We start from the raw sequence: 113,071 nt of genomic DNA on the forward strand, positions 1-113,071 counted from the left end.
CACTCCCCCGAGCGCCGGGGCTCTTCCTTTTCCGGTTTCCGGGTTTCCGGGTTTCCGGGTGGGACGGCTCCCGGTGGGGCGGCTCCCGGTGAGGGGGCTCCCGGTGAGGCGGCGAACCCTTTCCGTCAGGCGGCGAAGCCGCCGTCGACGGCGATCGACGCCCCGCTGATGTAACGCCCGCTCTCGCCCGCGAGATGGGCGACGGTCGCGGCCACCTCCGACGGCAGTCCGTAGCGGCCGAGCGCGGTGAAGCCGCGCTGCACGGCGGCGCTCTCGCCGTCGGCGGGGTTCATGTCGGTGTCGATCGGGCCGGGGTGGATCAGGTTGACGGTGATCCCGCGCGGGCCCAGCTCACGGGCGAGCGCCTTGGTCAGGCCGGTCAGCGCGGTCTTGCTGGTCGCGTAGAGGCTGCCCCCGGGGAAGGCGACGCGCTCGGCCATGCAGCTGCCGATGTTGATGATCCGCCCGCCGTCGGACAGCCGCTCGACCGCCGCCTGGGCGGTCAGGAACGGCGCCCGGACGTTGATGTCGAGGGCGCGGTCGATGTCCTCCAGCGACAGCTCGGTGACCGGGCCGAGGACTCCCACGCCCGCGTTGTTCACCAGGATGTCCAGGCGCCCGAACTCGGCCGCGGCCCCGGCCACGGCCGACCGCAGCGCCTCCGGGTCCGCGCTGTCGGCCCGCACCGCCAGGGCCCGGCGGCCCAGCGCCTTGATCCGTTCGACGATGTCCGCCGCCCGGTCGGCCCGGTCGCGGTAGGTCAGGGCGACATCGGCACCGTCCTCGGCGAGCCGGAGGGCGATGGCCTCGCCGATGCCGCGGCTGCCGCCGGTGATCAGGGCCGCCTTGCCGTCGAGTGTCATGTCCGCTCCCGGATGCGAAGAATGCGATGAAGAGCCTTGAAGGTACTGCTCTGTCGCGTGGGTGGGGGCGAACCAGGGCCGAGCTTTCGAAGCTGGCCCGAGTCTGTCCGGTCGAGTTTGTTTCGTGCCCGAGTCTGTTTACTTTCCGGAAGCGGCGACGTAATCTGGCCGCGAAATCACAGGTTCGGGCATGGAAGGGACGTAAACCCACATGTACGCACCGGAGCGTCAGCAGGAGATCCTCCGGCTCGCCCGCGACAGCGGACGGGTGGATGTCCTGTCCCTCGCCGAGGAGTTCCAGGTCACCGCCGAGACCGTACGGCGTGATCTGCGGGCCCTCGACCGGGCCGGCCTGGTGCGCCGCGTGCACGGGGGCGCGATCCCGGCCGGGCGTCTCGACTTCGAGCCCGACCTCGCCGAGCGCGAGAGCACCGCCGCCGACGAGAAGGACCGCATCGCGCGCGCCGCCCTCGCCGAACTCCCCGCCGACGGCAGCGTGATCATCGACGCCGGGTCGACGGCGGCCCGGTTCGCCGCCGCCATCCCCCTGGAAGCCGGGCTCACCGTGGTCACCCACGCGCTGCCGATCGCCGCCCGCCTCGCCGACCACCCCGGCATCGCCCTGCACCTGGTGGGCGGCCGGGTCCGCCACCGCACCCGGGCCGCCGTCGACGCCTGGGCGCTGCGCGGCTACGGCGAGGTCAAGGCCGACGTCGTCTTCCTCGCCACCAACGGCTTCTCACCCGACAGCGGGCTGACCACCCCCGACCTCGCGGAGGCCGCCGTCAAGCGCGCCATGATCAGCGCCGCCCGCCGGGTCGTGCTGCTCGCCGACTCCGGCAAGTTCGGCCAGGAGCACTTCGCCCGCTTCGGCGGCCTCGACCACGTCGACCTGCTCATCACGGACACCGGGCTCAGCCCACAGGACGCCCTCGCCATCGAAAAGCAGGGCACGGAAGTAGCACGCGCATGATCCTCACCGTCACCCCCAATCCCAGCCTGGACCGTACGTACGAGATCCCGGCGCTGGAGCGCGGCGCCGTGCTGCGGGCCACCGCAGACCGGGTCGACCCCGGCGGCAAGGGCGTCAACGTCTCGCGCGCCGTGGCCGCCGCCGGGCACCGCACCGTGGCGGCGCTGCCGCTCGGCGGACCCGAGGGCGCGCTGCTGGCGCGGCTGCTCGAGGAGCTGGGCATCGAGGCGGCGGGCGTGCCGGTGCGCGGCTCGACCCGGGTCAACATCTCCGTCGCCGAGCCGGACGGCACCCTCACCAAGCTCAACGCGAGCGGACCCGAGCTGAACGACACCGAGGCCGAGGCCCTGCTGGAGGCGGTACGGAGCCGGGTCGCCGACGCCGACTGGATCGCCTGCTGCGGCAGCCTCCCGCGCGGGCTCGCCCCCGAGTGGTACGCCGAGCTGGTCGCCCGGGCCCACCGCGCGGGGGCCAGGATCGCCCTGGACACCTCCGGCCCCTCCCTGACCGCGGCCCTGCGCGAGCGCCCCGATGTGGTGAAGCCCAACGCCGAGGAACTCGCCCAGGCCGTCGGCCGCCCGATCGCCACCTTCGGCGAGGCGGTCAAGGCCGCCGAGGAGCTGCGCGAGCTGGGTGCCCGCGCCGTCCTGGCCAGCCTCGGCGCCGACGGTCAGCTGCTGGTCGACGGGACCGGTACGTACTTCGGCACGGCCAAGGTCACGGCCGTCCGCAGTAACGTCGGTGCGGGCGATGCCTCGCTCGCCGGATTCCTCGCCGCGGGCGGCACCGGAGCCGCCGCGCTCGCCTCGGCCGTGGCCCATGGCGCGGCCGCCGTACAACTGCCGGGCAGCGTGATGCCGACCCCGGCCGACCTGGACCCGTCCGCCGTCACCACGACCTCGGACGTACCGCTGGATCGCGCGCTCAAGGAGCCCGCGTGACCGGCCCGACCCACTCCCACCCCCCAGTCCCCACCCCCTCCGCCCGCCTGTCCCAGGGCGGTATCGCACCCAAGGGAGCCGCGAGATGAGTGAGCTGATCACCGCGGATCTGGTCGACCTTGACCTGTCCGCCGACACCAAGGAAGCCGCCGCCCGGTCGCTCGCCGAGCGCATGGTCGCGGCCGGCCGGGTCACCGACCTCGACGGCTTCCTCGCCGACGTGGCGGCCCGCGAGGAGCAGATGCCGACCGGCCTGGACGGCGGCATCGGCATACCCCACTGCCGCAGCGAGCACGTCACCGAGCCGACGCTGGCCTTCGGGCGCAGCACGACCCGGATCGACTTCGGCGCGCCGGACGGACCGGCCGACCTGATCTTCCTGATCGCGGCCCCCGCGGGTGCCGACAGCGATCACCTGACGATCCTGTCCAGCCTCGCCCGGTCTCTGATGAACGCCGAGTTCACCGGCGCCCTGCGGGCCGCCGACGACCCGGCCCGGGTGGCCGCCCTGATCCGCGGTGACGAGGAAGCGTCGTCCGCTTCGGACAGCGCCTCGGACAGCGCCTCGGACAGTGCCGCGGAGCCCGCGTCCGCCGCCTGCCGGGAGCCGAGCCTCCGAGCCCGCCGGGACTTCCGCGCCCGCACCGGCGGCCGCGGCGGCGCCCTTCCGGATCGTCGCCGTCACCTCGTGTCCCACCGGTATCGCGCACACCTACATGGCCGCCGAGTCGCTGGAGAACGCGGCCCGTGAGGCCGGTGTCGAGCTGGTGGTGGAGACCCAGGGCTCGGCCGGGTTCGAGAAGCTGCCCGCTGCCACCATCGCCGCCGCCGACGCGGTGATCTTCGCGCATGACGTGGAGGTCCGGGACAAGGAGCGGTTCGCTGGGAAGCCGACGGTGGACGTCGGGGTCAAGGCGGGCATCAACCGCCCGGCCGAGCTGGTGGCCGAGGCGCGCGACAAGGCGGCGCGCGGCGAGACCAGCGCACCGGCGGCAGCGTCCGATGACGCCTCGGACGGCTCCGCCCCGATGGACGCGGGCGGCGACCGCTTCGGCACCCGGCTGCGCAAGTGGCTGATGACGGGCGTCAGCTACATGGTCCCGTTCGTCGCCGCGGGCGGTCTGCTCATCGCGCTCGCCTTCGCGATCGGCGGCTACGAGATCGCCAGCGCCAAGTCCGTCGCGGACCACTTCGTGTGGGCCGAGACCGCCAGCTGGGCGGCGCTGCTCTTCCAGATCGGCAGCGCGGCGTTCACCTTCCTGGTGCCGGTCCTGGCCGGGTACATCGCCTACGGCATGGCCGACCGGCCCGGACTCGTGCCCGGCTTCGTCGGCGGCTACATCGCGACCACGATCAAGGCGGGCTTCCTCGGCGGTCTGGCCGCGGGCCTGATCGCGGGCGCGGTCGTCATGGGCATCCAGCGGTTCAAGGTCCCGGCGGCACTGCGCGGCATCATGCCGGTCGTGGTGATCCCGCTGATCTCCTCGGCGATCGTCGGCGTCCTGATGTTCGTGGTGATCGGCAAGCCCATCGCCTCCGCCCAGGAAGCGATGACCGACTGGCTCAACGGGCTCTCCGGCGCCAACGCCATCGGCCTCGGGGTGATCCTCGGCCTGATGATGTGCTTCGACCTCGGCGGCCCGGTCAACAAGGTCGCGTACGCCTTCGCGACCGGCGGCATCGCGGTGTCCGACCCGAGCGACGGCAGCCTCAAGATCATGGCCGCGGTGATGGCCGCCGGTATGGTCCCGCCGCTGGCGATGGCACTGGCCACCACCGTGCGCGGGAAGCTGTTCACCAAGACCGAGCGGGAGAACGGCAAGGCCGCCTGGGTGCTGGGCGCCTCCTTCATCAGCGAGGGCGCCATTCCGTTCGCGGCTGCGGACCCGCTGCGGGTGATCCCCTCCTCGATGGTGGGCGGCGCGATCACCGGTGCGCTGTCGATGGCCTTCGGCTGCACGCTGCGTGCCCCGCACGGCGGCATCTTCGTGGTCCCGCTGATCGGCCAGCCGTTCCTCTACCTGCTGGCCATCCTGGCGGGCACGGTGGTGTCGGCCGGACTGGTGATCCTCCTCAAGGGACTGCGGAAGAAGGCGGAGGCGGGCGCCACGGCCCCGGCCGGCGGTGACGCCTCCGCGAAGGGCGCCACCGGGGACGAGGAGAAGGTGGCCGTCGCGGTCTGACCCCATCTCAGTCACCCCCCACCCCATCCGTGGCGAGGCCGCGCGCAGCGTAGTAGGCGCTGAGCGCGGCCTCGCTGCCTGAGCCCATCGCGGTCGCGATCCGCTGGAAGCGGGCGGAGCGCAGATCACCGGCGGTGCGGATCCTCGGATGCTGGAGCCCCGGCGGGCAGTAGCCGGACCCGGCGGTGACGACGGACCCGCCGGGCGGCGCCGGGGCGCTGCCCAGATTCAGGAACGCCAGGTCGGCCGTGAGGGCACGCCGCTCGCCTCCTGCCGTCAGCGCCTCGGCCCGCAGCGGAGCCGACGGCGCCCCCAACTCCAGCCGCCGCACGGCCACCAGCTCCACCCGGTCGTCCTGCCCGACCTCCTCGGTCTTGTAGGCGTCCCCGGGCGGATGGGCGACCAGGAACCGGGCCCGCAGCTCCGGATGGGCGCGGGTGAGGGTGCCCAGCGGGCGGTCCGCGCCGAGCACGAGAACCGTGCGGCCGGTGATCGCCGCGGCATCCGCCTCCCACAGCTGGCGCAGCTCCCGCGCAGCTCCCGGCCCTCCGCGGCCTGCGAGCGGCCCGACCGGGGGCCACGACGGTACGGAGCGGTCAGCCGCGCAGCAGTGGCCCTCGCTCCCTCGACCGTCACCTCCACCCGGTCCTCGAACGCGTCGATCCGCGTGGCACGCCGCCCGAGTGCGACCCGGCAGAGGGCACACCGAGCCACGTCGGCCTCGATCGCCGCCGCCAGCCCGGGGCCGGTGGTGAAGCCCAGGACGTTGCTCACCACCGGGATGCGCCGCAGCGCACCGCACAGCGCGTCGCCCGACTCGACGAGGACGGACCGCATCCCGACGCTCGCCGCCATCACGGCGGCCGCACAGCCCGCCGGACCGCCGCCGACAACCAGCAGATCGGCGTCCATGGTGTTCCCCTCCCTCTCAGTCCTCGGTCCCTCTCGGCCGTCTCGGTGCCGTCCGCTCAGAACGGTCCGCCGTACAGATCCCGGTACGCGGGGAAGACCCCGCCCGGACCGTCCACCCCCTCCGCCGCCAGCACCGCCTTGACCACGGCCCGGGTCAGCGCGTCCGCCCCCGCAGCCAGCACCTCGTTCAGCGCCCCGGCCTCCCGGTGCACCCCGAACGCCGGATCCCCCGCATCGCCCCCGCTCTCCTCCGCCACCAGCGGCCGATCACCGGTGGCCAGGGCGAAGACCGTGTCACCGTCGGACATCAGATGCACCGGCCGGATCGCCCGGGCCAGACCGTCGTGCGCCGTGCCCGCGAGCTTCTGCGCCTGGGCCCGCGTGAGCGCGGCGTCGGTGGCGACCACGGCCAGGGTGGTGTTCAGCGGAGGCCGCACCGACGCGGCCTGGCGCCGCTCCGACTCGGCCCGCGCGGTGGCCAGGCGGCGCACCGCCTCCGCGTGCTCCTCTCCGCCGGGGCGGTAGGGCCCGCCGTCCCCGGACGGCTCGTACCCCTGCCCGTACAGCACGCCGGTCCGCGGGTCGACCACCGATCCGGCCGCGTTGACCGCCACCAGCGCGGCCACCGTGATGCCGGACGGCAGCACCAGCGACGCCGATCCCGTGCCGCCCTTGAGCCCACCGGCCACCGCGCCCGTGCCCGCGCCCAGATTGCCCTGCCCGACCGGCGCGCCAGGCTCCGCACCGGCCGCCGCCTCGGCGGCCTCCCGGCCCAGGTCCGCGCCCGGCCGGGCCCGCCAGTCACCGCCCCGGCCGAGGTCGAAGAGGGCGGCCGCCGGGACGACCGGGACGACCTGTGCCGGATCGGGACCGACCCGGAAGCCGCGGCCGCGCTCCTCCAGCCAGGCGGCCACCCCCGAGGCGCTGTCCAGGCCGAACGCGCTGCCGCCGGTCAGCACGACGGCCTCCACACGCTGGACGAGATTGCGCGGATCGAGGGCATCGGTCTCCCGGGTGCCCGGCCCACCGCCGCGCACATCGACGGCGGCGACCGCGCCGCCCTCGGGGGCCAGCACGACGGTCGTTCCGGTCAGCCATCCGCCTCCGGTGCGCTGTGCATGGCCGACGCGCAGCCCGGGTACGTCTGTCAGGGCGTCGGCCCGGCCGGTGTGCGGGGAGTCGTGGGTGGTTCGCTCGGCATCCATGAACGCTATGCGTAGCACGGCGACTCGTGTCATGGTCGTACAACGAGGCGTGCCCGGCCCCGGAGCAACGGCCCTCGCGAGCACCTCCGGACGGCGCGCGCCGGACCATCGTCGCCTCATATAGCGGGCGTTCATCAGACGTTGATGACCTGACAGCAGGCTGTGCGGTATGCCGTTCGTCCCCGCCCCAAGGAAGACCGCCGTGCCCCATACCTCCCGGACGGAGGAGCTCCCGACACTGGACGCCGCCACGCGGCAGACCTCCCGGGTGGCCCTCCGGTGGATCAGTGAGCCCGACTGCACCGAGGAGCTGACCCACGCCGAGCTGCTCGACCAGGCCGCCAGGGCCGCCGCCGCCCTCACCCGGCTCGGAGTCCGGGCCGGCGACCGGGTGGCGGTCCATCTGCCGCTGGTGCCCGAGTCCGTGATCGCCACGCTGGCCTGCGGCCGCCTCGACGTCGTACGCGGCAGCCTGCCGGTGGGACTGCGCCCGCATGAACTGCGCGACCGGATCAGGGAGATGGACGCCAAGATCGTCATCACCGCGGACGGGGAACAGCGCTGTGGGGAGCAGCAGCCCCTCAAGCAGCTTGTCGACCGGGCGCTCACCAGCTGCCCCGGCGTCCGGAACGTGCTGGTCGTGCACCGCCTCTCCCGCCCGGTGTCCTGGAAGCCCGGCCGGGACCTGTGGTGGCACGACGAGCTCGGCCGGTACACCGAACCGCTGCCGCGGTCGTACTCTTGAGCCATGAGCACCGCCCCCGCCCCTGGACCGCGCGATCCGGCCGCCGCGCTGATCTTCGACGATCCTCTGGCACAGCCGTCCACGGACGATACGGACCGCGGGTGGGGTGAGCGGGCTCCCGGCGAGCACAGCGCCGACAGCGCCGCGGATCTGGCCCGGTTCCTGGACGAGAAGCCGCCCCACCACCTCTGACGGCGAGGGGCCCCACGCCGGAAGCCCTGACGGCGCACGACGCCGATCAGGCGCTCGGCTAGGTGCTGGGGCTGCCTTCGCGCCGGGCCACCAGCTCGTCCCGGATCTCGCGGAGCAGCATGATCTCCTCGGCCTCCGTCTCCGCCTGCTCCTCCTCGGCCTGCTGATCCCTGGCGGCCTTGCGCGCCAGATAGCGCGACATCGGCAGCACCATCAGGAAGTACACGACCGCCGCGGTGATGAGGAAGGTCAGCACGGCCGAGAGCATGCTGCCCCACATGATCGGGATGCCGTGCACCACCTCGCCCGCCGCGTTCGTCTCGCAGGGCGCCTTGAGGCAGGAGCGGTACTTCTCCAGGTCCTTCGTCCCGAAGGCGCCCACTATGGGGTTGATCAGGCCCTTCACTACGGAGTTCACGACAGAGGTGAAGGCGGCTCCGATGACGACCGCGACCGCGAGGTCGATCACATTGCCGCGCATCAGGAAGGCTTTGAAGCCCTCCCAGACGCTCTCCTTCTCCTGCGCCTCGGTCCTCTTCTCTTCGCTCAACCCACTGCCTTTCTCTCGCCGCGACGGTGCTGGAGCGGACGGTTCCGCAACCTACACCGGCACCGAGCAGGCCCAAGAGGTGAGGCACGTATGTCAGGAGCGGCACAGTGTCACCGCCAGACGTGAGGTGGCCTCGGCCCCGGCGAGCGCGGCGGCGGCCGCGCGCGGCACCGTGAGCACCACCAGCGCCCCGCCGTCCGCCGGGCCGCCGCCGTCGAGCGCCCCGGAATCCGGCTCGCCCGCCTCCGGGGAGCCATCGGCTCCCGGCGGGCCGCCGTCCCGGAGACCGGGGACGGAGGCCACCCGGACCCCGCGGGCGACCACCCGCGCCGGGGCGTCGGTCCCGCGGTGCCGGACGGTGTCGGGCGCGGGCGTGGCCAGCACGTCCACCCGGTCGCCGGGATGCAGCAGCCGCACAGCCGCCGCGTCGGCGATCCGGACCGGCGCGGACACCACGGTGGGGCGCGGCGGCTCGTACCGGTCCCCGGCCGCGGTGGCGGGGGAGGGCTCCGGGCGCGAGGACCCCTGACCGGACGGTGCCGCGGCCGCGAGCGCGGCGGCCGTCAGCGCCAGCCCGGCCGCCATCGAGCGCCGCCGTCGCCGCACGGACCGCCGCAGCCGGTATCTGCCGTCGCGCGCCACCCGCACCGGACCGAAGCGCGGCACCGCGCGGGCCGGGGGAGTGGCGCGGGTCGGAGGAGAAGACGCGCAGGACGGGGACGCGGGGGATGGGGACGCAGGAAAGGGACGGGACATGGCACAACACCGCCTGCCGTGAGGAGCCGGGAGCTATTTGGCCCCTTCACCATGCCCGGCCTCGCCGGATGCCGCTGGGGCCTGTGGACGGCCGCGGCCTTGTGGACAACTCGGTCCCCCACACGCGTGTGCATCCGTCCCAGCGCGCCCCCACCAGCCCCCACCAGCCCCCAGCCCGCCCGGCTCTACGGCAGCTCGATCCCCAGATCCCAGCCGTCGTGCCCGTGCGCGCACAGACAGTCCCGGTCGGCGTTGTCCGGAAGGCCGCTCACCGCGTCGAAGAGCACCTCGCGCAGCCGTCCGACGTTCTCGCCGAACACCTTCAGCACCTCGGCGTGCGAGACGCCCTCACCCGTCTCCACGCCCGCGTCCAGGTCGGTGACCAGCGTCAACGACGTGTAGCACAGCTCCAGTTCACGGGCGAGCACCGCTTCCGGATGCCCGGTCATCCCGACCACCGACCAGCCCTGCGCGGCATGCCAGCGCGATTCCGCCCGGGTGGAGAAGCGGGGCCCTTCGATCACGCACATCGTCCCGCCGTCCACCGGCTCCCAGTCGCGTCCGCGTGCCGCCGTCACCGCGGCCTGCCGCCCCACCGGGCAGTACGGGTCGGCGAAGGTCGTGTGCACCACGTTCGGCACCCGCCCGTCCGGGAGCGGCTCGCCGTCGAAGTAGGTCTGCGTGCGTCCCTTGGTGCGGTCCACCAGCTGGTCCGGCACCAGCAGCGTCCCCGGGCCGTACTCCGGCCGCAGTCCGCCCACCGCGCACGGTCCGAACACCTGCCGCACCCCGACCGAGCGCAGGGCCCACAGGTTGGCGCGGTAGTTGATCCGGTGCGGCGGCAGATGGTGCTTGCGGCCGTGCCGGGGCAGGAAGGCGACCCGCCGTCCCGCGATGTCGCCGAGGAAGAGCGAATTGCTCGGCGTGCCATAGGGAGTCTCCACGGTGACCTCGGTCACATCGTCGAGGAAGGCGTAGAACCCCGACCCTCCGATGACCCCTATGTCTGCTGGTGTGCTGCTCGTCTCAGCCATGTGATCACCCTAGCCAGCCGCGGACGACGGCGCCCCGACGCAGGGCGCCCGGACGCAGGGCGCCCCGACGCAGGGCGCCCCGACGCACGGCGCCCCCGCGGCTTCCCGGGAGGGAGCGGCGGGGGCGCGCGGTGCGTGCGAGGTCAGGCGGCCGAGCTGGTGCTGCTCGACGAAGAAGACGTCGACGAGGAGGACGACGAAGACGTCGAAGACGAGGAAGTCGACGAGGACGACCCCGAGGAGGTGTCCGAGGAGGAAGAGGACGAAGACGACGAGCTCTTGTCCGACGACGAGCCGCTGTCGCTCTTCGACGCGGACTTCGCCGAGCCGCCGGAGCTGCTGGACGAGGAGCGGCTGTCGTTCCGGTAGAAACCGGAGCCCTTGAAGACGATGCCGACCGCGGAGAACACCTTCTTCAGGCGTCCCTGGCACTCGGGGCATTCGGTGAGTGCGTCGTCGGTGAACTTTTGCACCGCCTCGAGGCCCTCGCCGCACTCGGTGCACTGGTACTGGTAGGTCGGCACGTACTTCCTCCTGGCACTCTCACTCGTTGAGTGCTAACGACGCTCCATAGTGCAGTATTCCGGCCCGCCAGTCCACTGCGGTACGGCACACGGTGACCTACGCCACGCCATCAGCCGCCACCGGTGCCCAGCCAGCCCGCCAGCTTGCCGCCCCGGCCGACCGCCCGCAGCCGCTGTTCGGCCGCGTCCCGCACCGGGTCGGTGGCCACCACCAGGAGTTCGTCGCCCCGCCGCAGCACGGTCGAGGGCAGGGGCACGAAGCTGGAGCCGTCCCGGACGACGAGGGTGACCGCGGCCCCCGGCGGCAGCCGCAGCTCGCCGACCTCCACCCCGTGCATCCGGGAGTCCTTGGGGATCGACACCGACAGCAGATGGCCGCGCAGCCGCTCCAGCGGGGCCGACTCGATGCCCAGGTCCGCGGTGCCCTCCGTCTCCTCCAGGTGCAGCCGGGTGGCGAACCAGGGCAGCGTCGGCCCCTGGATCAGGGTGTAGATGATCACCAGGACGAAGACGATGTTGAAGATCCGGCGGCTGTCGGGCACCTCGCCGACCATGGGGATGGTCGCGAGCACGATGGGCACCGCGCCGCGCAGCCCGGCCCAGGACAGCAGGGCTTTCTCCCGCCATGCCACCCGGAACGGCGCCGTGCTCACCAGCACCGACATGGGCCGGGCGACGACGGTCAGCACCAGGCCGACCACGACGGCGGGCCAGATGTCGTCGGCCAGTTCGTGCGGCGTCACCAGCAGTCCGAGCAGGACGAACATGCCGATCTGGGCGAGCCAGCCGAGCCCCTCGGCGAAGCCGCGGGTGGCCGGCCAGTGCGGCAGCTTCGCGTTGCCCATGACGAGCGAGGCGAGGTAGACGGCGAGGAAGCCGGAGCCGTGTGCCAGCGCGCCGCCCGCGTAGGCGACGACCGCGATGGCCATCACCGCGATCGGGTACAGGCCCGAGGCGGGCAGGGCCACCCGGCGCAGCGCGTACGAGCCGAGCCAGCCGATCGCGAGACCGATGGCGGCGCCGATCGCCAGCTCCAGCACGATCTCGCCGATCATGACGTACCAGGCGTCGATCGGGCCCTGGCTGGAGAAGGCGACGACCAGGATCACCACCGGGGCGTCGTTGAAGCCCGATTCGGCCTCCAGGATGCCGGTGAGCCGCTTGGGCAGCGGCACCTTGCGCAGCACGGAGAAGACCGCCGCCGCGTCCGTGGACGACACCACCGCGCCGATGATCAGCGCCTGCCGCCAGTCCAGCCCCACCACATAGTGCGCCGCCGCCGCGGTGACCCCCACGCTCACCGCGACGCCCGCGGTCGACAGCGCGGCGGCCGTCGGCAGCGCGGGTTTTATTTCTCGCCACTTGGTGCCCAGACCGCCCTCGGCCAGGATCACCACCAGCGCGGCGTAGCCGATGACCTGCGTCAGTTCGGCGTTGTCGAAGGTGACGCCGAGCCCGTCCGTGCCCAGGGCGACGCCCATCCCGAGGTAGAGGAGCAGGGTGGGCAGCCCGCTGCGGGACGAGAGCCTTACGGCCGCCACCGCGACGAGCAGGACGAGAGAGCAGACCAGCAGCAGTTCATTGAGGTGGTGGACAGTCAGGGGCCGAACCTTTCTCACGTGAGCGGCGGGACCTTCGGGGACGATGTGAACGGTTCCCGGCCGACCGGAACTTCATTGCCTTACCTAACATTTTACGGGTTCTTGACGCGGGCCTTCCACACGGGCCGCCCGCGGAGGTGGGGGAGACCGGCCCGGTGGCCGGTGGACGGCGTCAGTCATGACTCCGCGTGGGGGTGGCGACAGCGCTGCGCCTATGGTTGCTCCAGCACTCCAGGATCACCCTGCCCCTCGAAGGACAGCGATGCCCGCCAACAAAACCGGCTCTTCTCCCAAGAAGAAGAGCCGACGTCTCCGCCTGATCGTGATCGCAGTCGTGCTGCTGCTCGTGGGGGGTACCGGCTTCGGCACGTACTGGAGTATCAGTACCGTGCGGGCCTCTTTCCCGGAGACCACGGGGTCGCTGCAGCTCAAGGGGCTTTCCGATCCCGTCCAGGTCAAGCGCGACGGTTATGGCATACCCCAGATCTACGGCGACTCACCCGAGGATCTGTTCCGCGCCCAGGGCTTCGTCCAGGCCCAGGACCGCTTCTGGGAGATGGACGTCCGCCGTCATATGACGGCCGGTCGGCTCTCGGAGATGTTCGGTTCCAGCCAGGTGGAGACCGACGCGTTCCTGCGCACCATGGGCTGGCGCCGGGTGGCGCAGAAGGAATACGACACCAAGCTGTCGCCGGAAACCAAGAAGTATCTGCGGGCCTATTCGGACGGGGTCAACGCCTACCTCAAGGACCACGAGGGCAAGGCGCTGTCGGTCGAATACGCGGCGCTGGGCTTCGAGAACGACGGCTACAAGCCCGAGAAGTGGACCCCGGTCGACTCGGTCGCCTGGCTCAAGGCCATGGCCTGGGACCTGCGTGGCAACATGCAGGAAGAGGTGGACCGCGCCCTGGCGTCGAGCCGGCTGAGCGCCAAGCAGATAGAAGAGCTGTACCCGTCGTATCCGTACAGCCGGAACAAGCCGATCGTCCAGGGCGGCGCGCTCGACGAGGTCACCGACGAGTTCGATCCCAAGGCGACGTCGACGGGCAGCACGGGCAACGCGGGTGCGGCCGGCGCCGTGAACGGGGCCAATGGGGCCGCCCAGGGCCTCCAGAGCCAGCTCACCTCCATGTCGAAGACCCTGGAGAAGGTTCCGGCGCTGCTGGGCCCCAACGGAAGCGGCATCGGCTCCAACTCGTGGGTCGTCTCCGGCCGGCACACGACCACCGGCAAGCCGCTGCTCGCCAACGACCCGCATCTGGCGCCCCAGCTGCCGTCCGTCTGGTACCAGATGGGCCTCCACTGCAACCAGGTCACCAGCAAGTGCCCGTTCGACACGGCGGGCTACACCTTCTCCGGGATGCCCGGCGTGGTCATAGGCCACAATCAGGACATCAGCTGGGGAATGACCAATCTGGGTGCCGACGTCAGCGATCTGTACCTTCAGAAGGTCACCGCGTCGCACTACCTCTACGACGGCAAGCAGGTCCCGTTCCGCAGCCGTGAGGAGACCATCAAGGTCGCGGGCGGCAAGAGCCGCACGATCACGGTACGCAGCACCAACAACGGGCCGATCGTCTCGGACCGGGACGAGGAGCTGACGAACGTCGGCAAGAGCGCACCGGTCGGCAGCGGGGCCGACGATGTGGCGCCCGACCGCGGCGACGGTTACGCGGTCTCCCTGAAGTGGACCGCACTGTCCCCGTCCAACAGCATGGACGCGGTCTTCGGCCTGAACCGGGCCCGGAACTTCGATGACTTCCGCAAGGCGGCCCGCGACTTCGCGGTGCCCGCTCAGAACCTCATCTACGCCGACACCAAGGGCAACATCGGCTACCAGGCGCCGGGACGGATCCCGGTGCGCGCCGAGGGCGACGGCCGCTACCCGGCGCCCGGCTGGGACTCGCGCTACCGGTGGTCGAAGTTCATTCCGCAGTCGGCGCTGCCCTGGGAGTACAACCCCGACCGCGGCTACATCGTCACCGCCAACCAGGCCGTCATAGACAAGAAGAAGTACCCGTACCCGCTGACCGACGACTGGGCATACGGCGCGCGCAGCCAGCGCATCACCGACCTGATCGAATCCAAGATCAAGGACGGCGGGAAGATCTCCACGGACGACATGCAGTCCCTCCAGACGGACAACAGCAGTGAGATCGCCAAGGTGTTGACGCCGTACCTGCTGAAGATCAACGTCAAGGACCCCTTCGTCCGCGAGGCCCAGAAGCTCCTGGAGGGCTGGGACTACACCCAGGACGCCGATTCCGCGGCCGCCGCGTACTTCAACGCCGTCTGGCGCAACACCCTGATGCTCGCCTTCGGCGAGAAGATGCCCAAGGAGCTGCGGGTCAAGGGGCAGTGCCTGCGGGTGCGGCCGGCCGAGGACTCCGGTCCGCTCGAGGACCTGGACGGCAACACCCGGCTGGTGCGCGAATGCGGGACGCGCGATGCCGACGAGGCCCAGCCGGACGGCGGCGACCGCTGGTACGAGGTCGTACGGAAGATCATCAAGGACCCGGGCAACGACTGGTGGAAGACCGCCGGGACCCGCAACCAGCCGGGCGCGGCCAACCGTGACGAGCTGCTCGCCGAGGCCATGAAGGACGCACGCTCCGAGCTGACCGCCAAGCTGGGCAAGAACATCAACAGCTGGAGCTGGGGTCGGCTGCACCGGCTGACGCTGAAGAACCAGACGCTGGGCACCGAGGGCCCGGGTGTCGTCCAGTGGATGCTGAACCGCGGCCCGTGGGACCTTGCGGGCGGCGAGGCGGCGGTCAACGCGACTGGCTGGAACGCGGCGGGCGGTTACGACGTCACCTGGGTGCCGTCGATGCGGATGGTCGTCAACCTCGACAACTTCGACAAGTCGCGGTGGATCAACCTCACCGGCGCCTCCGGCCACGCCTACAACGCGCACTACACGGACCAGACCGAGAAGTGGGCGAAGGGCGAGCTGCTGCCCTGGGCGTTCAGCAAGACCGCGGTGGACAAGTCCACCGACGATCAGCTGGCCCTCACCCCCTGAGGCGTCCGCTGAACCACCGCCTGCGGCTTCAGACGGCCCTCTGCGGGCCCTTCCCGCCCCCGGCCCGGGGGCGGGAGCCCGCGACCCTTCCGGCCCCGCCGGAGACGCCTTCGGGCGCCTCCGGCGGGGCCGCCGCGTTACCGGGCGGGCATCAGGCGAAGCGGTGCGCCCCCGAAGGCGTCACCGCCGCGTGCACCGGCCGGTCGTGGGGCTCCTCCGGGACCGCGTCCAGCAGCTCGCCGTCGTACAGCAGCACCACCAGCGCGGGATCGGCCCCGGCCCGCGCCAGCCGGGCCAGCACCCGGTCGTACGAACCGCCGCCGCGCCCCAGTCGCATACCGCGCCGGTCCACCGCGAGCCCCGGCAGCAGGACCGCGTCGGCCCGGGTGACCGCGTCCGGGCCCAGCCGCGGCCCGCCGGGCTCCAGCAGGCCCCGGCCCGCGCGCACCAGCCCGTCCGGGCCCTCGTCCGCGCCCCAGTCGAGATCGTTGTCCGGCAGCAGGACGGGGAGCAGCACCCGTACGCCCCGCGCGCGCAGCGCGTCCCGCAGCGCGCGCGTACCGGGCTCGCGCCCCACCGAGACATAGGCCGCCACGGTGTCCGCCCGGACCAGCTCCGGCAGCTCCAACGCGCGACACGCCAGTGAGGCTCCGGCTGCCTCGATGTCATCCGCCGTCAACCCGGACCTCATCGCCAGGAGACGTTTCCGCAATGCGGGCTTACTAGCGTCGGTGGGGCTCACTGAGTGCACAAACTTCCTGTCTCATGTCATATTCACCGTATCCTCATCAATCGCCTGAAAGGCACCGGATAAGGTTCGGGACATGACTCAATCGCGTACTCGGATCAGCAAGGCTGTCATCCCTGCTGCGGGCCTCGGAACCCGCTTCCTCCCGGCCACCAAGGCCACCCCGAAGGAGATGCTGCCGGTCGTCGACAAGCCGGCGATCCAGTACGTCGTCGAGGAAGCCGTCACCGCCGGCCTGTCCGACGTTCTTATGATCACCGGTCGCAACAAGCGGCCCCTGGAAGACCACTTCGACCGCAACTACGAGCTCGAAGAGGCTCTGACCCGCAAGGGCGACGAGACCCGCCTCGCCCGCGTCCAGGAGTCCAGCGACCTGGCGACCATGCACTACGTCCGGCAGGGCGATCCCAGGGGCCTCGGCCACGCCGTGCTGTGCGCCGCCCCGCACGTAGGTGACCAGCCCTTTGCCGTCCTCCTCGGCGACGACCTCATCGATGCCCGTGACCCGCTTCTGGCCCGCATGGTCGAGGTACAGGAGCAGCACGGCGGCAGTGTCATCGCCCTCATGGAGGTGGATCCCGCGCAGATCCACCTCTACGGCTGCGCCGCCGTGAAGCCCACCCTGGACGAGGGCGTCGTCCAGGTCACCGGCCTGGTCGAGAAGCCCGACCGGGCCGACGCGCCCAGCTCCTACGCGGTCATCGGCCGCTATGTGCTGGATCCGGCCGTCTTCGACGTGCTGAGCCGCACCGAGCCCGGCCGCGGCGGGGAGATCCAGTTGACCGACGCGCTCCAGGCGCTCGCCTCGGATCCGGACCTCGGAGGCCCGGTGCACGGCGTCGTCTTCAAGGGGCGGCGGTACGACACAGGCGACCGTGGCGACTATCTGCGTGCCATTGTCAGACTCGCGTGCGAACGTGAAGACCTGGGCCCGGAGTTCCGGGAATGGCTTCGCAGTTACGTCACCGAGGAGATGTAGCACTTTGAGCAGCACCGCGGCACGGGCCGCCGATCAGGGCACGGGCGAGGGCCGGGAGCGTCACCGGGTCTGGTCGGTGGCCGAGCACCTCGACGACATCCTCGGGCACATCCACCCGCTGGATCCCATCGAGTTGCAGCTGCTGGACGCCCTGGGCTGCGTCCTGGTCGAGGACGTCACCGTGCCCGCTGCCCTCCCGCCCTTCGACAACAGCGCGATGGACGGCTATGCCGTCCGCACGGCCGATGTCGGGGCGGCGACGGGGGAGCATCCCGCGGTGCTGACGGTCGTCGGGGACATCGCGGCGGGCAGCGGCGAGCTGCCCGCCATCGGCCCCGGCGAGGCTGCCCGGATCATGACCGGCGCCCCGCTGCCGCCCGGCGGCCAGGCCGTCGTCCCGGTCGAGTGGACCGACGGCGGTTTGAACAACGGGCCGGTCAGCGGCATGCCCGCCCGCAGTTCGGATCCGCACGGCGGCAGCGGCCTGGTGCGGGTCTTCCGGCCGGTCCGGGACGGGCAGCATGTGCGCACCCGGGGCAGCGACGCGGGGGCGGGCGAGATGGCGCTGAGCGCGGGCACGGTCCTCGGGGCGGCGCAGATCGGGCTGCTGGCCGCCATCGGCCGGTCCACGGTCAGGGTCCGGCCGCGGCCCCGCGTCGTGGTGCTGTCCACCGGCAGCGAGCTGGTCCAGCCCGGTGAGGAGACCGGGCCCGGCCGCATCTACGACTCCAACAGCTACCAGCTCACCGCCGCCGCCCAGGAGGCCGGGGCGATCGCCTACCGGGTGGGCTCCGTCGCCGATGACGCCGAGACGCTGCGCGCCACCGTCGAGGACCAGCTGAGCCGCGCCGACATCGTCGTCACCAGCGGCGGAGTCAGCGTCGGCGCGTACGACGTGGTCAAGGAGGCGATGCACGAGGTCGAGTTCCGGACGCTGGCCATGCAGCCCGGCAAGCCCCAGGGCTTCGGGCGGGTCGGCTCCGACCGGACCCCGCTGCTCGCCCTGCCCGGCAATCCGGTCAGTTCGTATGTCTCCTTCGAGCTGTTCGTCCGGCCGGTGATCCGCACCATGCTGGGCGCGGGCCTGGTGCACCGCACCACCGTGCGGGCGGTCTGTCCGGACGGGATCGCGTCCTCGCCGGAGGGCCGGCGCCAGTTCCTGAGGGGCTGGTACGAGTCGGCGGCGGCGGGAGAGCCGGGCACGGTCGCCCCGGTGGGCGGCGCCGGATCGCATCTGATCAAGGCCCTCGCCCGGGCCAACGCGCTGATCGTGATCCCCGAGGACGTGGCCGAGGTCGCTCCCGGGGCCGAGGTGGACGTCGTCCTTCTCGCCTAGCCGGGGCCTACGGCGGGTACGGTGTCGTCGCACAGAGCCACCTGGCCCGGACCGGGAGAACGATGAGCAGCGCCCAGGACCACCTCACCCATCTCGACCCGGCGGGCGCGGCGCGCATGGTCGACGTCTCGGCCAAGGACGTCACCGCGCGCACCGCCCGCGCGAGCGGCCGTGTGCTGGTCGCGCCGCGCGTCGTCGAACTGCTCCGCGGCGAGGGCGTCCCCAAGGGCGACGCCCTCGCGACCGCCCGGATCGCGGGCATCATGGGCGCCAAACGCACCCCGGACCTGATCCCGCTGTGCCATCCGCTCGCCGTGTCGGGCGTGAAGGTCGACCTGGCGGTCGCCGACGACGCGGTCGAGATCACCGCCACGGTCAAGACCACCGACCGTACGGGCGTCGAGATGGAGGCCCTGACGGCGGTCTCGGTCGCCGCCCTGACGGTGATCGACATGGTCAAGGCCGTCGACAAGGGCGCGGTCATCACCGACGTGCGGGTGGAGGAGAAGACCGGCGGGAAGTCCGGCGACTGGAGCCGGGAATGACCGCCCCCGGCGCCCCTACCGGCCCTGACGTCCCTGATGACGCGCCGCGGTACCGCGCCCTGGTCGTCACGGCATCCAACCGCGCCGCCGCCGGGGTCTACCCGGACAAGGGCGGCCCGCTGATCGCCGAGGGGCTGACCGCGCTCGGCTTCGCGGTCGACGGCCCGCGCGTGGTCCGCGACGGCGACCCGGTGGAGGCCGCGCTGCGGGAAGCGGTGGCCGCCTCGTACGACGTCGTCGTGTCCACCGGCGGCACCGGCCTCACCCCGATGGACCGCACCCCCGAGGCCACCCGTCGGGTCCTGGACTACGAGATCCCCGGCATCGCGGAGGCCATCCGCGCCGAAGGGCTCGTGAAGGTGCCCACCGCGGCGCTTTCCCGGGGCCTGGCCGGGGTCGCCGGGACGACCCTGATCGTCAACCTGCCCGGCTCGACCGGAGGCGTCCGCGACGGTCTCGCGGTGCTCGGGCGGCTCCTGACGCACGCGGTCGACCAGATCCACGGCGGCGACCACCCCCGACCCGCCGGTTCTGCCGATGCGGCCGGTGCGGCCGATGCCGCCGATCCTTCCGGTCCCGCCGGGAGCGCGAGCTGAACGCGCCCTGGCCGGTCGTGCTGGCGGACGGAGACACGGTCCTGCGTCCCATAAAGCTGCGCGACCAGCGCGCCTGGCGCGAGGTCAACCAGCGCAACCGGGAGTGGCTGCGGCCCTGGGAGGCGACCATTCCGCCGCCCGCGCCCGGCGGCCCCGTCACCCAGCGGCCCACCTACCGGCAGATGGTGCGCCATCTGCGCGCCGAGGCGCATTCCGGGCGGATGCTGCCGTTCGTCATCGAGTACCAGGGGCGGCTGGCCGGGCAGTTGACGGTCGCCGGGATCACCTGGGGCTCGATGTGCTCGGGCCACATCGGCTACTGGGTCGATCAGGCGGTGGCCGGTCGCGGCGTCATGCCGACCGCGGTCGCGCTCGCCGCCGACCACTGCTTCCGCACCGTCGGACTGCACCGCATCGAGGTGTGCATCCGTCCGGAGAACCTGCCGAGCCGCCGGGTGGTGGAGAAACTCGGATTCCGCGAAGAGGGGCTGCGGCCGCGCTATCTGCACATCGACGGCGCATGGCGCGACCATCTGGTCTTCGCGCTCACCGTGGAGGAGCTGTCGGAGGGGCTGCTCTCCCGGTGGCACCGGACCCGACCAGGGGCATCGCAGAAATAAAAACTTTGTTCGATTACATTCGACGCATTCCCGGCCTGGTCATCCCAACAATCACAAAAAACTTTCGAGATATCAGCCAGATCGTGCGACACACCGCGCCAATTGGCAGATGGCCTCATGCGGACCCCTCTACCGTGTGAGCGTGAGCAGCAGTGGCCTCATCTACGCAGTCATCGTCGGGGCCTGGGCCGCCTATTTGGTGCCGATGTGGCTCCGTAGGCAGGACGAGCTCAATGAGGCCCGTCCGACGGAACGCTTCAGCACCGCCATCCGGCTGCTGTCCGGACGGGCGGGCATGGAGCGCCGTTACGCCAAGGGGCTTGAGGACCGAGAGCGCCCGGGGACCGCGGATGACCTGGCGGTACGCACCGCCCAGGACGCGGACGCCCCCGACGCCGGGGGTCGCTCCGGCGACCCGGAGCGCTTCTCCGCCGACCCGGAAGCCGTCACCGACGCGGTCGACGTCCGGGCCTTCGCCGAGCCCGTGACCTTGCTCGCGCCCGCGCCCGGCGATCCGGACGGGCCGCCGATGGGCGAGGGGGCCGCGGCCCCGGCCGCCCCGACCGGTCTCAGCGCGCTGGAGCGCGGGCGGCGCGCGCGGGTGCTTGCGCGCCGTCGCCGCACCACCGTGATCCTCTTCGTCACCTTCACCCTCGGCGCGATCGTCGCGGCGGTCGGCGGTCTCGCCTTCCTCTGGGCCCCGGCCCTTCCGGCGATACTGCTCAGTGCGTACATCGCGTATCTGCGCGCCCAGGAGCGCCGCCGCTTCGCCTTCACCATGGACCAGCGCCGCGCCGAGCAGGCCGCGCAGCGGCTGCGGGAGCGCCGCCCGCGCAGCCATCCGCCCGCCGACGGCCCCACCGCCGACGACGGCCCCGCCGACCCGCCCGCCGCCGCCGAGGCCGAGTCCGCCGCCCCGTCCGCCTCCCCGCACGCGGCCGGGCGCCGCGCCCTGGTCGAACAGACCGACCACGCGGAGTGGGTGGACCAGGAGCGCGAGCGTGAGCGCGGCCCCGCCGCCGGGGAGGGCTGGGAGCCGGTGCCGGTCCCGTTGCCGACGTACGTCACGGCGCCCGTCGCCCCCCGCGCGACCGGCAGCGTCGACCTGGCCGCCCCCGACGCCTGGAGCTCCGCCCGCTCCAGCACCGTCGACCCCGCCCCGGCCCATGACCCGGCGCCGCCCGCCGAGCCCGACGCCGGACAGGGCTCCACGGCCCCGTCCCGCGCCCCCCGGGAGCGCGGCCGCACCCCCCTCTTCGACCAGTACGCGGACGAGGACCGGCCCCGCGCCGCCAACGAGTGACGCGCACTCCATTGACCAGCGGGGAACGGATTTCCAAGCACCCCGCAGGGGATGCTAGAGTTTCACTCGTTGCAAGGGCCTGTGGCGCAGACTGGTAGCGCACCTCGTTCGCATCGAGGGGGTCAGGGGTTCAAATCCCCTCAGGTCCACCGCAGCTAGAAACCCCCGTCGGGAAAATCCGGCGGGGGTTTCGCTTGTGTCGGATTAGCCTGCGGGCATGCTCACCTCAGCTCTTGCCTTCGCGGGCGTTGCCGCGCTCATCAATGTCACTCCGGGCCTGGACACCCTGCTCGTGCTGCGCACGTCGGTGTCCCACGGGCGGAACGCCGGGCTGGCCGCCTCGCTCGGGATACTCACCGGCTGTCTGGTGTGGGGGTTCGCGACGGCGGTCGGGCTCACGGCGCTGCTCACGGCTTCGCGTGTGGCGTACGACACGCTGCGGGTCGCGGGGGCGGCGTATCTGGTGTGGCTGGGGGTGTCGGCCCTGTGGCGGTCGCGGCGGGTGGCGGCGGAGGCGGAGCCGGAGGCGGCCGATCCGGGGCCGGAGGGCGGATCGTCGCCGCGCGGGCGGTGGGCGGCGTTCCGCGCGGGGGTGGGCACCAATCTGCTCAACCCCAAGGCGGGGGTCTTCTACATGAGCCTGATTCCCCAGTTCACCCCGGACGGCGCCTCGGTGTTCACCTCGACCCTGGTGTTCACCGCGATCGACATCGTCGAGCTGGCGCTCTGGTATTGGGTGGTCTCCGGCGCCGCGTCCGCACTGAGCGAGCGGATCCGGCGGCCGGCGTTCCGGCGGCGGATGGAGCAGGTGAGCGGGGTGGCGTTCTTCGGCTTCGCGGCGAATCTCCTCGCGGAGGGCGGACGCAAGACGGCGTGACGCGGGCGCCCGTGGCGTTGCCCTGACGGGGCGTCCGATGTCAGGGAATCGTGCTGACACCGTTCTTGTTGTGTGCGGGCCGTGAGACCGGTGATGGCCCTGGCGAGGGGCACGGGCATAGTGGGTGCGTCCTGGATGGGACATGGCGCGAAAGCGCCGCCGCATGAATTCCACACCGCATAACAACAGCACCACAGGGGGATAAGGCGCCATGCCACTCATACGCCGTTCCACCGCGGCGGTCGCCGCGGTGACCGCGCTGCTCGTGGTCACCGCCTCGGCCTGCGGGTCGAGTGAGGACAAGGCCAGTTCCGAGGCGACGTCGCCGGCCGCGGCCGGACAGCAGGGCGACAACGGGCTCAAGCTGCCGGAGGGCGTTCCGACGAGTCTGGACGAGCTGAAGAAGTGGAAGGAGGGCGGGTGGAAGAACTGGGACAAATGGGCGCGCGATGCGTCCGATTTCGCCAATCCCGTCATCAAGAACTTCTGGCAGCCGTCCCGGATGTCCGAGGCGAAGGACTCGCCCAACACGCTCTCCACACAGAGCGCGGGCGAGAGCCAGGCCGCGACCGACCCGGAGCCGCCCGCTGTACCGGCCAAGCAGGTCTCACGGCCGTACCACCAGAACATGGCGCCGGTCGGGAAGGTGTTCTTCGACAGCCCCGAGGGGCCGATGGTCTGCTCGGGCACGGTCGTCGAGGACCCGGCGCATCCGGGGAAGTCGAACCTGGTGTGGACCGCGGGCCACTGTGTGCACTCCGGCAAGAAGGGCGGCTGGATGCGCAACATCGTGTTCGTGCCGTCCTACAACGACGACGGGCTGCCCGCCGCCAAGGCGGAGACCGCGGCCCAGCGTGAGGTCACCCCGTACGGCGTGTGGTGGGCGGACTGGTCGCAGACCTCGTCCCAGTGGATCGACACGGGTGGCAAGACCGGCAACGTGGGCTCCGCGTACGACTTCGCGGTGCTGCACGTGAAGCCGGAGAACAGCGGCGGCAAGTCGCTTCAGGAGACGGTCGGGGCCGCCGTGCCGGTGTGGTTCGGGGCGCCGTCGGCGAACAAGGTCAGCTCGATAGGGGCGTACGGCTACCCGGCCGCACCGCCGTATGACGGCGCGAAGATGTTCAACTGCACCAGCAGGCCCGGCCGGTTGTCGTTCGCGCCGACCACGCCGACCATGTACCGCATCGGCTGCTCGATGACCGGCGGGACCTCCGGCGGTGGCTGGTTCGTCAACCGCGGGGGCAAGACGGTGCTGGTGTCCAACAGCTCGATCAGTTCGAACGAGCACACCTGGCTCGCCGGTCCGCATCTGGGGGCCGAGGCGAAGGGCGTGTTCGGCGCGATGAGCAAGAAGTTCGCCGGCCGGGGATGAAACGGCCGACACCTGAGGGAACCCGCTCCGGGGACGGGGCGGGTTCCGCCGTACGGGCCGTACGGCCGCATCACATCGTCGCGTTCGGCTTCACGCTGAGCGGAGCGGCCCTCTACGAGCGGCTGCTCGGCGGGCGCGTCTACGCCCTGTGCGACGAGTCGCCCCTCCTCGGCCGCCTCACCACCGCGGCCCTGTGCCTGGTGCTGGCGGCCGCGGTGACGGCCGTGGTGGGTGCCTGGGTGATGCAGGAGAAGGCGCCGCGCCACCGCGCGGTCCCCTGAGGCTTCCTTGCCGCGACCGCCGCCCTGATCGTGGCGGCGGACGGGATCGACGCCTACGGGGAGCGCGAAGCGGCCGCGATCGCCGCCCACCACGGTTTCGACCCCCTCGGGCGGTGTAACGAGGTGACGCGGATCTACGAGGTGACGCCCGGCTGGTTCTTCTGGTGAACGGCGGCGTCGTCCGGGAGCGCCAGCGGCTTGCCGAAGCAGCGGCTCAGCTCGTCGAAGCGGTACAGCCCGAACTTCTTGACCGGCACATACCCCGATGAGGTGTACAGCGCGATCGCCTCGGGCTGCTTGACGCCGGTCTCCAGCACCATACGGGTGCGCCCCACCGCCCGGGCGCTGTCCTCAAGCGCCGCGAGGATCAGGCGGGCGAGGCCGCGTCCGCGCGCCTCCCGTATGACGAACATCCGCTTCAGCTCGGCGTCCCCGTCCTCGTACCCCTCGTCGTTCCGCTCCTGGCTGCGCCAGCCGCCGGTCGCCACCGGGCGGCCGTCCGTGTCGTATGCGATGAGGTAGAGGCCGTGGGGCGGGTCGAACTGGGTCGCGTCCAGGGGCGTCATGTCCCCCTCGTCGTCGTATCGCTCGGCGTACTCCGCCTGCACCTCGTCGTTGAGCCGCACCGCGTCGGGGTGGTCAAAGCGAACTGCTCGGATATTCATGCGCAGGATCGTACTTCTATGCGACTGGGGCGGCATCGGAATTTCCATGTCGTATCGTGCCGTAGTGCTCTCCGTGACGACCGTAAATGTGAACGGGCTGCGTGCCGCCGCCAAGAAGGGCTTCGTGTCCTGGCTGGACGGTACCGCGGCCGATGTGGTGTGCCTCCAGGAGGTGCGCGCCGAGCCGCGCGAACTGCCCGAGGCCGTGCGCGAGCCGGACGGCTGGCATGTGGTGCACGCCCCGGCGGCGGCCAAGGGCCGGGCGGGGGTGTCGGTGTACGCGCGGCGTGAGCTGGAGGCCGTACGGGTCGGTTTCGGCTCCTCCGAATTCGACGGCAGCGGCCGCTATGTGGAGGTCGATCTGCCGGGCGTGACGGTCGGCAGCCTGTATCTGCCCTCCGGTGAGGTCGGCACCGAGCGTCAGGACGAGAAGGAGCGCTTCATGGCGGAGTTCCTTCCGTACCTCAAGGAGCTGCGCGAGCGGGCGGCGGCCGACGGGCGCGAGGCGCTGGTGTGCGGCGACTGGAACATCGCCCACCAGGAGGCCGACCTGAAGAACTGGAAGGCCAACCGGAAGAAGTCCGGGTTCCTGCCGGAAGAACGCGCGTGGCTGTCGCGCGTCTTCGATGAGGCGGCGTACGTGGACGTGGTGCGCGCGCTGCACCCGGAGGTCGACGGCCCGTACTCCTGGTGGTCGTACCGGGGAAGGGCGTTCGACAACGACGCGGGCTGGCGCATCGACTACCAGATCGCCACCCCCGGGCTCGCCGGGCGGGCGCTGAAGGCGGTCGTGGAGCGGGCCCCGGCGTACGACCAGCGGTGGAGCGACCACGCTCCGGTGACGGTCACCTACGGCGCCGCTCACTGATCCGGCGGCGGGTGCCCGGTGTCCTCGGTGCGCCCGCCCGCCCGTTCCTCCAGGCCGGCCCGCAGCCGGCGGTCCATGGCCATCGACAGCTCGGCGTCCACGACGCTCTTCGCGAGCGGCCGCAGCCGCTCCACGGTCTCGCCGACCTCCTCGCCGCGCTCGCGGGCGTCCGCCAGCACATGGTTGATCAGCAGTGTGGCGAAGGTCTCGGCGATGGCGTCCACATGCTCCCGGACCTCGCGCCCGGCCGCGAGGACGGCCGACAGCGGGATGCCCTGGCCGACCAGGGCGCGCGAGGCGTCCAGCAGCCGTTGACTGATGTGCACGATGTCGTCGCCGTCGACCGCGAGATAGCCGATGTCGAGTGAGACGGTGAGGTTCTCCGCGGTGGCCTCGTCGTCGAAGTAGTCGGCGAGCGCCTGCGGGGTGAGCCGGATCGGGGTCTCCTCGGACCAGGACGGAAGGCCGCCGTCCAGCCCCAGCAGCTCGCCGACGTCCCGCCCGCTCTCGAACGCGGCGATCAACTCGGCGATCCCGCCCAGGGTGTGGCCGCGCTCCAGCAGGGCGGTGATGGTCCGCAGCCGGGCCAGGTGGTGGTCGTTGTACCAGGCGATACGGCCCTCGCGGCGGGGCGGCGGGATCAGCTTGCGCTCCCGGTAGAAGCGCAGCGTGCGCACGGTGATCCCGGCCTTTTCGGCCAGCTCCGTCACCCTGTACTCGCGTCGGTCCGCTTCGCTCATCGCCACAGCAGCAGCCTATGTCGAGGGCGGTGGTGTGTGACCGCCGGTAACTCGGTTATCCACAGCCCCTACCGCTCGCCGGATCCCTGTCCTACGCTCCCATCGTGCCAGTGAACGCTGGCACGGTTCCGAGCCGTTCAAGCGGTTCCGGTAGTTCAAGTGGTTCTGGCAGTTCGAGCGGCGGGAGGCGGCGGCATGGCGTCTGGGCTGGCGCGTGAGCACGTGCGGGTGGCGGTGATCGGCTCCGGATTCGGGGGCCTGGGCGCGGCGGTGAGGCTGCGCCGCGCGGGCATCACCGACTTCGTGGTCCTGGAGCGGGCCGGTGCGGTCGGCGGGACCTGGCGGGACAACAGCTATCCGGGCTGCGCCTGCGATGTCCCGTCCCATCTCTACTCCTTCTCCTTCGCACCCAACCCCGACTGGCCGCGCGCCTTCTCCGGCCGACGGCACATCCGCGCCTATCTGGAGCGGATCGCCGACACCTTCGGGCTGCGGCCGCATCTGCGCTTCGACGCCGAGGTGCTCGCCCTGCGCTGGGACGGGGCGGCGCTGCACTGGGAGGTCGAGACCGCGCGCGGGCCGCTGACCGCCGATGTCGTGGTGAGCGCGACCGGCCCGCTCTCCGACCCCAAGATCCCGGACATCCCGGGGCTCGACGGCTTCCCCGGCAAGGTCTTCCACTCCGCGCGCTGGGACCACGGCTACGACCTGCGCGGCAAGCGGGTCGCGATGGTCGGCACCGGCGCCTCGGCCATCCAGATCGTGCCCGAGATCCAGAAGGAGGTGCGCAGGCTCACCCTCTTCCAGCGCACCCCGCCCTGGGTGCTGCCGCGGATGGACCGCCGGATCACCGGCGCCGAGCGCTGGCTGCACAGCAGGCTCCCGGCCTCCGGGGCGCTGCGCCGCGGACTGCTGTGGGGGATCCGGGAGTTGCAGGTCGGGGCGTTCACCAAGCGCCCGGCCGAGCTGGGGCTCGTGGAGCGGCTGGCCGGGGCGCACATGCGGCGCGCCATCAAGGACCCGGTGCTCCAGGCCAGGCTGACCCCGCGCTATCGCATCGGCTGCAAGCGCATCCTGCTGTCCAACGACTACTACCCGGCGCTCGCCCGGCCGCATGTGGACGTGGTCGGCGGGCTCAAGGAGATCCGCGGCACCACGCTGGTCGGCTCCGACGGTACCGAGACCGAGGCCGACGCGATCATCTTCGGGACCGGCTTCCACGTCACCGACCTTCCCATCGCCCAGCGCGTGACCGGGGCGAAGGGCACCACGCTCGCGGAGGAATGGAAGGGCGGCATGGAGGCGCTGCGCGGCACCAGCGCGGCGGGCTTCCCCAACTTCCTGACGATCATCGGGCCCAACACCGGGCTCGGCAACAGCTCGATGATCCTCGTGATCGAGGCCCAGCTCACCTATCTGACCGACTATCTGCGGCAGTTGGACGCCCTCGGCGGCAAGGTCGCCCTGGACGCCCGGCCGTCGGCGGTCCGCGCCTACAACGACATGGTCCAGGAGAGGATGAAGCGCACGGTGTGGAACTCAGGCGGCTGCGACAGCTGGTATCTGGACGGCAACGGCCGCAACACCACCCTCTGGCCCGGCTCGACCGGCGAGTTCAAGCGGGTCACCCGGCGCGTGCGGCTCGCGGAATACGAGGTGCTGCGGCAGCGGACCGAAGCCGGTCTGGTTGCGGAGTCCGCCACGGGGAGGGGATCGCGGTGAGGCGCACCCGCTACGCCACCTCCGGGCCGTACGCCCCGCCGACTCCGCCGCGCGAGCTGACCGTCACCTCGTCGGACGGGGCCCGGCTGTACGCGGAGCTGCACGGGGTCACCGACCCCGCCGCTCCCGCCGTCGTCCTGGCACATGGCTGGACCTGCTCGACCGCCTTCTGGGCGCCGATCGTGCGCGAACTGGTCGCCCACCACCGGGTGATCGTGTACGACCAGCGCGGCCACGGCCGCAGCGCCGCCCCCGGCCCCGGCGGCTACAGCACCGAGGCGCTCGCCGACGACCTGGAGGCGGTGCTGGAGCAGACCCTGGAGCCGGGCCGCCGGGCCGTGGTCGTGGGCCACTCCATGGGCGGGATGACGGTGATGGCCGCCGCCGGACGCCCCGCGGTGCGCGAGCGCGCCGCCGCCGTGGTGCTGTGCAGCACCGGCGCCTCCCGGCTGGTCGAGCGGGCCCGAGTGGTGCCGCTGCGCTCCGAGCGGCTGCGGGCGCGGATCCACCGCGCGATCCTCGGCGCGCGCCTTCCCATGGGGCCGGTCACGCCCGTCAGCAAGCGGCTGCTGCGGTACGGGACGATGGGCCCGGGCTCCGCACCCGCCATGGTGGAGGCGTGCGCGCGGATCGTCCACGCCTGCCCCCGCGCCGTGCGCGCGGCCTGGGCGCATGTCATGGGCGACCTCGATCTGGACGCCCGCATCGGCCTGCTGACCATGCCCGCCGCCGTCATCGTCGGCACCGCCGACCGGCTGACCCCGCCCGAGCAGGCCCATGCCATAGCGGGCGCGCTGCCGCAGTGCACCGGCCTCACCGAACTGCCCGGCCTCGGCCATATGACCCCGGTGGAGGACCCCGGGGCGGTGAGCGGCGTGATCCGCCGCCTCGCCGCGGACCACCTCGCCGCGGACCACGGGGGAGCCCCGGGAGCCCCCAGGACGGATGCCGGGACCGACGATCTGACGGACGACGACCCCCACGCAGTCGAGGAGCGGACGACATGAGCGCGCGCAGAAGTCTGGAGGGCCGGGTCGCGGTGGTGACCGGCGCGGCACGGGGAGTCGGCGAGCTGCTGGCCCGCAAACTGTCCGCGCGCGGAGCCAGGGTGGCGCTGGTGGGCCTGGAACCGGAGGAGCTGAAGCGGGTGTCGGGGCGGCTGCCCACCGACTCCGACCACTGGCACGCCGATGTCACCGACCCGGAGGCGATGGCCCGGGTCGCGGAGGAAGTGGTGGCGCGCTTCGGCGCGGTGGACATCGTCTGCGCCAACGCCGGGGTGGCCACCGGCGGTCCGTTCCTCGACACCGACGAGGCGGCCTGGCGGCGGGTCGTCGAGGTCAATCTGCTGGGCAGCGTCACCACGGCCCGCGCCTTTCTGCCCGCGCTGCTCGCCAGCCGCGGCTATCTGTTGCAGATCGCCTCGCTCGCGGCGATCGCGCCCGCGCCGATGATGACCGCGTACTGCGCGTCCAAGGCGGGGGTCGAGGCGTTCGCGCACTGTCTGCGGGCCGAGGTGGGCCACCGGGGCGTACGGGTCGGGGTGGGCTATCTCAGCTGGACCGACACGGACATGGTGCGCGGCGCCGATCGGGACGAGGTGATGCGGGAGTTGCGGGCGCGGATGCCGTGGCCCGCGGGGCGTACGTATCCGCTGGGCCCGGCCGTGGACCGGCTCGTCGCCGGGATAGAGCGCCGCTCGGCCCATGTGTATGCGCAGTGGTGGCTGCGCGGGATGCAGCCGGTGCGCGGTTATCTGCCCGCGCTGATCGGGGCGGTGGGGCGGCGTGAGATGCGCTGGGCCGAACCCCGGCTGGCGGCCACCCGCGGGCAGCGCGGCCATCTCGTGGGCGAGGGCGGCGCGGCGGACGAGCGGGTGCGCAGCGCCCGTACGCAGCGTGACCGGTAACCGTCTGTCAACCACCCTGACCTGGGGATTTGATGGGTGAGGTCGATCGAAATGCGGAGTATGTCCCTGCGTGTAACTCTGGTCGGGCCCGATCCCTTTCACCCGATGAGGAGTGACACAGATGGGGAAGGACGAGTTCAGCGAGAAGGCCCAGCAGGCCAAGCGCAAGGCGCAGGGTCAGCAGAGCCAGCAGGCCCAGCGGGGTCAGCAGGCCCAGCGGGGTCAGCAGGGGCAGCAGGCGCAGCGATCCCAGCGGGGTCAGGAGCCGCGCCGCGACCAGGACCGGCCGGAAAGCCGTGAGCAGGCCGAGCGCATGGGCCGGGAGCGCCGTCAGCAGGGCATGGGCGACGAGATGCGGGACCAGGAGCCGTTCGAAGAGATGTGAGTCGTCTCGTAGGACGGGCCCGTTGATGGGTCCGCGAAGAGTGTGCGCGAGGGGGCGCATCCGTCAGGGGATGCGCCCCCGGCACGCAGGTCGGCTCACCTGCTCAACCGTCGCCCCGCGGGGGGAGTTTCGGGCGTCGGCGGTCCGGCACCTTGCCGTAGTCCGGCGGGGCCGCGGACGGATGCCGCTCCAGCAGCTCCAGCGCCGTCCGCACGGCCACCCCCAGCTGTGCATAGCGGCCCTCCGCCCAGTCCAGCGGTGAACGGGGCGCCGGAATGTCCGGCTCCACGCCATGGTTCTCGACCCCCCACCCATAGGCGTCGAACCAGGCGGCGTTCATCGGCACCGTGATCGCCGAACCGTCGCCGAGCGGATGGCGGCCGGTCATGCCGACCACGCCGCCCCAGGTGCGCAGCCCCACCACCGGGCCGATGCCCTGGACCTTGAAGGCCGCGGTGATCATGTCGCCGTCGGAGGAGGTCGCCTCGTCCGCGACCGCGACGATCGGCCCGCGCGGCGCGTTGCTGGTGTACGACACCGGCTGGGCGTTGCGCGTGAGGTCCCAGCCCATCACGGTGCGGGTCAGCTTCTCGACCACCAGCTCGCTGATGTTGCCACCCGCGTTCCCCCGGACGTCCACGATCAGCGCGGGGAACGACACCTCCCGGCGCAGATCCCGGTTGAACTGCGCCCAGCCGGAGCCGCCCATGTCCGGGATGTGCAGATAGCCGCACCGCCCGTCGCTCAACTCCCGTACCACCGACCGCCGCCGGGCCACCCAGTCCTGGTAGCGCAGCGGCCGCTCGTCGATCAGGGGGACGACCGCGACCCGGCGCGGCGGGCCCTCGCCGTCCGGGGAGGCGAAGGTCAGCTCGACCGTGGTGCCGCCCGCGGCGGTCAGCAGCGGATAGGGGCCGGCCACCGGATCCACCGGGCGGCCGTCGACATGGGTGAGCCGGGCGCCTTCGCGGATGCCGGAGCCCGCGAGCGGCGAGCGCGCCCGGGAGTCGGAGGACTCGCCGGGCAGGATGCGGGAGATCTGCCAGCCCCCGTCCTCGGTGGGCGTGAAGTCGGCGCCGAGCAGCCCGATGGGGCGCTGGTAGTGGGCCGGGCCCTCGTTGCGGCGCGCGGCGCTCACGTACGCGTGCGAGGTGCCCAGCTCGCCCAGGACCTCGCGCAGCAGATCGGCGAACTCGTCGGGGGAGGCGACCCGTTCGACCAGCGGCCGGTACTGGTCGAGCACCCCGTCCCAGTCGACGCCGCACATGCCCGGCTCCCAGAAGTAGGCGCGGGTGATGCGGCCCGCCTCCTCGTACGCCTGCCGCCACTCGGCCGCGGGGTCCACGGTGTGCTGGATGCGCCGCATGTCGATGTGGACCGTGGAGTCGCCGTCGCCCGACTCGGTGGCGGGCACCGCCCGCAGATCGTCGTCGTCGACGACGACGAGCCGGGATCCGTCGCCGCTGACCCGGAACCAGTCCAGCTCACTGGTGAGTTCGGTGCGCTTGGCCTTGGCCAGGTCGAAGTGTTCGAGGGTGGGGCTGTCGGAGGTGTCGGCCGGGTTGGCGAACGTCTCGCCGAGCGCACCGGAGATCGGCCAGCGCAGCCACACCAGGCCGCCGCCGCTGACCGGCCACAGCGAGGAGTACTTGGAGGCGGCCACCGGGAAGACGGTGACCCGGCTGGGCAGCCCCTCCACCTCGACGGTCACGGTGCCGTCGCCCTCCGCGCCCCCGGCGTCGTCCTCCGGGTCGAGCCCGCCCGCCGCCGGACGGCCCTCGGGGGAGAGCGCGAAGGGCGAGGGCGTGGCGGAGGACAGCGGTACGAGGTAGGGGCGGCAGCCGAGCGGGAAGGAGAGGTCGCCGGTGTGCACGTCGTAGACGGGGTCGAAGCCGCGCCAGGACAGAAAGGCGAGATAGCGGCCGTCGCTGGTGAAGACGGGTTCCTCGTCCTCGAAGCGCCCGCTGGTCACGTCCACTATGGTCCGGTCGGCCAGCCGCGCGATCTTGATGGAGCGCAGGGTGCGCCCGATGCCCGGATGGGACCAGGCCAGCCAGGTGGAGTCGGGTGAGAAGGCGAGGTCGGCGACCGGGCCGTTGAGCGACCTGACCAGCTCGGTGACCTCGCCGTCCCCGTCCGCGGAGGTGTCCACGAGCAGCAGCCGCCCGTCGTTGGCGGCGACGGCGAGCCGGTCGCCGTCGGGCGAGGGCTCCAGCTCGTGCACCCGGCCCAGCCGCCCCGCGGCCAGCCGCCGGGGCTCGCCCGTCTCGCTCGCCCGCGGCAGATAGGCGATCTCGATCGCGTCCTCGCCCTCCGCGTCCGTCACATACGCGACCCGCCCGCTGGAGCCCAGGACCTCGGGCATCCGCACCCGGACGCCCGGGGTGTCGGCGAGGGTGCGGGCGGGGCCGTCGCGGTGGGTGAGCCAGTACAGGCTGCCGCGTACGCACACGGCGCTGGCCCGGCCGGTGGCGTCCACGGACAGCGAGTCGACATGGGAGGCGGCCGGGACCTGATAGGGCCGCCGCCCGGCCCGCGCCCCGCCGAGCCGCACCCGCAGCCGACGCGGTTCGGCGTCCGGGCCGAGGTCGTCCACCAGCCACAGCTCCCCGGCGCACTGGTAGACGACGCGGCTGCCGTCGGTCGAGGCGTGGCGGGCGTAGAAGTCGTCGTGGTCGGTGTGGCGGCGCAGATCGGAGCCGTCGGGCAGACAGGAGTAGAGGTTGCCGACGCCCTCGTGGTCGGAGAGGAAGGCGATCCGCCCGCCGACGGCCATGACCGAGTCCAGATGGCCGTCCAGTTCGGGCAGCAGCCGGGTGCCGCCCAGCCACAGCCGACCGGTCGCGCCGCCCCGGTAGCGCTTCCAGGTGGCGGGCTCGTGCGGCGGCTTGCCGGTGAGCAGCAGGGTGCGCCGCGCCCGATCCGGGGCGCCGTCCCGGTCCGGTGCGCCGTCCCGATCCGAAGCGTCGTCCCGGTCGGCGACGCCGTCCTGATCGACGCCGGGGATCCGGTCGGTAACGGCGATGTCGGCCACCGGGCCCCAGGGCAGCCGGCTGCCGGGGCTGCCGTCGGTGGGCAGGCTGTAGGCCCAGGAGAAGTGGGAGAACGGCTGGCCGTGCGAGGACACGGCGAGGATGTGGGAGACGCCGTCCCGGTCGGGCGGCGTCCAGCCGCAGACCCGGGCGTCCTCGCTGCCCCAGTAGGTCAGCCGCCGGATGGGACCGCCGTCGACGGGGGCGAGGTGGATCTCGGGGTCGAGGCTGCGCCAGTTCGTGTACGCGATGTGGGAGCCGTCGGGGGAGAACCGGGGGTGGCCCACCCGGGTCCGGTCCACGGTCAGTCGCCACGCCCGCCCGGGGGGCTCGCCACGGGCGGTCAGGGGGGCGACCCAGAGATCGTCCTCGGCGGCGAAGCACAGCAAGTCGCCGTGCAGATGCGGAAATCGCAGATACGCGCGGTCGGTGTCGCTCGTTTCCCTCACCTCATCCATGGTTTCGGCCCCGGTCCGGCAAAGCAACTCCAATCTGTGATGCACACCACGAGCGAAACGACGTGGTTTCGCTAAAAGAGCGGCCGGTGCGGTCGTATGCTTGAACGAGTACGAAACCGTTTCGTTCGAAAGGGGGATGCCATGCCGACGGCCCAGCCCGCCGACCAGCCGGTCGAGGACCGGCCCACGACCCGGGTGCGCCGCAGCCGGCTGTCCCCCGAGCGGGAGGGTGAGCTGTACGAGGCCGTGGTCGAGCTTCTCGGGGAGGTCGGTTACGACGCGCTGACCATGGACGCCGTTGCCGCGCGCACGCACTCCAGCAAGGCCACGCTCTACCGCCAGTGGAAGAGCAAACCGCAGCTGGTGGCCTCCGCGCTGCGGCACACCAAGCCCGTTTCGCTCCAGGACGTCGACACCGGATCGCTGCGCGGCGACCTGCATGAGATCGTGCGGTGCACCGACAGCGCCCGGGAGCGTGACGCGGCCCTGATGAGGGGGCTGGCCCAGGCCATCCACACCCACCCGGACCTCCATCAGGCCCTCCGGGAACTGCTGATCTATCCCGAGATGGCCGCGCTCGACGCACTGCTGCGGCGTGCCGTCGACCGGGGGGAAGTGGCTCCGGACCGACCCGCTTTGGGCTACGTCGTGCACATGATGTGCGGCGCCCTCGTCGCCCGGTCGCTGATCGACGGCGAAGAGCCGGACGTCGCCTACCTCAGCCAGTACATCGACGCCGTGGTCCTCCCCGCCCTCGGCCTCTGAATTTCCCCACCCCGCACAACCACCCCGCACAACCACCCCGCACAACCTCATACGGACCCCGGCCGGCGCGCCGCTCTCGTCGCCGGTCAGGTCGCGCACACCTGCCAGCAGTGACCAGCAGTGACACCGACTCGACGGGAGCACCTCTCCTCGTGGCCACGTTCCTCTACAAACTCGGTCGATTCGCCTTCCGGCGACGCCGGTTCGTCGCCCTGATATGGGTGGCGCTCCTGGCCGTCGCCGGAGTCGGCGCCGCGACCGCCTCGCCCCCCGCCAACGACAGCTTCTCCATCCCGGGCACCGAGGCCCAGAAGGCCTTCGACCTCCTGGAGAAGCGATTCCCCGGTGGTAACGCCGACGGCGCCACCGCCCGGGTGGTCTTCCGCGCACCCCAGGGCGAGAAGATGACCGACCCGGCCAACAAGGCCGTGGTCACGAAGACCGTCGCCGACCTCAAGGCCAGCTCTCCGCAGGTCGCCTCGGTCGCCGACCCGTACCAGGCCCGGGCGGTCTCCAAGGACGGCTCGTCCGCGTACATCCTGACCAGCTACAAGGTCAACGCCATGGAGCTGGAGGACACCGCCAAGGACGGCCTGAAGGAGGCCGGGGAGAAGGCGCAGACGTCGGATCTCACGGTGGCGATCGGCGGTGACGCGCTCCAGGAGATGCCCGAGACCGGCTCCACCGAGGTCATCGGCATCGTGATCTCCGCGATCGTCCTCGCCATCACCTTCGGCTCGCTGGTGGCGGCCGGACTGCCGCTGCTGACCGCGCTCATCGGCGTCGGCATCGGCATCTCCGGGATCACCGCGCTCGCCACCACCCTCGGGCTGTCCACGACGACCTCGACGCTGGCGATGATGATCGGCCTCGCGGTCGGCATCGACTACGCGCTCTTCATCGTCTCCCGCTACCGCGCCGAACTGGCCGAGGGCCGGGAGCGCGAGGAGGCCGCCGGGCGGGCCGTCGGAACCGCGGGCTCCGCGGTCGTCTTCGCCGGTCTCACCGTCGTCATCGCGCTGGTCGGCCTCGCGGTCGTCAACATCCCGATGCTGTCGAAGATGGGCTTCGCGGCGGCGGGCACGGTGGTCATCGCCGTCCTCATCGCGATCAGCCTCATCCCCGCGCTGCTGGGCTTCGCGGGCAAGCGGGTGTACGGGCGCAAGGCGCGCAAGCGCATGGCGGAGGCCGCCTCGGCCGCCGCGGAGGGCACGCAGGCGGAGGAGAAGCCCAACCTGGGCACCCGCTGGGCCCGGTTCGTGCTGCGCCGCCCGGTGGCGGTGCTGCTGCTCGGTGTGCTCGGCCTCGGCGCCGCCGCGGTGCCCGCGCTCAGCCTGGAGCTGGGGCTGCCGGACGACGGTTCGCAGCCGGTCAGCAGCCAGAAGCGCCAGGCGTACGACATGATCTCCGACGGCTTCGGCCCGGGCTTCAACGGTCCGCTGATGGTGGTCGCCGACACCAAGGGCAGCGACGACCCCAAGGCCGCGGTCAACCAGGTCACCAAGAGCATCGCCGGTATCGACGGCGTCGCGGCCGTCACTCCGGCGACGTTCAACAAGCCCGGCGACACCGCGATGCTCACCGTCGTGCCGAAGTACAAGCCGAGCAGCGTCGACACCGAGAAGGTCGTCGCCGACATCCGGGACGAGGCGGGCTCGTTCAAGTCCGACACCGGTGCCGAGGTGCTGGTGACCGGTCAGACGGCGATGAACATCGACATCTCGCAGAAGCTGAACGACGCGCTGATGCCGTACCTGGCACTGGTCGTCGGGCTGGCCTTCCTGCTGCTGATGATCGTCTTCCGGTCGATTCTGGTCCCGCTCAAGGCGGCGCTCGGCTTCCTGCTGTCCGTCGTCGCGGCGCTCGGCGCGGTGGTCGCGGTCTTCCAGTGGGGCTGGGCGGCGGATCTGTTCGGCGTCGAGGAGACCGGCCCGATCATGAGCATGATGCCGATCTTCATGATCGGTGTGGTGTTCGGCCTGGCCATGGACTACGAGGTCTTCCTGGTGACCCGCATGCGGGAGGCGTACATCCACGGCGAGCGCCCCGACCAGGCCGTCGTCACCGGCTTCCGGCACGGTGCCCGGGTGGTCACCGCGGCCGCGGTCATCATGATCAGCGTCTTCGCCGGGTTCATCGGCTCGTCCGAGGCGATGGTGAAGATGATCGGCTTCGGTCTGGCCACCGCGGTCCTCTTCGACGCCTTCGTGGTCCGCATGGCCATCGTCCCGGCGGTGCTGGCGCTGCTCGGCAAGTCCGCGTGGTGGCTGCCGCGCTGGCTCGACAAGGCGCTCCCGAACGTGGACGTCGAGGGTGAGGGGCTGCGCGAGCAGCTCGAAACGGACACCCCGGCGGGGCACGGAAAGGACGCCAAGGACTCCGACAAGGACCCGGAGCTGAGCCGGGTGTAATCGACGGCGACATCGGCCAACCCACGCCCCGGCGGCGGCCCTTCCCCTGCGGGAGGGCCGCCGCCGGGGCTTTCGCGGGGGAGGCGCTCTTGCGAACGATGTGCAGTTAGGTCACCATCGAGCGGATACCCGCAGCTCAGGAGCGGAGCCCCGCATGCATGTCCCCGATGGATTCATCGACGCCCCGGTGTCGGTGGCGACCGGTGCCGTCGCCGCCGCCGCGGTCGCGGTCTGCCTGCGCGGTGCGCGGCGCGAACTCGACGAGCAGGCCGCGCCGCTCGCCGGGCTGGTCGCGGCGTTCATCTTCGCCGTCCAGATGCTGAACTTCCCCGTGGCCGCCGGTACCAGTGGGCACTTGCTCGGCGGGGCGCTGGCGGCGATCCTCGTCGGCCCCTATACGGGCGTGCTGTGCGTCTCCGTGGTGCTGCTCATGCAGGGCGTGCTCTTCGCGGACGGCGGCCTGACCGCGCTCGGTGTCAACATCACGGACATGGCGGTCGTCACGACGGTCGTGGCCTACGGGGTCTTCCGCGCCATCCTGAAGCTCGCCCCGAACCGGCGCCGCACGGTCACCGTCGCGTCCTTCGTCGCCGCCCTGGTCTCCGTCCCGGCCGCCGCCATGGCCTTCACCGGGCTCTACGCGCTGGGCGGGACGGCGGACGTCGCCATCGGCAAGGTCTTCACCGCGATGGTCGGCGTGCATGTGCTGATCGGCATCGGCGAGGCGGCGATCACGGCCCTGACGGTCGGCGCCGTGATGGCCGTACGGCCAGATCTCGTCCACGGCGCGCGGGACGTGGCCGCGCGCCGCCTGGAACTCCGTACCGGTGCCCCGGTGCGCACCCCGGCCCCGGCGTCGTCCGACGGCTCCGCCGCGCCCGGTGGCTCCGCCGCGCCCGCCGCGCCCGCCGGGTCTGCTGCGCCCGCCACCGCCCGTACGGTCACGGCGGCGCCCGCCGCCAAGGACGCGGCGGATGCCACCCCGGCCCCCGCCCCCGGCGCACCGCGGCGCTCCGCGCGCCGGGTGTGGGCGGTGGGGCTCGGGGCCGCGCTGCTGTGCGCGGGCGTCGTCAGCTTCTACGCCTCCGCAAGCCCCGACGGACTGGAGAAGGTCGCCGCCGACAAGGGCATCGACAAGAAGACCGAGGACCACGCCGCCAAGGACTCCCCGCTCGCCGACTACGGCGTCAAGGACATCTCCAACGCCCGGCTCTCCGGCGGCCTCGCCGGGGTGATCGGGGTCGGCGCGACGCTCGCCGTGGGCACCGGGGTCTTCGTCGTCGTACGGCGGCGCCGGGCCGACGCCGACGCCGAGGCGGGCTGACATGGGCGCGGGACACGCGCACACGCTCTACCGGGCGGGCGGTTCACCGGTTCACACCCTCCCCCCGCACTGCAAGATCGCCGCCGTCTTCTGCTTCGTGCTCGTCGTCGTCGCGACGCCCCGCGAGGCGCTGTGGGCGTTCGGCCTGTACGCCGTGCTGCTGGCCGCGGTGGCGGCGACGGCCCGCATCCCGGCCGGGTTCCTGCTGAAGCGCCTGCTGATCGAGATCCCGTTCGTGGCCTTCGCCGTGCTGATGCCGTTCGTCGCGGAGGGCGCGCGGGTGGAGGTGCTCGGGCTGTCGCTCAGCCGGTCCGGGCTGTGGGGCGCGTGGAACATCCTGGCCAAGGGCACGCTCGGGGTCGCGGCGTCCGTCATCCTGGCGTCGACGACCGAGCTGCGCGCCCTGCTGCTGGGGCTCCAGCGGCTGCGGATGCCGCCGCTGCTGGTGCAGATCGCGTCGTTCATGATCCGCTACGGGGACGTCATCACCGACGAGATGCGCCGGATGCGGATCGCCCGTCGTTCGCGCGGGTTCGAGGCGCGCGGCGTGCGGCAGTGGGGCGTGCTCGCGAAGTCGGCCGGAGCGCTGTTCATCCGGTCGTACGAGCGGGGCGAACGGGTCCATCTGGCGATGCTGAGCCGCGGCTACACGGGCACGATGCCGGTGATCGACGAGGCGACCGCGTCCCGTGCACAGTGGACGTACGCCGCCGCACTCCCGCTGACCGCGCTGGCGGTCTGCCTGACCGGATGGATGCTCACATGACCTCCGCCCCGCCGTCCCTCCAGGTGTCCGGCCTCGCCTACGCCTACCCCGACGGCCACCAGGCGCTCTTCGGCGTCGAGCTGACCGTGGCCCGCGGTGAGCGGGTGGCGCTGCTCGGCCCCAACGGGGCGGGCAAGACCACCCTCGTGCTGCATCTGAACGGCATCCTGGAGGCGGGCGCCGGGTCGGTCACGGTCGCCGGGCTCCCCGTCGCCAAGCCGAACCTGGCCGAGATCCGCCGCCGGGTGGGCATCGTCTTCCAGGACCCGGACGACCAACTGTTCATGCCGACCGTCCGCGAGGACGTGGCGTTCGGCCCGGCCGCGGCCGGGATGCGCGGCGCGGAACTGGCGGAGCGGGTCCACCGGGCCCTGGACCGCGTGGGGATGGCGGAGTTCGCGGACCGGCCGCCGCACCACCTGTCCTTCGGGCAGCGGCGGCGGGTGGCGGTCGCGACCGTGCTGGCCATGGAGCCGGAGATCCTCGTCCTGGACGAGCCCTCCTCCAACCTCGACCCGGCCTCGCGCCGCGAACTGGCCGACATCCTGCGCTCCCTGGACGTCACCGTGCTGATGGTCACCCACGACCTGCCGTACGCGCTGGAGCTGTGCCCGCGATCCGTGGTGCTCAGCGGGGGAGTGATCGCGGCCGATGGGGGTACGCAGGACTTGTTGTGCGACCAGGAGCTGATGCGGGAGCACCGGCTGGAGCTTCCCTTCGGCTTCGACCCCCGCTCGGTGACGGCCCCGGTCTGAGGTCCCGGCCGGGCGCGTTGCACCATAAGGACGGCAGCACGGTCGGATCGGCAGGGTGGGAGTCGGATCAGTGGTGGACGTCCAGGGCACGGTGGCCGACGGATTCGAACCGGTCCGGGACGCCTTCGCGGAGAACTTCGCGAAGCGCGGTGAGCGCGGCGCGGCCATGGTCCTCTACCGGGACGGCGAGAAGGCCGTCGACCTGTGGGGCGGTACGAAGGACCCCGCCGGGGACGGGGACGGCGCGCCGTGGGCCCAGGACACCGCGCAGGTCGTCCGCTCCGTCACCAAGGGCGTCGCCTCCGCCGTACCGCTGCTGCTCCACCAGCGCGGCCAGCTCGACCTGGACGGCCGGGTCGGCACGTACTGGCCCGAGTTCAAGGAGAACGGCAAGGAACGGGTGCTGGTGCGGCACCTGCTCGCCCACCGCGCCGGGGTGCCCGCCCTGGACACCCCGCTGACCCCGGCCGAGGCCATCGACGGCATATCCGGGCCGCGGGCCGTCGCCGCCCAGCGCCCGGACTGGGAACCCGGCACGGCCCACGGCTACCACGCGCAGACCTACAGCTGGCTGCTGAGCGAGCTGGTGAAGCGGGTCACCGGGCGCACCATCGGCCGCTGGATCGCGGAGGAGATCGCCTGGCCGCTCGCCCTGGACCTGTGGCTCGGGCTGCCCGAGGAGCAGCTGGACCGCGTCGGCCGGATCGAGCCGGTGGAGGCACCGGCCGTGTCGCCCGCAGCGCAGGGGCTGCGGCTGCGGCCCAAGCGGTCGGTGGCCGAGGCGTACGCCGACCCGGAGTCGCTGACCCGGCGCGCGTTCGGCGCGATCAGCCCGGTGCCCGACGAGAACGACCCCGCCTATCTCGCCGCCGGGCTGCCCGCCTCCGGCGGGGTCGCCACCGCCGACGCGCTGGCCCGCTTCTACGCGGCGCTGGTCGGCCCGCTGCCGTCGGCGCGCACGGCCCGCGCGGGCGGCCGCCTCTTCGCCCCGGCGACGCTGACCCTGGCCCGTACGGAGGAGTCCGCCGGGCCGGACCGGGTGCTGGTGGTCGGGACCCGCTTCGGGCTCGGCTACATGCTGCACGGCCCGGCCTGCCCGCTGCTGGGCCCGGGCTCCTTCGGCCACCCGGGGCGGGGCGGCTCGCTCGCCTTCGCCGACCCCGAGGCGCGGATCGGCTTCGCGTACGTCACCAACGGCATGCAGCGCGGCGTCACGGCGGACCCGCGGGCGCAGGCCCTGGTGCGCGCCGTACGGAAGGCCCTGGCGGCCCAGGAGGCGTAGGGGCTGCCGACGGCCCGTAGCGCACGCTCTATTCGCGCGCCCTTCTCTGCCTCTGTGCGCTCTCTCGCACACGCACACGCCGGGTCGGCGGGGCCAAGGGTCCCTATCGTGCCGTTCCGGCCCTGCCCACACTGGGGATCCTTCCGGTGGTGAGAGTCGTAGGGGGCGGCTCTCCCGGGGGAACACGGGGGAACGCGTGGCGCAGACACGGGGGTTACGGGGGGCACGCGCGCGGACGGGGGAGCCACCGGCGGGGCGGCACCGGCTCGCGCGGCGGGACATGGAATGGCAGATGCTGCGCATCCTGCTGATCTTCCGGCTGATGCACGGCATCCAGTTCGCGGTGACCGTGCCCGGTATCGCGGGCCGCGTCGCCCACCGCACGGTCGGACTGGTGCTGCTGGTGGCGGTGGTGGCCGAATCGCTGTGGTTCACCCTGCACATCGTCCGCAACCACCGGCGGGTGGCGGCGCGCGACGCCGAGGACCGCGACGCCGACGACCGGGATGCCACCCGGCCGGTCGTGTACGACGGCCTCGCGGCCGGTGTCGAGCTGTGCTCCGCCGTCGCCTCCCTGTGGGCCTGCGTCGTGGTCATGGGCCCCGACCGGGCGCAGGACATGGCCCCGCTGCTGGTGCTCACCACCGAGCAGATCTCCGGCGCGAGCGTCGGCTCGGCGCTCGGCCAGCGGCTGCGCGTCCTCGTCGTGGGCACCGGCGCCGTCGCCGCCTCGTACGCCGCGGTGATCGCCCTGGGCGTTCCGGAGGCGCTGACCCACTCCGATGTGCTGATCGGGCTCACCGGCTACGGGGCGCTGGCCTATCTGATCCGGCGCGGCGCCCTGTATCTGCTGCAACTCGCGGCCGACCTGGGCGATATGAGCCTCCAGCTGCACGAGGTGCAGCAGCGCCGGCTGCTCGCCATCGAACTGCACAACCACATCGGCCACACCCTGGGCGCCTTCCAGCGGGCCGACGCGTCGGACCCCGATCAGCTCGCCTCGCTGCGGAAGTCCGCGATGGTCGCCCTGGAGCGGCTGCGCACCTTCATCAGCACCGGCCGGTTCAGCGCCTCGGTGCCGCTGATAGCCATGGTCCACCGGCAGGTCGCGCTGGCGGCCAACGACGCCCTCACGGTGGAGCCGATCGTCACCGAGCGTGTGGTCGGCGCGGCGCCCCGGGTCCGTCCGCACGAGGTGGAGCTGCTGGAGACCGCGCTGCGGGCGCTGCTGATCAACGTGCCGCGCAGCGCCGGGGTGCACGAGGCGCTGCTGCACGTGGACATCGTCACCGAGCCGGGTGTGCAGGGCGAGCCCGTGGAGGTGGTGGAGCTGGTGGTCACCGACGAGGGCGCCGGGTTCCCGCCCGAGGCGCTGGCGGGCGGCGTCGCCGCGATGCGCTCCCTGGCCGTCCACCAGCGGCTGCTGGCGGAGCACGGCGGGGCGCTGCGGGTGCGCTCGGTGCCCGGCCTCACTCAGGTGACGCTGACCCTGCCGATCGCCCCCGCACCGACGGCGGCCGAGCGCCCACCGGGAGCGCGGGAGGGGCGCGTACGCGGCGTACGGAGGCGCGGCGGGCGGGCACAGAGCGGGCGGGCCCGGAGCGGGCAGGAGGAGGCATCGGCATGACGGACGAGAGCGAGCGCGGCACCAGGCAGCCGTTACAGGTGGCGGTGGTCGAGGACCACGAGATGACCCGGCGCGGCCTGGTGGCCTCGCTGGACGCGGATCCGCGGCTGACCGTGGTCTGCGAGGTCGACTCGGTGGAGGGGCTCGACATCAGCGGCGCCGAGTACGACGTGTGCGTGGCCGACCTGATGGGCGTCGGCACCGCCGAGCAGTTCGCCGATCTGGTGCGCCGGTCGGACGTGGTGGTGTGCACCGCCGCCGAGCAGTGGCGCCAGCGCGTCGCCCCCTGGGTGTGCGGGGCGCGGGCGGTCTTCGGCAAGACGGTCGGCGCGGCCGTCCTGGCGAACGCCGTGTGGGACGCCCGGCACCATCCGCACTGGCTCAAACCGCATCTGGCGTCCGCCCTGGACACGGCCGTGCGCGAATGCGGGCTCACCATCCCGTCCTATCTCGCCGAGCTGCTGGCGCGCACCGCCCGCGGCGGCCGGGTGGCCTGGATCCTGGAGGAGCTGGGGGTCGCGGACAAGCGCTACCGGGAGGACCTGGAGCTGTTCCGGATGCAGTGCGCCCGCACCGGACTCGGCCAGCTGACCCTGCTGGACACGCTCTACATGGCCTCGTCGGCCGAGCAGCCGCCCGCCCACCAGCCCGTGGTGTTCTCCAACTGGGCCGCGGGGCTGAGCGAGGGCCAGGTGCGGGCGCTGGAGTGGTACGCGGACGGCTATTCGTACGAGGAGACCGCGGCCCAGCTCGATGTGAAGGTCTCCACCGTCCGCACCCAGATCGAGCGGGCCATGACCGCCTGTGGCATCAGCTCCAAACCCGCCGACATCCGCATGATGTTCGCGATGTACGTCTGCTCCCGGCACACCAAACCCGACCAGCTGCTGCGCCGCCTCACCGCGCTCGGGGCCCATCCGCCGCGCCGGGGCACCGGAGCGTAAGCCCCGTACGTCCGCCGCGTGTCGGTATCTGTCGTACCCGGTGACGACAGCGGCGCCCCGGAATTCCCGCCGTGCCGTGGGACGCGCAGCGACACGCGGGGCGAGGAGCATCTGAGGTGCCGGGTCCGGCACCGCGTCGGCCCGCCCACGGGAGGAAACCCATGGCAGAGCCCCTCGTCCCCGACGACAAGCCCGTCGCCAACCCCCTGCTCGACACCGTCGACCTGATGCTCCGGCAGATAGACACCCTCATCGAATGGGGCGACCAGGTCGGGGAGGCCCGGGACGGCCTCGCCGCCAAGCGCGCACCGCTGCGCCCCGTCCTCGGCTACGCCGACGTGGTCGCTTTCCTGGTCCGCAACCGCCCCCGGGTGCCGGAGGCGGAGGCCGGGGCCGTGCTGCGGCGGCGCCGGGGCCGCGAATACCTCGTCCAGACCTTCTTCCTCGACGGGGACAACGCCCCCGTGCGCGGCACCGGGACGCCCGCGCCGGTCTGGGTCTGCCGCACCCGGCAGCTGGACGAGGAACTGGCCGCGGCCTTCGGCGACAAGGACCTCATCATCTTCGGGAAGGCGGTTCCCTCGTGCTGAGCCTGCTGGCCATGGTCCTCGTCGCGCTCGGCGGGCTCGGGGCGGTCGCGGTGGTCTACGTGGTCGTCGTGACCATCGAATATCTCGCCGACTGGTTCCGGGCCCGCAGCGAGCGGCTCCAGACCGACCCCGATCTGCGCTGCGTCACCGTCTCCGAGTCCATCCGCGACGGCAATGTCGCCTACGTCCAAGGGCTGTTCGACACCTCGCGAGAACAGTTCGTCGACAGCCGCCGCATCGAGGGAAAACAGGCTGACGAACGCGTACGCAACGCCCATGCCCACCACCAGGTCGCCGTCTGGGGCTGACCGCCCGCCACCCGCCCCCGGGCACAGGGGAGAGAGGACCCCAGTGAAGAACGAGGGAGCCACCGCCTTCGCCGTCACCGGCATCCCGCACGGCGCGGACGACGTGGAGGCGGGCCTGCTGCGCACCCGCCTGATCGCCGCCGCAAAGGCGTTCAGCGGCCACCACGGACCCCAGCCGCTCACCGTCACCATCACCAACCAGCCGCCCGGCGCCCCCACCGCGCCCCCGCGCACCGACGAGGCGGGGCCGCGGCGCGAGGCGGACGAACCGTCCGAGGCCGAGCGGGCCGCGCGCTTCACCGCCACCGCCCCGCTGCACAGCTTCGACCGCCTCGTCCTGCCCGCCCGCACCCTGGACCAGCTGCTGCGCGCGGTGCACACCGTGGAACAGCGGCGGGTCCTGTACGACGACTGGGGGCTGCGGAGCATCCAGCCGCACCCCAGCTCGGCGGTCAACCTGGAGGGCGCACCCGGCACCGGCAAGACCCTGGCCGCCCACGCGATCGCGGACCGGCTGGGCCGCCCCGTGATCGCGGCCCGCGCCTCGCAGTTGGAGAGCAAGTTCCACGGGGAGGGCCCGAAGAACCTCGGCGCGCTCTTCCACGCCGCCCGCGAGCAGGGCGCGGTGCTCTTCCTGGACGAGGCGGACGCGCTGATGTCCGCCCGCTTCGAGACCACCAGCCACGGTTCGGAGCACGCGGTGAACGCGATGCGCAGCGAGATGCTGACCGCGCTCGACGGCCACGAGGGGCTGGTCGTGCTCGCCACCAACCTGGTGACCAGTTACGACACCGCGTTCGACAGCCGCGTCTGGCACGTGCGCTTCCCCAGCCCGGACCGGGCGGCCCGCGCCGAGATCTGGCGCCGCCATCTGCCCGAGGCCCTGCCGCTGGACGGCGATGTCTCCCCGGAGCAGCTGGCGGAGGTCGACGACGTCACCGGGCGCGACATCTGCCGCGCGGTGATCGACGCGGCCGCGGAGGTGCTGCGCACCGGGCGGCCCCGGGTGTCCCAGACCGATCTGCTCGCGGCGGTGCACCGCATCAAGGCGACCCGCCCCCGCCGTACGGCCCCCCTCCCGGTACCGGCTCAGGCCCCGGCTGCCCGGCCGGACTGACCCGCGGAGGGGCAGCGGCCGAACCCGGCGACTGCGCGCCTCCCGGGCGGGCAGTGACTAGAGCCCGTTGGCACTCAGCCCGGGTGCCACATCAGGCCGATGCCCGCCACCATCAGGCCCGCCGCGGCGAGGCGCGGGGCGCCGAAGCGCTCCTTGAAGAAGACGGTGCCGATGGCCGCGCCCACGATGATGGAGGACTCCCGGAGGGCGGCGACCGGGGCGAGGGCGGCGCGGGTCTGCGCCCACAGGACGAGGCCGTACGCACAGACCGAGAGGAACCCGCCGAGCAGACCGCGCAGGGCGACCGGGCGGAGCTGGGCGGCCAGGGCGCGGCGGCGGGTGGCGAGGGCGTAGGCGGGGATGGCGAACCCCTCCAGGATCATCAGCCAGGCGATGTACCCGAGCGGGGTGCCGGAGGCGCGCACGCCGAGGCCGTCCACCACGGTGTACGCGGCGATGGACAGCCCGGTGGCCACGGCGGCGGCCAGGGCGAGCCCGTGCGGGCCGCCGTTCCCCGCCGTAGGCGCACCGTCCCCCGCCGTACGGGCGCCCCGTGCGCCCCACAGCGCCACGCCCAGCAGCCCCGCCGAGGCCACCGCGATGCCCGCCGCCTGGCGGCCGTCCGGGGTCTCGGCGGCGAAGACCGCGGCGAGCACGGTCACCACCAGCGGCGCGGTGCCGCGGGCGATCGGATACATCTGGCCGAAGTCGCCCAGGTGGAAGGAGCGCATGAGAAGGACGTAGTACACGAGGTGGATGGCCGCGGAGGCGATCAGATACGGCCAGGCGCCCGCCGCGGGCAGCGGGCTGAAGACGGCCAGCACCACCCCGCACAGCGCCCCGCCGCCGCTCACCAGGGTGAAGGAGAGCAGCTGGTCGCGGATGTGGTGGGCGATCGCGTTCCAGCTTGCGTGGGTGATGGCCGCGAGGAGGACCGCAGCCGCGACGAGCGGGGTCACGCGGCGGTGTCGCGCACGTCGGCCACGGTCCCCTCGGCATGCGCGATCAGCGTCTTGGGGTCGAGCGCGAAGACGGTGTGCGGGGTGCCCGCCGCCGCCCAGACGACTCCGTGGTCCAGCAGTCGGCGGTCGGCCAGGACCCGGGTGCGGGTGCGGTGCCCGAAGGGCGGGACGCCGCCGATGGCGTAGCCCGTCGTCTCCCGGACGAGCGCGGCGCTCGCCCGCCGCACCGCGTCGGCGCCCAGCTCGTGGCGCACCAGCTCGACATCGACCCGTGACGCGCCGTCCACCAGCACCACCACCGGCTGCCCGTCCGCCTCGAAGACGAGGGACTTGACGATCTGGCTCAGCTCGCAGCCGACCGCCTCGGCCGCCTCGACGGCGGTGCGGGTGGCATCGGGGAAGCGGCGGATCTCCACGTCCAGGCCGAGGCCGCGCAGGGCCTCGGCGAAGCGGGGGTGGGCGGCGGTGCCGGAGGCGGCGGTGTCAGAGGTGTCGGAGGCCATGGCGCTGACGCTATCGGCGGACGCGGGGCCGCGCGAGGACATTTCGGGGCGCCGAAATGCGGAAACGCACACCGGCGTTCAGGACCACGGCCCGTCAGATCGCCGACGATCGGACCATGAACGTCATGAACATGGCACGGCGTCGGCACGGCCCTGGCCTCCTTCGCCGGACCACGTGGACAGCACGACCGGCCGCGCTCTCGGCCGACGCCGCGCCCTCCGCCGAGCCGTGTCCTCAGCCGAACCGCGCCGGGCGGTAGCCGGTCTCGGCCAGGATGCGCCGGGCGCGGGAGGCATGCCGCCCGGCCCGCTCCGGGGCGCCCAGCGCGCGGCACACGGTGGCCAGCGCGTGGTGGGCCCGGCACTCCACCAGCCGCAGCCCTTGGCCGCGGGCGATGGCCAGGGCCCGTTCCGCGTGACCGGCGGCCGCCTCGTACGCACGCGAGCCGTCCCGGAGCCGGGCCAGTCCCACGTGCGCCTCGGCCTCCTGGCGCCGCAGCCCCCGGGAGGCGGCGGCGTCCAGGGCCTCGGTCAGCCGGGCCTCGGCGCGGTCGGACCTCCCGTCCGCGCGGTGCAGCTCGCCGAGCGTGGTGAGCGCGTCGGCCTCGTCCTTGGGGGTGCTGGTCTCGACCGCGATCTCCAGGGCCCGCTCGGCGTGCGCGAAGGCGGCGTCGGGCCGTCCCGCGTCGCCGTGCACCTGGGCCAGCAGGTCGTGCGCGCTGGCCTCGTTGTGGCGCTGGCTCAGCTCCCGGCACAGCCGCGCCGCGGCGCGACCGTCCGCCAACGCCCGGTCCGGGTCGCCGAGCAGCCGGTGCGCCTGACCGCGGTTGATCATCGCGGTGACCGTGCCGGACGAGGTCTCCTGGCGCCCGTAGATCCCGATGGCCTCGGTCGCCCGGTCCACCGCGCGCCGCAGCTCGCCGAGCTGGACGTCGACGGCGGAGCTGTTGGAGAGCGCGGGGCCGAGCAGCCCGGGGCGGTCGAGCGTACGGAACATCCGGATGCCCCGGTCCTGCCACTCGGCCGCGCGCCGCATGTCCCCCATGTCGTCGTACAGTGCGCCGAGATTGCACAGCATCGCGGCCTCGCCCTCCGCGAACCCCGCCCGGCGGTACCCCTCCAGCGCCGACCGGTGGTAGCCCAGCGACGCCTCGACCTCGCCGGTGTGCCGGTACAGGGTCCCCAGGCTGTGCAGCATGGCCGCCTCGCCCAGCGGATCGCCGCCCTGCCGCGCCGCGCGCAGCCCGGCCTGCGCCGCGTCCTCCCAGGCGGACAGATGGCGCCGCTGGTAGAAGTACGTGCGCAGCTCGTCGGCGAGCTGCCAGGCGGTGCGGTACGGACCGGCCTCGGCGGCGCGGACGACGGCGGCGACCAGATTGGCGCGCTCGTCCTCCAGCCACGCCAGCGCCTCGTCCCGCCCGGAGAACGCGCCGCCCCCGGCGCGGTCCCGCTCCAGCCGGACCTGCGGGGTGTAGCCGTACGCGGTGGCCGCGTCGGCCTGCCGCAAGTACCAGGCGAGCAGCCGCTCCAGGGCCGCGGCGCGCTCGGCGGCGCCGCACTCGGCGAGGGCCCGCTCGGCGGCGTACTCGCGCAGCAGGTCGTGAGGCCGGTAGCGGCCCGGACGCGGCGACTCGACCAGATGCGCGGCATCCAGCGCCCGCAGCAGCCCGGCGGCCGTCCGCTCGCCGGTGTTCAGCAGGGCGGCCGCGGCGGGCACGGTGATCTCCGGCCCCGGGGCCACCCCCAGCAGCCGGAAGAGCCGGAGCGGCCCGGGGGCGAGGGCGCGGTACGAGAGCGTGAAGGCGCGCCGGACGGCGGACGCCGGGTCGCCGTCGAGCTCCAGCGCCGCCAGCCGGTCGCCGTCGCCCAGTTCGGCGGCCAGATCGGCGACCGGGCGCCCGGGGTCGCAGACCAGCTGCGCCGCGGCGACCCGTAATGCCAGCGGCAGCGCCCCGCACAGCCGGACGAGCCGGTCGGTGGCCTCCGGTTCGGCCGCCACCCGGTCTTCGCCCACGGCGGCCGCCAGCACCGCGCGCGCGGCCTCGGGGGTGAGCGAACCCAGGACGAGCGGCTGGGCCCCGTCGCGGGCGACCAGGCCGCTCAGCCGCTGACGGCTGGTCACCAGCACCTGGCAGGCGGGGGCGCCGGGCAGCAGCGGACGCACCTGTTCCACCGAGGCGGCGTTGTCCAGCACGACCAGCATGCGCCGCCCGGCCAGCAACGAGCGGTACAGATGCACCTGCTCGTCCCGGTCGGCCGGAATCCGCTCCCGGGCCACCCCCAGCCCGTGCAGCAACTGCCCGATGGCCTCCGCGGGGCGCAGCGGCTCGCTGTCGTGGTCGAAGCCGCGCAGATCCACATAGAGCTGGCCGTCGGGGAAGCGGTGCCGGACCCGGTGCCCCCAGTGCACGGCGAGGGCGGTCTTGCCGACCCCGGCCGTGCCGCAGACCGCCGCGATGGCCACGGCCCCGGCCGGGTCCTCGGCCGCCTCCGCGGCGGCTCCGTGGGAGGCGCCGGTGGCCTCGGGCGGCAGCAGGGCATCCAGCCGGGCGATTTCCTCGGCCCGCCCGCGGAACCCGCCCACCACATGCGGCAGTCCGGCGGGCACCCGCGGCAGCGCGGAGTCGGCGGGTGTTTCGGGATCACCCGGCGCGACGGCTGCTTCGGAGCCAGGCGCTTCGGCTACGGCGGCCGCTCCGCACTCCTCCGGCACGGCCAGCGACGGGTCCTCGCTCAGGATGCGCTGGTGCACCCCGCGCAGCTCGGGCCCGGGGTCGACGCCGAGGTCGTCGGCGAGCCGATGGCGCGTGGCCTCGTACAACTCCAGCGCCTCCGCCTGCCGTTCGCCGCGGTACAGCGCCGTCATCAGCTGCCGTACCGCCCGTTCGTCCAGCGGGTGCGCCGCCGCCTGGGCGCGCAGCTCCGGCAGCAGTTCACGGTGATGGCCTAGGCGCAGCGAGGCGTCGTACAACTCCAGCCGCGCCGCGAGCCGTTCGTCCGCGAGGCGGGCCCGGGTCGCCTCCGCCCAGGCTCCGGTGAGCCCGCTGAGGGCGTCTCCGCGCCACAGGTCCAGCGCCTGCCGTAACAGGGCTACGCGGTCGTCACGGTCGCGGGCGGCGGCCGTGAGGCGGTGGAAGCGGTGCAGGTCCACCCGCTCGGGGTCGGCCTCCAGGAGATAGCCGCCGGAGCGGCGCGTCAGCCGGACGCCGGGGACGCCGCAGTCGGCCAGGGCGGTGCGCAGCCGCCCGATGTACCCGTAGAGGATGTTGCGGACCGAGCCCGGTGGGTCCTCGCCCCACACCCGGTCGATCAGCCGCTCCGCCGGTACGGCGCGGCCCAGTTCGCACAGGAGCACCGCCGCGACGGTGCGCTGTTTGGGATGACCCAGTCCGACGGGTCGGCCCTCGGCCGACGCCTCCACCGGGCCCAGCAACCGGAACTCCACCTCGACCCCCTGTCACGTCCCTGTCAGCCAGGGTGAACCTCCCGGGTAAATGACCGGTCAACGTTTCTTCAACCTCCCTTCCACACCCGGGCGGGAGAGTCGTTCGTGCCGCCACGGGGAGCACGACCGGCGGCGCCCGACAACACAACGATCAAGGGAGCAGACCCATGCGTGTACGTGGACGCCTGACGGGGGCCGGTCTCGGTATCGCCGCGGTGGCGATGGTGGGACTGAGCGCGACCGCGGCCAGCGCCCAGCCCGCCGACTCCATCGGCACCAAGGCCGAGGCGGCGAACGTCCCGGTTCATGTGACGACCGACGCCTACATCCGGTCGGTGCCCGCCATCACGGGCGCCGTCTGGGGCAATGTCCAGTTCGGCGAGGACTGGGGAGCCCTCTGCTACACCGAGGGCGGTAACGCCAGCCTGGGCGGCCGGACCAGCAACATCTGGGTCCAGCTCGACCAGACGGGGCCGTCCAACGGCTATGTGACCGAGCTGGCGCTCCAGAACGGGCACGCCGGCATGGGGCACTGCTGACCGGCCGACCGGCCGACCGGCTAACCGGCTGACCGGCTACCGGCTGAACGTGAAAGAGCCGGGCGGGCGCGGAATCACCGCGCCCGCCCGGCTCCTCAGCGGTAGGGCGGGGCCTCAGCCGCCCGCGCGCAGCAGCGCGGCCACGATCGGGCCCGCCGTGTCGCCGCCGTGGCCGCCCTCGGGGACCACACCGGCAGCGGCGAGGTCACCGTTGTAGGCGGTGAACCAGCCGTTCGGCTTCTCCTGGTTGTCGACCTCGGCCGAACCGGTCTTGGCGCCGAAGTCACCGCTCATCCCGGACATCGCCTCGGCGGCGGTGCCGGAGGTGGCGGTCAGGTGCATCAGCTTGCGCAGCTGGTCCTTGGTGCTCGACTTCATCGTCTTGCTCGCCTTGGCCAGCGTCCGGTTGTCCAGGGACGGCGAGACCAGGTACGGCTGGCGGAAGGTGCCGGTGGATGCCGTGGCCGACACCGACGCCATGTTGAGCGGGTTCATCCGCACCCCGCCCTGGCCGATCAGCGAGGCGGCCTTGGAGGCCGCGGACTGCGTCGGCACCGCGCCGTCGAAGGTGGGCACGCCGGTCTGCCAGTTGAGGCCGATGCCGAAGACGTCACGGGCCTCCTTGGTCAGATCGTCGTCCTTCAGCTTCCCCGCCTGGCTGATGAAGGCGGTGTTGCAGGAACGGGCGAAGCTCTGCTCGAACGTGCCGTTCTTGATCTCGAACTTCTTGTCGTTCTGGAACTTCCAGCCGCCGTAAGAGAAGTACTTCGGGCACGGATGCGCCTTGCCGTACGCGGCCAGACCCTTGTCGATCAGCGCCGCCGAGGTGATGACCTTCATGGTCGACCCCGGTGCGTACGAGCCCTGGAGCGCCGGGTTGAAGCCGCTCGCGGGGGAGTTGGCCACCGCGAGGATCTCACCGGTGCTCGGCTTGACCGCCACGACCGACGCCTTGCTCTTCTTGCTCACCTGCTGCTCGGCGGTGCTCTGAAGCTTCGCGTCGATCGTCGTCTTCAGCGTGCCCGGGGTGCCCTTGGAGAGCACCTTCAGCGTCTCGTCGGGCGACTTGGAGCCCTTGCCGCGGGCGATGAAGGTCTCCACGCCCGCCTTGCCGCCGGCCTTCTTCCCGTACCGCTCGCGCAGCCCGGACAGCACCCCCTTGAGGGTCGGGTGGTCGGTGGCGGACAGCTCCGTGCCGTCCCGGTCGACCGCCTTGATCGGCGGGGCCTCGGACTCGCCGGTCTCCAGGGTGTCGCCCTTGCCCAGCTTGGGGTGGACGACCGAGGGCTGCCAGTCGACGACCGGCTTGCCCGTCTTGGTGTCGCGGGTCACGTCCAGCGAGGATTCATACGTCCAGGGGACGCTCTCACCGCTGTACGCGATCCGGGCGTTGACCGCGAACGGCACCTTGTCGCCGCTGGCCTGCCCCGGATTCAGCTCCACCTTGTCGATATGGGCTTTTTTGCGGTAACCGCTCAGCGCCGCGGCGGCCGCGTCGCTGTCGTCCGTCAGGGCGGCGGCCTTCGCCGTCTCACCCGCCGACCATGCCGCCAGGAACGAGCGGGCGGTGGTCTTGACCTCGGCCGCGCTGGGCGGGCCGGTCTTCACCTTCTTCACGGCGTTCTTCTCGTCGCCCGACGCGTTCGCGCCGTCATTGGAGCCCGACGAGTCATCCTGGCCGCTGCCGCAGCCGGCAACACTGACGACCATGGCGGCGAACACCGCACTGACGATCGCGGCTCTCGCGCCACTCCGCATGCAGAACCCCCACTGTGTTCTTCGAGTCCCCCCACCGGTGCGGTGGGGGCCGCGGTTCGAGGCACTCTACCGGCATCGCGTGAACCCGCCGCGACCCCTCCGGAACCGCTTCCTCCGGGCGCCTGGCCCGGATTCAGATCCAGGTGTCGAGCCACATGCGGGCCCGCCAGGCGTCCATCGGCATCGTCTGGCCCGTGTACAGCGGGAAGAAGTAGATGAAGTTCCAGATGATGAGCAGGACGAGCGCGCCCGCGCCGACCGCGCCCACCACCCGCCGGGTATCGGTCGCCCCCGGCGGACCCAGCAGCGCGCCGATCATCATGGCCACCGCCAGACACAGGAACGGCACGAACACGACGGCGTAGAAGGAGAAGATCGTGCGGTCCTGGTAGAGGAACCACGGCAGATACCCGGCCGCGATCCCGGCCAGGATCGCGCCCGCCCGCCAGTCGCGCCGCAGCGCCCACCGGAACAGCAGGTAGAGCACCGCGAAGCAGGCCGCCCACCACAGCAGCGGGGTGCCCAGGGCCAGCACCTCGCGCGCGCACTTCTCGGCGGCGTCTTCGGGGCAGCCTTCCTGACCGGCCCGCGGCGACTCGTAGAAGTACGAGACCGGCCGCGACTGGACCAGCCAGCTCCACGGGTTGGACTGGTAGACGTGCGGCGAGTCCAGGCCCACATGGAACTTGTAGACCTCGGTCTCGTAGTGCCACAGGCTGCGCAGCGGGTTGAGCAGCCAGTCGAAGGTGCCGCCGCTGCCGTAGCCGCCGCCGTCCGGCCGGTCCGACTCGGCCCAGTGGCGGAAGTAGCCGCTGTGCTGCCAGCCGCGCGTCCGGCTGAAGGTGCCGCTCGCGCCGAACCAGCCCGACCAGGAGGCGATGTACGTGACGATCGCCACAGGCACCGTCGACAGGAACGCCCACGGCAGATCGCGCCGCAGCACCGTCCGGTAGGGGCGCAGGGCGCCCGCGGTGCGGCGCGCGCCGACGTCCCACAGGACGGTCATGAGGCCGAAGAGCGCCAGTACGTAGAGCCCGTTCCACTTGGTGCCGATGGCCAGGCCCAGCAGCACCCCGGCCGCGATCCGCCACGGCCGCGCGCCCAGCTTCAGGCTCCCGGCGACCTCCGCGTCGGGCCGCGCCGGGCCGTCGTCGCTCTCCGGAAGCGTCGCCGGGGGTGCCGCCGGGAGTGCCGCCGCGAGCCGGGCCCGGGCCTTGTCCCGGTCGATGAGCAGACAGCCGAAGGCGGCCAGCACGAAGAACATCAGCACCAGGTCGAGCAGCGCTGTGCGGCTCATCACATAGTGCAGACCGTCCACGGCCATCAGCGCGCCCGCCAGGCAGCCGAGGAACGTCGAACGGAAGAGCCGCCGCCCGATCCGGCACAGCATCAGTACCGACAGGGTGCCGAGCACGGCGACCATGAACCGCCAGCCGAAGGGGTGCAGCCCGAAGAACTGCTCGCCCAGCCCGATGACCCACTTGCCGACCGGCGGATGGACCACATAGGACGCGGCGTCGCTCAGCGGGATGTGCTGCGGCGTGTCGAGGATCCTGTCGTTGGCGGTCTTGGGCCAGGTGCCCTCGTAGCCGAACCGCCAGACCGACCAGGCGTCCTTGGCGTAATACGTCTCGTCGAATATGACCTTGTCCGGGCTGCCGAGGCGCCAGAAACGGGTCAGCCCGGCGACGAGCGCGACCAGCAGCGGCCCGCCCCAGCCGCTCCAGCGGGCGATTCTGGCCGCCACCGCGGGGGTCGCCCCGAGCGTCTCCCACAGCCGGGTGCCCGGCTCCTGGTACGGCGGGACCAGCCGTTCGCGTACACCGGGCCGGGGGTGGCCCGCGTATCCGAAACGGCGCAGCCGACGCTGCCAGGCCGGCGGGTGCTGGCCGGCGGCTCGGCCCGGCTGGGCGTGGGTCGCGGTGTCACTGCTCACCGGGCCATCGTAGGGAAGCGGCCTGTGAGTGTGGCGTGGATCAGGTGGTGTCTCGCGGAAACGGCGGCCGACGCGGCGGGTGCGGCGGGCTGCGAGGATGGCCCGGTGACTGGAACGCTCGTACTCGCAGGGACCCCCATCGGCGACACCGCGGACGCGCCGCCGCGGCTGGCCGCCGAGCTGGCGGCGGCCGATGTGATCGCCGCCGAGGACACCCGGCGGCTGCGCCGGCTCACCCAGGCGCTGGACGTCCAGCCGGGCGGCCGGGTGGTGTCCTACTTCGAGGGCAACGAGGCGGCGCGTACCCCCGAGCTGGTCGAGGCGCTGGCGGGGGGCTCCCGGGTGCTGCTGGTCACCGACGCGGGCATGCCCTCGGTCTCCGACCCCGGCTACCGGCTGGTCGCCGCCGCCGTCGAGCGCGGCATCGCGGTCACCGCGGTGCCCGGCCCGTCCGCAGTGCTCACCGCGCTGGCCGTCTCCGGGCTGCCGGTGGACCGCTTCTGCTTCGAGGGCTTCCCGCCGCGCAAGGCGGGGGAGCGGCTGGGGCGGCTGCGCGAGGCCGCCGAGGAACGGCGCACCCTGGTCTACTTCGAGGCCCCGCACCGGCTGGCCGCCACCCTGGCCGCCATGGCGGAGGTGTTCGGCGCGGACCGGCGGGCCGCGGTGTGCCGGGAGCTGACCAAGACGTACGAAGAAGTCCGGCGCGGCCCGCTGGAGGAGCTGGCGGCCTGGGCCGCCGAGGGCGTACGGGGCGAGATCACCATCGTCGTCGAGGGCGCCGCCGCATCGGGCCCCGACGAGGCCGGTCCCGCCGAGCTGGCCCGCCGGGTCGCGGTGCGCGAGGAGGCCGGGGAGCGCCGCAAGGAGGCCATCGCGGCGGTCGCGCAGGCCGCCGGGGTACCCAAAAGGGTGGTGTTCGATGCGGTCGTGGCGGCAAAGAACGCGGCGGCGGACGCGCCACGCGAAGGTAAAGCCCACCACTGAAAGGCAAAGGGCAGACCTGCCGATCGGGCGGTTTCGATAGTGCACAGCTAAATCTCCCCCAAAGAGAGGGAAGAGCTGCTGCGATCCCGCCGGGAAAGGCGTCCACTGGAGGAGAAGCGAGGGGACGTACCAATCCCGGAAGACTTGTCCTGCGGACAAGAGGAGCTGCCATGAGCGATATAGCGGGAGCCTCGAACGGCGTTCACCCGATATCCCGGCCCACCGTCGGCCCCGAGGGCGACGAGGTGGCCCACGAGGCCTACGCCTTCGCCTGCATGAAGTGCGGGCACGGCTGGGAACGGTCGTACGACATCGAGCACCACGTGGACGGCGAGGGCCACCCCTTCGTCGTCTACTTCACCGACGGCACGCGCGTCCCGTCCCCGCTGACGAGCCCCGACTGCGTCAACTGCGGTGCGCATCTGGTGCGCATCATGCGGGCGGGCCAGGTCTCGTCGGTCCTGGAGAGCGCCCGGCGGACCCCGCCGCGCGGTGCGCCGAAGGCGGGACCGGACGGTGCGGGGCCGGACGGCGGGGCGGACACCGAAGGCACCACGCGGCGCCGTGGACACCACTGGCACCTGTCGAATCTCCTGCACCCCTTTTCGCATCGCAAATGAGCTGGGTCAGGGTCAGCTGAGCGGCCGGGCGTGATGTGAAGGGTGTGATTCACCCGACATTCACCGGCATTCATAGAATCACGCTCATGGCGCAATCAGCATCGACCCACGGCGGCAGCGGCGGAACCGGCAGCGGTAAGAACAACGGCGGACAAAACGGCAGGCAAAAGGAAAAGGACGCTCCGCCCCCGCTCCCGGACCCCCTGCGGGTACCGGTCGCCGACTCCCACACCCACCTGGACATGCAGACGGGAACCGTCGAGGACGCCCTGGCCAAGGCGGCCTCGGTCGGCGTGACGACCGTCGTCCAGGTGGGATGCGACCTCGCCGGGTCGCGGTGGGCGGCCGAGACCGCGGCCGCCCACGACGGCGTCTGGGCCACCGTCGCCCTCCACCCCAACGAGGCGCCCCGCATCGTCCTCGGCGACCCTGATGGCTGGTCCCGGCAGGGCGCCCGGGAACCCGGCGGCGACCAGGCCCTCGACGCGGCCCTCGCCGAGATCGACACCCTCGCCGCCCTGCCCCAGGTGCGCGGCGTCGGCGAAACCGGCCTCGACTACTTCCGCACCGGCCCCGACGGTATGGCCGCCCAGGAACGCTCGTTCCGCCGCCACATCGACATCGCCAAACGGCACGGCAAGGCCCTGGTCATCCACGACCGCGAAGCCCACGACGACGTCCTGCGGGTGCTCGCCGAGGAGGGCGCCCCCGACACCGTCGTCTTCCACTGCTACTCCGGCGACGCCGCCATGGCCAAGGTGTGCGCGGAGCACGGCTACTACATGTCCTTCGCGGGGAACGTCACCTTCAAGAACGCCCAGCCGCTGCGCGACGCCCTCGCCGTCGCCCCCCTCGACCTCCTCCTCGTGGAGACCGACGCACCGTTCCTCACCCCCGCGCCCTACCGCGGACGGCCTAACGCTCCGTACCTGATTCCGTTCACCCTGCGGGCCATGGCCGACGTCAAGGGCGTCCCCGAAGACACCCTGGCGACCGCCGTGGCGGCCAACACCGCGCGCGTCTTCGGCTATTCGGCGCCCGACGGCCCCCAAGACCGCTGACAACGCAGGGTAATTAATCGGCTTTGGAGAGTCACCGGACACTCCGCTACAGTCCGCGGCGTCCCGCCCCGACCCGTGGACCCGTGGAGTGTCGTCGTGAGCCGTACGCAGGGCAGCCACCGCGTCCCGGGCGGCCGTGCCGCCGCCCGCCGAGCCGCCCGGCGCGGACGCGCCCCGGCCCGCACCGACCCGATGCGGAGGCTGCTGCCCCAGGCACTCGTGGTCGCCGCCCTGGCCGGCGGCACCTCCGCCTTCGTCGCCCAGGACAAGGCGGTACGGCTCAGCGTCGACGGCCACGCGCGCACCCTCCACACCTACGCCGACGACGTGGCCGAACTGCTCGCCGACGAGGACGTCGCCGTCAGCCCGCACGACATCGTCGCCCCCGCCCCCGGCCAACCCCTCACCAGCGGCGACGAGATCGCCGTCCGCTACGGCCGCCCCGTCACCCTCACCGTCGACGGCGAACGCCGCCGGGTGTGGACCACCGCCGAAACCGTCGACGGCGCGCTGCGCCAACTCGGCGTACGCGCCGCCGGCGCCTACCTGTCCGCCTCCCGCTCCGCCGCCATCACCCGGCGCGGACTGGACCTCGACGTCCGCACCGAGCGCACCGTCACCTTCCTCGCCGACGGACGCGCCCACACCATCCGCACCAACGCCGCCACCGTCGGCGAAGCGCTCACCACCGCCGGGCTCACCCTGCGCGGCCACGACACCACCTCCGTGCCGCAGGACAGCTTCCCGCGCGACGGCCAGACCGTGACCGTCATGCGCATCACCGGCAGCAGGGAGATCCGCGAGACGCCGGTCCCCTTCCCGACCATCCAGCGCGCCGACCCCACTCTCTTCAAGGGCACCCAACTGGTCGCCCGGGAAGGACGTCCCGGCACCCTGCGGACCATCTACCGGGTGCGCACCGTCAACGGCGTACGCCAGCGGCCCCGAAAGGTGCGCTCCGAGACCGTCCGGGCGCCCCTCGCCCGCATCGTCCGCGTCGGCACCATGACCCCGCCCACCGCCGTCGCCGGCGCCGACCGGCTCAACTGGCAGGCCATGGCCCGCTGCGAATCCGGCGGCCGCCCCGGCGCCGTCGACAGCTCCGGCCGCTACGGCGGGCTCTACCAGCTCGACCGCCAGACCTGGCAGGCCCTCGGCGGCCACGGCGCCCCCCAGGACGCGCCCCCCGCCGAGCAGACGTACCGGGCCAAGAAGCTGTACGTCCAGCGCGGCTCCGCCCCCTGGCCGCACTGCGGCCAGAAGCTGCGCCAGTGAACGCTGCCGCGCCCGCCCCCGTAAACTTCCCCGGTGAGCTCAACCGACCCCGACCCCGGTCCCACCGCGCTGCTGGGCCCCGCCGACATCCGCGACCTCGCGGCCCGCCTCGGCGTACGCCCCACCAAGCAGCGCGGCCAGAACTTCGTCATCGACGCCAACACGGTGCGCCGCATCGTGCGCACCGCCGAGGTGCGGCCCGACGACGTCGTCGTCGAGGTCGGTCCCGGCCTCGGCTCCCTGACCCTGGCCCTGCTGGAGGCCGCCGACCGGGTCACCGCGGTCGAGATCGACGACGTCCTGGCCGCCGCCCTCCCGGCCACCGTGGCCGCCCGGCTGCCCGAGCGCGCCGACCGCTTCGCGCTCGTCCACACCGACGCGCTGCACGTCACCGACCTCCCGGGGCCCGCCCCGACCGCCCTGGTCGCGAACCTCCCCTACAACGTCGCCGTCCCCGTCCTGCTCCACATGCTCGCCCGCTTCCCCACCATCGAGCGCACCCTGGTGATGGTGCAGTCCGAGGTCGCCGACCGCCTGGCCGCCCCGCCCGGCTCCAAGGTCTACGGCGTGCCCTCGGTCAAGGCCGCCTGGTACGCGCACGTCAAGCGCGCGGGCGCCATCGGCCGCAACGTCTTCTGGCCCGCCCCGAACGTCGACTCCGGCCTCGTCTCCCTGGTCCGCCGCGCCGAACCCCTCACGACGACCGCCTCCCGCGACGAGGTCTTCGCCGTCGTCGACGCCGCCTTCGCCCAGCGCCGCAAGACCCTCCGCGCCGCCCTCTCCGGCTGGGCGGGCTCGGCCCCCGCCGCCGAAGCCGCCCTGACGGCGGCGGGCATCTCCCCGCAGGCCCGCGGCGAGTCCCTGACGGTGGAAGACTTCGCCGCCATCGCCGAACACGCCCCCACCCGCTGACGCCGCCGAGCCTCCGGGGGAGCCCGCCGCAGGCGTCCCCAAGCCGCGGCTCCGCATCGGGGTCCGGGGGTGCCCCGGCGTGGGCGGGGTCGGCGCAGGCGCGACAATGGCCGCATCGGACATCCGAACCCCTTCCCTAGGAGCCCCGTGACCCGCCCCGTGACCGCCCGCGTCCCCGCGAAGGTCAACGTTCAGCTCGCGGTCGGCGGCCGACGCCCCGACGGCTTTCACGACCTGGCCAACGTCTTCCTCGCCGTAGGGCTCCACGACGAGGTCACGGCCACCCCGGCCGAAAGCCTCCGCATCACCGTCGAGGGCACCGACGCACCGCACGTCCCCACCGACCACACGAACCTCGCCGCGCGCGCGGCGGTCGCGCTCGCCGCCCGCCACGGCATCGCGCCGGACGTGCATCTGCACATCGCCAAGGACATCCCCGTCGCGGGCGGCATGGCGGGCGGCAGCGCGGACGCGGCAGGGGCCCTGCTGGCGTGCGACGCGCTGTGGGGGACGAAGACCAGCCGCACCGAACTGCTGGCGCTCTGCGCCGACCTGGGCAGCGACGTCCCGTTCAGCCTGGTCGGCGGCGCGGCCCTCGGCCGTGGCCGGGGGGAGCTGCTGACGCCGCTGGAGACGGGCGGGACGTTCCACTGGGTGTTCGCGGTCGCGGACGGCGGCCTGTCCACCCCGGCCGTCTACCGGGAGTGCGACCGCCTCCGGGAGGAGACGGGGGCGGGCGCGACCGTGGACGACGTCCCCGACCCGGAGCCGTCCGAGGCGCTGCTCACGGCCCTGCGTACCGGCGACCCGGCCGCGCTGGCCGCCGCCGTGACCAACGATCTCCAGCCCGCCGCGCTGTCCCTGCGCCCGGCGCTCGCCGAGACGCTGCGCGCGGGCGCGGAAGGGGGCGCACTCGCCTCCCTCGTGTCCGGCTCCGGCCCGACCTGCGCGTTCCTGGCGAAGGACGCGGAGGCCGCCCAGGACGTGGCCACGGCGCTCGCGGCGTCCGGCACCTGCCGCACCGTGCGGACGGCGTCGGGCCCGGCGCCCGGGGCGACGGTCACCACTCCCTGACCGCGACTACCCTGGGACGTCGATCGATCCGCGTACAGGAGTGTGATGGCCACCAACTTGGTCAACGTCGAAGCCGTCGGCAAGGTGTACGGCACCCGCGCGCTGCTGGACGGCGTGTCCCTCGGGGTCAACGAGGGCGACCGGATCGGCGTCGTCGGCCGTAACGGGGACGGGAAGACCACGCTCATCCGGATCCTCGCCAAGCTCGAACCGGCCGACGACGGCCGCGTCACCCACGCCGGGGGCCTGCGGGCGGGCGTGCTGACCCAGCACGATTCGCTCGACCCCGCCGCGACGGTCCGGCACGAGGTGATCGGCGACCTCGCCGACCACGAGTGGGCGGGCGACGCCAAGGTCCGGGACATTCTCACCGGGCTCTTCGGCGGGCTCGACCTGCCCGCCTTCCCGCAGGGCCTGGACACCGTCATCGGCCCGCTGTCCGGCGGCGAGCGCCGCCGTATCGCGCTCGCCAAGCTGCTGATCGCCGAGCAGGACCTGATCGTCCTGGACGAGCCGACGAACCACCTCGACGTCGAGGGCATCTCCTGGCTGGCCGGTCATCTGCGGGCGCGCCGCTCGGCGCTGGTGGTCGTCACCCACGACCGCTGGTTCCTGGACCAGGTCTGCACCCGCATGTGGGACGTGCAGCGCGGCGCGGTGCACGAGTACGAGGGCGGCTACAGCGACTACGTCTTCGCCCGGGCCGAGCGCGAGCGCATCGCCGCCAGCGAGGAGGCCAAGCGGCAGAACCTGATGCGCAAGGAGCTGGCGTGGCTGCGCCGCGGCGCCCCGGCCCGCACCAGCAAGCCGCGCTTCCGCATCGAGGCGGCGAACGCGCTGATCGCGGACGTCCCGCCGCCGCGCGACAGCGCCGAGCTGATGAAGTTCGCGAACTCCCGCCTCGGCAAGACGGTCTTCGACCTGGAGGACGTGACCGTCACCGCCGGGCCGAAGGTGCTGCTCAAGCATCTGACCTGGCAGTTGGGGCCGGGCGACCGGATCGGCCTGGTGGGCGTGAACGGCGCGGGCAAGACGTCGCTGCTGCGCGCCCTCGCCGAGGCCGCGCGCAGCGAGGGCGAACGGCAGCCCGCGGGCGGCCGGATCGCCGTCGGCAAGACCGTGAAGCTCGCGTACCTCTCGCAGGAGGTCGCCGAACTCGACCGGAACCTGCGCGTCCTGGAGGCCGTCGAGCAGGTGCGGCAGCGCGTCGACCTGGGCAAGGGCCGGGAGATGACCGCGTCGCAGCTGTGCGAGAAGTTCGGCTTCACCAAGGAGAAGCAGTGGACGCCGGTCGGCGACCTGTCCGGCGGTGAGCGGCGCAGGCTCCAGATCCTGCGGCTGCTGATGGACGAGCCCAATGTGCTGTTCCTGGACGAGCCGACGAACGACCTGGACATCGAGACCCTGACCCAGCTGGAGGACCTCCTCGACGGCTGGCCGGGCTCGCTCGTGGTCATCAGCCACGACCGGTACTTCCTGGAGCGCACCACCGACCGGGTGCTCGCCCTGCTGGGCGACGCCAGCTTGCGCATGCTGCCGCGCGGGGTGGACGAGTACCTGGAGCGGCGGCAGCGGGCGCTGGCCGAGGCGACGGCCCCGTCAACGTCCGGCTCCGGCAAGCAGGCGTCCGGCAAGCAGAAGGCCGCGGAGGCGCCGTCCGGCGGGCAGCGTTCGGCGGCCGAGCAGCGTGCCGCGAAGAAGGAACTCCAGAAGATCGAGCGGCGGCTGGACCGCATCAGCGACCAGGAGTCCACGCTGCACGCCCAGATCGCCGAGGACGCCACGGACTTCACCCGGGTCGCCGAGCTGGACGCCAAGCTGCGGGAGCTGACGGGGGAGCGGGACGAACTGGAGACCCGCTGGCTGGAGCTGGCCGACGACGCGTGAGCGGGCGGCGCGTGCGCCCCGACGGCCTGTGAGGGCCGACGACGCGTGAGCAACAGTCGCGTCACGGGCCGGTCTCAGCTGCTCGATAGATGCCGACCGGCCCGTGGCTTGTCATGACCGGGTGATACAAAGAACTCCCGCCTTGCCCTGCTGCTCACCGGCGGGTCGCATGTCCGATTCGCTCCATCCCGGCGGGCTCCGGCCGCCGGGATCGCGGGGGAGGCCGAGTCGGTCCATGGGCTCGCCTTAGAAGGAATACCCATGTCACAGCCGCCTCCGCCGCCGAATCAGCCGCCGCAGGGCGGCTTCGGCGCGCCGCAGGAGCCGAGTTACGGCTATCCGCAGCAGCCGCCCGTACCGCCTCCGCCGCCCCCGGGCCCGCCGTCGCAGCCGCCGCAGACGCCCCCGCAGGGCGCGGGTGGTTACGGCTACCCGGGGCAGTCGGTCCACGCGGAGCCCACCCAGGCGGCCATGCCGTCCCCGTACCAGCAGCAGTACGGCCAGCAGCAGTACGGGCAGCAGCCCTACGGCCAGCAGCAGTACGGCCAGCAGGGGTACGGCTACCCGCCCCAGCCGCAGTACCCCGGCGGCCCGGGCCAGGGCGGCGGCCCCGGCGGCAGCGGCCGGTCCAAGCAGCGGATGGCGGTCATCGTCAGCGCCGTGGTCGCGGTCGCGCTGGTCATCGGCGGCGGCATATGGTTCGCCACCAAGGGCGGCGACACCGATGACCAGGCCAAGGGCAAGGACAAGCAGACCAGCCAGGGCAGCACCAGCGGCAGCACGGGCGGCACCAAGAACAAGCCCGCCCCGAAGACGGTCAACGCCCAACTGGTCAACAAGCTCCCCATGCCGAAGGTCAACGACCAGGTCACGGTCGAGGGCATGTGGACCGTCGGCGACACCTTCGTGAAGGCCGGGGTCAACAAGATCGACGGCTACCCGCTGGACGGCGGCGCCGCGAAGTGGTCGATTCCCCTCGCCGGTGCGGTCTGCTGGTCCTCGGATCACGTCTCCAAGGACGGTCTGACCGCGGTCCTCTACCAGGAGACCAAGCCGACCAAGGAGGACGAGTACCCGAGCTGCAACCAGGTCGCGCTGCTGGACCTGAAGAACGGCAAGATGCGGTGGCACCGGGACGTCAGTGACGGGGACGAGAAGGTTCCCTTCGACGAGGTGACCTTCGGCGGCGGCACGGTCGCCGCGGGCGGCACCAGCGGCGGCGCCGCCTGGTCGTCGTCGGGCAAGCAGCTGTGGAAGCCGCAGGCCACCAGCGACTGCGAGGACCGCGGCTATGCCGGCAGCGAGACCAAGCTGGTCGCGGTGCGCCGGTGCGGTCAGTACGACAACCCGCAGATCCAGGTCCAGACGCTGAACCCGAAGACGGGCGCGGTGAAGTCCGCGTACAAGGTGTCGCAGGGCATCGACTACGTGCACATCGCGTCCACCAACCCGCTGGTGATCGGGCTCGACGCGGGCGACTCGACCGGCTCCGGGGTCTCCGACTTCCTGTCCATCGACGACAGCGCCAAGGCCGGTACGGTGCGCGCGAAGATCAGCACCGAGAACGGCAAGTACCAGGCCAAGTGCCCCTCGACCAGCGTCGAGGGCTGCCGCCAGATCGCCGTCAGCAAGTCGGCCGACGCCCTCTTCCTGGGGTCGGAGGACCGCAACAGCTACGACAGCACCACCGCGGCCAACGAGATCGTGGCGTTCAGCCTGTCGACCGGCAAGCCGGTCGGCAAGACGGACGGCGTCAAGGCCGCCGCGATGACCCCGCTCGGCCTCGACGAGGACGGCTTCGTGCTCGCCTACCAGGAGAGCACCTTCGACGAGGGCGGCGCGGTGTGGCGCATCGACCCCAAGTCGTACGAGAAGGCGAAGCTGTTGCAGAACCCGGCCGACAGCGGGGAGATGGAGTCGAAGTTCAGCCCCAGCTACTCGGAGATCATCTACTCCGACCAGCGGCTGTACATGAGCACCGTCTACGCCGACAAGCCCTCCGGCTCGTACGACAAGGACGACCCGCTGGCCATCATCTTCGGCGGCAGCTGACACCACCGGCGCACCACCTCGGCGGCCCCGCCCGTACGCACCGTACGGGCGGGGCCGCCGCCGTTTTCCGCCAGGGTTCGCCATGATCGAATCCGTTCGGCCGGGCAGGCCGCATCGATCTGTTTCAGACGTGAATGAGGTGTCAAGTAGGCGCAGATGGGCGGGATTTCGGCATTCCGGGGGGCTTCTTCCGGGTAAGGGGCGCGCAACGTCGAACAAGCGTGTAGCTTCCCGGGGCAAAGGGGGGAAACTCATGGGCGTGCGACTCATGGTGGTCGATGACCACCGCCTGCTCGCGGAGGCCCTCGCCTCGGCGTTGAAGCTGCGCGGGCACCGGGTGCTCGCGGCGGCCGCGCCGAGCGCGGGAGCGGCGGAGCTGGTGGTGAGCCGGGCACCGGAGGTGTGTCTGCTGGGTACGGCGACACCCGCCGATCCGGGCGTGTTCGAACCGGTCGTGCGGATCAAGAAGGAGCGGCCGCAGGTCGCGGTGGTGGTGCTCGGCCCGGTGCCGAGCCCGCGCGGCATCGCCGCCGCGTTCGCCGCGGGCGCGTCGGGCTATGTCCGGCACGACGAGCGGATCGAGGGCGTCGAGCGCGCCATGATGAAGGCGCGCGCGGGCGAGGCGGCGGTGGCCCCGCAGCTGTTGCAGGGGGCGTTCGCGGAGCTGCTCAACCCCGCGGCCCAGCCGGACGACGAGGGGGCCCGGCTGCTGCGCATGCTGACCCCGCGCGAGGTGGAGGTGCTCATGCGGGTCGCGGAGGGCGAGGACACCCGGCTGATCGCCGCGGGCATGGGCATCGCGCCGAGCACGGCGCGCACCCATGTGCAGCGGGTGCTGATGAAGCTCGGGGTGGGATCCCGGCTGGAGGCGGCGGCGCTTGCGGCGCGCACCGGTCTGCTGGACCGGGCGGCGACGCACCGCAGCGCCGAGACCTAGCCGGCCACCTGGCCGACCGCGTCAGCCCTCCGCGTCCCCGGGCCGGTCGGGTCCCTGCTCGGGGGCGGGGTGGGGCACGGGCAGCGGCCTGAGCTTCATCCAGAGCAGGAAGAGCAGGCCGAGGACGAGCATGCTGACGCCCGTCCACAGGTTGATGTTGATGTTCTCGGCCTTTTTCAGGGCCGCGTCGGAGGCGGTGATTCCGGCGATCGTGACGATGATCCCGTAGATCACGAACAGGCCGCCGATGATGCGCCGTACGTCGAAGAGCCGGGCCGCGGTCGCCGACTTCCCCTCCAGCTCCTCGACCTCGTGCTGATACTCGTAGTCGTCACTCATGGCGCGGGTTCCTTATCCGCAGGAGGGTCACGGGTTCACAGGGAGAACGGGACGTAAGCCAGGGCGGCGAGGACGATGGCGCCCCAGCCGAGCAGGGCGGGCCTGCGGTACCAGGCCTCGTCGCCGGGCGCCGCGGGTTCGGCGATGCCGGGGGCGGTGGTTCCGTAGACCAGTCCGGCCAGCGACTGTTCCGGCTTGGGCTTGGTGAACGGCGTGATGGCGACCATCACCACCCCGCCGACCACGAACGCCACGATGGCGGAGACGAAGTTGGCGCCCTGGTCGCTGGGGATGGAGATGACGCCGTCCTTGTAGAGCCAGAAGTAGTTGATCATCGCGGCGACGGTGCCGGAGAGCAGCCCCCAGAACCCGGCCGGGGCGGTGGCCCGCCGCCAGAACATCCCGATGATGAAGACGCAGAACAGCGGCACGTTGAAGAACGAGAACAGGGTCTGGAGGTAGTTCATGATGTTGCTGAACGAGGACGCGATGAACGCCGTCCCCATCCCGGCCAGTACGCCGATCGCGGTCACCACCCGCCCCGTCAGCAGGTAGTACTCGTCCGCGCGGTCCTTGATGACGTACGCCCGCCAGATGTCATTCGTGAAGACCGTGTTGAAGGACGAGACGTTGGCCGCCATGCCCGCCATGAAGGCGGCGAGCAGTCCGGTGACCGCCATGCCCAGCACGCCGTTGGGGAGCAGATCGCTCATCAGGAGCGGGATCGCGTCGTTGTACTGGAGATCGCTCTTCTTGGAGCCGATCCCCGGCTCGACGGCCAGGGCGATCAGCCCCGGGACCACCACGATCAGCGGGATGAACATCTTGGGGAAGGCGGCGATCAGCGGGGTGCGCTGGGCGGCCGAGAGGTTCTTGGCGGACAGCGCGCGCTGGACCTCGGCGAAGTTGGTCGTCCAGTAGCCGAAGCTCAGGCAGAAGCCGAGGCCGAGCACGATGGTGAGCCAGTTGGCGCCCAGCGGGTTGCCCGAGCCGATGCCGGTGCCGCCCCACGCGGAGGTGAAGTTGGGGCCGTGGGACGCTTCGAGGGAGTCCTTGAGCCCGCCGAAGCCGCCCACCCGCTTCAGGCCGACGACGGTGAGCGGGATGAGCGCGGCGAGGATGACGAAGAACTGGAGCACCTCGTTGTAGATCGCCGAGGAGAGCCCGCCCAGGGTGATGTACGCGAGCACGAACAGCCCGGCGACGACGATGGCCACCCACTGCGGCCAGCCGAGCAGCGCCTCGACGACGATGGCCATCGCGTAGAGGTTGACGCCCGCGATCAGCACGGACGCCACGGAGAAGATGATCGAGCTGAGCAGATGCGAGGACGGCCCGTAGCGGTGCAGCAGGAATTCGGGCACCGACCTGACCTTGGAGCCGTAGTAGAACGGCATCATCACCAGGCCGAGGAAGACCATGGCCGGAATGGCGCCCACCCAGTACCAGTGCACCGTGTAGACGCCGTACTGGGCGCCGTTGGCCGCCATTCCCAGGATCTCCAGGGCGCCCAGATTGGCGGCGACGAAGGCGAGACCGGTGACCCACGCGGGCAGTGACCGGCCGGAGAGAAAGAAGTCCAGGCTCGTCTTCACGCTTCGTCTGGCGGCGAATCCGACGCCGAGTACGACGGCGAAGTAGAGGATCAGGATGGTGTAGTCGAGGGCGTTGGTGGGGAGCCGGAGATCTGCTGCCAGAAGGTGCATAAATCACCATCCTGCTTTATTCGGGCATCTCTATCGCGCATTGACGTCGCTGTTGGCTTGTGGTTCATTATGTTTAGTTGTGTTGGGTGATGCTGACAGGAGCTGGCGGACGTGAAGAAGACGGCGACGCGGCTCGCGGACGGACGCGAGCTGATCTACTACGACGCGCGCGACGACGCTGCGCGCGACGCCGTCGATCAGCGGCCGCTCGACCCCATTTCCACCCGCTCCGAGATCCGCCACGACCGCCTCCTCGGCGACGACGTGGCCGTCGCCTCCCACCGCCAGGGGCGCACGTACCACCCGCCGGCCGACGAATGCCCGCTGTGCCCCTCGCGCGACGGGCGGCTCAGCGAAATCCCCGCCTCCGACTACGACGTCGTCGTCTTCGAGAACCGCTTCCCCTCGCTGGCCGGTGACGCGGGCCGGTGCGAGGTCGTGTGCTTCACCTCCGACCACGACGCCTCCTTCGCCGACCTCACCGCCGAGCAGGCCGCCCTGGTCCTCGACGCCTGGACCGACCGGACCGCCGAGCTGGCCCAACTCCCCTCCGTCGAGCAGGTGTTCTGCTTCGAGAACCGCGGCAGGGAGATCGGCGTCACCCTCGGCCATCCGCACGGCCAGATCTACGGGTATCCCTTTCCGACGCCGCGTACCCGGCTGATGCTCCGCTCCGCCGTCGAGCACCGTGAGCGGACCGGTCGGAATCTGTTCGATGATGTGGTCGCCGAGGAGCGATCCGACGGATCGCGCATCGTGCTCGACGGCGAGCACTGGACCGCCTTCGTCCCGTACGCCGCGCACTGGCCGTACGAGGTGCACCTCTACCCCAAGCGCCGGGTCCCGGACCTGACCGCGCTGGACGATGCCGCGCGCACAGAGTTTCCACAGATGTATCTGGAACTCTTGAAGCGCTTCGACCGGATTTTCGGGGAAGGGGAGCCGCCCACGCCGTACATCGCCGCCTGGCACCAGGCGCCGTTCGGCAAGGGCGGGGAGGTGAGCCGCGCGGACCGCGAGGAATTCGCACTCCACCTCGAGCTTTTCACCATCCGCCGCACTTCCGGCAAGCTGAAGTTTCTCGCGGGTTCCGAATCCGGCATGAATGTGTTCATCAATGATGTGCCGCCGGAGGCCGCGGCCGAGCGACTGCGAGAGGTAGCCAGCAAGTGAGCAATGCGCAGCAGAAGAAGTACCTGGTCACAGGCGGTGCCGGTTATGTCGGCAGCGTGGTCGCCGCGCATCTGCTGGAGGCCGGACACCAGGTGACCGTCCTGGACGACCTGTCCACCGGGCACCGCGAGGGCGTTCCGGAAGGCGCGGAGTTCATCGAGGGCCGCATCCAGGACGCGGCCAAGTGGCTCGAGGCCTCGTACGACGGCGTGCTGCACTTCGCGGCGTACTCGCAGGTCGGGGAGTCCGTCGTCAACCCGGAGAAGTACTGGGTCAACAACGTCGGCGGGACCACCGCGCTGCTCGCGGCGATGCGGGACGCCGGGGTGCGCACCCTCGTCTTCTCCTCCACCGCCGCCACCTACGGCGAACCGGACGAGGCCCCGATCACCGAGGACTCCGCGACCGCGCCGACCAATCCGTACGGCGCCACCAAGCTCGCCGTCGACCACATGATCAGCGGCGAGTGCGCCGCCCACGGCCTGGCCGCGGTCTCCCTGCGGTACTTCAACGTCGCGGGCGCCTACGGGGCGTACGGCGAGCGCCATGACCCCGAGTCGCACCTGATCCCGCTGGTGCTCCAGGTCGCGCAGGGCCGCCGCGAGGCGATCTCCGTCTTCGGCGACGACTACCCGACCCCCGACGGCACCTGCGTCCGCGACTACATCCACGTCGCCGACCTGGCCGACGCCCACCTCCTCGCGCTGGGCGCTGCTGCCACGGGCGAGCACCTGATCTGCAACCTCGGCAACGGCAACGGCTTCTCCGTCCGCGAGGTCATCGAGACCGTCCGCCAGGTCACCGGCCACCCGATCCCCGAGGTCGTCGCCGACCGCCGGGGCGGCGACCCGGCCGTGCTGGTGGCCTCGGCCGAGCGCGCCAAGGAGCGCCTCGGCTGGCGCCCGAGCCGCGCCGACCTGAAGGGCATCGTCGCGGACGCGTGGGACTTCGCGCGGCGCACGCACTGAGCGGCGGAACGCGCGGCCGCCCGGCCGCGGAAGACCAGAACAAAGGGACAGGGGACAGCGAGTGAGCGACGTATCGGCGGGGTTCCGGGAGGTCTACGGGACCGACCCGGAGGGCGTGTGGGCGGCGCCGGGCAGGGTCAACCTGATCGGTGAGCACACCGACTACAACGACGGCTTCGTGATGCCGCTCGCCCTGCCCCACACCTGCCTGGCGGCCGCCTCGCCGCGCACCGACGGGGTGCTGCGCGTCCACTCCGGGGACGCCCCGGGCGGGGTCGTCGGGCTGCGCGTCGAGGAGCTGACCCCGGTCGCCGCGGGCGGCACCGGCGGCGACCGCGGCGGCTGGGCGGCCTACCCGGCGGGCGTGGTGTGGGCGCTGCGCGAGGAGGGGCTGCTCTCCGGTGCCGCGGCCGGCGGGGCGGACCTGCACTACGCGTCCACGGTGCCCACCGGCGCCGGGCTGTCCTCGTCCGCCGCGCTGGAGGTGGTGACGGCCACCGCGCTCAGCGAGCTGTACGGGCTGGGGCTCACCCCGGAGCGCATCGCCCAGCTGTGCCAGCGCGCGGAGAACCAGTTCGTCGGCGTCCCCTGCGGGATCATGGACCAGATGGCGTCCGCCTGCTGCACCGAGGGCCATGCGCTCTTCCTCGACGCCCGCGACCTCACCCAGCGGCAGGTGCCGTTCGACCTCGCGGCGGAGGGGCTGCGGCTGCTGGTCGTGGACACCCGGGTGAAGCACGAGCTGGGCGACGGCGCGTACGCCAACCGGCGCGCCGCGTGCGAGTCGGCCGCGCGGGCGCTCGGCGTGCCCGCGCTGCGCGAGGTGGAATTCGAGACCCTGGACGCGACGCTCACCACCCTCGCCGGGCTCGGTGTGGATGACACCGTGCGCCGCCGGGTGCGCCATGTGGTGACCGAGAACCAGAGGGTGCGGGAGGTCATCGAGCGGCTGGACGGGGGCGACACCCGGTCCATCGGCCCGGTCCTGACCGCCGGACACGCCTCGTGCCGCGATGACTTCGAGATCTCCTGCGCCGAGCTGGACCTCGTGGTGGAGTCGGCGAACGCGGCGGGCGCGCTCGGCGCGCGGATGACCGGCGGCGGCTTCGGCGGCTCGGCGATCGTGCTGGTCGAGGTGGCGGACGAGGACGCGGTGGCCAAGGCGGTCACCGAATCCTTCGCCGCCGCCGGACACCGGGCCCCGCGGATCTTCCCGGCGGTCCCGAGCGCGGGCGCCCGGCGGCTGTAGCCCGTAGGAGGCCCTCCAGCCGGAAGGGGTTCTTCGGACGATCCGGGCTGCCTCGCTGCCTTCGGCCGTTGAGCGATCAATTTTCGCCGTTCTTGGCTTCCTTACTCCCCAAGACCGAACACAAAGACCACCGTAAACAGGCGAGGCCGGGCAGTTTCGTTCATTCGCTCCGGATGGCGTACCCCGGCCTTACGCTGAGCACAGCGTCGGTGGGGGCCGACGTGCATCAGGGGGCGAGACAGTCAGGTACGACGCCCGGGGTGGGGTAGCGATCTCAGCACGGCGGCGGCCGTGCGGTTGCGGTGATCCCTTCCCGGGCGCCGTACCCGTACTGCTTCTCGGGGTATCCGGGAATATCCGGCGACGTGGGGGGTTCCGTGGCACGTATTCGGGTTCTGGTGGTCGACGACCATCGCATTTTCGCCGAGTCACTGGCCGCCGCCCTCGCGGCGGAACAGGACGTGGACGTGGCGGCGGCCGGAAGCGGCCCGGCGGCGCTGCGCTGTCTGGAGCGCGGAGTGGCCGAGGGGCGCCGCTTCGACGTCCTTCTGATCGACGCCGATCTGGGCTCGCTGAACGGGGAACCGGTCCATGTGCCGCAGGCCGTACCGGCCGAGGCCGCCCACGGCGGCGGCCCGGGCGCGGGCCCGCCGGGGCGGGTCAACGGGCGGTCGCAGGACGGCATAGCGCTGGTCGGCGGCGTGCGCACCGCTCAACCCGGGGTGCGCACCGTGGTGCTGGCCGAGCGCGACGATCCGCGCCGGGCCGCGGCGGCGCTCCAGGCCGGGGCGTCCGGCTGGGTGGCCAAGGACTGTTCGCTGGTCCGGCTGCTCGCCGTGATCCGGGGGGTGCTGCGGGATGAGACGCATCTGCCGCCCGCGCTGCTCACCGGCGTGCTGCGGGAGCTGACGGCGGCTCGTAAGCACCGCACCGAGAGCGAGCGGCTGGTCGAATCGCTGACGCCGCGTGAGCGGGAAGTGCTGCGCTGCATGGTGGCCGGGCTCGGCCGCAAGGCAGTGGCCGAGCGGCTGTTCCTGTCCCCGCACACCGTCCGCACCCATATGCAGAACGTGCTGGGCAAGCTGGGCGTGCACTCCACGCTGGCCGCCGTGGCGCTGGCCCGGCGGGCGGGCGTGGGCCCGGTCGACCTAGCCGGGGAAATTGTCGAACGGGGCGGTCAGCTGGCGTAGCAGTGCCGCCAGCTCGGCGCGCTGGGCCTGGGACAGCTCGGCGAGGATGGCGCGCTCGTGGTCCAGCAGCCCGGCCAGCGCCTGGTCGGCGCGGTCGCGTCCCTCCGCGGTGAGCCGGACCAGCACCCCGCGCCGGTCACTGGGGTCGGGCAGCCGCTCGACCAGGCCCTTCTTCGCCAGCCGGTCGATGCGGTTGGTCATGGTGCCCGAGGTGACGAGGGTCTGGGTCAGCAGCTGCCCGGGGGAGAGCTGGTACGGGGTTCCGGCCCGCCGCAGCGAGGTCAGCACGTCGAACTCCCAGGACTCCAGCTGGTGCTCGCTGAAGGCGATCCGCCGCGCCCGGTCGAGATGGCGCGCGAGCCGGCTGACCCGGCTGAGCACTTCGAGCGGTTCGACATCGAGGTCGGGGCGTTCCCGACGCCATGCCGCAACCAGTCGATCGACCTCGTCGTCCATGACGATCAGTGTAGTAGGTCTGTCGACATGAAGTCTCTTGACATCAAGAGACACCCTGGAGGACGGTAAGCCTGCTCGTACCGACCGTACCCGCTCAAGGGACTTCACCATGCGTACGTCACCCAACTGGGACCCGGCCCAGTACCTCCGCCACTCAGGCCATCGGGCCCGCCCCTTCCGCGACCTCCTCGCCCACATCCCCGCGCTCCCCGCGGAACCCGGCCGCCCGCCCCGCATCGCCGACCTCGGCTGCGGCCCCGGCAACGTCACGGTCCTGCTCTTCGACCGCTGGCCCGACGCCCACGTCACCGGCCTCGACAGCTCCGCCGAGATGCTCGACCAGGCCCAGCCCCTCGCCGGTCCCACCACCGGCGGCGGCCGCCTCGACTTCCGTACCGTCGACGCCCTGCGCTGGGAGCCGGACGAGACCTACGACCTCATCGTCTCCAACGCCGCGCTCCAGTGGATGCCGGGCCACGCCGACGCCTTCCCCGCCTGGCTCGCCGCCCTGCGCCCCGGCGGCACCCTCGCCTTCCAGCTCCCCGGCAACTTCGGCGCCCCCAGCCACACCCTGCTGCGCGACCTGTGCGACGCCCCGCAGTGGCGCGACCGCCTCGTCGACGCCGTGCGCAGCCCCGCGTCCGCCCTGGAACCCCTCGACTACCTCGACCGGCTCACCGCGCTGGGCTGCGAGGTCGACGCCTGGGAGACCACCTACCTCCAGATCCTCACCGGACCCGACCCCGTCCTCGACTGGACCAAGGGCACCGCCCTGCGGCCCGTCCTCACCGCCCTCGCCGACGACCCGGCCGCGCGTGACCGCTTCCTCGGCGAATACGCCGCCCTCCTCCGCGAGGCCTACCCCGCGGCCCCGTACGGCACGGCCTTCCCGTTCCGGCGCATCTTCGCCGTGGCCCACAAGCAGGCGTGAGGACGCCTGCTCACGCCTTGCGGTGGCCTATCAGCCGCGGCTTCTGCTCCAGACCGTCCAGGCCGTGCCAGGCCAGGTTCACCAGATGCGCCGCCACCTCGGACTTCTTCGGCTTGCGGACGTCCAGCCACCACTGGCCGGTCAGCGCCACCATCCCCACCAGGGCCTGGGCGTACAGCGGGGCGAGCTTGGCGTCGAAGCCGCGGGCCTTGAACTCCAGGCCCAGGATGTCCTCCACCTGGGTGGCGATATCGCTGATCAGCGAGGCGAAGGTGCCCGTCGACTGGGCGACGGGGGAGTCACGGACCAGGATGCGGAAGCCGTCCGTGTACTCCTCGATGTAGTCCAGCAGGGCGAACGTGGCCTGCTCGCACAGCTCCCGTGGATGGCCCGCGGTCAGCGACGTGGTCACCATGTCCAGCATCCGCCGCATCTCACGGTCCACCACGACCGCGTACAGCCCTTCCTTGCCGCCGAAGTGCTCGTACACCACCGGCTTGGAGACCCCGGCCTTCGCCGCGATCTCCTCCACCGAGGTGCCCTCGAAGCCCCGTTCGGCGAAGAGCGCCCGACCGATGTCCAGCAGCTGCTCCCGGCGCTCCTTGCCGGTCATCCGTACCCGGCGGGGGCGCCGGGGGCCGGATCCGGAGGACCGGACGGCCCGGGCCGCCCGGTCGTTGCTGCCGCTGGTATTACTGTCGGTCTCCACGCCCTCTATCATGCCGCTTCGGCAGGGGCCTCTTTACGGCGGGAGTCGATCCGGTTCGCGTTCGGCCAGCGGACGTCATACGCCCAGCCCAGCTTCTCGAACCAGCGGATGATCCGGGCGCTGGAGTCCAGCTGGCCCTTCATCACCCCGTGCCGGGCGCACGTCGGATCCGCGTGGTGCAGGTTGTGCCAGGACTCGCCGCACGAGAGCACCGCGAGCCACCACACGTTCCCGGACCGGTCGCGCGACTTGAACGGACGCTTGCCCACCGCGTGGCAGATCGAATTGATCGACCAGGTCACATGGTGCAGCAGCGCCACCCGAACGAGCGATCCCCAGAAGAACGCGGTCGCGGCCCCCTGCCACGACCAGGTCACCAGGCCCCCGATGGCGGCGGGCAGCAGCAGCGACACGACCGTCCACACCACGAACTGGCGGGAGATGTTGCGGACCGCACTGTCCTTGATCAGGTCCGGCGCGTACTTGTACTGCGGCGTCTGCTCCTCATCGAACATCCATGCGATATGTGCCCACCACAACCCCTTCAGCAGGGCCGGGACCGTCTCCCCGTACCGCCACGGCGAATGCGGGTCGCCCTCCGCGTCGGAGAACTTGTGGTGCTTGCGGTGATCGGCCACCCAGCGCACCAGCGGCCCCTCCACCGCCAGTGAACCCGCGATCGCCAGCGCGATCCGCAGCGGCCGCTTCGCCTTGAACGAGCCATGGGTGAAGTAGCGGTGGAAGCCGATCGTGATGCCGTGGCAGCCGATGTAGTACATGACCACCATCAGCGTCAGGTCCAGCCAGCTCACCCCCCAGCCCCAGGCCAGGGGGATCGCCGCGACCAGCGCGACGAACGGGACGGTGATGAACAGCAGCAGGGTGATCTGTTCGATGGAACGCTTGCTGTCCCCGCCGAGCGTGGCGGACGGAAGCGGGGGCTCTTGGGCCTTCGGTGCGTCGTGGGTCACGTCGTGGCTTGCAGTCATGGGATCCCTCGTGGGGCTCGGGGCTGGGCTACGGATCCGTAACCTACGGCGACGTAAGTATGGCAGGGCCGCGAACCGGGGCAAGAGGGCTCTGGTTTCCCCCGAGGGAACGCCGCCTATCCTGGGGACGTCGGACAGCGCGGTCCGCACATGGCCGAAAGCACCCGGTGCGGGCCCTGCGGCGCCAGCCGCGCGGGGCTGCACCCCGCTAGGAACCCCCCGTTCACTGCAAGGAGCCCGCACCTGTGAGCAGTGCCGACCACACGAATGCCGCCCTGCGTGCCGATATCCGCCGTCTGGGTGACCTCCTCGGCGAGACCCTGGTCCGACAGGAGGGCCCCGACCTCCTCGACCTCGTCGAGCGCGTCCGCGCCCTCACCCGCAGTGACGGCGAGGCCGCCGCCGAGCTCCTCGGCACCACCGACCTGCCCACCGCGGCCAAGCTGGTGCGGGCCTTCTCGACCTACTTCCACCTGGCCAACGTCACCGAGCAGGTGCACCGGAGCCGCGAGCTGAGCGCCCGGCGCGCCGCCGAGGGCGGCATCCTCGCCCGCACCGTCGACCAGCTCAAGGACGCCGACGCCGACCACCTGCGGCAGACCGTGGAGCACCTGGGCGTCCGCCCGGTCTTCACCGCCCACCCCACCGAGGCCGCCCGCCGCACCGTCCTCAACAAGCTGCGCCGCATCGCCGAGCTGCTGGACACCCTGGCCGCCGGTGGCGAGAGCCGCCGCGCCGACCTGCGGCTCGCCGAGAACATCGACCTGCTGTGGCAGACCGACGAGCTGCGGGTCGCCCGCCCCGAGCCCGCCGACGAGGCCCGTAACGCCGTCTACTACCTGGACGAGCTGCACGCCCACGCCGTCGGGGACGTCCTGGAGGACCTCACCGCCGAGCTGGAGCGGGTCGGCATCGAGCTGCCCGCCACCACCCGCCCCCTCACCTTCGGCACCTGGATCGGCGGCGACCGCGACGGCAACCCCAACGTCACCCCCCAGGTGACCTGGGAGGTGCTGATCCTCCAGCACGAGCACGGCATCACCGACGCCCTGGAGATCATCGACGACCTGCGCGCCGCCCTCTCCAGCTCCATCCGCAACTCCGCCGCCTCCGAGGAACTGCTCGCCTCCCTCCAGCGCGACCTGGAGCTGCTGCCCGAGATCAGCCCGCGCTACAAGCGGCTCAACGCCGAGGAGCCCTACCGGCTCAAGGCCACCTGCATGCGGCAGAAGCTCGTCAACACCCGCGAGCGCCTCGCCAAGGACGCCCCGCACGTCCCCGGCCGCGACTACCTCGGCACCGCCGAGATGCTGGACGACCTCCGGCTCATCCAGGACTCGCTGCGCGCCCACCGCGGCGCCCTGATCGCCGACGGCCGCCTCGAGCGCGCCATCCGCACCCTGGCCGCCTTCGGTATCCAGCTCGCCACCATGGACGTGCGCGAGCACGCCGACGCCCACCACCACGCCCTCGGCCAGCTCTTCGACCGCCTCGGCGAGGAGTCCTGGCGGTACGCGGACATGCCCCGCGACTACCGGCGCAAGCTGCTCGCCAAGGAACTGCGCTCCCGCCGCCCCCTCGCGCCCTCCCCGGCGCCTCTGGACGCCGCCGGAGCCAAGACCCTCGGCGTCTTCCAGACCATCCGCGAGTCCTTCGAGCGCTTCGGGCCCGAGATCGTGGAGTCCTACATCATCTCCATGTGCGCCGGCTCGGACGACGTCTTCGCCGCCGCCGTCCTCGCCCGCGAGGCCGGGCTCATCGACCTGCACGGCGGCTGGGCCAAGATCGGCATCGTGCCGCTGCTGGAGACCACCGACGAGCTGAAGATCGCCGACCAGCTCCTCGACGACATGCTCTCCGACCCCTCCTACCGGCGCCTCGTCTCGCTGCGCGGCGATGTGCAGGAGGTCATGCTCGGCTACTCCGACTCCTCCAAGTTCGGCGGCATCACCACCTCCCAGTGGGAGATCCACCGTGCCCAGCGGCTGCTGCGCGACGTCGCCCACCGGCACGGCGTACGGCTGCGCCTCTTCCACGGCCGCGGCGGCACCGTCGGCCGGGGCGGCGGCCCCACCCACGACGCGATCCTCGCCCAGCCGTGGGGCACCCTCGAAGGCGAGATCAAGGTCACCGAGCAGGGCGAGGTCATCTCCGACAAGTACCTGGTCCCCTCGCTCGCCCGCGAGAACCTGGAGCTGACGGTGGCCGCCACCCTCCAGGCGTCGGCCCTGCACACCGCCCCGCGCCAGTCGGACGAGGCACTCGCCCGCTGGGACGCGGCGATGGACACGGTCTCCGACGCCGCCCACGGCGCCTACCGCGCCCTGGTGGACGACCCCGACCTGCCCGCGTACTTCTTCGCCTCCACCCCCGTCGACCAGCTCGCCGAACTCCACCTCGGCTCCCGTCCGTCCCGCCGCCCCGACTCCGGTGCGGGACTCGACGGGCTGCGCGCCATCCCGTGGGTCTTCGGCTGGACCCAGTCCCGGCAGATCGTCCCCGGCTGGTTCGGCGTCGGCTCCGGTCTCAAGGCGGCCCGCGAGGCCGGGCTCGACGGCGTGCTGGACGAGATGCACCAGCACTGGCACTTCTTCCGCAACTTCCTGTCCAACGTCGAGATGACCCTCGCCAAGACGGACCTGCGGATCGCCCGGCACTACGTCGACACCCTGGTCCCCGACGAGCTGAAGCACGTCTTCGACGTCATCCAGGCGGAGCACGAGCTGACGGTGCGGGAGGTGCTGCGGATCACCGGCGAGACCGAACTCCTGGACTCCAACCCCGTCCTGAAGCAGACCTTCCACGTGCGGGACGCCTACCTCGACCCGATCTCCTACCTCCAGGTGAGCCTGCTTCACCGGCAGCGCACCGCACGCGAGCGCGGCGAAGAGCCCGACCCGGTGCTGGCCCGGGCCCTGCTCCTCACCGTCAACGGCGTGGCGGCGGGTCTGCGCAACACCGGCTGACCACCCCGGCACAACACCAAGCGGCGGCCCGCTCCCCGGAGGAGCGGGCCGCCGCTTGGTGTGTTCAGAACGTCAGCGTGGCGAAGGACGCCCCCAAGACCGCCGCGCCCGCCAGGCCCAGGCCCCAGGCCGTGCGGCGCATGCGGAGCCCGCCCGCCACGACCAGCGACGCCAGCAGCAGCGAGCCGCCGAACGGAACCCAGGCGTGCAGGATGCCCGCCGTACCGGTGCGCACCACCTCGTCCGTGCCCGGCTTGACGGCCACCAGCAGCCGCTCGCCCGTCCCGTCCGTGACCGCCGCGTCGACCCGTACCTTGGCCGGCGCCTCGCTGCCCTTGGAGCCGGGGGTGAACCGGCCGGTGCACCAGTCGTCGTCACAGCGGGACACCGTGAGCGTGCCGCGCTCCAGCCCCTTGGTGAGCATGGTGGGCTTGGCGTCGCTCCAGGAGGACCACACTCCGGCCACCAGGATGAGCAGCGCGACGAGCGTCATGGCGACGTTCTTCGCGAGCAACAGCAGCCCGTACATGCTCTCGCCCGCCCGCCGCGTACGGCTGCGCTTGGTGATGCCGGTGGATGCCATGGCGGTAGATCTTTGCCATCGGCGGGCCCCGGGTCAACCTCCAACCGAACAGTCGCGCGAGTGCCGTTCAGGAGTTGTAGGTGCCCTGCGCGCGCTCCAGGCCGTCCACGATGAGCGTCTCCACCGCGTCGGCCGCGCGGTCCACGAAGTAGTCCAACTCCCTGCGCTCAGCGGCGGAAAAGTCCTTCAGCACGAACGCCGCGACATCCATCCGGCCCGGCGGACGGCCGATGCCGAAACGGATGCGGAAGTAGTCCGGTCCCCCCGATTTGGTGATCGACTTCAGCCCGTTGTGGCCATTGTCACCGCCGCCGAGTTTCAGCCTCAGCGCGCCGTAGTCGATGTCCAATTCGTCGTGAATAGCGATGACATGACCCACCGGCACCTTGTAGAAGTCGCGCAGTGCGGTCGTCGGTCCGCCCGACAGGTTCATGAACGACATCGGCTTCGCGACGATCACCCGTCGGCTGCCAGGACCGGGTGGCCCGATCCGCCCCTCCACCACCTGCGCACGGGACTTGTGCGCCTTGAAGCGCCCGCCCATCCGCTCGGCCAGCAGCTCGGCCACCATGAAGCCGACATTGTGGCGGTTGGCCGCGTACTCCGGGCCGGGGTTGCCCAGGCCCACCACGAGCCACGGGCTGCTCGCGTCTGCGTCGCTCATCGTCTCGTTCTCCTGAGTGAGGCTCTTCTGTGCCCAGTGGTCTCTTATACGCGACCGCGCTCATACGCGACCGCCGCCCCGCTGGCAGCAGCGGGGCGGCGGTCGCCAAGCGATGCGGAACGAGGGGGATCAGCCCTCGGCGCCCTCACCCTCGCCCTCGGCGGCCTCCGGCTCCGGGGCCTCGGCCTGCGCGGCGACGACGTGCAGCACCGGCGCGTCGTCCTCGACGGCCAGGGTGGTGCCCTTCGGCAGCGTGATGTCCTTGGCGTAGATGGTGTCGCCCGCGTCCAGACCGGCGATCGAGATGGTGACACCCTCGGGGATGTGGGTGGCCTCGGTCTCGACCGGCAGCGCGTTGAGCACGTGCTCCAGCAGGTTGGCGCCCGGGGCCAGGTCGCCCTCGGTGTGGATCGGCACCTCGACGGTGACCTTCTCGCCCTTGCTCACCAGGAGCAGGTCGACGTGCTCCAGGATGCCGATCTTGATCGGGTGGCGCTGCACGGCCTTCGGGATGACCAGCTCGCTCTTGCCGCCCTCGACCTCCAGGCGCAGCAGGACGTTCGGGGTCTTGAGCGCCATCAGCAGGTCGTACGCCGGAAGCGTGACGTGCAGCGGCTCGGCACCGTGGCCGTAGACGACACCGGGAACCCGGTCGGCCAGACGGGTGCGACGGGCGGCACCCTTGCCGAACTCGGTGCGGGGCTTGGCGGGAATCTTGACCTCAGCCATGGGGCACTCCTCGTAGATCGTGTACAGATGGCCGTCACCCGGCCCACGACAGACCTGCTACGAAGAGCGCGTCGATAACGGACGAGCCGTGTGAACCACAGCCTCCCTCGCCGAGCAACCCCACGAGTCTACCAACGGTCCCCCAGGCTTGAGGCCACCCCTTCCGGGAGTGGCCTCAGCTGGGTCGGTCCGCGGTTAAGCCCATCAGGCGTGCTCCTCGAACAGGCTGGTCACGGAGCCGTCCTCGAAGACCTCCTGAACGGCGCGGGCGACGGTCGGCGCCATCGAGAGCACGGTGACCTTGTCCAGCTCGACCTCGCCCGGCGTCGGCAGGGTGTTGGTGAACACGAACTCGCTGACCTTGGAGTTCTTCAGCCGGTCCGCGGCCGGGCCGGACAGCACACCGTGGGTGGCCGTCACGATCACGTCCTCCGCGCCGTTCGCGAACAGCGCGTCCGCGGCGGCGCAGATCGTGCCACCGGTGTCGATCATGTCGTCGACCAGGACGCACACGCGGCCCCGGACGTCACCGACGACCTCGTGGACGGTGACCTGGTTGGCCACGTCCGGGTCCCGCCGCTTGTGCACGATCGCCAGCGGCGCGCCCAGCCGGTCGCACCAGCGGTCGGCCACCCGCACGCGGCCCGCGTCCGGCGAGACGACCGTCAGCTTCGACCGGTCGACCTTGGCGCCCACGTAGTCCGCGAGCACCGGCAGCGCGAAGAGGTGGTCCACCGGGCCGTCGAAGAAGCCCTGGATCTGGTCGGTGTGCAGGTCGACCGTGAGGATGCGGTCGGCGCCCGCCGTCTTGAGCATGTCGGCGATCAGCCGCGCCGAAATCGGCTCCCGGCCGCGGTGCTTCTTGTCCTGGCGGGCGTAGCCGTAGAACGGCACGATCACCGTGATGGAGCGTGCGGAGGCCCGCTTCAGCGCATCGATCATGATGAGCTGTTCCATGATCCACTTGTTGATCGGAGCCGTGTGGCTCTGGATCAGGAAGCAGTCGGCGCCGCGCGCGGACTCCTGGAAGCGGACGTAGATCTCGCCGTTGGCGAAGTCGAATGCCTTGGTCGGGACCAGGCTGACGCCCAGCTCGTGGGCGACCTCCTCGGCCAGCACGGGGTGGGCGCGGCCGGAGAAGAGCATCAATTTCTTCTCGCCGGTCGTCTTGATCCCGGTCACGTCACGTCTCCTTGGATGTCACTTTGGTGCGCGCTTTTACGGTACGCCCCCGGATGGGCGCACCGGTTCGCAGGTCACTGCCCGCCCTCGTCCTCCTGGTGCGCGGCAGCGGCGGCCTCCGCCGCCTGCGCCGCGGCGCTCCCGGGGCGCTTGCGAGCGACCCAGCCCTCGATGTTCCGCTGCTGGCCGCGTGCGACGGCGAGCGAACCCGGGGGCACATCCTTGGTGATGACGGAGCCGGCGGCGGTGTACGCCCCGTCTCCCACTGTGACAGGAGCCACAAACATGTTGTCCGAACCGGTCTTGCAGTGGCTGCCGATCGTCGAACGGTGCTTCTTCTCACCGTCGTAGTTCACGAAGACGCTGGCGGCGCCGATGTTGGTGAAGTCGCCGACCGTGGCGTCGCCCACATAGGACAGGTGCGGCACCTTGCTGCCCTCGCCGATCTCGGCGTTCTTCATCTCCACGTACGTACCGGCCTTGGACTTGGGGCCCAGCCGGGTGCCGGGGCGCAGATACGCGTACGGCCCCGCCGACGCCCCCGCGCCGATCACCGCGTCCTCCGCCACGGTGAAGCTCGCCACCGCGCCCTCGCCGAGCGTGGTGTCGGTGAGCCGCGAGTTCGGGCCGACCTCGGCGCCCGTGGCCAGATGCGTGGTGCCCAGCAGCTGGGTGCCGGGGTGGATCACGCTGTCCTGCTCGACGGTGACCGTCACATCGACCCAGGTGGTGGCCGGGTCGACCACGGTGACGCCGCTGAGCATGGCACGCTCCAGCAGCCGGTCGTTGAGCAGCCGGCGGGCCTCGGACAGCTGCACCCGGTTGTTGATGCCGACGATCTCGCGGTGGTCGGCGGCGACCGACGCGCCGACCCGGTGCCCGGCCTCGCGCAGGATGCCGAGCACATCGGTGAGGTATTCCTCACCCTGGCTGTTGTCGGTCCGCACCTTGCCGAGCGCGTCGGTGAGCAGCTGGGCGTCGAACGCGAAGACCCCGGAGTTGATCTCGCGGATCGCGCGCTGGGTGTCGGTGGCGTCCTTGTGTTCCACGATGGCGGTGACGGCGCCGGACGCCTGGTCCCGCACGATGCGGCCGTAGCCGGTGGCGTCGGGCACCTCGGCGGTGAGGACGGTCACCGCGTTTCCGTCGGCGGAGTGCGCCCCGGCGAGCTGTTTGAGGGTCTCGCCGGTCAGCAGCGGAGTGTCGCCGCAGACGACGATCACGGTGCCGTCGAGGGCCACACCGCTGTCGGACAGCTCCTCCAGGCCCATCCGGACCGCGTGCCCGGTCCCGTTCTGCTCGTGCTGGACGGCGGTGCGGGCGTCGGCGTCGATCTCGGCCAGATGCGCGGAGACCTGCTCCCGGGCATGGCCGACCACGACCACCAGGTGCTCGGGCGAGAGCTCGCGGGAGGCGGCGACGACATGCCCGACGAGGGACCGGCCGCAGATGGCGTGCAGAACCTTGGGGGTCGCCGACTTCATGCGAGTGCCCTCACCCGCTGCGAGGACGACGACGGCTGCCGGGCGGTTGGCGCTCACGGGTGTGCCCTTCGGCTTCGGGTAGGGGGTGGACACCCGCAGGATACCGAGAGGTTTCCCCCCGGAAACGACTCCGGGTCCCGACCGTAAAGGCCGGGACCCGTGAAAGAGGCTCCCCCGCCAGGACTCGAACCCGGACTAATGGCACCAAAAGCCACTGTGCTGCCAATTACACCACAGGGGATGGCAAACAGATCCAAGTCGGACACCTTGCTCGGGCGGTCGACTTGGTCCCCACCACTATGCCGTACCGGCCGCCCTCGACGCGACGGTATGGGTCGGTGCGCCCGGTCGGCATGCGGACGTCTGGTCGAAAACGTGCTCGATTCAACCGTTCGAGTTAAAACCGTTGATATACCGACTGTTCGAGTGAGACACATGCGGCCGTGTCCCCCGGAAAAGGGCTGGCGTGCGGCCGTAGTCTGGTCGCTATGAGTGCGACGGGGGCATCTGAGGAAACGAGTGCGCGCGGCGCACCCGGCGGCCCATTGTGGTGGCCGCGGCGGCGCAGCATGGTGCTGGACATCATGCTCGGGGTCGCGTCGGCGGCCGAATGCGCCGCGGAGGGTGTCGGATTCGCGCACGACGCCCGGATGCCGGTCGCCTTCGGCGTCGTGCTCGGGCTGATCGTCGGGTCCACCCTGGTGCTGCGGCGGCGCTGGGCGATCGCCGTGGTGCTGATATCGATCGCCGTCACCCCCGCGGAGATGGGGGTGCTGCTCGGCGTCGTCGGGCTCTACACCCTCGCCGCGTCCGAGGTGCCGCGCCGGATCTCGGCGGTGCTGGCCGGGATGGCGGGCGCCGGAACGTTCCTCGTCACGATGATCCGCTTCCGGCAGGACAACCCGCAGGAGGACCTGGGCTCGGCCCTCTGGGAGGCCCCGCTCTTCTCACTGACGATCACCCTGGCGCTGACCGCGCCCCCCGTACTGCTCGGGCTGTACGTCCGGGCCCGGCGACGGCTGGTGGAGAGCCTGCGGGAGCGGGCGGACGGCCTGGAGCGCGAGCTGTCGCTGCTCGCGGAGCGGGCCGAGGAGCGGGCCGAGTGGGCGCGTAACGAGGAGCGCACCCGGATCGCGCGCGAGATGCACGACGTGGTGGCGCACCGGGTGAGCCTGATGGTGGTGCACGCGGCGGCGCTCCAGGCGGTGGCGCTCAAGGACCCGGAGAAGGCGTCGAAGAACGCCGCGCTGGTGGGCGACATGGGGCGGCAGGCGCTGACCGAGCTGCGGCAGATGCTGGGCGTCCTGCGGTCGGACGCCCCGGCCGAGCAGAAGCCGGTGCCGCTGGCCTCGGTGGCGGTCGCCGCCACGGCGGCCGCCGAGGCGGCGACGGCGTCGGCCACGGAATCCGCCGAGGACACGGACGCGGACGCGGTCGCGGGCGTGGAGGCGGCCGGGCCGCGGCTGGCGGAGCTGGAGGCGCTGGTCGGGCAGTCGCGGGCGGCCGGGATGGCCGTGGACCTGTCGGTGGAGGGCGAGGAGCGGCGGTACGCGGCGCGGGTGGAGCAGACCGCGTACCGGGTGGTGCAGGAGGCGCTGACCAACGTGCACAAGCACGCCCCGGGCGCCAGCACCCGGATCCGTCTGGCGCACCGCGGCGCCGAGATCGCGGTGCTGGTGGAGAACGGGCCCTCGGAGCGCGGCGCGGCGGACGCCGGGCTGCCGAGCGGGGGCAACGGGCTGGTCGGGATGAAGGAGCGGGTGTCGACGCTGGGCGGCGGCTTCGTCTCCGGTCCGACGGAGGCCGGTGGCTTCCGCGTCTCGGCGGTCATCCCGGACCGCACCCGCCCCCGGCCGGACATGGCCGAGGGCGACCGAGCGAGAACCGCATAGCGCCCCGCAGGGGCGCGGGGAGCCGCGCGACCGGCCACGATGGCGCCGCGGACGGCCGACGGCGTGACGACCAACGGCGCATCCCCGCCTCCCCGGAGCGGAGCGACTACGCGCGGGAGAGACGCGGCGGAAGCGTGCCGGTGATCAGAGTGGCCAGCGCAGCGTCAAGCGTGGCGCCCAGATACCAGTCGCCGGTGTGGTCGAGGCTGTAGATCCGCCCCTCCGCGTCGATGGTCAGCAGCCCCTGCCCGTCGGCCTCTTCGCCCAGCGGGCAGACCTCGGTCTCCAGCGCGCGTCCCAAGTCGCCGAGGGTGCGGGCCAGGTGGAGGCCGTGGAGGGGGTCGATGCGGAACGGGGTGGGCGCGATCTGGCGGCCGGTGCCGGGCGGCTGGACGTGCAGTCCGCCGAATTCGGCCCAGGCTTCGACGGCGGCCGGGAAGACGGTGTGCCGGTGCCCGGCCGGGGAGGCGTGGGCGGACAGGGTGTCCGCCCAGCGTTCGGCGCGCTCCATGTCCCAGCGGCCCGGCTGCCAGCCCGCCTCGCGGAGGGCAGCGTCGACGGGGACGGGGAAGCGGGTGGTGTCGGTGCGGTCGAAGGGGCGGGTCACGCTTCCTCACCCACCACCCGTACGCCGAAGTGGCCCAGCATCGCCGTGCAGGAGAGGCAGGGCGGGGCGTAGGAGCCGTGCTGCGGGTCGCCCGCCTCGCGGATCCGGCGGGCGGTCAGCTTCGACTGCTTGAGGGAGCGGCGGGCCTCACCGTGCGTGAGGGGTTTTCGGGCCGCGCGTTTGGAACGGTTCGCCTCGACGGCGGTCAGATGGCGGGAGAGCAGGACCGCTTCGGGGCAGCGCCCGGTGAAACGTTCGCGCTGTCCGCTGGTGAGGGCGTCGAGGAAGTCCTGCACCAGGGGGTGGAGGGTGGGTGCCTGGTCGGCCTTGCCTCCGGTGCAGGTCAGGGTCTCGCCGCGGACGGAGAGCGCGGCGGCGACGGCGGGCAGGAGCGTGTCGCGGCGGTGGTGCAGCGGGGGCGGACCGGCGTCGGGGTCGACGCTGCTCCATCTCAGCCGGGGGTCGCTGGCCGCGGGGGCGGCTCCGTCGCCGCCCCCGTTGCTCTGCGTGATGTGCATGTGGTGGGTCCCTCCCTGTGCAATCCACCGCAATCCCCCGGTTGCGAAAGATCAGCCTGCCAAATGCGACGGGAAATGCGGTAGTCCGGGTGCGTCGGCCCAGGTGGGCGGCCGCTGTGGTGGCCGACCGGTTCCGCTTGTGGCCCCACCGCATAGGCTGTGCCCCATACGCCAGCATCAGCAGGGGGCAACCGCCATGACGACAGGTCGGCTCGGGCAGCATGCCGCGCCACCGAACACGGCCTACGCCGGGCAGGTCGTGCACTTCCCGGATCCGGTGCGGGCCGCCCGCCACCCCATGGGCGTCCGGGTGGACGAAAACGGCTTTCCGGACTTCTCGCCGTACGCCCGCGCGGCCGCCGAAATCGCCGAGCCCCCGGAGGGGTTCGGGGTCGACGAGCTGCGGCTGACCGACTATGTCTCGGCGAACGCCGCGCTGCACGCCTCCGGCCATGAGCTGTGGAACGACGCCTCGGCGGTGGCCACTCCGCACGGCTGGACGTGGCACCACGTCCCCGGCGGCCGCCGGATGGAGCTGATCCCGGTCGAGGTCAAGGCGCTGCTGCGGCACCACGGCGGCCTCGCGACGGCCCCGGTGGACCAGGACAAGCGCGGCACCCGCCCGTTGCAGGACACCCGGCCGGTCCACTTCGGGCTGCCGGTACGGGGGCTTTCGGTCACCGAGGAGCAGGTGCTGGGCGTCGAGGAGGACCTCGGCTACCGGCTGCCGGAGTCGTACCGCGCGTTCCTGAAGGCGGCGGGCGGCTGCGCACCTGTGGGCGCGGCGCTCGACCCGGAGCTGGGACTCCTGGTCGACCAGCCGTTCTTCACGGTGCGCGACGAGGCGGCGGTCAACGACCTCGTCTACGTCAACAAGTGTCTGCGCGACCACTTCACCAAGGACTATCTGGGCGTGGGCTTCGCCCAGGGCGGGGTGATCGCGGTGAAGGTGAAGGGGGACGCGATCGGCTCGGTCTGGTTCTGCGCGTACGACGACGCACGGGACCGCGACGGCTGGACGGTCCAGGAGCGGGTGGAGCGGCTGATGCTGCCGTGCGGCGAGGACTTCGACGCCTTCCTGCTGCGGCTCGCGGGCAATCCGCCGGAGCTGGAGACCGTGGCGAACCTGATGGTGGACGGCGGATTCGCGTACGCCGTACCCGTGGAGGGGTGAGCGCGATGGTGACCTTCGCACAGGCGCAGGAGCGCGCCGAACTCTGGATCAACGGTGAGGTGCCCGCCTACCAGCAGCGCGAGGTGCGGGTGCGGGAGTTCGACCTGGGCTTCGTGGCCTGGGCCGAGGACCGCCCGGACGGAGCGGTCTCGGGCGCGCCCGTCGACGGCGCCCGGCTGGTGATCGCGCGGGACAGCGGGGAGACCACGCTGTGGCCCGGACTGCCGGTGGGCGAGGTGATCCGCCGGTACGAGGAGGAGTACGGGGCGAACGACGACCGCGCCCAGGAGACCGCCGGGCGGCAGCAGCGCATCGACCTCAATGTGACGTCCTTCCTGCTGACCCCGCCGGAGTGGCTCCAGGAGGCGGCGGACGCGATGAGCGGGGGCGGGGACGCGCCGGACGTGCCCGCGCCGCGGTCCGCTCCGGCGACTGGCGCGCCGGAGCCGGAGTCCGTGGATGACTGGCCGTCGTCGGATCGCGCGGTGTCGCCGCGCACGGACGCGCCCGTGTCCGGGTCGGCCGGCGGCGAGCCGCGGGATGCGGTGCCCGCGTCCGCGCCCGAGCCGGTGGACGACTGGCCTTCCGGTGGCGTGCCGTCGCCACGCGGCGAGGCCGGGTCCGCGCCCGCGTTTGCGCCGCCGCCCGGTGATGGCCCGCGGGATGCCGCGCCCGCGCCGAAGCCGGTGGACGACTGGCCGTCGGACGGAGTGCCGTCGCCGCGCAGCGAGGCCGGGTCCACGCCCGCGCCCGCGTCCGGTTCGGCCTCCGGTTCGGCCGATGAGGGCTGGCGTAACGGTCCGCCCACGCCGCCGCCCGGTGGCGCCGAGCCGCGCGACGCCGAGCCGCGCGATGCCGTGCCAGCGCCGGGATCGGTGGACGACTGGCCGTCGGACGGTGTGGCGCGCCCGCGCACCGACGCGCCGCCCGCGTCCGCTGCGTCGGCGCCCGCTGCGCCCCCGTCCGCTCCGCCCGCGCCGCAGCCGGTGGACGACTGGGCGTCCGGCGGCGTGGCGCCGCCGCGGCGGGACACCGAAGGGGACGACTGGCCGTCGGACGGTGTGGCACGGCCCCTCGCCGGTGCGCCCCAGCCCCCGGCCGCCCCGGCGCCCGGCGGCGGCAGCCCGTGGGCTCCGCCTCCGCCCGCCCCGGCGCCCGCGTCGCCCGCTTCCGGTGAGACGCCGAAGGGCCCGTCCACACCCGGCGCCGGTACGCCGTGGGCCGACACCAACTCCGCGAGTGACGACGGCGATCGCTCGGTCGCCCCGCCCGCCACGGTGTTCGCCCCGCCGCTCGCGGGCTCGGACGACGAGGACACCCCGGTCCCGGGGGTGCGGCCCGACGCCAAGACCGAACTGATGTCGGCGGGCAGCGCGCTGCCGCCCACCGCCGTCGCTCCGCCCTTCGACTTCCCGGGGACGCCGGGCGGTTCCGACGCGTCCTCGGGCGCGTCCTCCGGCGCGGGCGACATCGCGGATGCCGCCACCCACAAGGCGGGTCGGCCGAGCGGCCCGACGCCCCCGCCGCCGCCCGGCGCGCCGGGCACGCCCGGCGCCCGGCCGGGTGCGGGGGCGCACACGCCTCCGCCGCCGAGCCCGTCCGGCCCCGGCGCCCCGGGCGCTCCGGCCGGGGGGTACGTACCGACGCAGCTGGTCTCGCAGCTGGACGACAGCGTGGGCAGCGGCATCCCGGGTGGCCCGGGTGCTCCCGGGACCCCTGGTGCTTCCGGCGGGCAGAGCGGGCAGAACGGTCCGCAGACCCCGCCGCCGCCTCCCACCCCCGGTGGTGGGGTGCACGCGGCGGCGACGATGCTGGCAGGTGGTCCGGGCGCGCCCGGTACTCCCGGCGCCCCTGGTGCTCCTGGTGCTCCTGGCGCCCCTGGCGCGCCCGGCCAGGTGCCGCCCGGTGGACAGACGCCGCCTCCGCCTTCCGCCCCGGGCGCCCCCGGTGCTCCCGGTACTCCGGGTGGTGGGGTGCACGCGGCGGCGACGATGCTGGCGGGTGGCCCCGGCCAGCCGCCGTCCGGCCCCGGCGCTTCCGGCTTTCCGCCGCCTCCCGGCCCTCCCGGCCCGCCCGGTGCTCCGGGTGCCCCGGGGCAGGCTGGGCCATCCGGCCCGCGCCCGCCCGGCCCTCCCGGTGTCCCCGGTGCGGGTGGTCCGCACACGCCGCCGTCCCCGCCGGGCCCCTTCCCGGGCGCTCCCGGTGCCCCGGGCGCGCCTGGTGCTCCCGGCGCTCCCGGCGCTCCCGGTGGTGGGGTGCACGCGGCGGCGACGATGCTGGCAGGTGGCCAGGCCCCGCCGCCGCCCGGCGCTCCCGGTGCCCCCGGCGCGCCCGGTGTCTCCAACATGCCGCCGCCCGCCGGTCCGCCGGTGCCCGGCATCACTCCGCCGCACGGTGTGGCACAGCCCGGGACACCGCCGCCCGGCATGCCGCCCGGTCCCGGTGGCGGGTACGCGTATCCGCCGCCGCCCGCCGGGCTGCCGACCGTCGGTCCCGGCTATATGGCGGTCCTCCGCTACCGCGCGCAGGACGGTTCCGAGCAGCAGCTGATCCGTCGTTCGGCGCCCGGCACCCCGCATCCGGAGTGGCAGATCCTGCATGAGCTGCGGGCCATGAACGTGCCGCCGCAGCAGGTGCTGGAGCTGCACACCGAGCTGGAGTCGTGTGATCTTCCGGGCGGCTACTGCGCGCGGATGATCCGCGAGTCGTGGCCGCAGGTGCGGATCAGCCACACGGCGCCGTACGGGCGGGACCACGCGACCCGGCAGCAGGGTGTGCGTCATCTGATCGAGCACCAGGGCGAGCTGCACCAGGTGGCGGACGGCCCGGCCCGCCCGGCGCCCAACCGGGTGCCGTTGCCGCACCCCAGCCAGGTGCAGCCGATTCCGCCGGTACCGCCGGAGGGGCTGGCGCAGGAGCTGGGCCAGGCGTTCGGGCCGCAGGGCATCGTCCGGTTCGACCAGCGCGCGGTGTCGCGGCAGGGCGTACCGGACGTGGTGGCGCAGACGCTGGTGTGGGCGGGGCTGCCCGCGGACTTCGGCCCGTTCTTCTGGGCCCAGGCGCAGCAGGGGCGCCCGGTGCCGACGCTCGCCGAGCTGGCGGCGGAGCGCGGTGTGCAGCCCGCGGCCGACGCGGGGTCGTACCTGGTGATGGGCAACGACTTCGGCCGTCAGCTGTGCGTGCAGTACGGCACGGCGCACATCGTGGCGGTGCCGCTGGAGGCGGCGCCGCAGCCGGTGCCGGCACAGTTCGTCAACACCGGTCTGCCGGAGTTCGTGCGCTGCATGGGGCTGCTGGGCCGCATGTGGCGGCTGCGGTACGGGCTGACGCCGGAGCAGGCGGGCCGCTGGACGGTCGACTTCCAGGCGCAGCTCTCGGCGCTGGACCCGGCAGCCCTGTCCGCGCCGGACAACTGGTGGGCCGTACTGCTGGAGCAGATGTGGGACGGTCTGCTCTGATTCCTTCCGGTCTGCTCTGATTCCCGCCGGAGCGCGCCGAGCGCGCGCCCCATCGAGGCGCCCGACCCCCGTGACGGGGGCGGGCGCCTTGTCGTTGTGGTACCCGGGCGGGCCCCGGCCGGGGAGATGGGCGGAGTGTCGCGTTATGGGCGATAAGACCCCATCCATCAAGATGTGCGCCGGAGCGCGTTGCCTACCGGACTAAGGGGTTCCAAGGATGGGCGCATCGGTGTCACGTCATGGCTTCACCATCGGCGGACGGGGCCGTGGCTACCGTCCCGCGCAGGTCGACCGCTATGTGGCGGAGCTGTCCGAGGCGCGTGACGCGGCGTGGGAACGCGCCGCGCGCCTCACCGTTCTCGCCAACGAGCTGGCCGCCGACGCCGAACGGCTGCGTGAGGTGATCGCCCAGCTGGCCCCCCAGACGTACGAATCGCTGGGCGACCGCGCGCAGCTGATCCTGATGGCGGCCGAGGAGGAGATGGGCTGTCTGCGGGCCGCGGCCGAGGCGTCGGCGCAGGAGGAGTGGGAGGCCGCGCAGGTCGCCGCCCGGGTCGTCCGGGACGCCGCCCGCGATGAGGCCGAGCGGGTGCGGGAGGCCGCCGAGGCGTCGGCGCGCAGCACCCTGGAGGCGGCTCAGGCGCAGGTGGAGGAGTTGCGCGCGGCCTCGCGCCGGGATGTCAAGGAGTGGCGCAGCGAGTCTCTGGCGGCGCTGAAGGAGATGCGCGGGCGTACCGTGGCGATCCTCGCCGAGCAGGAACGGGAGCATGCCGACCGGTGGGAGGCGGCCGGTCATGAGCTGGTCGAGCGCGATGCGGCGATGACCGCGCGGCTGGTCCAGCTGGAGGAGCACGCCCAGGCCAGGCTGGCGGAGGCCAAGCGGGAGTACGCGATGGCGGACCAGGCCGCGCGGCTGCGCCAGGAGGACGCGCAGGCGCAGGCGGCGGAGATCGTCGCGCAGGCCCGGGCCCGGGAGGAGCGGCTGGCCCGGGAGACGGAGCGGACGCTGCGCGAACACGTGGAGCGGCGCGAGGAGCTGAAGGCGCATCTGGAGCATGTGCGCGGCAGCCTGACGGCCCTGACGGGCAAGCCGGTCTCGGAGGACGCCGGCTCCGGCCCGCACCCGCAGCCGCGCCCGCACCCCGAGACCTGAGCCCGGGACCTGACCCCCGAGACCTGGGCGCAGCAGCCCGTAAGCCTGGGAGCCCGGGTCAGGTCTCCCGGGCGGGGTTCGCCGTCAGCGGGTCGGCGGCGGGTTCCGCATCCGTTCCGCTTCCCGCTTCGGCGCGGACCGGGAAGCGGCGCGGGGCGAGGAACAGCAGGGCCAGCAGGGCGAGGACCGCCGCGGAGGCGGCGCCCAGGTAGACGTGGTCGACGGCGGTGTCCACGGCGCGCCGCAGATAGTCGGCGGCCCGGGTGCTGAGGGCGCCGGGGTGGTCGAGGGCGTGGGAGACCGAGTCGAGGTCGCCGGGCAGGCCGTCGCGGATGCCGGACGGGGCGGCGGCGAGCCGGGAGGCGAGGGTCGCGTTGGCGACGGCGCCGAACAGGGCCGCGCCGATGGACTGGCCGACCTGGCGGCAGAAGAGGATCGAGGCGGTGGCGGTGCCGCGCTCGGCCCAGTCGACGGAGGACTGTACGCCGACGATCAGCGGGAGCTGGAAGAGCCCGAGCGCGGCACCGAGCAGCAGCATGATCAGCGCGGGCTGCCAGGCGGCGCCGGGGTAGGGGAGCAGGGGGAAGGCGGCCAGGATGAGCGCGGCGGCGCCGATGCCGATCATGGAGCAGTTCCGGAAGCCGACGCGGTTGTAGACGCGGCTGCTGAGGGCGGCCGAGATGGGCCAGCTCAGCGTCATCACGGACAGCACGAATCCGGCGGCGATCGGCCCGAGGCCCAGCACCGACTGGGCGTAGGTGGGCAGGAAGACGGTCGGGGCGATCATGAGCAGCCCGAGTGCGCCGAGCGCGAGGTTGACCGCCGAGATCGTGCGCCGCCGCCACACCCAGCCCGGAATGATGGGTTCGGCCGCGCGCCGTTCGATCCACACCGTCAGGGCCGCGCATCCGGCGCTGGCCGTGAGCAGCGCGAGGGAGGGTGCGGAGAGCCAGCCCCAGGCCACTCCGCCCTGGACGAGCGCGGTCAGCAGCAGTCCGCCGCAGGCGAAGATGGTGAGGGCGCCCGCCCAGTCGATGCGGGGCCGGGTCGCCCGCCGCCGTACCGGTTCGTGCAGATGGCGGACGATCAGGGTGAGGGCGAGCGCCCCGATCGGCAGGTTGATGAGGAAGATCCAGCGCCAGTCGGCGTACCCGGCGAGCACGCCGCCGAGCGCGGGGCCCGTGACCGCGGACAGGGCCCAGACGGAGGAGAGCCGGGCCTGGATCTTGGGGCGTTCCTTGAGCGGGTAGAGGTCGGCGGCGACCACCTGGACGGTGCCCTGGAGCGCCCCGCCGCCCAGCCCCTGGACGATGCGGAAGGCGATGAGGGAGGCCATGTTCCAGGCTCCTGCGCACAGCAGCGATCCGATGAGGAACATGATGGTGCCCGCCACCAGCACCGGCTTGCGGCCGAAGGTGTCGGAGAGCTTCCCGTAGACCGGCAGGGTGACGGTGACGGCGAGCAGATAGCCGGAGAACAGCCAGGAGAAGACGGAGAAGCCGCCGAGATCGCCGACGATCTGCGGAACGGCGGTCGAGATGATGGTGGAGTCGAGGGCGGTCAGCGCCATGGCGAGCATCAGCGCGGCGACGACGGGGCGGCGTCCGCGGGGCGCGGGGATCGCCTCACGGGGAGGGGGGTCGGGGAGCGGGGATATGGAGTCCGCGTCAGGTCCTTCTGCGGTGCCGCCCACCGTGGCGCACTCCCTCCGCCGGTCCGCGCCGGCTCTGGTGTCCAGTTCTTGTACGACCCACCATTCCATGCCGCCTCAGGGCAGGGGAAGAATGCATCAGGGCTGTTGAGGCCGCGGACTTGCGCCTTCCGTTACGTGCGGGTGCAGAGTCGACCCCGAGTTGCGCTCCACCCCAGGGCCTACTCCCCTAGGGGATGGGCTCACTTTCCTCCTACCCGGGGTTCGTCCCGGGGAAGGACGAGCCGGGGCGTACCGCTCTCTACTGTGGTTTACGGCCAGCAGGACCGAGGGGGGTAGGGCTGGCCCCACCCGAAGACGGCGCCAGACCTCATCGTCCCGGCCGCCGCTTTCCGGAAGGCTGATCATCAAGCGCGACCAGGCGATCGGGGACGTGTGACCGTCCCGGGTCCGACATAGACGATAAAGAGGAGAACATCGTGACAACGGCCGTATCGATTCCCAAGACCGGGGGCAGCGGAGGACATACGGCCGTTGCTGCCCGGGCACGCCAGGTGGTCAAGGCGTACGGTTCCGGCGAGACCCGGGTGGTCGCGCTGGACCACGTCGACGTGGACATCGCCCGCGGCCGCTTCACGGCGATCATGGGCCCTTCCGGCTCCGGCAAGTCGACGCTGATGCACTGCCTCGCGGGGCTGGACACCGTCTCGTCGGGCCAGATCTACATCGACGAGACCGAGATCACCGGGCTCAAGGACAAGAAGCTCACCCAGCTGCGCCGGGACCGGATCGGCTTCATATTCCAGGCGTTCAACCTGCTGCCGACGCTCAACGCGATCGAGAACATCACGCTGCCGATGGACATCGCGGGCCGTAAGCCCGACCGGGCCTGGCTGGACCGGGTGGTGCAGACCGTCGGTCTGGCCGACCGGCTGAAGCACCGCCCGAACCAGCTGTCCGGCGGTCAGCAGCAGCGCGTCGCCGTGGCCCGCGCCCTGGCCGCCCGCCCCGAGATCATCTTCGGTGACGAGCCGACCGGAAACCTGGACTCCCGGGCCGGTGCCGAGGTGCTGGGCTTCCTCAAGCGGTCCGTGGACGAGCTGGGGCAGACGATCGTGATGGTCACCCACGACCCGGTCGCCGCCTCCTACGCCGACCGGGTGCTGTACCTGGCCGACGGCCGGATCGTGGACGAGATGTACAACCCCACGGCCGACCTGGTCCTTGAGCGCATGAAGCATTTCGACGCACGAGGACGGGTGTCATGACCGTCCTCAAGACCTCACTGCGCAACTTCGTCGCCCACAAGGGGCGGATGGCGCTGTCCGCGATCGCCGTCCTGCTGTCCGTGGCGTTCGTCTGCGGCACGCTCGTCTTCACCGACACCACCAACGCCACGTTCGACAAGCTCTTCGCGAGCACGGCGTCCGACGTCACGGTCAGCCCGAAGGGGGCCAGTGACCAGGACACCCGGCAGGGCCGGATCCGCACCCTGCCGGGCTCGGAGCTGGCGCAGCTGAAGCAGGTGGACGGCGTCAAGTCGGTGACCGGGGACGCCACCAGCCAGTCGGTCACCGTCGTCAACCGGAAGGGCGACAGCATCGGACCCAGTTCCGGCGCCCCGACCATCGGCACCAACTGGGACACCACCGAGCACCGTTCGGTGAAGATCACCTCCGGTCACTCGCCGCGCGGCCCCACCGAGGTGATGGTCGACGCCGACACGGCCGACACCAAGAAGCTGAAGCTCGGTGACAGCCTGCGGATCATCGCCGTGCCCGGTGAGTTCCGCGCGAAGATCGTCGGCATCGCCACGTTCCAGGTGACCAACCCCGGCGCCACCATCGTCTACATGGACACCGACACCGCGCAGCGCAAGCTGCTCGGGGCGACCGGTGTGTACACCAACTACGCGCTGACCGCCCAGCCCGGCGTCAGCAACGACCAGCTGAAGAAGAGCGTCGTCGCGAAGCTCGGCACCGGCGTCAAGGTGCAGACGAAGGCCGAGGCCAGCAAGGAGGCCGAGAGCGACATCGGCTCCTTCCTGGACGTCATGAAGTACGCGATGCTCGGCTTCGCCGGAATCGCCGTCCTGGTCGGCATCTTCCTGATCGTCAACACCTTCTCGATGCTGGTCGCCCAGCGCACCCGCGAGATCGGCCTGATGCGCGCCATCGGGTCGAGCCGCAAGCAGATCAACCGGTCGGTGCTGCTCGAAGCGCTGCTGCTCGGTGTCGTCGGCTCGATCCTCGGCGTCCTCGGCGGCGTCGGGCTCGCGGTCGGCCTGATGAAGCTCATGGGCAGCGCGGGTCTGCACCTGAGCACCGACCAGCTGACGGTGAAGCCCGCCACGCCCATCGTCGGCCTCACCATCGGCATCGTCGTCACCGTCATCGCCGCCTACATCCCCGCCCGCCGGGCCGGGAAGATCTCCCCCATGGCTGCCCTGCGCGACGCGGGCACCCCGGCGGACACCAAGGCCGGATGGATCCGCGGCGCGATCGGCACCCTGCTCACCGCGGGCGGCGCGGCGGCCCTGGTCGTCGCGGGCAACGCCGACAAGGCCGTCGACGGCTCGATGTTCCTGGGCCTGGGCGTGGTGCTGACCCTCATCGGTTTCATCGTCATCGGCCCGCTGCTGGCCGGTCTGGTGGTCCGGGCCCTGGCAACCGTCGTGCTGCGGATGTTCGGGCCCGTCGGCCGGCTGGCCGAGCGCAACGCGCTGCGCAACCCGCGGCGCACCGGCGCCACCGGCGCGGCCCTGATGATCGGCCTGGCGCTGGTCGCCTGCCTGTCGGTGGTGGGCTCGTCGATGGTCGCCTCGGCCAGCGATGAGCTGGACAAGTCGGTGGGCGCGGACTTCATCATCCAGTCCGACGGCGGCCAGCCGATCACCAAGCAGATCGAGAAGGCGGCACACCAGGCCAAGGGCCTCAAGCACATCAGCGACGCGAAGCAGATCGAGGGCGCCGAGATCACCCTGCCGGGCGGCAAGAAGGTCACCAAGGACCTGTCCGCAGCCGACCCGACGTACGCGGAGGACCTGCGGACCCCGGTCGTCGCGGGCGACCTGGCCGCCGCGTACGGCAAGGACGCCATGTCGGTGCCGGAGGGCTTCGCCAAGAGCAACAAGGTGAAGGAGGGCGACACCCTGACCGTCGCCTTCAAGGAGGGCCGAACCGCCAAGCTCAAGGTCGCGGCGATCACCTCGGACGACACGAGCCTGGACAAGGGCGCGCTCTACATCAACATCGCCACCGTCGAGCGCTATGTCCCCGCCAACCTGATCCCGGCGGACGTCATGATGCTGGCGCAGGCGAAGGACGGCCAGGAAGCCGTGGCGTACAAGTCCCTCAAGTCCCAGCTGCACCAGTACCCGTCGGTCCAGGTCCGTGACCAGACCGACTACAAGAAGGAGATGAAGAACCAGATCGGTCAGCTGCTCAACCTGGTCTACGGGCTGCTGGCGCTCGCGATCATCGTCGCCATCCTCGGCGTGGTGAACACCCTCGCCCTGTCGGTCGTCGAACGCACCCGGGAAATCGGCCTGATGCGCGCCATCGGCCTCTCCCGGCGCCAGATGCGCCGCATGATCCGGCTGGAGTCCGTCGTCATCGCCCTCTTCGGTGCGCTGCTCGGTCTGGGCCTGGGCATGGGCTGGGGCGCGACCGCGCAGAAGCTGCTGGCGCTGGAGGGGCTGAAGACCCTGGAGATCCCCTGGCCGACCATCATCACGGTCTTCATCGGCTCGGCCGTGGTGGGCCTGATCGCGGCCCTGATCCCGGCGTTCCGGGCGGCGCGGATGAACATCCTCAACGCCATCGCCACGGACTGAGGCCGGGGATGGAGTGACAAGACGGCTGCCCCTTCTATGGGGGGAGGGGCAGCGAGGGACCGGCCCGGTGTGCGACGGGGGAGCGCACCGGGCCGGTCCCGTTTTCACGTTCTCTGCGCTGCCAGCTCTATGCCGCCAGCGCGCCCCCGGTGCGGAGCAGGGGCACCACATGGTTCCGGATGGCCCCGGCGAGCCGGACATCGCTCTCGCCGCCCGTTATCCAGCGCATGTGCGCCAGTTCGGCCGCCGGGTGGGGCTCCCGGTCGATGCGCGCCTCGAACACCGTCAGCCGCATCGGCACCCGCTCCAGCACGGCCACCCCCTCGACCTCGGCCAGCAGCCGCGGCTCCAGCGGGGCCACACCCAGCTCCTCGTCCAGCTCCCGGGCCAGCGTCTCCAGCGGCGCCTCGCCCGGATCCGGCTTCCCGCCGGGCAGATAGAACACCTCGGGCGCCGCCTTCTTGCTCACGACCAGCAGCCGTCCCCGCTGGACGATCGCGGCGGCCACCACCGACATGGACACTTCGTCCTCGTACGTCATACGGGCGATTCTGGCAGCCGGAACCTCGCTCCTGGCCAGCGATTTTCCCGGTTGACTTGGAGTGCGCTCCAACTCCTAGCGTGATCGTCACGACCACGAAGGAGGCACCCAATGTCCGAACTGCCCACCCGCCGCCTGGGCGAACTCACCGTCGGCGCACAGGGCCTGGGGCTCATGGGGATGAGCCACGGCTACGGCGACTCGGACGACGCGCAGTCGATCGCCACGATCCACCGCGCCCTCGACCTCGGCGTCACCCTGCTGGACACCTCCGACTTCTACGGCTCCGGCCACAACGAGGAGCTGCTCGGCCGCGCCCTGACCGGGGCGCGCCGCGAGCAGGCGGTCGTGGCCACCAAGTTCGGTTTCGCCAACCGGCTGGGCGAGCCCACCGCGATCCGCGGTGACGCCGCGTACGTCCGCGAGGCGTGCGACGCGTCGCTGCGCCGCCTCGGCATCGACCACATCGACCTCTACTACCAGCACCGCGTCGACCCCGACGTCCCCATCGAGGAGACGGTCGGCGCGATGGCCGAGCTGGTCCGGGCGGGCAAGGTGCGCCACCTCGGGCTGTCCGAGGCGAGCGCGGAGACCATCCGCCGTGCCCACGCGGTGCACCCCATCGCGGCGCTCCAGAGCGAATGGTCGCTGTGGACCCGGGACCTGGAGGCGGAGACCGCCCCGGTCTGCCGCGAACTCGGCGTCGGCCTCGTCCCGTTCTCCCCGCTCGGCCGCGGTTTCCTGACCGGCCGCTACACCTCCGTCGAGGGCCTGCCGGAGACCGATGTGCGCCGCACCCAGCCGCGGTTCGCGGACGGCAACCTCGAACAGAACCTGGCCATCGTCGACAAGCTCAACGAACTGGCCGCCGAGAAGGGCGTCACCGCCGGTCAGCTCGCCCTCGCCTGGGTGCAGCACCGCGGCGACGACGTGGTGCCGATCCCGGGCACCCGCCGCGAGAAGTACCTGGAGGAGAACCTCGCCGCGGTCGCCATCGAGCTGTCGGCGGAGGAGCTGGCCGCGATCGACGCGGCGGCCCCGGCCGACCAGGTGGCCGGAACCCGCTACGACGCGAAGAGCCTCACCTTCGTCAACCGCTGATCAGCTCGTTGATCACCGCGCCCAGCGCATCCTGCTCCCCGTCCGGCAGCCAGCGGGCGGCGTGCACCATGCGCAGCGCGGTGACCAGCCGTTCCCGGTCCTCCTCCGTGCCGAGGTCGCCCAGGTACGGCGGCAGGATCACGCCGAGGGCCCGCAGCTCGCCGCGGGCACACAGCCGCTCCACCAGCGCGGCGAGCGTTCCGCTCTTACGGGTCGTACGCAGCCCGTCGGCGATGCCGAACCGGGTCCAGTCCGCGTAACCCCCCGGCGGTACGTCGCCGATGTGCGCGGCGGCGCGTACGTAGTGCTCACGCGCCCGATCCGCGTCGCCCAGGGCCCGGTACGCCGAGCCCATGTTGACGTGCAGCGAGGCGTAGAACCCGCGGACCCGGTCGTCACCGACCGCGTCCGCGCGGTCCAGGCACTCCTGGTTCCAGCGCAGCGTCTCCTCGGGGGTGCTCTGGTGCCGGGCCAGATAGTGCGCGGCCACGCATTTCCCGTAGTCGTCGGCGGCGGCGTCCCACGCCTGCCGGAAGCAGGCACGGGCGTCGCCGTCCCGGCCCTCGGCCTCGGCGGCCATGCCCTGCACGCACAGTCGGACGACGGGGTCGTCGGGATTCATCGAGGTCTCCTTCACGGGGTCCGTACGGGCATGACGAGGGTCGTGAAACTGCCCTGGTCGGCGGAGCGGACGACAACGGGCTCGGCGTCCGAGGCGACCTCCAGCAACACATCCGGCCCCACGCTCGCCTCCAGCGCGGGCAGCAGGACGGCCGGGTCGAAGGCGATGCGCAGCGGCGGCCCGGTGCGGAGGGCGGGCAAGGCGCGGCCGCCTGCGACGGCGGGCAGCGGATTGCCGTCGGCGGCGTCGGCCGGCGGGGTGCCCCGCGCGGCGGTGCCCTCTGCGGTGGTGCTCCGTGCGGCGGAGTCCCCTGCGGCGGCGCTGCCTGCTGCACCCAGCCGGTCGTCGTCCCGGACGGTGGGCAGCGGGTGGCTGCCCTCGACCGACAGCACGCCGTCGCCGGTCCGTAGCACGACCGGCCCGTCGCCGCCCCGCTCCGCGACGGCCGCGCAGAGCGCCGCCCGGTCGGTGATCACCCGGTGCCGGGCGTCCGCGAGCCCGTCCAGGACCATGCGGTACGCGGGGAACGCCTCGTCCGCGACGGACAGCGCCCGCTCCTCACCCCCGCCCCGTACGCGCACCTCGGGACCGTCGACCTCGATCGCGACCTCCGGCAGCCCCCGGGCCCAGCCCGCGAGGTCCCGCAGCTCCTCGACGCCGACCGGCAGCCCGCACGGCTCGCCGCTGATCGCGAGCGGCCGTAGCGCGCGTACGGAGAGCCGGTAGCGGTCGGTGGCCACGAGCCGCAACTCCTGGTCGGCCAGTTCGAGCAGCACCCGGCCCAGCACCGGGAACTCCTCCCGTACCGCACCCTCCGCCACCGCCGAGCCCACCTGCCGCACCGCGCCCGCCAACTCGGCGCCGCCGACCCGGGCCCGCCCGCACCGCGCCCCGCCCGGCAACGCGCGCAGCACGTCCTCGATCGCCGCGCGGGCGGCTGCCGCCGACTCCCGGGTCCTCCGCAGATGGTCCCGCAGCACCTCCCGGGCCTCCTCGGGCGGCCCGTCCAGCACGGTCGTCGCCTCGACCAGCGGCAGCTCGGCCTCCCGCAGGCGGCGCAGCAGCGTGGCGCGGGGCGCCTGCTCCGGGGCGTAGTACCGGTATCCGGTCGCCGCGTCCACCCGCGCGGGCCGCAGCACCGCGCAGTCGTCGTAGAACCGCAGCGCGCTCGGCGCCAGCCCGACCCGGCGGGCGAAGGTGCCGATGCCCATCAGGGACTCGTCGTCGTCCATGGCCGCCATGCTGGGCCTTCAAGCGGCTCGAAGGTCAATCGACGCCGACCGATGAGTTCCGCGCCGCACCCCGGTCATAACGGCAGAACCATCACCACCAGGGAGGCCACCATGACCGCTACCGACGCGAAAGGCACCCGGCTCACGGAGATCGGCCGGGTCGCCATCACCGTCGCCGACCAGGACCGGGCGCTGGACTTCTACGTCAACACCCTCGGCTTCGAGAAGCGCGCCGACATCCCCTACGGCGACAGCTACCGCTGGATCGAGGTCGCCCCGGCGGGCGCCCCGACCGGCATCGCGCTCGTCCTCCCGCGCGAGGGCCAGCAGGCGTCGGCCTACGAGACCGGCCTGATCCTCACCTCCGAGGACATCGACGCCGACCACGCCACCCTGCGTGCACGCGGCGTCGACACCGACCCGGAGGTCCAGCGCTGGGGCGCCCCGGTCCCACCGATGTTCAGCTTCCGCGACGCGGACGGCAACGCCCTGATGGTCGTGGAGAACGGCTGAGCCCCGCCCCACCGGGAGCCGGTCCGCACACGGGGGCGGACCGGCTCCCGGCGTGTGCCGAGAAAATTCACTCCAGGCAGGCTCCGCAGTCGTGCGTGCAGAGTGACCAGAAGTCGAACTTGCACTTTCCGTTTCTGCACTCGTATTCAAGGCACTCCACGGTGTACTCTCGCGCCATTCCGCAGTGCTCGAATACCTCGAAAATCTCGCTCAGCGTCAGAACGGACATCAAGGGCCGGTAGCAGGCGCTGGCGAGGGTGCCCTTGGTGCTGAACTTCAGACTTCCGAGGAAGCTCGAAAATTCAGATTCCGGGAGTCTGGCGAGGATGTTTTCTCGATCGGCGCGAAGGCGGCGGAAGTCATCAGCCGACTGGACGAACCAATCCTCTCCGCTCTCGCCCAGAGCGCTGAACTCCTCGGCGTTCTTGGCGAGCTTCGACTTCTTGATTTCGGCGGCGACTGTGGTGACTGTCATCGGTCCTCCCGGCTGTCGGCCCGGCTGCGACGGGTCAGTTCGTCTGCATGCCGGAGCAGAAGAGGGTGGATCCTGCCCTTGGCTTCAGACTGCACCATCACCCGGTTGTCCGCATCCGGCGCGGCCCGCCTCGTTGGCACACGATCCGCTATGAGCCTCAGTCGCATGCAGGAGGGGTGGTGAGGCGGTCGAGGGCGCCTGCCTTGGCGGCGCGTATGAAGGCGCCGAAGGTGGTGGGAGCCGCTGCGAGCGTGACCTCGGGCACGTCGCTCTCGCGCAGATGGAGCGTGCCGTCGCGGTCGCCGCGTACGTAGACGCAGTTGGCCGCGTTGCCGCTGTACGACGACTTCCGCCAGGTGTTGGGGGACACGGAGGTTCCTTCGCTAGAGGCCCTGTGCGATCCGGTAAATCATGTCGCGCGACTCCGTCGGTGCGAGCGCGAGGGTCGCCATGCGGTCCAGCGTGCTGCGGTACCTGGCGAGTTGGGGCTGGGTGTCCAGGAACTCGGAGCCATGGTCCGTGTCGAGTTCGACGGTGTCCAGATGCGGAACCTCTCCGCTGAGGTGCACGATCGCCTGGCCGGAACTGGGGAAGGCGCCTGAGCCGAAGGGGATCACCCGTACCGTGATGTGTTCCTGCTCGCTCAGGGAGAGCAGGTGTTCAAGCTGCGCGCGGGCGACATCGGGTCCGCCGAAATCCATGCGCAGAGCGGCCTCGTGGATGATCGCGTCCAGCGGGGTCGGTTGCTCACCGTAGAGAATCGCCTGCCGTTTGATCCGGTAGGACACCCGGTGCTCGATCTCGGGTGGGGAGAGCGGCGGTTCGACGGCGCTGATGATGACGCGAGCGTGATCCCTGGTCTGTAGGAGGCCCGGCAGGTGGATGACGCAGGCGATCCGCATCGCCTGGGCGTGGTGCTCCAACTCGGCCATGTCGAGCATGCTCGGCGGGAGGATGTCGCGGTACTCGTCCCACCAGCCACGCGTCCGGCCGCCCGTCATTCCGGCGAGCGCTTCGATCAGCGCCGAGTCCGTGCAGCCGTACGCGCGGGCCATCGCCCGTACCCGGTCCGCGCTGACGGCGTAGGCGCCGGACTCGATGCTGCTGACGCGTGACTGCGACGAACCGAGGAGCGCGCCCGCCTGCGTGGCGTTGAGGTCCGCCCGTTCGCGGAGGCGGCGCAGTTCGGCGCCGAGTCGTCGTTGCCGGATGGTCGGCGGAAGCTTGATCCGGGCCATCGCGCGTTCCCCTCGCTCACATGGCTGCGCCGTCACCCACACGAGGGGTGTTATGACGTATCCCATCGATTCTGTTGGCCGCATCATAGCGGCGACCTATGGTGTAACTCATGCGCCAGGTCAGGGCGTTGTTCTGTTCAACTCCTCCTCGTGACAGGAGACATCGATGGCCACGGTATCCCCACAGAATTCCCCCTCCGAGCCGTTCGATTTCGACGAAGAAGTGCGCTCGCTCGTCCTCGACACCGCACCCCGACTCTTCGCCGTCGTCCAGGAATTCGCTCTGGACGACGGCTGGCGGGACGCCGAGGTCGCGGCGTGGGGGATGGCGTACGAGGACGGGCGCGCGGATGTGACCAGCGTCGACGGGCGGCGGCGGTTCAGCTTGCCCTCGCCCGACCGTGCCATGCGGCACTTCGCGCTGCTGGAGGGCGTGACCGCGCGGCTGGTGTGGCTCACGCCGTCGCGCGCCGCCACGTTCGATCCGGCCGAGGCGGCCTGAGGGAGTCGCCTCGATCACCCGGTCGGTTCAGGGGCGCAGTGGGCGCGGCGGTAGGCCAGTGGGGACAGGCCGAGGTGGGCGTGGAAGTGCTTGCGCAGCGCGACGGGGTCCCCGAAGCCGCAGGCGGTGGCGATCCGTGCGACGGTCAGGTCGCTGGACTCCAGCAGACGGCGCGCCTGGGTCAGTCGGCTGTGCAGCAGCCATTGGAGGGGGCTCGTGCCCACCTCGGCGCGGAACCGCCGGGTGAAGGTGCGCTCGCTCATATGGGCGTGGCGGGCCATCTCCCGCAGCGTGACCTGTTCGGCCAGCCGGTTCAGTGCCCACTGGCGGGTGGCCGAGGTGGAACGGTCGGCATCCTGCGGTACCGGGTGCTCGATGAACTGCGCCTGTCCGCCCTCGCGCCAGGGAGCCACCACGCACCGTCGCGCCGCGGCGGTGGCCACGGTCGCGCCGTGGTCCTTGCGGACCAGGTGGAGGAACAGGTCGAGGCCCGCCGCCCCGCCGGCAGCCGTCAGGATGCGTCCGTTGTCGACGAACAGCACGTCCGGATCGACCTCGATGTCGGGGAACAGCCGGGTGAACTGGCCGCACAGCGCCCAATGCGTAGTGGCCCGCAGTCCGTCCAGCAGACCGGCCGCCGCGAGGAGGAAGGCCGATGTGCACAGGCTGACGATGCGGGTCTCGGGTCCGATCCGGGTGAAGGCCGCGGCGATCCGGGCGGGCAGCTCGCCGGTGGTCAGGAGGTGTTCGCCGGGCTCCTGGGTGGCGATCACCACGGTGTCCGCACCCTCCAGGAGCGACTCGTCGTTGTCGACGACGATCCGGAAGCCCTCGTTCGTGTGGACCGGCCGGCCGCCGAGCGAGCAGGTCGTCACGGAATAGAGCCGTGCCCCGGCCGGGTCGAGAGCCTCGTTGAGCACCCGGGCCGCGATGCCCAGGTCCATCGGCATGACCCCGTCGAGGGCGAGAACGGCAACACGATGTGGCATGGCCGGAATGGTACGACAGGTGGCTGTCCGGCCACTCACGGCGTCTCCGCGCGTCGGCGAGGCTGGAACGTGTCCGGGGCTCCTGCGCCCGGACCGAAGAACACGCGAAGCGGATATGAGCGAGGAAAAAAATGAGCGAGCAGACGATGCGCGCCGTCACCATCAAGGAGTTCGGCGGACCGGAAGTGCTGACCGCCGACCGGGTCGCGCGTCCCGAGCCGCTGCCGACCGAGGTGCTGGTGCGCGTGCACGCCGCCGGAATCAACCCGGTGGACTGGAAGACCCGTGCGGGCCACGGCATGGCCGGGCTACAGACGCTGCCGCTGATCCTCGGCTGGGACGTCTCCGGCGTCGTCGAGGAGGTCGGCTTCGGCGTCACGACGCTCGCACCCGGCGACGAGGTCTACGCCATGCCGTGGTTCCCGCGCCCGGCCGGCGCGTACGCCGAGTTCGTCACGGCGCCGTCCCGCCAGTTCGCCCGCAAGCCCGCCTCGCTCTCGCACACAGAGGCCGCGGCTCTGCCGCTCGCGGCGCTCACGGCCTGGCAGGCCCTGGTCGACACGGCGCGCGTCACCGGCGGGCAGCGGGTGCTGGTGCACGCTGCGGCCGGTGGTGTGGGGCACTTGGCGGTGCAGTTCGCCAAGCACCTCGGCGCCGAGGTGATCGCGACCGCCCGCGAGCCCCGGCACGCCTGGCTCAAGGAACTGGGCGCGGACGAGACGATCGACTACACCCGGCAGCGGTTCGAGGAGGCCACCGGCAAGGTCGATGTCGTCATCGACCTGATGGGCGCCGCGGATGACACCGACGTGCGATCGGTGTCGGTGGCCCGGCCCGGCGGCCTGATCATCTCCATCCCGGGAGGTGTCTCGGACGGACTGGCCGCCGCGGCCGGACAGGCGGGGGTACGCACCAGCCCGCTGCTGGTCGAGCCGGACGCCGCCGCCCTGAGGGCCATCGCCGGCTTGGTCGACTCCGGCGCGCTCCGGGTCGAGGTCGAACGCGGCTTCGCCTTGGAACAGGCCGCCGAAGCGCACCGGCTGGGTGAGACCAACCGCACCCGCGGCAAGCTCGTGCTGGAGGTGGCGCGGTGACGTCGACGACCGCGCTCGTGGTCGGGGGCACCGGGGCCATGGGGACCCGGGTCGTCCGCGCCCTCGCCGCACGGCCCGGCACCGTCGTACGGGTGCTGACGCGCGACCCGTCCTCGGACCGGGCCCGTGCCCTGGTCGAGAACACCCCCGGTGACGTTCGGCCGGTCCGCGGCGACCTGGACGACGAACAGTCCCTGAAGGATGCCTTCCAAGGTGTCGACCAGGTCTTCTGCAACACCGACTTCTTCGCCACCGCCAGCCCTCAGCAGGAGTACGCACAGGGGCTGCGGGCCCTGCGCGCGGCGCAGCAGGCCGGGGTGGACCGGTTCGTCTGGTCGTCCTTGGACTACGCCGCCGTCCTCACCGACGGGCGTATCCCGGTCCCGCACTACGACGCGAAGGCCGCGGTGGAGGCCCACATCGCGCTCCAGCGCTCCGAAGAGGCCATGCGGCAGGAGACCGACGGTTGGTATTCACGGCACGTCGCCGTCCTGGTGACCGCACCGTACTTCGAGAACCTGTACGGCTTCGCGCCGCGCCGGACCCGGCTGCCCGACGGACGTGAGGGCCTCGTGTTCGCCCTGCCGCTCGGCGAGGCCGGTCGCTGGCCCCTGATCGCGCTGGACGACATCGCCTTCTTCGCCCGCCATCAGCTCGACCACTGGGACGACTGGGGCGGCCGGACCCTGCGCATCGCCGCCGACGCCCTCACCGGTGACCAGATCGCGGCGGCGTTCGAGAAGGCGACCGGTGTGCCGAGCGTCTACCAGGCGGTGGACCTCGACGAGTTCAGCCGGTCCCTACCGGGGATCGGCCACGACCTGGCCGCGATGTTCGCCTTTTTCCAGGACCGCGACCTCCTCTCCCGGGACCGTGACCTGGAGGCCCTGCGCACTCTGCACCCCGAACTGGCCACCTTCGGCGACTGGTTGACCAGCACCGGATGGGACGGCACCGCCGCGGGATGACCATGTGGCGGGGGAGTACTAGTCGCGGGGGAGCAGGGTGCCCAGCGGGCCGAGGTCGAGGTTGAGGTCTTCCAGGGTCAGGCCGTGCTGGTCGCACAGCTCCGTCATCCGCTGGTCCAGGTGCATCAGCGTCGTGCCGATGTGGTCGATCTGGGCGTCGGTGAGGCCGCCCGCGTCGATGCGGCGCAGGGCCTGGCGTTCCATCAGCTGGCGGAGGAGTTCGACCACGGTGAGGACGAGGGCGACCAGGTCGCGGCCCATCGCTTCGGGGTCGAGGTCGACGCGGGTGTCGGTCACAGGGGACCGCCGTCCGTCCAGGGGGCCGGGACGCGTTCGTTGACGGAGGAGAGCAGGGCGTGCAGGGAGAGCCGGATGAGGGGGACCTCGGCGATGGCGATGACGAGGTCGCCGCTGACGACGACCCCGGTGGCGAGCACGCGGTCGAGGAGGTCGACGAGGGGGACGCCGATGGGGCCGTGGGCCTCGGCGGGAACGGTGCCCCAGGCGGCGGTGGTCATGGGGCGGCCCCGGCGTCGGTGAAGGAGTACGGGGCCCAGGGGCCCGACAACTCGATCTGGATCGCGGGCTCGTCGCGGCGCAGAGAGGTCAGCGCGGCGCGGAGTTCGCGGGTGCGGGCGGTGTCGAGGAGGTAGGCCGCGTTCAGGATGTGGGTGCGGTCCTTGCCGGTGACCTCGGGGCCGTGGGGGCGTAGGCGCCGCGTGGCCACGGCGAGGCTTTGGACGACGGCGTCCACGCGTTCGGCCGCCTGGAGGGCGGCGTTCTGGCGCTGTTCGCGGCCCTGGTGGCGGTTGCGTACGCGGTCCAGGTAGGCGCGGCCGGTGAGTGGGGCGGGGTCCGGCGCGGGGGTGGCGGGCGCGGCGGGGGCGTAGACCTTGACGCCCCATTCGGCGCGGCCCGCGAGCCGGTCGAGGGCGGTGAGGAACGCGGTCTGTTTCGAGCGCAGGGCCTCCCGGACCCGTTCGTCGCCACGGTAGAGGGTGGCCAGCGGGAGGGGGACGGTCGCGGTGACCGAGGAGACGGCCGTGATCACCTCGTGGTGGGCGCGGGCGCAGCGCTCCAGTTCGGCGCGGTCGGACAGGCGTCGGCGCAGGGCCTCTTCGGTGTGGTCGGAGGCCAGTACGTCCTGGACGACGGCGGTGAGCGGGCCTGCGGGCAGCGTACGGACGGGGCTGACCGGGTCGAGTCCGGTCAGTCCCGTCGGCGCGGGGCCGTCGTACGGGCGGCAGACCGCGTAGGCGTAAGTGAGCGTGGCGGTCATGCGCCGTCGCCTCCCGCCGAGCCCGCCGCGGTCAGTTCGCCCGACTCGTAGGACTCCAACTGCTCCCGCAGCCTCTCGTTCTCCTCCGCGAGGGCGTCCCGTCGGGCGCGCGAGGACAGCGCGGGATCGGTTTCCCACCAGTCGATCCCGGCCTTGCGGGCGGTGTCCACGGACGCGACGAACAGCCGCAGCCGGATGGTGAGCAGTTCGATGTCCAGCAGGTCGATCTTGATGTCCCCGGCGATGACGATGCCCTTGTCGAGGACGCGTTCCAGGATCTCGGCGAGGTCGGACGTGGGCGGGCCGGTGGTCGGGGGAGGGGTGCACAGCAGGTCGCGGTCGGGGCGGTCAGTCACGGCGCGTCGTCCCTCGTTCCAGCAGGTCGAGCAGTCGGTCCTCTTCGCGGTCGAACTCGTCGGGGCCGATGGCGCCGGACTCCAGGGCCTCGTTCAGGGCGGCGAGCCGGGCCCGGATCACGGACGGGTGGTGCAGCTCCCGTTCCGCGGCGTCCCGCAGGCAGTCCGCGACCCACACGACGCCCCGTACGGGCGCCAGCGGGAGGAGCGCGATCTCGCTCAGCACGCCCATGCGGGCTCCACGAAGCTGTAGCAGGGCAGCGGCCCGGTCAGCCGCAGCTCGACGTGGCCGCCGTGCTCGGCGGCCAGCCGCTCCACCACGGCGCGGAACCGGCGCAGCTCCTCCCGGGCGAGGAGGAAGGACGCGTTGAGCACGCACCCCGGCACCTCCGGCCCGGCGACCCGCTCGTCCGCCACCTCCGACAGCTCGGCCAGCACGGCGGCGGTGGTGGCCGTGGCCCGGCGGGTCAGCCCCCGGGCCACGGCCTCGCCGAGCCGCAGGCTGGCCTCGTAGCCCGGGGTGCGGCGGGCGGCCGCGCGCAGCCGGGCGACCTCGGGGTCCTCGCGTACCAGCGACCGCAGATCGCCCTGGGCGGGGACCGCCTTGAGGTTCATCTCGACCCGGCCGTCGACCCGGTGGAGGGCGGCGAGGCAGTCGCCGTGCGAGGACTCCAGCTGGCGCCGCACCATCTCCTCGTCGGGCGCGACCATCCCGAAGCGCATGGGCAGCACCGGGCCGTCCGCCGCGAGCGCCAGCGCCAGTTCCTGGTGGGCGAGGAGGTCGCGCCGCTTGGCGCGCAGCCCGGCGGGGGCGTCGCTGACGACGGCGGCCAGCTCACCGGCGCGCAGCGTGCGCAGCGGGGCGGGGTGTTCGCCGACGCCGGTGCGGCCGGGCGGCAGGACGCGGCGGGCGTGGACGACGCCGTAGACGTACACGCTGCGGGGCGCGGCGGTCGCGGCGCTCTCGGCCATGGGTCAGTCCTCCTCGGAGCGGCGGCGGGTGCGGGCGGGCGCGGTGCCGGTGCGGCGCCGCGGCCGGGGCTCCTCTTCCGGTTCGTCCTCGTCGCCGCCCCCGACGGCCTGCTTGACCTTGTCCTCCACGGCGCCGACCGCCTTCTTGACCTTCCGCTTGCCGAGCCCCTGGGCCACTGCCCCGGCCGCGCTGCCGCCGCCCCCGCCTCCGCCGAACAGCTCGGGCACGGTGCGGCTGGTGCGGTCGTGTTCGAGGTCCACGCGGTTGCAGGCTTCCGCGAAGCGGAGGTACGTGTCCACGCTCGCGACCACGACCCGGGCGTCGATCTTCAGGATCTCGATGCCGACCAGGGAGACCCTGACGAACACGTCGATCACCATGCCGCGGTCGAGGATCAGCTCCATGACGTCGTACAGGGTGCCCGCCCGCGGAACGCAGACGACCTCTTCGGTGTAGGTGGTGGGTGCCATGGTCGGGGCGGGTCCTTTCCGCAGTCGTCGGCCCAGCAGTCGTCGGCTCAGCAGTCGTCGGCCGCACCGCGCCGGTAGCGGCGGACCCTCCGGTACTCGCGCAGCTCGCCCCGCTCGTCGATGTCCACCTCGTACGTGGCCAGCAGGCTCGTCGTATCGGGGATGCGGGCGACCTCCAGCACGTCCACGCTCACCCGCCAGCCGTCCTCGGTCCGGCGCACCGCGGAGACCCCCTCGGTGGGGTGGGTGATCAGCGCGGCGAGCCGGTCGCAGGCGTGCCCGGCCGCCTGCTCGGGCCCGGGCTCGCGCTCCCGCTCCCGCGTCCTGCCGCGGCTGGTCTCGGCGCCGGACGTGCGCCGTTCTCGCTCTGCCATGTGCATCAGTCTGTTCACAGGGTGTGCCGGAGCGCGCGCTGAGCTGGGCCAGACGCGGGCCCTGGGTACCTCCGGCGTGCACCGAATGCGACGGCCCGGGGCCGGTCCCCGTATGACCGGACAAACCACACCCGGCGGAGGATGTCGGCGCGGGGCCGTACTCTGGAAGACCCCCGGCCCGTGTGACGTGTCGGGTGATTCGCGTTGTCCGCCTCCGGGATGGAATAGCCCTTTATGAGCCTCACCGGTCTGCTCGACGCCGTCGTACGGGACCCCGCGCTCGCCGAGGCGGTGCGCGGTGCCGCCGATGGAAACCGCCCCCATGTGGATCTGGTCGGCCCGCCCGCCGCCCGGCCCTTCGCCGTCGCCGCGCTGGCGCGCTCCGCGGGGCGGCCCGTGCTCGCGGTGACCGCCACCGGCCGGGAGGCCGAAGACCTGGCGGCCGCGCTGCGGTCGCTGCTGCCGCCGGACGGGGTGGTGGAGTACCCGTCGTGGGAGACGCTGCCGCACGAGCGGCTCTCGCCGCGGTCGGACACGGTCGGCCGCAGGCTCGCCGTGCTGCGCAGGCTCGCGCATCCGAGCCCCGACGACCCGGCCGCGGGGCCGGTGTCGGTGGTGGTGGCGCCGGTGCGATCCGTGTTGCAGCCGCAGGTCAAGGGGCTCGGCGAGCTGGAGCCCGTGAGTCTGCGGGCCGGGCGGAGCGCCGATCTGGGGGAGGTCGTGGACGGGCTCGCGGCCGCCGCGTACTCCCGGGTGGAGCTGGTCGAGAAGCGCGGCGAGTTCGCCGTGCGCGGCGGCATCCTGGATGTCTTCCCGCCGACGGAGGAGCATCCGCTGCGGGTCGAGTTCTGGGGCGACGACGTCGAGGAGATCCGTTACTTCAAGGTCGCGGACCAGCGTTCCCTGGAGGTCGCCGAGCACGGGCTGTGGGCCCCGCCCTGCCGTGAGCTGCTGCTGACCGACGACGTACGGGAGCGGGCCGCGGCCCTCGCCGAGGAGCACCCGGAGCTGGGCGAGCTGCTGGGCAAGATCGCCGAGGGGATCGCGGTCGAGGGCATGGAGTCCCTGGCCCCGGTGCTGGTCGACGACATGGAGCTGCTGCTGGACGTGCTGCCCGAGGGCAGCATGACGGTGGTCTGCGACCCGGAGCGGGTGCGGACCCGGGCGGCGGACCTCGTGGCCACGTCGCAGGAGTTCCTCCAGGCGTCGTGGGCGGCCACGGCGGGCGGCGGCGAGGCGCCCATCGACGTGGGCGCGGCCTCGCTGTGGGGGCTGGCGGACGTCCGGGACCGGGCGCGCGAGCTGGGCATGATGTGGTGGTCGGTGAGCCCGTTCGCGGCCGACGCCGAGCTTGACGAGGACACCCTGACGCTCGGCATGCACGCCCCCGAGTCGTACCGCGGCGACACCGCCCGCGCGCTGGCCGACACCAAGGGCTGGCTCGCCGACGGCTGGCGCACGGTGTACGTGACCGAGGGCCACGGCCCGGCCTCCCGCACCGTCGAGGTGCTGAGCGGCGAGGGGATCGCGGCGCGGCTCGACGCGGACCTCGGCGAGATCAAGCCGTCCGTGGTGCACGTGGCGTGCGGTTCCATCGACTTCGGCTTCGTCGACCCCGGCCTGAAGCTGGCCGTCCTCACCGAGACCGATCTGTCCGGGCAGAAGGCGGCGGGCAAGGAGGGCGCGCGGATGCCCGCGCGCCGCCGTAAGACGATCGACCCGCTCACCCTGGAGGCGGGCGACTTCATCGTCCACGAGCAGCACGGCGTGGGCCGCTACATCGAGATGGTGCAGCGCACCGTGCAGGGCGCGACCCGCGAGTATCTGGTGGTCGAGTACGCCCCGGCCAAGCGCGGCCAGCCCGGCGACCGGCTCTACATCCCGACCGACCAGCTGGAGCAGATCACCAAGTACGTGGGCGGCGAGGCCCCCACGCTGCACCGGCTCGGCGGCGCCGACTGGACGAAGACCAAGGCGCGCGCCAAGAAGGCCGTCAAGGAGATCGCGGCCGACCTGATCAAGCTGTACTCGGCCCGGATGGCCGCCCCCGGTCACGCCTTCGGTCCGGACACGCCCTGGCAGCGCGAGCTGGAGGACGCGTTCCCGTACGCGGAGACCCCCGACCAGCTCACCACCATCGGCGAGGTCAAGGAGGACATGGAGAAGTCGGTCCCGATGGACCGGCTGATCTGCGGCGACGTCGGCTACGGCAAGACCGAGATCGCGGTGCGCGCCGCGTTCAAGGCGGTCCAGGACGGCAAGCAGGTCGCCGTCCTGGTGCCGACGACGCTCCTCGTCCAGCAGCACATGGGCACCTTCACCGAGCGGTACGGGCAGTTCCCGGTCGTGGTCAAGGCGCTGTCCCGGTTCCAGACGGACACCGAGGCGAAGGCCGTCCTGGAGGGCCTGCGGGACGGCTCGGTCGACGTCGTCATCGGCACCCACCGGCTGTTCTCCTCCGAGACCAAGTTCAAGAACCTGGGCCTGGTCATCGTGGACGAGGAGCAGCGCTTCGGCGTGGAGCACAAGGAGCAGCTGAAGAAGCTCCGGGCCAACGTGGACGTGCTGACCATGTCCGCCACCCCCATCCCGCGCACCCTGGAGATGGCGGTCACCGGCATCCGCGAGATGTCCACGATCACCACCCCGCCGGAGGAGCGCCACCCGGTGCTGACCTTCGTCGGGCCGTACGAGCAGAAGCAGATCGGCGCGGCCATCCGCCGCGAGCTGCTGCGCGAGGGCCAGGTCTTCTACATCCACAACCGGGTCGAGTCCATCGACCGGGCCACGGCCCGGCTCCGCGAGATCGTCCCCGAGGCGCGCATCGCCACCGCCCACGGCCAGATGTCGGAGGGCGCCCTGGAGCAGGTCGTGGTCGACTTCTGGGAGAAGAAGTTCGACGTCCTGGTCTCCACGACGATCGTCGAGTCCGGCATCGACATCTCCAACGCCAACACGCTC

General features: G+C 72.3%; 104 protein-coding genes, 2 tRNA genes and 2 pseudogenes (1 of these 108 only partly in view). 61 read left to right on the top strand and 47 right to left on the bottom strand.

Annotation, left to right across the window (positions count from 1 at the left end; translation table 11 throughout):
• Positions 1–125: 125 nt before the first annotated feature.
• A complete protein-coding gene (locus HYQ63_RS26265) occupies positions 126–863 on the bottom strand; it encodes an SDR family NAD(P)-dependent oxidoreductase (protein WP_179936367.1) in 738 nt (245 codons plus the stop codon).
• Positions 864–1,074: 211 nt separating this feature from the next.
• Here HYQ63_RS26265 and HYQ63_RS26270 point away from each other — a divergent pair, with 211 nt between their 5' ends.
• The 3 genes and pseudogenes from HYQ63_RS26270 to HYQ63_RS26280 all read left to right on the top strand — a co-directional run bounded on the left by HYQ63_RS26270 (position 1,075) and on the right by HYQ63_RS26280 (position 4,960).
• The gene (locus tag HYQ63_RS26270; RefSeq protein ID WP_063735359.1) at positions 1,075–1,836 is read left to right on the top strand and encodes a DeoR/GlpR family DNA-binding transcription regulator; all 762 of its coding nucleotides are present in this window, start codon (positions 1,075–1,077) and stop codon (positions 1,834–1,836) included.
• Positions 1,833–2,777, top strand: a complete 945-nt coding sequence (pfkB, locus tag HYQ63_RS26275; protein WP_179936368.1) for a 1-phosphofructokinase — start codon at positions 1,833–1,835, stop codon at positions 2,775–2,777. Before HYQ63_RS26270 ends, pfkB begins: the two co-directional genes overlap by 4 nt.
• Positions 2,778–2,862: 85 nt before the next feature.
• Positions 2,863–4,960, top strand: a pseudogene (locus HYQ63_RS26280) (fructose-specific PTS transporter subunit EIIC).
• 7 nt (positions 4,961–4,967) lie between these two features.
• Here the strand turns inward: HYQ63_RS26280 and HYQ63_RS46090 are convergent.
• The 3 genes and pseudogenes from HYQ63_RS46090 to HYQ63_RS26290 form a co-directional block, all read right to left on the bottom strand.
• Complete coding sequence (locus HYQ63_RS46090; RefSeq protein ID WP_373689246.1) at positions 4,968–5,432, bottom strand: hypothetical protein; 465 nt, start codon at positions 5,430–5,432, stop codon at positions 4,968–4,970.
• A gap of 371 nt (positions 5,433–5,803) precedes the next feature.
• Positions 5,804–5,872, bottom strand: a pseudogene (locus tag HYQ63_RS46095) (hypothetical protein); the annotation flags it as partial.
• 56 nt (positions 5,873–5,928) lie between these two features.
• Complete coding sequence (locus tag HYQ63_RS26290; RefSeq protein WP_179936369.1) at positions 5,929–7,077, bottom strand: P1 family peptidase; 1,149 nt, start codon at positions 7,075–7,077, stop codon at positions 5,929–5,931.
• Positions 7,078–7,279: 202 nt separating this feature from the next.
• Between HYQ63_RS26290 and HYQ63_RS26295 the strand changes: the two genes are divergently transcribed.
• Both HYQ63_RS26295 and HYQ63_RS26300 read left to right on the top strand, forming a co-directional pair.
• Complete coding sequence (locus HYQ63_RS26295) at positions 7,280–7,822, top strand: AMP-binding protein (RefSeq protein ID WP_257232130.1); 543 nt, start codon at positions 7,280–7,282, stop codon at positions 7,820–7,822.
• 3 nt (positions 7,823–7,825) lie between these two features.
• A complete protein-coding gene (locus tag HYQ63_RS26300; protein ID WP_179936370.1) occupies positions 7,826–8,014 on the top strand; it encodes a hypothetical protein in 189 nt (62 codons plus the stop codon).
• Positions 8,015–8,072: 58 nt separating this feature from the next.
• Here HYQ63_RS26300 and mscL read toward each other — a convergent pair whose 3' ends face one another.
• From mscL to HYQ63_RS26325, 5 genes are all read right to left on the bottom strand, one after another.
• On the bottom strand, positions 8,073–8,564 hold the full coding sequence (gene mscL, locus HYQ63_RS26305) for a large conductance mechanosensitive channel protein MscL (RefSeq protein WP_179936371.1): 492 nt from the start codon (positions 8,562–8,564) through the stop codon (positions 8,073–8,075).
• Positions 8,565–8,657: 93 nt separating this feature from the next.
• On the bottom strand, positions 8,658–9,230 hold the full coding sequence (locus HYQ63_RS26310; RefSeq protein ID WP_257232131.1) for an RcpC/CpaB family pilus assembly protein: 573 nt from the start codon (positions 9,228–9,230) through the stop codon (positions 8,658–8,660).
• A 275-nt stretch (positions 9,231–9,505) separates the two neighbouring features.
• The gene (locus HYQ63_RS26315; RefSeq protein WP_179936373.1) at positions 9,506–10,354 is read right to left on the bottom strand and encodes an S-methyl-5'-thioadenosine phosphorylase; all 849 of its coding nucleotides are present in this window, start codon (positions 10,352–10,354) and stop codon (positions 9,506–9,508) included.
• 143 nt (positions 10,355–10,497) lie between these two features.
• Positions 10,498–10,878 (bottom strand): FmdB family zinc ribbon protein, encoded by a 381-nt coding sequence (locus HYQ63_RS26320; RefSeq protein WP_179936374.1) that lies wholly within the window; start codon positions 10,876–10,878, stop codon positions 10,498–10,500.
• 110 nt (positions 10,879–10,988) lie between these two features.
• Positions 10,989–12,497, bottom strand: coding sequence for a potassium/proton antiporter (locus tag HYQ63_RS26325; RefSeq protein WP_179936375.1), 1,509 nt, complete (start codon positions 12,495–12,497; stop codon positions 10,989–10,991).
• Between the two features lie 244 nt (positions 12,498–12,741).
• Between HYQ63_RS26325 and HYQ63_RS26330 the strand changes: the two genes are divergently transcribed.
• A complete protein-coding gene (locus HYQ63_RS26330; protein WP_179936376.1) occupies positions 12,742–15,504 on the top strand; it encodes a penicillin acylase family protein in 2,763 nt (920 codons plus the stop codon).
• Positions 15,505–15,655: 151 nt separating this feature from the next.
• On the opposite strand, the gene HYQ63_RS26335 is transcribed toward HYQ63_RS26330, so the two are convergent.
• Positions 15,656–16,255, bottom strand: a complete 600-nt coding sequence (locus tag HYQ63_RS26335; RefSeq protein WP_373689144.1) for a 5-formyltetrahydrofolate cyclo-ligase — start codon at positions 16,253–16,255, stop codon at positions 15,656–15,658.
• A 73-nt stretch (positions 16,256–16,328) separates the two neighbouring features.
• On the opposite strand from HYQ63_RS26335, the gene galU reads away from it, so the two are divergent.
• From galU to HYQ63_RS26390, 11 genes are all read left to right on the top strand, one after another.
• The gene (galU, locus tag HYQ63_RS26340) at positions 16,329–17,231 is read left to right on the top strand and encodes a UTP--glucose-1-phosphate uridylyltransferase GalU (RefSeq protein WP_179936377.1); all 903 of its coding nucleotides are present in this window, start codon (positions 16,329–16,331) and stop codon (positions 17,229–17,231) included.
• A gap of 4 nt (positions 17,232–17,235) precedes the next feature.
• On the top strand, positions 17,236–18,567 hold the full coding sequence (gene glp, locus HYQ63_RS26345) for a gephyrin-like molybdotransferase Glp (protein ID WP_179936378.1): 1,332 nt from the start codon (positions 17,236–17,238) through the stop codon (positions 18,565–18,567).
• A 62-nt stretch (positions 18,568–18,629) separates the two neighbouring features.
• Positions 18,630–19,112: a cyclic pyranopterin monophosphate synthase MoaC gene (gene moaC / locus HYQ63_RS26350; protein ID WP_063735369.1), complete on the top strand. Its 483-nt coding sequence runs from the start codon at positions 18,630–18,632 to the stop codon at positions 19,110–19,112.
• Entirely contained in the window at positions 19,109–19,708 is a 600-nt protein-coding gene (locus tag HYQ63_RS26355) for a molybdenum cofactor biosynthesis protein B (protein WP_179936379.1), read from the top strand. The genes moaC and HYQ63_RS26355 overlap by 4 nt, the downstream gene beginning before the upstream one ends.
• The gene (locus HYQ63_RS26360) at positions 19,705–20,328 is read left to right on the top strand and encodes a GNAT family N-acetyltransferase (protein WP_123106085.1); all 624 of its coding nucleotides are present in this window, start codon (positions 19,705–19,707) and stop codon (positions 20,326–20,328) included. Before HYQ63_RS26355 ends, HYQ63_RS26360 begins: the two co-directional genes overlap by 4 nt.
• Positions 20,329–20,470: 142 nt before the next feature.
• Positions 20,471–21,631 carry a gephyrin-like molybdotransferase receptor GlpR gene (gene glpR, locus HYQ63_RS26365; protein WP_257232132.1) on the top strand — a complete coding sequence of 387 codons (1,161 nt, stop codon included), beginning with the start codon at positions 20,471–20,473 and terminating at the stop codon, positions 21,629–21,631.
• Positions 21,632–21,706: 75 nt separating this feature from the next.
• Positions 21,707–21,780, top strand: a tRNA-Ala gene (locus HYQ63_RS26370).
• A gap of 68 nt (positions 21,781–21,848) precedes the next feature.
• Positions 21,849–22,508: a LysE family translocator gene (locus tag HYQ63_RS26375; protein ID WP_179936381.1), complete on the top strand. Its 660-nt coding sequence runs from the start codon at positions 21,849–21,851 to the stop codon at positions 22,506–22,508.
• 211 nt (positions 22,509–22,719) lie between these two features.
• Complete coding sequence (locus HYQ63_RS26380) at positions 22,720–23,883, top strand: serine protease (RefSeq protein ID WP_179936382.1); 1,164 nt, start codon at positions 22,720–22,722, stop codon at positions 23,881–23,883.
• Positions 23,880–24,164, top strand: a complete 285-nt coding sequence (locus HYQ63_RS26385; RefSeq protein ID WP_179936383.1) for a hypothetical protein — start codon at positions 23,880–23,882, stop codon at positions 24,162–24,164. Before HYQ63_RS26380 ends, HYQ63_RS26385 begins: the two co-directional genes overlap by 4 nt.
• Positions 24,165–24,194: 30 nt before the next feature.
• The gene (locus tag HYQ63_RS26390; RefSeq protein WP_179936384.1) at positions 24,195–24,332 is read left to right on the top strand and encodes a hypothetical protein; all 138 of its coding nucleotides are present in this window, start codon (positions 24,195–24,197) and stop codon (positions 24,330–24,332) included.
• On the opposite strand, the gene HYQ63_RS26395 is transcribed toward HYQ63_RS26390, so the two are convergent.
• Complete coding sequence (locus HYQ63_RS26395; protein WP_179936385.1) at positions 24,299–24,829, bottom strand: GNAT family N-acetyltransferase; 531 nt, start codon at positions 24,827–24,829, stop codon at positions 24,299–24,301. The genes HYQ63_RS26390 and HYQ63_RS26395 overlap by 34 nt on opposite strands.
• A 64-nt stretch (positions 24,830–24,893) precedes the next feature.
• Here HYQ63_RS26395 and HYQ63_RS26400 point away from each other — a divergent pair, with 64 nt between their 5' ends.
• Positions 24,894–25,697, top strand: a complete 804-nt coding sequence (locus HYQ63_RS26400; RefSeq protein ID WP_179936386.1) for an exodeoxyribonuclease III — start codon at positions 24,894–24,896, stop codon at positions 25,695–25,697.
• On the opposite strand, the gene HYQ63_RS26405 is transcribed toward HYQ63_RS26400, so the two are convergent.
• Positions 25,691–26,437 carry a MerR family transcriptional regulator gene (locus HYQ63_RS26405; RefSeq protein ID WP_179936387.1) on the bottom strand — a complete coding sequence of 249 codons (747 nt, stop codon included), beginning with the start codon at positions 26,435–26,437 and terminating at the stop codon, positions 25,691–25,693. The two genes, HYQ63_RS26400 and HYQ63_RS26405, sit on opposite strands and share 7 nt — an antisense overlap.
• A gap of 195 nt (positions 26,438–26,632) precedes the next feature.
• Between HYQ63_RS26405 and HYQ63_RS26410 the strand changes: the two genes are divergently transcribed.
• The 4 genes from HYQ63_RS26410 to HYQ63_RS26425 all read left to right on the top strand — a co-directional run bounded on the left by HYQ63_RS26410 (position 26,633) and on the right by HYQ63_RS26425 (position 30,453).
• Positions 26,633–28,159 carry an NAD(P)/FAD-dependent oxidoreductase gene (locus tag HYQ63_RS26410; RefSeq protein WP_179936388.1) on the top strand — a complete coding sequence of 509 codons (1,527 nt, stop codon included), beginning with the start codon at positions 26,633–26,635 and terminating at the stop codon, positions 28,157–28,159.
• Positions 28,156–29,166 (top strand): alpha/beta fold hydrolase, encoded by a 1,011-nt coding sequence (locus tag HYQ63_RS26415; RefSeq protein ID WP_179936389.1) that lies wholly within the window; start codon positions 28,156–28,158, stop codon positions 29,164–29,166. Before HYQ63_RS26410 ends, HYQ63_RS26415 begins: the two co-directional genes overlap by 4 nt.
• Entirely contained in the window at positions 29,163–30,068 is a 906-nt protein-coding gene (locus tag HYQ63_RS26420; protein WP_179936390.1) for an SDR family oxidoreductase, read from the top strand. The genes HYQ63_RS26415 and HYQ63_RS26420 overlap by 4 nt, the downstream gene beginning before the upstream one ends.
• Before the next feature lie 121 nt (positions 30,069–30,189).
• Positions 30,190–30,453: a hypothetical protein gene (locus HYQ63_RS26425; protein ID WP_257232135.1), complete on the top strand. Its 264-nt coding sequence runs from the start codon at positions 30,190–30,192 to the stop codon at positions 30,451–30,453.
• 103 nt (positions 30,454–30,556) lie between these two features.
• Here HYQ63_RS26425 and HYQ63_RS26430 read toward each other — a convergent pair whose 3' ends face one another.
• Positions 30,557–33,943: a S41 family peptidase gene (locus HYQ63_RS26430; protein ID WP_179936392.1), complete on the bottom strand. Its 3,387-nt coding sequence runs from the start codon at positions 33,941–33,943 to the stop codon at positions 30,557–30,559.
• A 195-nt stretch (positions 33,944–34,138) separates the two neighbouring features.
• Between HYQ63_RS26430 and HYQ63_RS26435 the strand changes: the two genes are divergently transcribed.
• The 11 genes from HYQ63_RS26435 to HYQ63_RS26480 all read left to right on the top strand — a co-directional run bounded on the left by HYQ63_RS26435 (position 34,139) and on the right by HYQ63_RS26480 (position 45,832).
• Positions 34,139–34,708, top strand: a complete 570-nt coding sequence (locus tag HYQ63_RS26435) for a TetR/AcrR family transcriptional regulator (protein WP_179940528.1) — start codon at positions 34,139–34,141, stop codon at positions 34,706–34,708.
• A 152-nt stretch (positions 34,709–34,860) separates the two neighbouring features.
• Positions 34,861–37,119, top strand: a complete 2,259-nt coding sequence (locus HYQ63_RS26440; protein WP_179940530.1) for an MMPL family transporter — start codon at positions 34,861–34,863, stop codon at positions 37,117–37,119.
• Between the two features lie 154 nt (positions 37,120–37,273).
• Positions 37,274–38,443 carry an energy-coupling factor ABC transporter permease gene (locus HYQ63_RS26445; RefSeq protein WP_179936393.1) on the top strand — a complete coding sequence of 390 codons (1,170 nt, stop codon included), beginning with the start codon at positions 37,274–37,276 and terminating at the stop codon, positions 38,441–38,443.
• Between the two features lies 1 nt (position 38,444).
• On the top strand, positions 38,445–39,209 hold the full coding sequence (cbiQ, locus tag HYQ63_RS26450; RefSeq protein WP_179936394.1) for a cobalt ECF transporter T component CbiQ: 765 nt from the start codon (positions 38,445–38,447) through the stop codon (positions 39,207–39,209).
• Positions 39,206–39,964: an energy-coupling factor ABC transporter ATP-binding protein gene (locus HYQ63_RS26455; RefSeq protein ID WP_123101444.1), complete on the top strand. Its 759-nt coding sequence runs from the start codon at positions 39,206–39,208 to the stop codon at positions 39,962–39,964. Before cbiQ ends, HYQ63_RS26455 begins: the two co-directional genes overlap by 4 nt.
• 70 nt (positions 39,965–40,034) lie before the next feature.
• The gene (locus HYQ63_RS26460) at positions 40,035–41,246 is read left to right on the top strand and encodes a serine hydrolase domain-containing protein (RefSeq protein WP_179940532.1); all 1,212 of its coding nucleotides are present in this window, start codon (positions 40,035–40,037) and stop codon (positions 41,244–41,246) included.
• 292 nt (positions 41,247–41,538) lie between these two features.
• Positions 41,539–42,873: a hypothetical protein gene (locus HYQ63_RS26465; RefSeq protein ID WP_179936395.1), complete on the top strand. Its 1,335-nt coding sequence runs from the start codon at positions 41,539–41,541 to the stop codon at positions 42,871–42,873.
• Complete coding sequence (locus HYQ63_RS26470; protein WP_179936396.1) at positions 42,870–43,817, top strand: sigma factor-like helix-turn-helix DNA-binding protein; 948 nt, start codon at positions 42,870–42,872, stop codon at positions 43,815–43,817. Before HYQ63_RS26465 ends, HYQ63_RS26470 begins: the two co-directional genes overlap by 4 nt.
• Positions 43,818–43,978: 161 nt before the next feature.
• Entirely contained in the window at positions 43,979–44,407 is a 429-nt protein-coding gene (locus HYQ63_RS26475) for a hypothetical protein (protein ID WP_179936397.1), read from the top strand.
• A complete protein-coding gene (locus HYQ63_RS44905) occupies positions 44,401–44,715 on the top strand; it encodes a hypothetical protein (protein ID WP_257232138.1) in 315 nt (104 codons plus the stop codon). Before HYQ63_RS26475 ends, HYQ63_RS44905 begins: the two co-directional genes overlap by 7 nt.
• 43 nt (positions 44,716–44,758) lie before the next feature.
• Positions 44,759–45,832 carry an ATP-binding protein gene (locus tag HYQ63_RS26480; protein ID WP_257232140.1) on the top strand — a complete coding sequence of 358 codons (1,074 nt, stop codon included), beginning with the start codon at positions 44,759–44,761 and terminating at the stop codon, positions 45,830–45,832.
• 74 nt (positions 45,833–45,906) lie between these two features.
• Here the strand turns inward: HYQ63_RS26480 and HYQ63_RS26485 are convergent, their stop codons facing one another.
• The 3 genes from HYQ63_RS26485 to HYQ63_RS26495 all read right to left on the bottom strand — a co-directional run bounded on the left by HYQ63_RS26485 (position 45,907) and on the right by HYQ63_RS26495 (position 50,742).
• Positions 45,907–46,791: a DMT family transporter gene (locus HYQ63_RS26485; protein ID WP_179936399.1), complete on the bottom strand. Its 885-nt coding sequence runs from the start codon at positions 46,789–46,791 to the stop codon at positions 45,907–45,909.
• On the bottom strand, positions 46,788–47,297 hold the full coding sequence (locus HYQ63_RS26490; RefSeq protein ID WP_257232141.1) for a YbaK/EbsC family protein: 510 nt from the start codon (positions 47,295–47,297) through the stop codon (positions 46,788–46,790). The genes HYQ63_RS26485 and HYQ63_RS26490 overlap by 4 nt, the downstream gene beginning before the upstream one ends.
• A 235-nt stretch (positions 47,298–47,532) precedes the next feature.
• Positions 47,533–50,742 carry an AfsR/SARP family transcriptional regulator gene (locus HYQ63_RS26495; RefSeq protein WP_179936401.1) on the bottom strand — a complete coding sequence of 1,070 codons (3,210 nt, stop codon included), beginning with the start codon at positions 50,740–50,742 and terminating at the stop codon, positions 47,533–47,535.
• A gap of 167 nt (positions 50,743–50,909) precedes the next feature.
• On the opposite strand from HYQ63_RS26495, the gene HYQ63_RS26500 reads away from it, so the two are divergent.
• A complete protein-coding gene (locus HYQ63_RS26500) occupies positions 50,910–51,281 on the top strand; it encodes a hypothetical protein (protein WP_179936402.1) in 372 nt (123 codons plus the stop codon).
• Between the two features lie 114 nt (positions 51,282–51,395).
• On the opposite strand, the gene HYQ63_RS26505 is transcribed toward HYQ63_RS26500, so the two are convergent.
• Both HYQ63_RS26505 and HYQ63_RS26510 read right to left on the bottom strand, forming a co-directional pair.
• A complete protein-coding gene (locus HYQ63_RS26505) occupies positions 51,396–53,039 on the bottom strand; it encodes a penicillin-binding transpeptidase domain-containing protein (RefSeq protein ID WP_179936403.1) in 1,644 nt (547 codons plus the stop codon).
• 133 nt (positions 53,040–53,172) lie between these two features.
• Positions 53,173–54,975 (bottom strand): dolichyl-phosphate-mannose--protein mannosyltransferase, encoded by a 1,803-nt coding sequence (locus HYQ63_RS26510; protein ID WP_179936404.1) that lies wholly within the window; start codon positions 54,973–54,975, stop codon positions 53,173–53,175.
• A 105-nt stretch (positions 54,976–55,080) separates the two neighbouring features.
• Here HYQ63_RS26510 and rsmI point away from each other — a divergent pair, with 105 nt between their 5' ends.
• From rsmI to HYQ63_RS26555, 9 genes are all read left to right on the top strand, one after another.
• Positions 55,081–55,959 (top strand): 16S rRNA (cytidine(1402)-2'-O)-methyltransferase, encoded by an 879-nt coding sequence (gene rsmI, locus HYQ63_RS26515; protein WP_179936405.1) that lies wholly within the window; start codon positions 55,081–55,083, stop codon positions 55,957–55,959.
• A 170-nt stretch (positions 55,960–56,129) separates the two neighbouring features.
• Positions 56,130–56,579, top strand: a complete 450-nt coding sequence (locus tag HYQ63_RS26520; protein WP_179936406.1) for a hypothetical protein — start codon at positions 56,130–56,132, stop codon at positions 56,577–56,579.
• A gap of 86 nt (positions 56,580–56,665) precedes the next feature.
• Complete coding sequence (locus HYQ63_RS26525) at positions 56,666–57,640, top strand: TatD family hydrolase (RefSeq protein ID WP_257232142.1); 975 nt, start codon at positions 56,666–56,668, stop codon at positions 57,638–57,640.
• Between the two features lie 12 nt (positions 57,641–57,652).
• Positions 57,653–58,915 (top strand): ubiquitin-like domain-containing protein, encoded by a 1,263-nt coding sequence (locus tag HYQ63_RS26530; RefSeq protein ID WP_373689218.1) that lies wholly within the window; start codon positions 57,653–57,655, stop codon positions 58,913–58,915.
• Between the two features lie 33 nt (positions 58,916–58,948).
• Positions 58,949–59,827 carry a 16S rRNA (adenine(1518)-N(6)/adenine(1519)-N(6))-dimethyltransferase RsmA gene (gene rsmA, locus HYQ63_RS26535; RefSeq protein ID WP_179936408.1) on the top strand — a complete coding sequence of 293 codons (879 nt, stop codon included), beginning with the start codon at positions 58,949–58,951 and terminating at the stop codon, positions 59,825–59,827.
• Positions 59,828–59,974: 147 nt separating this feature from the next.
• On the top strand, positions 59,975–60,901 hold the full coding sequence (locus HYQ63_RS26540) for a 4-(cytidine 5'-diphospho)-2-C-methyl-D-erythritol kinase (protein ID WP_179936409.1): 927 nt from the start codon (positions 59,975–59,977) through the stop codon (positions 60,899–60,901).
• A gap of 45 nt (positions 60,902–60,946) precedes the next feature.
• Positions 60,947–62,788: an ABC-F family ATP-binding cassette domain-containing protein gene (locus HYQ63_RS26545; RefSeq protein ID WP_179936410.1), complete on the top strand. Its 1,842-nt coding sequence runs from the start codon at positions 60,947–60,949 to the stop codon at positions 62,786–62,788.
• Between the two features lie 261 nt (positions 62,789–63,049).
• The gene (locus HYQ63_RS26550; protein WP_179936411.1) at positions 63,050–64,840 is read left to right on the top strand and encodes a hypothetical protein; all 1,791 of its coding nucleotides are present in this window, start codon (positions 63,050–63,052) and stop codon (positions 64,838–64,840) included.
• 253 nt (positions 64,841–65,093) lie between these two features.
• On the top strand, positions 65,094–65,777 hold the full coding sequence (locus HYQ63_RS26555) for a LuxR C-terminal-related transcriptional regulator (RefSeq protein WP_179936412.1): 684 nt from the start codon (positions 65,094–65,096) through the stop codon (positions 65,775–65,777).
• A 21-nt stretch (positions 65,778–65,798) separates the two neighbouring features.
• On the opposite strand, the gene HYQ63_RS26560 is transcribed toward HYQ63_RS26555, so the two are convergent.
• Positions 65,799–66,116 (bottom strand): hypothetical protein, encoded by a 318-nt coding sequence (locus HYQ63_RS26560; protein WP_179936413.1) that lies wholly within the window; start codon positions 66,114–66,116, stop codon positions 65,799–65,801.
• Positions 66,117–66,151: 35 nt separating this feature from the next.
• Positions 66,152–67,822 (bottom strand): sodium:solute symporter family protein, encoded by a 1,671-nt coding sequence (locus HYQ63_RS26565; RefSeq protein ID WP_179936414.1) that lies wholly within the window; start codon positions 67,820–67,822, stop codon positions 66,152–66,154.
• 111 nt (positions 67,823–67,933) lie between these two features.
• Here HYQ63_RS26565 and galT point away from each other — a divergent pair, with 111 nt between their 5' ends.
• The 4 genes from galT to HYQ63_RS26585 all read left to right on the top strand — a co-directional run bounded on the left by galT (position 67,934) and on the right by HYQ63_RS26585 (position 72,402).
• The gene (galT, locus tag HYQ63_RS26570; RefSeq protein ID WP_179936415.1) at positions 67,934–68,995 is read left to right on the top strand and encodes a galactose-1-phosphate uridylyltransferase; all 1,062 of its coding nucleotides are present in this window, start codon (positions 67,934–67,936) and stop codon (positions 68,993–68,995) included.
• On the top strand, positions 68,992–69,963 hold the full coding sequence (galE, locus tag HYQ63_RS26575; protein ID WP_179936416.1) for a UDP-glucose 4-epimerase GalE: 972 nt from the start codon (positions 68,992–68,994) through the stop codon (positions 69,961–69,963). The genes galT and galE overlap by 4 nt, the downstream gene beginning before the upstream one ends.
• Before the next feature lie 61 nt (positions 69,964–70,024).
• Positions 70,025–71,212: a galactokinase gene (gene galK / locus HYQ63_RS26580; protein ID WP_179936417.1), complete on the top strand. Its 1,188-nt coding sequence runs from the start codon at positions 70,025–70,027 to the stop codon at positions 71,210–71,212.
• 377 nt (positions 71,213–71,589) lie between these two features.
• Entirely contained in the window at positions 71,590–72,402 is an 813-nt protein-coding gene (locus tag HYQ63_RS26585) for a response regulator transcription factor (protein WP_179936418.1), read from the top strand.
• Here HYQ63_RS26585 and HYQ63_RS26590 read toward each other — a convergent pair.
• Positions 72,361–72,858, bottom strand: a complete 498-nt coding sequence (locus tag HYQ63_RS26590) for a MarR family winged helix-turn-helix transcriptional regulator (RefSeq protein WP_009715516.1) — start codon at positions 72,856–72,858, stop codon at positions 72,361–72,363. The genes HYQ63_RS26585 and HYQ63_RS26590 overlap by 42 nt on opposite strands.
• A gap of 109 nt (positions 72,859–72,967) precedes the next feature.
• Here HYQ63_RS26590 and HYQ63_RS26595 point away from each other — a divergent pair, with 109 nt between their 5' ends.
• The gene (locus HYQ63_RS26595; RefSeq protein WP_179936419.1) at positions 72,968–73,789 is read left to right on the top strand and encodes a trans-aconitate 2-methyltransferase; all 822 of its coding nucleotides are present in this window, start codon (positions 72,968–72,970) and stop codon (positions 73,787–73,789) included.
• Between the two features lie 10 nt (positions 73,790–73,799).
• Here HYQ63_RS26595 and HYQ63_RS26600 read toward each other — a convergent pair whose 3' ends face one another.
• Both HYQ63_RS26600 and HYQ63_RS26605 read right to left on the bottom strand, forming a co-directional pair.
• On the bottom strand, positions 73,800–74,510 hold the full coding sequence (locus HYQ63_RS26600; RefSeq protein WP_179936420.1) for a TetR/AcrR family transcriptional regulator: 711 nt from the start codon (positions 74,508–74,510) through the stop codon (positions 73,800–73,802).
• Complete coding sequence (locus tag HYQ63_RS26605; protein WP_179936421.1) at positions 74,507–75,487, bottom strand: fatty acid desaturase; 981 nt, start codon at positions 75,485–75,487, stop codon at positions 74,507–74,509. Before HYQ63_RS26605 ends, HYQ63_RS26600 begins: the two co-directional genes overlap by 4 nt.
• 245 nt (positions 75,488–75,732) lie before the next feature.
• On the opposite strand from HYQ63_RS26605, the gene ppc reads away from it, so the two are divergent.
• Positions 75,733–78,453: a phosphoenolpyruvate carboxylase gene (gene ppc, locus HYQ63_RS26610; protein ID WP_179936422.1), complete on the top strand. Its 2,721-nt coding sequence runs from the start codon at positions 75,733–75,735 to the stop codon at positions 78,451–78,453.
• 64 nt (positions 78,454–78,517) lie between these two features.
• On the opposite strand, the gene HYQ63_RS26615 is transcribed toward ppc, so the two are convergent.
• The 6 genes from HYQ63_RS26615 to HYQ63_RS26640 all read right to left on the bottom strand — a co-directional run bounded on the left by HYQ63_RS26615 (position 78,518) and on the right by HYQ63_RS26640 (position 83,336).
• Positions 78,518–79,036, bottom strand: a complete 519-nt coding sequence (locus HYQ63_RS26615; RefSeq protein ID WP_179936423.1) for a hypothetical protein — start codon at positions 79,034–79,036, stop codon at positions 78,518–78,520.
• Between the two features lie 67 nt (positions 79,037–79,103).
• Positions 79,104–79,700 (bottom strand): aminoacyl-tRNA hydrolase, encoded by a 597-nt coding sequence (gene pth, locus HYQ63_RS26620; RefSeq protein ID WP_179936424.1) that lies wholly within the window; start codon positions 79,698–79,700, stop codon positions 79,104–79,106.
• 129 nt (positions 79,701–79,829) lie between these two features.
• The gene (locus tag HYQ63_RS26625; RefSeq protein ID WP_179936425.1) at positions 79,830–80,429 is read right to left on the bottom strand and encodes a 50S ribosomal protein L25/general stress protein Ctc; all 600 of its coding nucleotides are present in this window, start codon (positions 80,427–80,429) and stop codon (positions 79,830–79,832) included.
• A gap of 204 nt (positions 80,430–80,633) precedes the next feature.
• The gene (locus HYQ63_RS26630) at positions 80,634–81,611 is read right to left on the bottom strand and encodes a ribose-phosphate diphosphokinase (protein ID WP_179936426.1); all 978 of its coding nucleotides are present in this window, start codon (positions 81,609–81,611) and stop codon (positions 80,634–80,636) included.
• A 74-nt stretch (positions 81,612–81,685) separates the two neighbouring features.
• Positions 81,686–83,152: a bifunctional UDP-N-acetylglucosamine diphosphorylase/glucosamine-1-phosphate N-acetyltransferase GlmU gene (glmU, locus tag HYQ63_RS26635; RefSeq protein ID WP_179936427.1), complete on the bottom strand. Its 1,467-nt coding sequence runs from the start codon at positions 83,150–83,152 to the stop codon at positions 81,686–81,688.
• 112 nt (positions 83,153–83,264) lie between these two features.
• Positions 83,265–83,336: transfer RNA gene (locus HYQ63_RS26640), tRNA-Gln, on the bottom strand.
• Between the two features lie 247 nt (positions 83,337–83,583).
• Between HYQ63_RS26640 and HYQ63_RS26645 the strand changes: the two genes are divergently transcribed.
• Positions 83,584–84,987: a sensor histidine kinase gene (locus HYQ63_RS26645; RefSeq protein WP_179936428.1), complete on the top strand. Its 1,404-nt coding sequence runs from the start codon at positions 83,584–83,586 to the stop codon at positions 84,985–84,987.
• 106 nt (positions 84,988–85,093) lie between these two features.
• On the opposite strand, the gene HYQ63_RS26650 is transcribed toward HYQ63_RS26645, so the two are convergent.
• Both HYQ63_RS26650 and HYQ63_RS26655 read right to left on the bottom strand, forming a co-directional pair.
• Complete coding sequence (locus tag HYQ63_RS26650; protein ID WP_179936429.1) at positions 85,094–85,594, bottom strand: SUKH-3 domain-containing protein; 501 nt, start codon at positions 85,592–85,594, stop codon at positions 85,094–85,096.
• Positions 85,591–86,112, bottom strand: coding sequence for a YwqJ-related putative deaminase (locus tag HYQ63_RS26655; protein ID WP_179936430.1), 522 nt, complete (start codon positions 86,110–86,112; stop codon positions 85,591–85,593). The genes HYQ63_RS26650 and HYQ63_RS26655 overlap by 4 nt, the downstream gene beginning before the upstream one ends.
• A gap of 196 nt (positions 86,113–86,308) precedes the next feature.
• On the opposite strand from HYQ63_RS26655, the gene HYQ63_RS26660 reads away from it, so the two are divergent.
• The 3 genes from HYQ63_RS26660 to HYQ63_RS26670 all read left to right on the top strand — a co-directional run bounded on the left by HYQ63_RS26660 (position 86,309) and on the right by HYQ63_RS26670 (position 91,897).
• The gene (locus HYQ63_RS26660) at positions 86,309–87,286 is read left to right on the top strand and encodes an SMI1/KNR4 family protein (protein WP_179936431.1); all 978 of its coding nucleotides are present in this window, start codon (positions 86,309–86,311) and stop codon (positions 87,284–87,286) included.
• A gap of 875 nt (positions 87,287–88,161) precedes the next feature.
• Complete coding sequence (locus HYQ63_RS26665; protein ID WP_306664880.1) at positions 88,162–90,744, top strand: SUKH-4 family immunity protein; 2,583 nt, start codon at positions 88,162–88,164, stop codon at positions 90,742–90,744.
• 217 nt (positions 90,745–90,961) lie between these two features.
• Positions 90,962–91,897 (top strand): cellulose-binding protein, encoded by a 936-nt coding sequence (locus HYQ63_RS26670; protein ID WP_179936433.1) that lies wholly within the window; start codon positions 90,962–90,964, stop codon positions 91,895–91,897.
• Positions 91,898–91,955: 58 nt separating this feature from the next.
• Here HYQ63_RS26670 and HYQ63_RS26675 read toward each other — a convergent pair whose 3' ends face one another.
• Complete coding sequence (locus HYQ63_RS26675) at positions 91,956–93,590, bottom strand: MFS transporter (RefSeq protein WP_373689145.1); 1,635 nt, start codon at positions 93,588–93,590, stop codon at positions 91,956–91,958.
• A 437-nt stretch (positions 93,591–94,027) separates the two neighbouring features.
• Here HYQ63_RS26675 and HYQ63_RS26680 point away from each other — a divergent pair, with 437 nt between their 5' ends.
• The gene (locus tag HYQ63_RS26680) at positions 94,028–94,816 is read left to right on the top strand and encodes an ABC transporter ATP-binding protein (RefSeq protein WP_179936434.1); all 789 of its coding nucleotides are present in this window, start codon (positions 94,028–94,030) and stop codon (positions 94,814–94,816) included.
• On the top strand, positions 94,813–97,383 hold the full coding sequence (locus HYQ63_RS26685; RefSeq protein WP_179936435.1) for an ABC transporter permease: 2,571 nt from the start codon (positions 94,813–94,815) through the stop codon (positions 97,381–97,383). Before HYQ63_RS26680 ends, HYQ63_RS26685 begins: the two co-directional genes overlap by 4 nt.
• A gap of 127 nt (positions 97,384–97,510) precedes the next feature.
• Here the strand turns inward: HYQ63_RS26685 and HYQ63_RS26690 are convergent, their stop codons facing one another.
• Complete coding sequence (locus tag HYQ63_RS26690; protein WP_257232148.1) at positions 97,511–97,924, bottom strand: NUDIX domain-containing protein; 414 nt, start codon at positions 97,922–97,924, stop codon at positions 97,511–97,513.
• 111 nt (positions 97,925–98,035) lie between these two features.
• On the opposite strand from HYQ63_RS26690, the gene HYQ63_RS26695 reads away from it, so the two are divergent.
• Complete coding sequence (locus tag HYQ63_RS26695; protein WP_179936436.1) at positions 98,036–99,025, top strand: aldo/keto reductase; 990 nt, start codon at positions 98,036–98,038, stop codon at positions 99,023–99,025.
• On the opposite strand, the gene HYQ63_RS26700 is transcribed toward HYQ63_RS26695, so the two are convergent.
• A complete protein-coding gene (locus tag HYQ63_RS26700; protein ID WP_179936437.1) occupies positions 99,015–99,647 on the bottom strand; it encodes a hypothetical protein in 633 nt (210 codons plus the stop codon). The genes HYQ63_RS26695 and HYQ63_RS26700 overlap by 11 nt on opposite strands.
• 11 nt (positions 99,648–99,658) lie before the next feature.
• A complete protein-coding gene (locus HYQ63_RS26705) occupies positions 99,659–100,879 on the bottom strand; it encodes a MerR family transcriptional regulator (RefSeq protein ID WP_257232149.1) in 1,221 nt (406 codons plus the stop codon).
• Between the two features lie 111 nt (positions 100,880–100,990).
• On the opposite strand from HYQ63_RS26705, the gene HYQ63_RS26710 reads away from it, so the two are divergent.
• Complete coding sequence (locus HYQ63_RS26710) at positions 100,991–101,392, top strand: VOC family protein (RefSeq protein ID WP_179936439.1); 402 nt, start codon at positions 100,991–100,993, stop codon at positions 101,390–101,392.
• 67 nt (positions 101,393–101,459) lie between these two features.
• Here the strand turns inward: HYQ63_RS26710 and HYQ63_RS26715 are convergent, their stop codons facing one another.
• From HYQ63_RS26715 to HYQ63_RS26725, 3 genes are all read right to left on the bottom strand, one after another.
• Positions 101,460–101,867: a hypothetical protein gene (locus HYQ63_RS26715; RefSeq protein WP_179936440.1), complete on the bottom strand. Its 408-nt coding sequence runs from the start codon at positions 101,865–101,867 to the stop codon at positions 101,460–101,462.
• 157 nt (positions 101,868–102,024) lie between these two features.
• On the bottom strand, positions 102,025–102,237 hold the full coding sequence (locus HYQ63_RS26720) for a DUF397 domain-containing protein (protein ID WP_179936441.1): 213 nt from the start codon (positions 102,235–102,237) through the stop codon (positions 102,025–102,027).
• Positions 102,238–102,250: 13 nt separating this feature from the next.
• A complete protein-coding gene (locus HYQ63_RS26725) occupies positions 102,251–103,105 on the bottom strand; it encodes a helix-turn-helix transcriptional regulator (RefSeq protein WP_179936442.1) in 855 nt (284 codons plus the stop codon).
• A 166-nt stretch (positions 103,106–103,271) separates the two neighbouring features.
• Between HYQ63_RS26725 and HYQ63_RS26730 the strand changes: the two genes are divergently transcribed.
• On the top strand, positions 103,272–103,607 hold the full coding sequence (locus tag HYQ63_RS26730) for a hypothetical protein (RefSeq protein WP_179936443.1): 336 nt from the start codon (positions 103,272–103,274) through the stop codon (positions 103,605–103,607).
• Between the two features lie 14 nt (positions 103,608–103,621).
• Here the strand turns inward: HYQ63_RS26730 and HYQ63_RS26735 are convergent, their stop codons facing one another.
• Complete coding sequence (locus tag HYQ63_RS26735) at positions 103,622–104,596, bottom strand: GlxA family transcriptional regulator (protein WP_179936444.1); 975 nt, start codon at positions 104,594–104,596, stop codon at positions 103,622–103,624.
• Between the two features lie 131 nt (positions 104,597–104,727).
• Here HYQ63_RS26735 and HYQ63_RS26740 point away from each other — a divergent pair, with 131 nt between their 5' ends.
• Positions 104,728–105,690 (top strand): NADP-dependent oxidoreductase, encoded by a 963-nt coding sequence (locus HYQ63_RS26740; protein ID WP_179936445.1) that lies wholly within the window; start codon positions 104,728–104,730, stop codon positions 105,688–105,690.
• Positions 105,687–106,658, top strand: coding sequence for an NmrA/HSCARG family protein (locus HYQ63_RS26745; RefSeq protein ID WP_179936446.1), 972 nt, complete (start codon positions 105,687–105,689; stop codon positions 106,656–106,658). The genes HYQ63_RS26740 and HYQ63_RS26745 overlap by 4 nt, the downstream gene beginning before the upstream one ends.
• Positions 106,659–106,676: 18 nt before the next feature.
• Here the strand turns inward: HYQ63_RS26745 and HYQ63_RS26750 are convergent, their stop codons facing one another.
• Genes HYQ63_RS26750 through gvpO form a run of 8 tightly spaced genes read right to left on the bottom strand, consistent with a single transcriptional unit; the run spans position 106,677 to position 110,110 of the window.
• Complete coding sequence (locus tag HYQ63_RS26750; protein WP_063736643.1) at positions 106,677–106,955, bottom strand: gas vesicle protein K; 279 nt, start codon at positions 106,953–106,955, stop codon at positions 106,677–106,679.
• Positions 106,952–107,176 (bottom strand): gas vesicle protein, encoded by a 225-nt coding sequence (locus HYQ63_RS26755; protein ID WP_055548419.1) that lies wholly within the window; start codon positions 107,174–107,176, stop codon positions 106,952–106,954. The genes HYQ63_RS26750 and HYQ63_RS26755 overlap by 4 nt, the downstream gene beginning before the upstream one ends.
• On the bottom strand, positions 107,173–107,937 hold the full coding sequence (locus tag HYQ63_RS26760) for a GvpL/GvpF family gas vesicle protein (RefSeq protein WP_179936447.1): 765 nt from the start codon (positions 107,935–107,937) through the stop codon (positions 107,173–107,175). Before HYQ63_RS26760 ends, HYQ63_RS26755 begins: the two co-directional genes overlap by 4 nt.
• A complete protein-coding gene (locus tag HYQ63_RS26765) occupies positions 107,934–108,293 on the bottom strand; it encodes a gas vesicle protein (RefSeq protein WP_373689146.1) in 360 nt (119 codons plus the stop codon). Before HYQ63_RS26765 ends, HYQ63_RS26760 begins: the two co-directional genes overlap by 4 nt.
• A complete protein-coding gene (locus tag HYQ63_RS26770) occupies positions 108,286–108,525 on the bottom strand; it encodes a gas vesicle protein GvpG (RefSeq protein ID WP_179936448.1) in 240 nt (79 codons plus the stop codon). Before HYQ63_RS26770 ends, HYQ63_RS26765 begins: the two co-directional genes overlap by 8 nt.
• A complete protein-coding gene (locus HYQ63_RS26775) occupies positions 108,513–109,265 on the bottom strand; it encodes a GvpL/GvpF family gas vesicle protein (protein WP_179936449.1) in 753 nt (250 codons plus the stop codon). Before HYQ63_RS26775 ends, HYQ63_RS26770 begins: the two co-directional genes overlap by 13 nt.
• Positions 109,266–109,268: 3 nt before the next feature.
• Positions 109,269–109,736 (bottom strand): gas vesicle protein GvpJ, encoded by a 468-nt coding sequence (gvpJ, locus tag HYQ63_RS26780; protein WP_179936450.1) that lies wholly within the window; start codon positions 109,734–109,736, stop codon positions 109,269–109,271.
• Between the two features lie 47 nt (positions 109,737–109,783).
• Entirely contained in the window at positions 109,784–110,110 is a 327-nt protein-coding gene (gene gvpO / locus HYQ63_RS26785; protein ID WP_179936451.1) for a gas vesicle protein GvpO, read from the bottom strand.
• A gap of 234 nt (positions 110,111–110,344) precedes the next feature.
• Between gvpO and mfd the strand changes: the two genes are divergently transcribed.
• Positions 110,345–113,071 carry the 5' portion of a transcription-repair coupling factor gene (gene mfd / locus HYQ63_RS26790; RefSeq protein ID WP_179936452.1) on the top strand. The gene runs 804 nt beyond the window's last position, so 2,727 of the gene's 3,531 nt are visible here — the first part of the coding sequence; its start codon is at positions 110,345–110,347; its stop codon lies beyond the right edge, outside the window.

It is taken from the genome of Streptomyces sp. Rer75, assembly GCF_013414305.1.
Taxonomy (GTDB): Bacteria; Actinomycetota; Actinomycetes; order Streptomycetales; family Streptomycetaceae; genus Streptomyces; species Streptomyces himastatinicus.

Coding starts and splice junctions, on each gene's coding strand:
- HYQ63_RS26265 (WP_179936367.1), bottom strand. CDS start 863: ATGACACTCGACGGCAAGGCGGCCCTGATCACCGGCGGCAGCCGCGGC.
- HYQ63_RS26270 (WP_063735359.1), top strand. CDS start 1,075: ATGTACGCACCGGAGCGTCAGCAGGAGATCCTCCGGCTCGCCCGCGAC.
- pfkB (WP_179936368.1), top strand. CDS start 1,833: ATGATCCTCACCGTCACCCCCAATCCCAGCCTGGACCGTACGTACGAG.
- HYQ63_RS26290 (WP_179936369.1), bottom strand. CDS start 7,077: ATGGATGCCGAGCGAACCACCCACGACTCCCCGCACACCGGCCGGGCC.
- HYQ63_RS26300 (WP_179936370.1), top strand. CDS start 7,826: ATGAGCACCGCCCCCGCCCCTGGACCGCGCGATCCGGCCGCCGCGCTG.
- HYQ63_RS26315 (WP_179936373.1), bottom strand. CDS start 10,354: ATGGCTGAGACGAGCAGCACACCAGCAGACATAGGGGTCATCGGAGGG.
- HYQ63_RS26330 (WP_179936376.1), top strand. CDS start 12,742: ATGCCCGCCAACAAAACCGGCTCTTCTCCCAAGAAGAAGAGCCGACGT.
- galU (WP_179936377.1), top strand. CDS start 16,329: ATGACTCAATCGCGTACTCGGATCAGCAAGGCTGTCATCCCTGCTGCG.
- moaC (WP_063735369.1), top strand. CDS start 18,630: ATGAGCAGCGCCCAGGACCACCTCACCCATCTCGACCCGGCGGGCGCG.
- HYQ63_RS26355 (WP_179936379.1), top strand. CDS start 19,109: ATGACCGCCCCCGGCGCCCCTACCGGCCCTGACGTCCCTGATGACGCG.
- HYQ63_RS26375 (WP_179936381.1), top strand. CDS start 21,849: ATGCTCACCTCAGCTCTTGCCTTCGCGGGCGTTGCCGCGCTCATCAAT.
- HYQ63_RS26380 (WP_179936382.1), top strand. CDS start 22,720: ATGCCACTCATACGCCGTTCCACCGCGGCGGTCGCCGCGGTGACCGCG.
- HYQ63_RS26385 (WP_179936383.1), top strand. CDS start 23,880: ATGAAACGGCCGACACCTGAGGGAACCCGCTCCGGGGACGGGGCGGGT.
- HYQ63_RS26395 (WP_179936385.1), bottom strand. CDS start 24,829: ATGAATATCCGAGCAGTTCGCTTTGACCACCCCGACGCGGTGCGGCTC.
- HYQ63_RS26405 (WP_179936387.1), bottom strand. CDS start 26,437: ATGAGCGAAGCGGACCGACGCGAGTACAGGGTGACGGAGCTGGCCGAA.
- HYQ63_RS26410 (WP_179936388.1), top strand. CDS start 26,633: ATGGCGTCTGGGCTGGCGCGTGAGCACGTGCGGGTGGCGGTGATCGGC.
- HYQ63_RS26420 (WP_179936390.1), top strand. CDS start 29,163: ATGAGCGCGCGCAGAAGTCTGGAGGGCCGGGTCGCGGTGGTGACCGGC.
- HYQ63_RS26425 (WP_257232135.1), top strand. CDS start 30,190: ATGGGGAAGGACGAGTTCAGCGAGAAGGCCCAGCAGGCCAAGCGCAAG.
- HYQ63_RS26430 (WP_179936392.1), bottom strand. CDS start 33,943: ATGGATGAGGTGAGGGAAACGAGCGACACCGACCGCGCGTATCTGCGA.
- HYQ63_RS26445 (WP_179936393.1), top strand. CDS start 37,274: ATGCATGTCCCCGATGGATTCATCGACGCCCCGGTGTCGGTGGCGACC.
- cbiQ (WP_179936394.1), top strand. CDS start 38,445: ATGGGCGCGGGACACGCGCACACGCTCTACCGGGCGGGCGGTTCACCG.
- HYQ63_RS26455 (WP_123101444.1), top strand. CDS start 39,206: ATGACCTCCGCCCCGCCGTCCCTCCAGGTGTCCGGCCTCGCCTACGCC.
- HYQ63_RS26465 (WP_179936395.1), top strand. CDS start 41,539: ATGCTGCGCATCCTGCTGATCTTCCGGCTGATGCACGGCATCCAGTTC.
- HYQ63_RS26470 (WP_179936396.1), top strand. CDS start 42,870: ATGACGGACGAGAGCGAGCGCGGCACCAGGCAGCCGTTACAGGTGGCG.
- HYQ63_RS26475 (WP_179936397.1), top strand. CDS start 43,979: ATGGCAGAGCCCCTCGTCCCCGACGACAAGCCCGTCGCCAACCCCCTG.
- HYQ63_RS26490 (WP_257232141.1), bottom strand. CDS start 47,297: ATGGCCTCCGACACCTCTGACACCGCCGCCTCCGGCACCGCCGCCCAC.
- HYQ63_RS26500 (WP_179936402.1), top strand. CDS start 50,910: ATGCGTGTACGTGGACGCCTGACGGGGGCCGGTCTCGGTATCGCCGCG.
- HYQ63_RS26505 (WP_179936403.1), bottom strand. CDS start 53,039: ATGCGGAGTGGCGCGAGAGCCGCGATCGTCAGTGCGGTGTTCGCCGCC.
- HYQ63_RS26520 (WP_179936406.1), top strand. CDS start 56,130: ATGAGCGATATAGCGGGAGCCTCGAACGGCGTTCACCCGATATCCCGG.
- HYQ63_RS26525 (WP_257232142.1), top strand. CDS start 56,666: ATGGCGCAATCAGCATCGACCCACGGCGGCAGCGGCGGAACCGGCAGC.
- HYQ63_RS26545 (WP_179936410.1), top strand. CDS start 60,947: ATGGCCACCAACTTGGTCAACGTCGAAGCCGTCGGCAAGGTGTACGGC.
- HYQ63_RS26550 (WP_179936411.1), top strand. CDS start 63,050: ATGTCACAGCCGCCTCCGCCGCCGAATCAGCCGCCGCAGGGCGGCTTC.
- HYQ63_RS26555 (WP_179936412.1), top strand. CDS start 65,094: ATGGGCGTGCGACTCATGGTGGTCGATGACCACCGCCTGCTCGCGGAG.
- HYQ63_RS26560 (WP_179936413.1), bottom strand. CDS start 66,116: ATGAGTGACGACTACGAGTATCAGCACGAGGTCGAGGAGCTGGAGGGG.
- HYQ63_RS26565 (WP_179936414.1), bottom strand. CDS start 67,822: ATGCACCTTCTGGCAGCAGATCTCCGGCTCCCCACCAACGCCCTCGAC.
- HYQ63_RS26590 (WP_009715516.1), bottom strand. CDS start 72,858: ATGGACGACGAGGTCGATCGACTGGTTGCGGCATGGCGTCGGGAACGC.
- HYQ63_RS26595 (WP_179936419.1), top strand. CDS start 72,968: ATGCGTACGTCACCCAACTGGGACCCGGCCCAGTACCTCCGCCACTCA.
- HYQ63_RS26600 (WP_179936420.1), bottom strand. CDS start 74,510: ATGATAGAGGGCGTGGAGACCGACAGTAATACCAGCGGCAGCAACGAC.
- HYQ63_RS26605 (WP_179936421.1), bottom strand. CDS start 75,487: ATGACTGCAAGCCACGACGTGACCCACGACGCACCGAAGGCCCAAGAG.
- HYQ63_RS26615 (WP_179936423.1), bottom strand. CDS start 79,036: ATGGCATCCACCGGCATCACCAAGCGCAGCCGTACGCGGCGGGCGGGC.
- pth (WP_179936424.1), bottom strand. CDS start 79,700: ATGAGCGACGCAGACGCGAGCAGCCCGTGGCTCGTGGTGGGCCTGGGC.
- HYQ63_RS26625 (WP_179936425.1), bottom strand. CDS start 80,429: ATGGCTGAGGTCAAGATTCCCGCCAAGCCCCGCACCGAGTTCGGCAAG.
- HYQ63_RS26645 (WP_179936428.1), top strand. CDS start 83,584: ATGAGTGCGACGGGGGCATCTGAGGAAACGAGTGCGCGCGGCGCACCC.
- HYQ63_RS26655 (WP_179936430.1), bottom strand. CDS start 86,112: ATGCACATCACGCAGAGCAACGGGGGCGGCGACGGAGCCGCCCCCGCG.
- HYQ63_RS26660 (WP_179936431.1), top strand. CDS start 86,309: ATGACGACAGGTCGGCTCGGGCAGCATGCCGCGCCACCGAACACGGCC.
- HYQ63_RS26670 (WP_179936433.1), top strand. CDS start 90,962: ATGGGCGCATCGGTGTCACGTCATGGCTTCACCATCGGCGGACGGGGC.
- HYQ63_RS26685 (WP_179936435.1), top strand. CDS start 94,813: ATGACCGTCCTCAAGACCTCACTGCGCAACTTCGTCGCCCACAAGGGG.
- HYQ63_RS26690 (WP_257232148.1), bottom strand. CDS start 97,924: ATGACGTACGAGGACGAAGTGTCCATGTCGGTGGTGGCCGCCGCGATC.
- HYQ63_RS26695 (WP_179936436.1), top strand. CDS start 98,036: ATGTCCGAACTGCCCACCCGCCGCCTGGGCGAACTCACCGTCGGCGCA.
- HYQ63_RS26700 (WP_179936437.1), bottom strand. CDS start 99,647: ATGAATCCCGACGACCCCGTCGTCCGACTGTGCGTGCAGGGCATGGCC.
- HYQ63_RS26705 (WP_257232149.1), bottom strand. CDS start 100,879: ATGGACGACGACGAGTCCCTGATGGGCATCGGCACCTTCGCCCGCCGG.
- HYQ63_RS26710 (WP_179936439.1), top strand. CDS start 100,991: ATGACCGCTACCGACGCGAAAGGCACCCGGCTCACGGAGATCGGCCGG.
- HYQ63_RS26715 (WP_179936440.1), bottom strand. CDS start 101,867: ATGACAGTCACCACAGTCGCCGCCGAAATCAAGAAGTCGAAGCTCGCC.
- HYQ63_RS26725 (WP_179936442.1), bottom strand. CDS start 103,105: ATGGCCCGGATCAAGCTTCCGCCGACCATCCGGCAACGACGACTCGGC.
- HYQ63_RS26730 (WP_179936443.1), top strand. CDS start 103,272: ATGGCCACGGTATCCCCACAGAATTCCCCCTCCGAGCCGTTCGATTTC.
- HYQ63_RS26735 (WP_179936444.1), bottom strand. CDS start 104,596: ATGCCACATCGTGTTGCCGTTCTCGCCCTCGACGGGGTCATGCCGATG.
- HYQ63_RS26740 (WP_179936445.1), top strand. CDS start 104,728: ATGAGCGAGCAGACGATGCGCGCCGTCACCATCAAGGAGTTCGGCGGA.
- HYQ63_RS26755 (WP_055548419.1), bottom strand. CDS start 107,176: ATGACCACCGCCGCCTGGGGCACCGTTCCCGCCGAGGCCCACGGCCCC.
- HYQ63_RS26760 (WP_179936447.1), bottom strand. CDS start 107,937: ATGACCGCCACGCTCACTTACGCCTACGCGGTCTGCCGCCCGTACGAC.
- HYQ63_RS26770 (WP_179936448.1), bottom strand. CDS start 108,525: ATGGGCGTGCTGAGCGAGATCGCGCTCCTCCCGCTGGCGCCCGTACGG.
- HYQ63_RS26775 (WP_179936449.1), bottom strand. CDS start 109,265: ATGGCCGAGAGCGCCGCGACCGCCGCGCCCCGCAGCGTGTACGTCTAC.
- gvpJ (WP_179936450.1), bottom strand. CDS start 109,736: ATGGCACCCACCACCTACACCGAAGAGGTCGTCTGCGTTCCGCGGGCG.
- gvpO (WP_179936451.1), bottom strand. CDS start 110,110: ATGGCAGAGCGAGAACGGCGCACGTCCGGCGCCGAGACCAGCCGCGGC.